Origin of the sequence: Caballeronia sp. LZ033 (assembly GCF_031451265.1) — a bacterium.
Lineage (GTDB): Bacteria > Pseudomonadota > Gammaproteobacteria > Burkholderiales > Burkholderiaceae > Caballeronia.
Map to the genome: position 1 here is coordinate 1 of NZ_JARUXQ010000003.1, position 112935 is coordinate 112935.

The 112935-nt window shown below is 64.5% G+C and carries 107 protein-coding genes and 1 pseudogene (1 of these 108 only partly in view); 47 read left to right on the forward strand and 61 right to left on the reverse strand.

Annotation, left to right across the window (positions count from 1 at the left end):
* From QCE62_RS21305 to QCE62_RS21325, 5 genes and pseudogenes are all read right to left on the reverse strand, one after another.
* A pseudogene (locus QCE62_RS21305) lies at nucleotides 1–186 on the reverse strand (acetyl-CoA C-acetyltransferase); the annotation flags it as partial.
* 928 nt (nucleotides 187–1114) lie between these two features.
* Nucleotides 1115–3481, reverse strand: a complete 2367-nt coding sequence (locus QCE62_RS21310) for a cytochrome P450/oxidoreductase (protein WP_309922938.1) — start codon at nucleotides 3479–3481, stop codon at nucleotides 1115–1117.
* Nucleotides 3482–3526: 45 nt separating this feature from the next.
* Nucleotides 3527–6286, reverse strand: coding sequence for an autotransporter outer membrane beta-barrel domain-containing protein (locus QCE62_RS21315; RefSeq protein WP_309922940.1), 2760 nt, complete (start codon nucleotides 6284–6286; stop codon nucleotides 3527–3529).
* 165 nt (nucleotides 6287–6451) lie between these two features.
* Nucleotides 6452–7615 (reverse strand): dienelactone hydrolase family protein, encoded by a 1164-nt coding sequence (locus tag QCE62_RS21320; protein WP_309922942.1) that lies wholly within the window; start codon nucleotides 7613–7615, stop codon nucleotides 6452–6454.
* 30 nt (nucleotides 7616–7645) lie between these two features.
* Entirely contained in the window at nucleotides 7646–8989 is a 1344-nt protein-coding gene (locus QCE62_RS21325) for an Nramp family divalent metal transporter (protein ID WP_309922944.1), read from the reverse strand.
* 198 nt (nucleotides 8990–9187) lie between these two features.
* On the opposite strand from QCE62_RS21325, the gene QCE62_RS21330 reads away from it, so the two are divergent.
* The 5 genes from QCE62_RS21330 (at nucleotide 9188) to rpoD (ending at nucleotide 17400) form a co-directional block, all read left to right on the forward strand.
* The gene (locus QCE62_RS21330; protein WP_309922946.1) at nucleotides 9188–11113 is read left to right on the forward strand and encodes a phage integrase family protein; all 1926 of its coding nucleotides are present in this window, start codon (nucleotides 9188–9190) and stop codon (nucleotides 11111–11113) included.
* A 191-nt stretch (nucleotides 11114–11304) separates the two neighbouring features.
* Nucleotides 11305–12483, forward strand: a complete 1179-nt coding sequence (locus QCE62_RS21335) for an AAA family ATPase (RefSeq protein ID WP_309925244.1) — start codon at nucleotides 11305–11307, stop codon at nucleotides 12481–12483.
* Entirely contained in the window at nucleotides 12484–13458 is a 975-nt protein-coding gene (locus QCE62_RS21340) for a ParB/RepB/Spo0J family partition protein (RefSeq protein WP_309922948.1), read from the forward strand.
* Nucleotides 13459–13759: 301 nt separating this feature from the next.
* Entirely contained in the window at nucleotides 13760–15085 is a 1326-nt protein-coding gene (locus QCE62_RS21345) for a replication protein O (RefSeq protein WP_309922950.1), read from the forward strand.
* 311 nt (nucleotides 15086–15396) lie between these two features.
* On the forward strand, nucleotides 15397–17400 hold the full coding sequence (rpoD, locus tag QCE62_RS21350) for an RNA polymerase sigma factor RpoD (RefSeq protein WP_309922952.1): 2004 nt from the start codon (nucleotides 15397–15399) through the stop codon (nucleotides 17398–17400).
* A 96-nt stretch (nucleotides 17401–17496) separates the two neighbouring features.
* On the opposite strand, the gene QCE62_RS21355 is transcribed toward rpoD, so the two are convergent.
* Nucleotides 17497–17802 (reverse strand): hypothetical protein, encoded by a 306-nt coding sequence (locus tag QCE62_RS21355; RefSeq protein WP_309922954.1) that lies wholly within the window; start codon nucleotides 17800–17802, stop codon nucleotides 17497–17499.
* A 294-nt stretch (nucleotides 17803–18096) separates the two neighbouring features.
* Nucleotides 18097–18801 (reverse strand): glutathione S-transferase N-terminal domain-containing protein, encoded by a 705-nt coding sequence (locus tag QCE62_RS21360; protein WP_309922955.1) that lies wholly within the window; start codon nucleotides 18799–18801, stop codon nucleotides 18097–18099.
* Between the two features lie 379 nt (nucleotides 18802–19180).
* On the opposite strand from QCE62_RS21360, the gene QCE62_RS21365 reads away from it, so the two are divergent.
* Both QCE62_RS21365 and QCE62_RS21370 read left to right on the forward strand, forming a co-directional pair.
* Nucleotides 19181–19684 (forward strand): hypothetical protein, encoded by a 504-nt coding sequence (locus QCE62_RS21365; RefSeq protein ID WP_309922957.1) that lies wholly within the window; start codon nucleotides 19181–19183, stop codon nucleotides 19682–19684.
* Between the two features lie 88 nt (nucleotides 19685–19772).
* Nucleotides 19773–20540, forward strand: coding sequence for an SDR family oxidoreductase (locus QCE62_RS21370; protein ID WP_309922959.1), 768 nt, complete (start codon nucleotides 19773–19775; stop codon nucleotides 20538–20540).
* Nucleotides 20541–20543: 3 nt separating this feature from the next.
* Here QCE62_RS21370 and QCE62_RS21375 read toward each other — a convergent pair whose 3' ends face one another.
* Nucleotides 20544–20774 carry a hypothetical protein gene (locus QCE62_RS21375; RefSeq protein WP_309818124.1) on the reverse strand — a complete coding sequence of 77 codons (231 nt, stop codon included), beginning with the start codon at nucleotides 20772–20774 and terminating at the stop codon, nucleotides 20544–20546.
* A 258-nt stretch (nucleotides 20775–21032) separates the two neighbouring features.
* On the opposite strand from QCE62_RS21375, the gene QCE62_RS21380 reads away from it, so the two are divergent.
* The 7 genes from QCE62_RS21380 to QCE62_RS21410 all read left to right on the forward strand — a co-directional run bounded on the left by QCE62_RS21380 (nucleotide 21033) and on the right by QCE62_RS21410 (nucleotide 29145).
* Entirely contained in the window at nucleotides 21033–23018 is a 1986-nt protein-coding gene (locus QCE62_RS21380) for a sigma-54-dependent Fis family transcriptional regulator (protein ID WP_309922961.1), read from the forward strand.
* Nucleotides 23019–23197: 179 nt separating this feature from the next.
* Nucleotides 23198–24262: an NAD(+)/NADH kinase gene (locus QCE62_RS21385; RefSeq protein ID WP_309922963.1), complete on the forward strand. Its 1065-nt coding sequence runs from the start codon at nucleotides 23198–23200 to the stop codon at nucleotides 24260–24262.
* A gap of 21 nt (nucleotides 24263–24283) precedes the next feature.
* Nucleotides 24284–25279, forward strand: a complete 996-nt coding sequence (locus QCE62_RS21390; protein ID WP_309818129.1) for a thiamine pyrophosphate-dependent dehydrogenase E1 component subunit alpha — start codon at nucleotides 24284–24286, stop codon at nucleotides 25277–25279.
* Between the two features lie 18 nt (nucleotides 25280–25297).
* Nucleotides 25298–26314 carry an alpha-ketoacid dehydrogenase subunit beta gene (locus tag QCE62_RS21395; RefSeq protein ID WP_309922965.1) on the forward strand — a complete coding sequence of 339 codons (1017 nt, stop codon included), beginning with the start codon at nucleotides 25298–25300 and terminating at the stop codon, nucleotides 26312–26314.
* Nucleotides 26314–27438 carry an acetoin dehydrogenase dihydrolipoyllysine-residue acetyltransferase subunit gene (locus QCE62_RS21400; protein ID WP_309922967.1) on the forward strand — a complete coding sequence of 375 codons (1125 nt, stop codon included), beginning with the start codon at nucleotides 26314–26316 and terminating at the stop codon, nucleotides 27436–27438. The genes QCE62_RS21395 and QCE62_RS21400 overlap by 1 nt, the downstream gene beginning before the upstream one ends.
* Before the next feature lie 109 nt (nucleotides 27439–27547).
* A complete protein-coding gene (locus tag QCE62_RS21405) occupies nucleotides 27548–28297 on the forward strand; it encodes a lipoyl protein ligase domain-containing protein (RefSeq protein WP_309922969.1) in 750 nt (249 codons plus the stop codon).
* Between the two features lie 17 nt (nucleotides 28298–28314).
* A complete protein-coding gene (locus QCE62_RS21410; RefSeq protein ID WP_309922971.1) occupies nucleotides 28315–29145 on the forward strand; it encodes a hypothetical protein in 831 nt (276 codons plus the stop codon).
* Nucleotides 29146–29163: 18 nt separating this feature from the next.
* Here QCE62_RS21410 and QCE62_RS21415 read toward each other — a convergent pair whose 3' ends face one another.
* From QCE62_RS21415 to QCE62_RS21425, 3 genes are all read right to left on the reverse strand, one after another.
* Nucleotides 29164–29691 (reverse strand): hypothetical protein, encoded by a 528-nt coding sequence (locus QCE62_RS21415; protein ID WP_309922973.1) that lies wholly within the window; start codon nucleotides 29689–29691, stop codon nucleotides 29164–29166.
* A gap of 51 nt (nucleotides 29692–29742) precedes the next feature.
* Nucleotides 29743–30102 carry a hypothetical protein gene (locus QCE62_RS21420; RefSeq protein ID WP_309922975.1) on the reverse strand — a complete coding sequence of 120 codons (360 nt, stop codon included), beginning with the start codon at nucleotides 30100–30102 and terminating at the stop codon, nucleotides 29743–29745.
* A 186-nt stretch (nucleotides 30103–30288) separates the two neighbouring features.
* On the reverse strand, nucleotides 30289–31044 hold the full coding sequence (locus tag QCE62_RS21425; RefSeq protein ID WP_309922977.1) for a DeoR/GlpR family DNA-binding transcription regulator: 756 nt from the start codon (nucleotides 31042–31044) through the stop codon (nucleotides 30289–30291).
* Between the two features lie 79 nt (nucleotides 31045–31123).
* Between QCE62_RS21425 and QCE62_RS21430 the strand changes: the two genes are divergently transcribed.
* Nucleotides 31124–31720: an NUDIX domain-containing protein gene (locus tag QCE62_RS21430; protein ID WP_309922979.1), complete on the forward strand. Its 597-nt coding sequence runs from the start codon at nucleotides 31124–31126 to the stop codon at nucleotides 31718–31720.
* Here the strand turns inward: QCE62_RS21430 and modC are convergent.
* The 3 genes from modC to modA are packed head-to-tail and all read right to left on the reverse strand — an operon-like array spanning nucleotide 31709 to nucleotide 34261.
* Nucleotides 31709–32812, reverse strand: coding sequence for a molybdenum ABC transporter ATP-binding protein (gene modC, locus QCE62_RS21435; RefSeq protein WP_309922981.1), 1104 nt, complete (start codon nucleotides 32810–32812; stop codon nucleotides 31709–31711). The genes QCE62_RS21430 and modC overlap by 12 nt on opposite strands.
* The gene (modB, locus tag QCE62_RS21440; protein ID WP_309922983.1) at nucleotides 32805–33485 is read right to left on the reverse strand and encodes a molybdate ABC transporter permease subunit; all 681 of its coding nucleotides are present in this window, start codon (nucleotides 33483–33485) and stop codon (nucleotides 32805–32807) included. Before modB ends, modC begins: the two co-directional genes overlap by 8 nt.
* Before the next feature lie 8 nt (nucleotides 33486–33493).
* Entirely contained in the window at nucleotides 33494–34261 is a 768-nt protein-coding gene (modA, locus tag QCE62_RS21445; protein ID WP_309922985.1) for a molybdate ABC transporter substrate-binding protein, read from the reverse strand.
* Between the two features lie 318 nt (nucleotides 34262–34579).
* Here modA and QCE62_RS21450 point away from each other — a divergent pair, with 318 nt between their 5' ends.
* The 3 genes from QCE62_RS21450 to QCE62_RS21460 all read left to right on the forward strand — a co-directional run bounded on the left by QCE62_RS21450 (nucleotide 34580) and on the right by QCE62_RS21460 (nucleotide 36363).
* The gene (locus QCE62_RS21450) at nucleotides 34580–35377 is read left to right on the forward strand and encodes an enoyl-CoA hydratase/isomerase family protein (protein ID WP_309922987.1); all 798 of its coding nucleotides are present in this window, start codon (nucleotides 34580–34582) and stop codon (nucleotides 35375–35377) included.
* A 15-nt stretch (nucleotides 35378–35392) separates the two neighbouring features.
* Nucleotides 35393–36061, forward strand: coding sequence for a glutathione S-transferase family protein (locus QCE62_RS21455; protein WP_309922989.1), 669 nt, complete (start codon nucleotides 35393–35395; stop codon nucleotides 36059–36061).
* A gap of 119 nt (nucleotides 36062–36180) precedes the next feature.
* Nucleotides 36181–36363, forward strand: a complete 183-nt coding sequence (locus QCE62_RS21460) for a hypothetical protein (protein ID WP_309818160.1) — start codon at nucleotides 36181–36183, stop codon at nucleotides 36361–36363.
* 279 nt (nucleotides 36364–36642) lie between these two features.
* Here QCE62_RS21460 and QCE62_RS21465 read toward each other — a convergent pair whose 3' ends face one another.
* The 5 genes from QCE62_RS21465 to QCE62_RS21485 all read right to left on the reverse strand — a co-directional run bounded on the left by QCE62_RS21465 (nucleotide 36643) and on the right by QCE62_RS21485 (nucleotide 41989).
* Nucleotides 36643–36915: a hypothetical protein gene (locus QCE62_RS21465; RefSeq protein WP_309922990.1), complete on the reverse strand. Its 273-nt coding sequence runs from the start codon at nucleotides 36913–36915 to the stop codon at nucleotides 36643–36645.
* Nucleotides 36916–36982: 67 nt separating this feature from the next.
* Entirely contained in the window at nucleotides 36983–38863 is a 1881-nt protein-coding gene (locus tag QCE62_RS21470) for a hypothetical protein (RefSeq protein ID WP_309922992.1), read from the reverse strand.
* A gap of 562 nt (nucleotides 38864–39425) precedes the next feature.
* Nucleotides 39426–39701, reverse strand: a complete 276-nt coding sequence (locus QCE62_RS21475; RefSeq protein WP_309925246.1) for a cytochrome c — start codon at nucleotides 39699–39701, stop codon at nucleotides 39426–39428.
* Between the two features lie 38 nt (nucleotides 39702–39739).
* Nucleotides 39740–41008, reverse strand: coding sequence for a PQQ-dependent sugar dehydrogenase (locus QCE62_RS21480; protein WP_309922994.1), 1269 nt, complete (start codon nucleotides 41006–41008; stop codon nucleotides 39740–39742).
* A 225-nt stretch (nucleotides 41009–41233) separates the two neighbouring features.
* Nucleotides 41234–41989, reverse strand: a complete 756-nt coding sequence (locus QCE62_RS21485; RefSeq protein WP_309922995.1) for a hypothetical protein — start codon at nucleotides 41987–41989, stop codon at nucleotides 41234–41236.
* A gap of 178 nt (nucleotides 41990–42167) precedes the next feature.
* Between QCE62_RS21485 and QCE62_RS21490 the strand changes: the two genes are divergently transcribed.
* Nucleotides 42168–42644 (forward strand): glycine zipper 2TM domain-containing protein, encoded by a 477-nt coding sequence (locus tag QCE62_RS21490; protein ID WP_309922997.1) that lies wholly within the window; start codon nucleotides 42168–42170, stop codon nucleotides 42642–42644.
* Between the two features lie 138 nt (nucleotides 42645–42782).
* Here QCE62_RS21490 and QCE62_RS21495 read toward each other — a convergent pair whose 3' ends face one another.
* Nucleotides 42783–42950 carry a hypothetical protein gene (locus QCE62_RS21495; RefSeq protein ID WP_309922999.1) on the reverse strand — a complete coding sequence of 56 codons (168 nt, stop codon included), beginning with the start codon at nucleotides 42948–42950 and terminating at the stop codon, nucleotides 42783–42785.
* 97 nt (nucleotides 42951–43047) lie between these two features.
* Here QCE62_RS21495 and QCE62_RS21500 point away from each other — a divergent pair, with 97 nt between their 5' ends.
* Complete coding sequence (locus QCE62_RS21500) at nucleotides 43048–44238, forward strand: polysaccharide pyruvyl transferase family protein (RefSeq protein WP_309923001.1); 1191 nt, start codon at nucleotides 43048–43050, stop codon at nucleotides 44236–44238.
* Between the two features lie 9 nt (nucleotides 44239–44247).
* Here QCE62_RS21500 and QCE62_RS21505 read toward each other — a convergent pair whose 3' ends face one another.
* Nucleotides 44248–45120 carry a LysR family transcriptional regulator gene (locus QCE62_RS21505; protein ID WP_309932912.1) on the reverse strand — a complete coding sequence of 291 codons (873 nt, stop codon included), beginning with the start codon at nucleotides 45118–45120 and terminating at the stop codon, nucleotides 44248–44250.
* A gap of 103 nt (nucleotides 45121–45223) precedes the next feature.
* Between QCE62_RS21505 and QCE62_RS21510 the strand changes: the two genes are divergently transcribed.
* From QCE62_RS21510 to QCE62_RS21520, 3 genes are all read left to right on the forward strand, one after another.
* Nucleotides 45224–46786 (forward strand): MFS transporter, encoded by a 1563-nt coding sequence (locus QCE62_RS21510; protein ID WP_309923005.1) that lies wholly within the window; start codon nucleotides 45224–45226, stop codon nucleotides 46784–46786.
* Nucleotides 46787–46863: 77 nt separating this feature from the next.
* Nucleotides 46864–47241, forward strand: coding sequence for a potassium channel family protein (locus tag QCE62_RS21515; protein WP_309923007.1), 378 nt, complete (start codon nucleotides 46864–46866; stop codon nucleotides 47239–47241).
* 32 nt (nucleotides 47242–47273) lie between these two features.
* Nucleotides 47274–47975: an SDR family NAD(P)-dependent oxidoreductase gene (locus tag QCE62_RS21520; RefSeq protein WP_309923009.1), complete on the forward strand. Its 702-nt coding sequence runs from the start codon at nucleotides 47274–47276 to the stop codon at nucleotides 47973–47975.
* A 12-nt stretch (nucleotides 47976–47987) separates the two neighbouring features.
* Here the strand turns inward: QCE62_RS21520 and QCE62_RS21525 are convergent, their stop codons facing one another.
* The 10 genes from QCE62_RS21525 to QCE62_RS21570 all read right to left on the reverse strand — a co-directional run bounded on the left by QCE62_RS21525 (nucleotide 47988) and on the right by QCE62_RS21570 (nucleotide 57284).
* On the reverse strand, nucleotides 47988–49031 hold the full coding sequence (locus tag QCE62_RS21525) for a sensor domain-containing diguanylate cyclase (protein WP_309923012.1): 1044 nt from the start codon (nucleotides 49029–49031) through the stop codon (nucleotides 47988–47990).
* A gap of 235 nt (nucleotides 49032–49266) precedes the next feature.
* Entirely contained in the window at nucleotides 49267–50478 is a 1212-nt protein-coding gene (locus QCE62_RS21530; protein ID WP_309923014.1) for a cyclopropane-fatty-acyl-phospholipid synthase family protein, read from the reverse strand.
* Nucleotides 50475–51263, reverse strand: a complete 789-nt coding sequence (locus QCE62_RS21535; RefSeq protein WP_309923017.1) for a DUF1365 domain-containing protein — start codon at nucleotides 51261–51263, stop codon at nucleotides 50475–50477. The genes QCE62_RS21530 and QCE62_RS21535 overlap by 4 nt, the downstream gene beginning before the upstream one ends.
* On the reverse strand, nucleotides 51260–52561 hold the full coding sequence (locus tag QCE62_RS21540) for an FAD-dependent oxidoreductase (protein WP_309923019.1): 1302 nt from the start codon (nucleotides 52559–52561) through the stop codon (nucleotides 51260–51262). The genes QCE62_RS21535 and QCE62_RS21540 overlap by 4 nt, the downstream gene beginning before the upstream one ends.
* Before the next feature lie 72 nt (nucleotides 52562–52633).
* Nucleotides 52634–53230 (reverse strand): lipocalin family protein, encoded by a 597-nt coding sequence (locus tag QCE62_RS21545; RefSeq protein ID WP_309923021.1) that lies wholly within the window; start codon nucleotides 53228–53230, stop codon nucleotides 52634–52636.
* Nucleotides 53227–54348: a cyclopropane-fatty-acyl-phospholipid synthase family protein gene (locus QCE62_RS21550; protein ID WP_309923023.1), complete on the reverse strand. Its 1122-nt coding sequence runs from the start codon at nucleotides 54346–54348 to the stop codon at nucleotides 53227–53229. Before QCE62_RS21550 ends, QCE62_RS21545 begins: the two co-directional genes overlap by 4 nt.
* A gap of 39 nt (nucleotides 54349–54387) precedes the next feature.
* Nucleotides 54388–55167 carry a DUF1295 domain-containing protein gene (locus QCE62_RS21555; protein WP_309923024.1) on the reverse strand — a complete coding sequence of 260 codons (780 nt, stop codon included), beginning with the start codon at nucleotides 55165–55167 and terminating at the stop codon, nucleotides 54388–54390.
* Nucleotides 55168–55341: 174 nt separating this feature from the next.
* Nucleotides 55342–56082 (reverse strand): anti-sigma factor domain-containing protein, encoded by a 741-nt coding sequence (locus QCE62_RS21560; protein WP_309923026.1) that lies wholly within the window; start codon nucleotides 56080–56082, stop codon nucleotides 55342–55344.
* On the reverse strand, nucleotides 56079–56669 hold the full coding sequence (locus QCE62_RS21565) for a sigma-70 family RNA polymerase sigma factor (protein WP_309923028.1): 591 nt from the start codon (nucleotides 56667–56669) through the stop codon (nucleotides 56079–56081). Before QCE62_RS21565 ends, QCE62_RS21560 begins: the two co-directional genes overlap by 4 nt.
* 171 nt (nucleotides 56670–56840) lie before the next feature.
* Nucleotides 56841–57284 (reverse strand): SET domain-containing protein, encoded by a 444-nt coding sequence (locus QCE62_RS21570; protein ID WP_309923029.1) that lies wholly within the window; start codon nucleotides 57282–57284, stop codon nucleotides 56841–56843.
* Nucleotides 57285–57376: 92 nt separating this feature from the next.
* Here QCE62_RS21570 and QCE62_RS21575 point away from each other — a divergent pair, with 92 nt between their 5' ends.
* Entirely contained in the window at nucleotides 57377–57580 is a 204-nt protein-coding gene (locus QCE62_RS21575; RefSeq protein WP_309923031.1) for a hypothetical protein, read from the forward strand.
* 11 nt (nucleotides 57581–57591) lie between these two features.
* On the opposite strand, the gene QCE62_RS21580 is transcribed toward QCE62_RS21575, so the two are convergent.
* Together QCE62_RS21580 and QCE62_RS21585 are read right to left on the reverse strand one after the other, a co-directional pair.
* Nucleotides 57592–57870 carry a hypothetical protein gene (locus QCE62_RS21580; RefSeq protein ID WP_309923034.1) on the reverse strand — a complete coding sequence of 93 codons (279 nt, stop codon included), beginning with the start codon at nucleotides 57868–57870 and terminating at the stop codon, nucleotides 57592–57594.
* Between the two features lie 32 nt (nucleotides 57871–57902).
* The gene (locus QCE62_RS21585; protein WP_309923036.1) at nucleotides 57903–58958 is read right to left on the reverse strand and encodes a DMT family transporter; all 1056 of its coding nucleotides are present in this window, start codon (nucleotides 58956–58958) and stop codon (nucleotides 57903–57905) included.
* Between the two features lie 143 nt (nucleotides 58959–59101).
* On the opposite strand from QCE62_RS21585, the gene QCE62_RS21590 reads away from it, so the two are divergent.
* Together QCE62_RS21590 and QCE62_RS21595 are read left to right on the forward strand one after the other, a co-directional pair.
* Nucleotides 59102–59416: a hypothetical protein gene (locus QCE62_RS21590; protein WP_309923037.1), complete on the forward strand. Its 315-nt coding sequence runs from the start codon at nucleotides 59102–59104 to the stop codon at nucleotides 59414–59416.
* A 108-nt stretch (nucleotides 59417–59524) separates the two neighbouring features.
* On the forward strand, nucleotides 59525–59863 hold the full coding sequence (locus tag QCE62_RS21595; protein ID WP_309923039.1) for a cupin domain-containing protein: 339 nt from the start codon (nucleotides 59525–59527) through the stop codon (nucleotides 59861–59863).
* Here QCE62_RS21595 and QCE62_RS21600 read toward each other — a convergent pair.
* Nucleotides 59860–60762 (reverse strand): LysR family transcriptional regulator, encoded by a 903-nt coding sequence (locus QCE62_RS21600; RefSeq protein WP_309923041.1) that lies wholly within the window; start codon nucleotides 60760–60762, stop codon nucleotides 59860–59862. The genes QCE62_RS21595 and QCE62_RS21600 overlap by 4 nt on opposite strands.
* 144 nt (nucleotides 60763–60906) lie before the next feature.
* On the opposite strand from QCE62_RS21600, the gene QCE62_RS21605 reads away from it, so the two are divergent.
* The 5 genes from QCE62_RS21605 to QCE62_RS21625 all read left to right on the forward strand — a co-directional run bounded on the left by QCE62_RS21605 (nucleotide 60907) and on the right by QCE62_RS21625 (nucleotide 65630).
* On the forward strand, nucleotides 60907–61848 hold the full coding sequence (locus tag QCE62_RS21605) for a hydroxymethylglutaryl-CoA lyase (RefSeq protein ID WP_309923043.1): 942 nt from the start codon (nucleotides 60907–60909) through the stop codon (nucleotides 61846–61848).
* A 7-nt stretch (nucleotides 61849–61855) separates the two neighbouring features.
* Entirely contained in the window at nucleotides 61856–63013 is a 1158-nt protein-coding gene (locus QCE62_RS21610; protein WP_309923045.1) for a CaiB/BaiF CoA-transferase family protein, read from the forward strand.
* A 112-nt stretch (nucleotides 63014–63125) separates the two neighbouring features.
* On the forward strand, nucleotides 63126–64565 hold the full coding sequence (locus QCE62_RS21615; RefSeq protein WP_309923047.1) for an MFS transporter: 1440 nt from the start codon (nucleotides 63126–63128) through the stop codon (nucleotides 64563–64565).
* Between the two features lie 285 nt (nucleotides 64566–64850).
* A complete protein-coding gene (locus QCE62_RS21620) occupies nucleotides 64851–65240 on the forward strand; it encodes a hypothetical protein (protein WP_309923049.1) in 390 nt (129 codons plus the stop codon).
* A 159-nt stretch (nucleotides 65241–65399) separates the two neighbouring features.
* Nucleotides 65400–65630 (forward strand): hypothetical protein, encoded by a 231-nt coding sequence (locus tag QCE62_RS21625; protein WP_309923051.1) that lies wholly within the window; start codon nucleotides 65400–65402, stop codon nucleotides 65628–65630.
* 37 nt (nucleotides 65631–65667) lie between these two features.
* Here the strand turns inward: QCE62_RS21625 and QCE62_RS21630 are convergent, their stop codons facing one another.
* Nucleotides 65668–65979, reverse strand: coding sequence for a hypothetical protein (locus QCE62_RS21630; RefSeq protein ID WP_309923053.1), 312 nt, complete (start codon nucleotides 65977–65979; stop codon nucleotides 65668–65670).
* A gap of 881 nt (nucleotides 65980–66860) precedes the next feature.
* Here QCE62_RS21630 and QCE62_RS21635 point away from each other — a divergent pair.
* The gene (locus QCE62_RS21635; RefSeq protein ID WP_309923054.1) at nucleotides 66861–68018 is read left to right on the forward strand and encodes a porin; all 1158 of its coding nucleotides are present in this window, start codon (nucleotides 66861–66863) and stop codon (nucleotides 68016–68018) included.
* 81 nt (nucleotides 68019–68099) lie between these two features.
* Here QCE62_RS21635 and QCE62_RS21640 read toward each other — a convergent pair whose 3' ends face one another.
* The gene (locus tag QCE62_RS21640) at nucleotides 68100–70493 is read right to left on the reverse strand and encodes an ATP-binding protein (protein ID WP_309923057.1); all 2394 of its coding nucleotides are present in this window, start codon (nucleotides 70491–70493) and stop codon (nucleotides 68100–68102) included.
* A gap of 297 nt (nucleotides 70494–70790) precedes the next feature.
* Here QCE62_RS21640 and QCE62_RS21645 point away from each other — a divergent pair, with 297 nt between their 5' ends.
* Entirely contained in the window at nucleotides 70791–72578 is a 1788-nt protein-coding gene (locus tag QCE62_RS21645) for a ShlB/FhaC/HecB family hemolysin secretion/activation protein (protein ID WP_309923059.1), read from the forward strand.
* A 20-nt stretch (nucleotides 72579–72598) separates the two neighbouring features.
* Here the strand turns inward: QCE62_RS21645 and QCE62_RS21650 are convergent, their stop codons facing one another.
* From QCE62_RS21650 to QCE62_RS21665, 4 genes are all read right to left on the reverse strand, one after another.
* Nucleotides 72599–74947, reverse strand: a complete 2349-nt coding sequence (locus tag QCE62_RS21650; protein ID WP_309923061.1) for a filamentous hemagglutinin N-terminal domain-containing protein — start codon at nucleotides 74945–74947, stop codon at nucleotides 72599–72601.
* Nucleotides 74948–75224: 277 nt separating this feature from the next.
* Nucleotides 75225–75593 carry a hypothetical protein gene (locus QCE62_RS21655; protein WP_309923063.1) on the reverse strand — a complete coding sequence of 123 codons (369 nt, stop codon included), beginning with the start codon at nucleotides 75591–75593 and terminating at the stop codon, nucleotides 75225–75227.
* 95 nt (nucleotides 75594–75688) lie between these two features.
* Entirely contained in the window at nucleotides 75689–76033 is a 345-nt protein-coding gene (locus QCE62_RS21660) for an STY0301 family protein (protein ID WP_309923065.1), read from the reverse strand.
* Nucleotides 76020–76451: a BPSL0067 family protein gene (locus QCE62_RS21665; protein ID WP_309923067.1), complete on the reverse strand. Its 432-nt coding sequence runs from the start codon at nucleotides 76449–76451 to the stop codon at nucleotides 76020–76022. Before QCE62_RS21665 ends, QCE62_RS21660 begins: the two co-directional genes overlap by 14 nt.
* A 199-nt stretch (nucleotides 76452–76650) precedes the next feature.
* Between QCE62_RS21665 and QCE62_RS21670 the strand changes: the two genes are divergently transcribed.
* Nucleotides 76651–77406, forward strand: a complete 756-nt coding sequence (locus tag QCE62_RS21670; RefSeq protein WP_309923068.1) for a phosphatase PAP2 family protein — start codon at nucleotides 76651–76653, stop codon at nucleotides 77404–77406.
* Nucleotide 77407: 1 nt separating this feature from the next.
* Here the strand turns inward: QCE62_RS21670 and QCE62_RS21675 are convergent, their stop codons facing one another.
* Nucleotides 77408–78487: a hypothetical protein gene (locus QCE62_RS21675; protein WP_309923070.1), complete on the reverse strand. Its 1080-nt coding sequence runs from the start codon at nucleotides 78485–78487 to the stop codon at nucleotides 77408–77410.
* A 241-nt stretch (nucleotides 78488–78728) separates the two neighbouring features.
* On the opposite strand from QCE62_RS21675, the gene QCE62_RS21680 reads away from it, so the two are divergent.
* From QCE62_RS21680 to QCE62_RS21705, 6 genes are read left to right on the forward strand one after another with little or no spacing between them, the layout of a single operon-like run.
* Complete coding sequence (locus QCE62_RS21680; protein WP_309923072.1) at nucleotides 78729–79982, forward strand: MFS transporter; 1254 nt, start codon at nucleotides 78729–78731, stop codon at nucleotides 79980–79982.
* Nucleotides 79979–81217 (forward strand): FAD-dependent oxidoreductase, encoded by a 1239-nt coding sequence (locus tag QCE62_RS21685; protein WP_309923074.1) that lies wholly within the window; start codon nucleotides 79979–79981, stop codon nucleotides 81215–81217. The genes QCE62_RS21680 and QCE62_RS21685 overlap by 4 nt, the downstream gene beginning before the upstream one ends.
* A gap of 27 nt (nucleotides 81218–81244) precedes the next feature.
* Nucleotides 81245–82147 carry a dihydrodipicolinate synthase family protein gene (locus tag QCE62_RS21690; RefSeq protein WP_309818210.1) on the forward strand — a complete coding sequence of 301 codons (903 nt, stop codon included), beginning with the start codon at nucleotides 81245–81247 and terminating at the stop codon, nucleotides 82145–82147.
* Nucleotides 82144–83142 carry a 4-hydroxyproline epimerase gene (locus QCE62_RS21695; protein ID WP_309923076.1) on the forward strand — a complete coding sequence of 333 codons (999 nt, stop codon included), beginning with the start codon at nucleotides 82144–82146 and terminating at the stop codon, nucleotides 83140–83142. The genes QCE62_RS21690 and QCE62_RS21695 overlap by 4 nt, the downstream gene beginning before the upstream one ends.
* Before the next feature lie 12 nt (nucleotides 83143–83154).
* Nucleotides 83155–84390, forward strand: coding sequence for an amidohydrolase family protein (locus QCE62_RS21700; protein WP_309923078.1), 1236 nt, complete (start codon nucleotides 83155–83157; stop codon nucleotides 84388–84390).
* 50 nt (nucleotides 84391–84440) lie between these two features.
* On the forward strand, nucleotides 84441–85151 hold the full coding sequence (locus QCE62_RS21705) for a GntR family transcriptional regulator (RefSeq protein ID WP_309923080.1): 711 nt from the start codon (nucleotides 84441–84443) through the stop codon (nucleotides 85149–85151).
* Here QCE62_RS21705 and QCE62_RS21710 read toward each other — a convergent pair.
* From QCE62_RS21710 to glcC, 5 genes are all read right to left on the reverse strand, one after another.
* Nucleotides 85138–85578 (reverse strand): aconitase X swivel domain-containing protein, encoded by a 441-nt coding sequence (locus tag QCE62_RS21710; protein WP_309923081.1) that lies wholly within the window; start codon nucleotides 85576–85578, stop codon nucleotides 85138–85140. The two genes, QCE62_RS21705 and QCE62_RS21710, sit on opposite strands and share 14 nt — an antisense overlap.
* Entirely contained in the window at nucleotides 85565–86818 is a 1254-nt protein-coding gene (locus QCE62_RS21715) for an aconitase X catalytic domain-containing protein (RefSeq protein ID WP_309923082.1), read from the reverse strand. The genes QCE62_RS21710 and QCE62_RS21715 overlap by 14 nt, the downstream gene beginning before the upstream one ends.
* Nucleotides 86819–86894: 76 nt before the next feature.
* Complete coding sequence (gene dld, locus QCE62_RS21720; RefSeq protein WP_309923084.1) at nucleotides 86895–88625, reverse strand: D-lactate dehydrogenase; 1731 nt, start codon at nucleotides 88623–88625, stop codon at nucleotides 86895–86897.
* Between the two features lie 7 nt (nucleotides 88626–88632).
* Complete coding sequence (locus tag QCE62_RS21725) at nucleotides 88633–89946, reverse strand: MFS transporter (RefSeq protein WP_309923086.1); 1314 nt, start codon at nucleotides 89944–89946, stop codon at nucleotides 88633–88635.
* A 214-nt stretch (nucleotides 89947–90160) separates the two neighbouring features.
* Entirely contained in the window at nucleotides 90161–90928 is a 768-nt protein-coding gene (gene glcC, locus QCE62_RS21730) for a transcriptional regulator GlcC (RefSeq protein WP_309818218.1), read from the reverse strand.
* A 237-nt stretch (nucleotides 90929–91165) separates the two neighbouring features.
* Here glcC and fae point away from each other — a divergent pair, with 237 nt between their 5' ends.
* A complete protein-coding gene (gene fae / locus QCE62_RS21735; RefSeq protein WP_309923088.1) occupies nucleotides 91166–91699 on the forward strand; it encodes a formaldehyde-activating enzyme in 534 nt (177 codons plus the stop codon).
* Between the two features lie 36 nt (nucleotides 91700–91735).
* On the opposite strand, the gene QCE62_RS21740 is transcribed toward fae, so the two are convergent.
* Nucleotides 91736–92212: a transcriptional regulator gene (locus QCE62_RS21740; protein ID WP_309923090.1), complete on the reverse strand. Its 477-nt coding sequence runs from the start codon at nucleotides 92210–92212 to the stop codon at nucleotides 91736–91738.
* The gene (locus QCE62_RS21745) at nucleotides 92209–92520 is read right to left on the reverse strand and encodes a DUF6516 family protein (protein ID WP_309923092.1); all 312 of its coding nucleotides are present in this window, start codon (nucleotides 92518–92520) and stop codon (nucleotides 92209–92211) included. Before QCE62_RS21745 ends, QCE62_RS21740 begins: the two co-directional genes overlap by 4 nt.
* A 431-nt stretch (nucleotides 92521–92951) precedes the next feature.
* On the opposite strand from QCE62_RS21745, the gene katG reads away from it, so the two are divergent.
* Nucleotides 92952–95219 (forward strand): catalase/peroxidase HPI, encoded by a 2268-nt coding sequence (gene katG / locus QCE62_RS21750; protein ID WP_309923094.1) that lies wholly within the window; start codon nucleotides 92952–92954, stop codon nucleotides 95217–95219.
* A 150-nt stretch (nucleotides 95220–95369) separates the two neighbouring features.
* On the forward strand, nucleotides 95370–96185 hold the full coding sequence (locus QCE62_RS21755; protein ID WP_309923096.1) for an isocitrate lyase/phosphoenolpyruvate mutase family protein: 816 nt from the start codon (nucleotides 95370–95372) through the stop codon (nucleotides 96183–96185).
* Here QCE62_RS21755 and QCE62_RS21760 read toward each other — a convergent pair.
* From QCE62_RS21760 to QCE62_RS21780, 5 genes are all read right to left on the reverse strand, one after another.
* Nucleotides 96166–96642: an NUDIX domain-containing protein gene (locus tag QCE62_RS21760; RefSeq protein WP_309923098.1), complete on the reverse strand. Its 477-nt coding sequence runs from the start codon at nucleotides 96640–96642 to the stop codon at nucleotides 96166–96168. The two genes, QCE62_RS21755 and QCE62_RS21760, sit on opposite strands and share 20 nt — an antisense overlap.
* Complete coding sequence (locus tag QCE62_RS21765; protein ID WP_309923100.1) at nucleotides 96639–97937, reverse strand: adenylosuccinate synthetase; 1299 nt, start codon at nucleotides 97935–97937, stop codon at nucleotides 96639–96641. Before QCE62_RS21765 ends, QCE62_RS21760 begins: the two co-directional genes overlap by 4 nt.
* 10 nt (nucleotides 97938–97947) lie before the next feature.
* Entirely contained in the window at nucleotides 97948–98619 is a 672-nt protein-coding gene (locus tag QCE62_RS21770) for an HAD hydrolase-like protein (protein WP_309923102.1), read from the reverse strand.
* On the reverse strand, nucleotides 98616–99710 hold the full coding sequence (locus QCE62_RS21775) for a hypothetical protein (protein ID WP_309923103.1): 1095 nt from the start codon (nucleotides 99708–99710) through the stop codon (nucleotides 98616–98618). The genes QCE62_RS21770 and QCE62_RS21775 overlap by 4 nt, the downstream gene beginning before the upstream one ends.
* A gap of 68 nt (nucleotides 99711–99778) precedes the next feature.
* Nucleotides 99779–100534: a HisA/HisF-related TIM barrel protein gene (locus tag QCE62_RS21780; protein WP_309923105.1), complete on the reverse strand. Its 756-nt coding sequence runs from the start codon at nucleotides 100532–100534 to the stop codon at nucleotides 99779–99781.
* A 247-nt stretch (nucleotides 100535–100781) separates the two neighbouring features.
* Between QCE62_RS21780 and QCE62_RS21785 the strand changes: the two genes are divergently transcribed.
* Complete coding sequence (locus QCE62_RS21785; protein ID WP_309923107.1) at nucleotides 100782–102128, forward strand: pyridoxal-dependent decarboxylase; 1347 nt, start codon at nucleotides 100782–100784, stop codon at nucleotides 102126–102128.
* Nucleotides 102129–102131: 3 nt separating this feature from the next.
* Here the strand turns inward: QCE62_RS21785 and QCE62_RS21790 are convergent, their stop codons facing one another.
* From QCE62_RS21790 to QCE62_RS21810, 5 genes are all read right to left on the reverse strand, one after another.
* Entirely contained in the window at nucleotides 102132–103010 is an 879-nt protein-coding gene (locus QCE62_RS21790) for an isocitrate lyase/PEP mutase family protein (RefSeq protein ID WP_309818230.1), read from the reverse strand.
* A gap of 34 nt (nucleotides 103011–103044) precedes the next feature.
* Entirely contained in the window at nucleotides 103045–104472 is a 1428-nt protein-coding gene (locus tag QCE62_RS21795; RefSeq protein WP_309923109.1) for an MFS transporter, read from the reverse strand.
* Nucleotides 104473–104555: 83 nt separating this feature from the next.
* On the reverse strand, nucleotides 104556–105242 hold the full coding sequence (locus tag QCE62_RS21800) for a GntR family transcriptional regulator (RefSeq protein ID WP_309923110.1): 687 nt from the start codon (nucleotides 105240–105242) through the stop codon (nucleotides 104556–104558).
* Nucleotides 105243–105347: 105 nt separating this feature from the next.
* Entirely contained in the window at nucleotides 105348–106163 is an 816-nt protein-coding gene (locus QCE62_RS21805) for a cytochrome c (RefSeq protein ID WP_309923112.1), read from the reverse strand.
* A 10-nt stretch (nucleotides 106164–106173) separates the two neighbouring features.
* Nucleotides 106174–106956: an IclR family transcriptional regulator gene (locus QCE62_RS21810; RefSeq protein ID WP_309923114.1), complete on the reverse strand. Its 783-nt coding sequence runs from the start codon at nucleotides 106954–106956 to the stop codon at nucleotides 106174–106176.
* 191 nt (nucleotides 106957–107147) lie between these two features.
* Here QCE62_RS21810 and QCE62_RS21815 point away from each other — a divergent pair, with 191 nt between their 5' ends.
* Entirely contained in the window at nucleotides 107148–108473 is a 1326-nt protein-coding gene (locus QCE62_RS21815; RefSeq protein WP_309923117.1) for an MFS transporter, read from the forward strand.
* Nucleotides 108474–108486: 13 nt separating this feature from the next.
* Nucleotides 108487–108933: a type II 3-dehydroquinate dehydratase gene (locus tag QCE62_RS21820; protein ID WP_309923118.1), complete on the forward strand. Its 447-nt coding sequence runs from the start codon at nucleotides 108487–108489 to the stop codon at nucleotides 108931–108933.
* Here the strand turns inward: QCE62_RS21820 and QCE62_RS21825 are convergent.
* The 3 genes from QCE62_RS21825 to QCE62_RS21835 form a co-directional block, all read right to left on the reverse strand.
* The gene (locus QCE62_RS21825; protein ID WP_309923121.1) at nucleotides 108930–110534 is read right to left on the reverse strand and encodes an acyl-CoA synthetase; all 1605 of its coding nucleotides are present in this window, start codon (nucleotides 110532–110534) and stop codon (nucleotides 108930–108932) included. The two genes, QCE62_RS21820 and QCE62_RS21825, sit on opposite strands and share 4 nt — an antisense overlap.
* Nucleotides 110535–110597: 63 nt before the next feature.
* Nucleotides 110598–112154, reverse strand: coding sequence for an MFS transporter (locus tag QCE62_RS21830; RefSeq protein ID WP_309923123.1), 1557 nt, complete (start codon nucleotides 112152–112154; stop codon nucleotides 110598–110600).
* On the reverse strand, nucleotides 112151–112654 hold the full coding sequence (locus QCE62_RS21835) for a MerR family transcriptional regulator (protein WP_309923124.1): 504 nt from the start codon (nucleotides 112652–112654) through the stop codon (nucleotides 112151–112153). The genes QCE62_RS21830 and QCE62_RS21835 overlap by 4 nt, the downstream gene beginning before the upstream one ends.
* Nucleotides 112655–112867: 213 nt before the next feature.
* Here QCE62_RS21835 and pssA point away from each other — a divergent pair, with 213 nt between their 5' ends.
* Nucleotides 112868–112935: the 5' end (the start) of a CDP-diacylglycerol--serine O-phosphatidyltransferase gene (pssA, locus tag QCE62_RS21840; protein ID WP_309818240.1), read on the forward strand. Its footprint extends 541 nt past the window's final position; 68 of the gene's 609 nt are visible here — the first part of the coding sequence; its start codon is at nucleotides 112868–112870; the stop codon falls past the right edge of the window.

The window sequence follows — 112935 nt, forward strand, 5'->3', positions numbered from 1 at the left end:
TCCCGAGCCCGCGGCCAGCACCTGGCCGAGAATGACTTCGCTCACCTGATCCGGCTTCACGCCTGCGCGTTCGAGCACGGCCTTGATGACCGTTGCGCCCAGTTCCGGCGCCGCGATCTTCGCGAGCGAGCCGCCGAATTTGCCCACCGCCGTACGCGCGGCCGATACGATCACTACGTCAGTCATTTTTTATCCTCGTCAAACAGTAAAAGCGTGGGTGCTTCGCCGGCCCGTGGTGAAACGAGCGGAATAAGCGTCAGGCGGTCGAGCCAGATGAATGAAGCGGGTTCGGCCCGGACGCGTCAGGTTGATAAGCCGTGTTTAGTGCAAAGCAATCAACTGACGTTTCGTCGAATGATTACGTGTTCGACATGCACTGCGCCGATGACACGGCGTGATTCGGCTTATGACTCGATCCCGGCATGGGGACTGTTGCAACCGTTGCCAGTTTCGAAAGACTGACAGGTGGCGAGATGCGTCGATCTCGAAGTGAGCAGCGTGGTCCATTTATATGGGCCTATTGGATAATCTCTCAGGTTCAGCAACGACCTTCTCTACAACCGACACCGTGAAACAGCACGCATGCGTGTTTCGGCCGCGCGAGACTCGCGCGTGCGGACATCAGGACTTGTGGAAGTTATTTGATCAGGTACGGCTTGTGCGTCGCACCAATTAGGACTGATTTTAAACGCAAAACATGCGTGAAAAATCTCATATTAGTAGGTAATAACCCTGATTTTGGTAAAAAAGGTGCTATTGAAGATGCAAGAAAGCGCAGCTTTGCTCGAACGGACGTTCAATAATCATCCCATATGACGACGAAAATTGCGCGTTCAGCCTGATGAAAGGGATATCGGGACCGTTTCGTCCCGCCCGAAAGCGTTGATTCGTTCAATCAACATGGCAGGCCCACGAACTTCCCACCATGCAGTTTGTGATCACAGATGGCAAAAACACTGTCTCTATATTTTGAAAGTAACCACCGGGTATAACCAATCATTATTTGAGAAATAATCTTTCTGTTATTCTCCGAAGATGACGCCGTTATGAAGGGACGATGATTTAAATCGACGCCGGTAATCCGCGGCAAAATGCCACCGGCATCTGGAATCGTTCAAAGCGCCAATACCAGCTTCCCGCATCGGGCGCGCGAACAGCACGCCATCATTCGCTGATTCGACTGCCGCTCGCCTTTGGTCAGCACCACGTCGCGATGGTCGATCTCGCCTTCCAGCACGCGCACTTCGCACGATCCGCACAGGCCTTCCTCACAGTCGCTCTGCACATCGATATTCGCGCGCCGCAGGGTCGTGAGCAGCGTCTGGTCGGCGGGCACGTCGAGCACCAGCCCGGAATCCTTCAATTCCACCTGGAACGCTCGTTCCTTCGAAGGATCGAGCGTGCCGAGCGTCGACGTGAAGTGCTCGATCCTCAGCGCATCCTCGGGCCATGATCCGCTCGCTTCTCCCAGCGCATCGAGCAGGCGCGCGGGACCGCATGCATAGACCTGAGTGCCTTCGCCGACCACGAGCTTCGCCGGATCGACGCGCGTGCCCTCGTCCGACACATACACGCGCAACCGTCCGCCATGCAGCGCCTGCATCTCGTCGAGGAGCGCCATCGAAGCACGTGAACGACCGCTGTAATGGACCTCGTAGTCGAGCCCGAGCGTGTGCGCGCGCCGCGCCATCGCGCTGATCGGCGTCACGCCGATGCCGCCCGCAATCAACACGAGCCGCCGCGCGGTTTCGTCGAGACGAAAGTGATTGCGCGGGCCGCGAATGCGCCAACGCGCGCCGCGCCTGACGTTCTCATGGACCCATGCTGAGCCGCCGCGTCCCGCGCTTTCGCGCAGCACCGCGATCTCGAAAGTAAGCGCATCGGCGGGGTCGCCGCACAGCGAATACTGGCGCGAAAGGCCGGTGTCGCCGCAAAGCACGTCGATGTGCGAGCCCGCCGTCCAGCGCGGCAAGGCGCGTCCGTCCGCCGATGCCAGCCGCACGCGCACGATGCCGTCGGCGCAGGCATCGGCCGACTGGACGATCACCGTCCGGCTGACCGCATGCGACGACGGCTCGCCGATGCGCACCGCCGCGCGCGGTTCGCGCACGGCGCGATTGATGCGTTCGGGGTTGAGCGCCGGCTCCCATTCCACATGCAGATGCTCCGGCCCGCGAAACGACGTGTTCGGCACATAGGTGAAGCGCTGCTCGCTCAAACGCATGTGCGGCAGGCGGCGCGTGAGTTCGTCGAGGAAGATCTGCATCTCCATGCGCGCGAGATTCTTGCCCATGCATTGATGCGCGCCATAGCCGAACGTCAGTTGATCGCTGGCGTTTTCGCGGCGGATATCGAAGAGATCGGCATCGGCGAACTGGTGTTGATCGTGATTCGCCGAAGACGTCACGATCAACAGCTTCGATCCCGCCGCAATCGCGACGCCGCCGATCGTCACGTCCTTCGTCGCGAGACGCCGCCATGCCGCGACCGAACCGTTGTGGCGCAAGCACTCTTCGACGGCATTCGGGATCAGCGTGGGATCCTCGCAGATGTCGCGCCAGGCATCCGGATGTTGCAGCAGCAGCTTGAGCGCGTTCGCGGCGGCATTGGCCGTGGTCTCGTGCGCGGCGACAATGCCGGCCATCATCATCGAGTGGAGATACGAGTCGGTGACGACGTCCGGCAGTTCCTTCTGCTTGCGAATGCCGTACTGCATCCAGCCGGGACCGGACGGATCCTCGCGCATCTTGTCCAGCACCTTGCCGGCGAACTGCCAGAACTTGCCGACCGCGTGCGCCACCTCGACCTGCTCTTCGGGCTTCGGCCGTCCCCATGTGTTGACGGTGTGCGCAATCGAATAATGGCGCAGCGTGTCCATGTCTTCCTCGGGCACGCCGAGGAAATGCAGCGCGACCGTGAGCGGCACTTCCCAGAGCATCTGGTCGACGAGATCGGCGCGGCCGTCGTCGATGAAACGGTCCACGTACTCGCGGGCGAGCGCGCGCACCATCGGTTCGTGATGCGCGAGCGCTTCGGGCGTGAACGGATCCATCAGCGCGCGACGGCGCGGCATGTGCGCCGGCTCGTCTTCGTTCACGAGCGTGCGGCTGAGCGCGAAGCCATACGAGGCGAGCACCGCGTTGGCTTCAGGGCCGGTCGGCGTGATCTTTTCCAGCGCAATCGACGGACTGAAGGTCCGGTTGTCGCGGAAGATGGCCTTGATGTCGTCGTAGCGTGTGACGATCCAGTAGCCGAGCCGCGGACTCCAGAACACCGGCTCCTGCTCGCGAGCCCAGCGCACGTATTCCGGCGGGTCCTGGTTGTAGCCGTCGCCGAAGGGATCGAACTCGGCCGCTTGCGGGCTCACCGGACAGCCGTTCGGCGCATGGATGTCATCGTGCGCCTTGTCGTGCGCCTTGTCGTGCGTTTTGTCGTGATAAGGACAGCGGGGCGCGCGATCCGCGCCGGCCACGTCGGTCATGCCTGTCTCCTGGATTTTTTATGTGTGACCGTAGTATGCAACGGCTCACCACTTCCAGCGCATTCCCGCTCCGCCCTCGATGGCGCTGCGATGCCCGCCGCCCACGTTCATCGAATAAGCGAGGTTCGCGAACAGGCTGCCGCGCGCGCTGACCTTGGCCGTGACGCCCGCGCCGAACTGCGCGATGGTCGCCGAGACTTCAGTGGGAATGACCGTCGTGCCGGCGAAGGTCGCGGTGTCGGTCGCGCCGAAATAGCGCCAGAGGTTGGCGCGCAGATAAGGTTCGAACGCAGTGCCGGCGGCATCGAAGCGGCCATAGAAGCGCACGCCGAGACGGCCGGTCAGGCCGCCGGCTTCGCTGAAAGAGACGGTGGAGATGCCGTCGTCGATATCGTTCAGATTGACGTGCTGCCAGATGAGCTGCGCCTGCGGCTCGATGCCCAGTCCGGCGGGCAGCGGAATCGGCAGGCCCGCTTCGAACGAGGCGGCGAACGCGTTGCCGTGCGTCGTCGCGCCGACGCCGCGGTCCGACTGCGGATCGACGGTCAGCGCGCTGCCGAGCACAACGGTATCCGTGTACCAGCCGCCTGGACCGATGTGCGTCCAGTAAAGGCCCGCGCTGTAGGCGTTCATCGACAGGTGCCCGGCATCCGCGTTGGGAAAGCCGAGCGCGAGCCCGCTGATGTCGCCGCTCGCGCGCGCGAAGCCCAGGAAAAAGCCGTAATGGTTGCGATGACCGCCGGTGGTTGTGTCGGCGTAGAGGTCATGGCCGATCTGCACGCCGCCGATGCCGCCGCTGAACTCGGGATCGGCGGCGCCGCTGTTGTGAAGCGTCGCATGGCCGCCCCATGCGCGCGCCCACGCCGCGGGCAGCGCGCCGTTCTCCGTCAGCAAGGCCTGATCGCCCTGGCGCTCGTGGAACGTGCCCACCTGCTGGATGGCGAGTTCGCGCGCGAGCGGCGGAACCTCCGCATAGACCGGCACTTCCATCCGATACAGCGGTGTCGGCGCCGCGCCGGGCGGCGGCGCCGGTGGAAGCGCAGGCGTACCGGGCGCCGCTTGAGGCGCGGGAATGGGTGTGGCGGGTGGCGTTGTAGTGCCGGGGTTTTCCGGTGTCGTGGGCGTTGTCGGTGTGCCCGGCGTCTGTGGCGTCACCGGCGCAGCAGGAATCGACGGCACGGCTGCAACACTCGATCGCAGATACCAGTTCTCCGACGTTCCCGCGCTCGCTCCACCCTTGAACAGATAGTAAGTGAACGCTCCCGCCTCCAGCGGACGCGCCAGCGAGAACGCACCGGCCGACGTCGTTCCCCCGCCGGTCGCCTGCACGACGAGAATGCCGTTGTTGACCGTCGAGCCGCCCTTCCCGCCGACATTCGTCACGCCGATCGACGTCGCGCCGCTTCCCGCACCCTGCGCGATCACGAGTCGGTCGCTGGGCGCGCCGTCCGCGCCGAGCGCGCTCTGCACCAGCAAGCGGCCGTTCGCGCCGATGTAGTTGCCGTTCACCGTGAACGTGTCGCGGGTGCTCGCGCCGCCGTTGGTCAGGTCGATCACGCCCGCGTTGTTCAACGTGACGCGTTGCCCGGCGACCGCCGGTAGCAGCGCCGTGGCGCCGATACCGCCCGCGAACAGCGTGCTCGTCGTGTCGAGATCGAGTGTGCCCGTGCCGGTCACGGCGTCGCCGAGCGTGAGGCCGTTCGCATCGAAGGTCAGTTGCGTGCCGTTGCGCGCGTCGATGCTCTCCCAGCCGGTAAAGCGCGCAAGACCGCTCGCCTGCACGTTGTCGAATGTGAGTGCGTCGGTTCCGTGACCGCCGTCGAAACGCGTGAGCGCGCCGAGCGTCGTGTCGTTCAGATTGCGGATGATCGCGGCATCCGCGCCGGCGCCGAGCGACACTGGTCCCGAAATCATTCCGCCGCTCCATGTGAGCGTATCCGGGCCGAAGGTCGTCGTGACGCCCATCCCGATGCTTCCGCCCGTGATGGTCAGCGCATTCGTGCCGCTGCCGAGATCGACCCGGCCGCCGATCGTGCCGCCCGACAGCGTGAAGGTGTCGTTGTTCTGCGCGGCGGTGACGTTGCCATCGACTTGTCCGCCCGACATGTCGAAGACGTTGTTGCCGACATTCAGGTCCACGGTGCCGATGCGCCCGCCCGTCATCCGCGCGATGTCGCCGTTCACGAAGACGCCGACGATGCGTCCGCCGGTCATCGTGAAATCGTCGCGCGTGTCGCCCTGATCGAGCGAGTCGACCTGGCCCGCCGTCATCGTGAAGGTGTCAAAGCCGTTGCCCTGGCGGATTTGTCCCGACACGACGCCGCCGTTCATGACGAACGTATCGTTGCCGGTGTCGGTGCTCACGGCGACGCCCGCGCCGCCTGCAATCGTGCCGGTATTGACGATCGACACGTTGATCCGCCCGTTCGCGACAATGCCCGCGCCGCTCGTTCCGCGAATCGTCCCGCTGTTGTCGGTCGTGGCCGCGCCGCCCGCGATGGAGACGCCGGTCGCGCCCTGGATCGTGCCGGCATTGTTGAGCGTGCTCGTGTTGCGCACGCTGATGGCGCTGCCTGACGTGACATTGAGCACCGCGCCGGGCGACACGTTGATCGTCACATTGGCGCTGGCGGGCGCCGTGGCGATGGGCTGCGTCGATGGATTCGGCGCGCGCGTGTCGCACGTCGCGGTCTGGCCCGCGAGCGGAGCGGTGTTGTCACAGGCGCCGTAGGCCGACGCGGCCCTCAGCACGCATGACGCACCGAAAGCAAGACAGAGCGCACGCTCGATCGATGTCGAGCGCATTGATGGCGACGCACGAGGCATACGTCCTCCGGTCGTGCGGATCGCGCCATAGTTTCACTTCGAACCATGATGCAGAGTGATTGGTGCGCGGACCGCAACGCTCCACTCAGGGTAGGCCACGTCACGCGCATGTGCAACGCCTGCTGAAGACTTTGGGTCGAACGTTCAGACAGGCTTGCCTTCGCTCGTTGCCCAGTTCGGCATGAGCGCATTGCTCGTCAAGGTTTCGTCGATGAGCTTTTGCGCCGTCTGCCGCCCCGCCACCGGCAAGCCTTCCGGATCGAGTACGCCGATCTGCACCAGCACCGACGCCTGATCCCAGTAGATGTGTTCGTTATAGAGCTTGTCGCCGCGAAAGCGGATCACGGCGAGCATCGGGACTTCGAAGTACTTTCCGGTGGGCGCGAGGCCCGGCAGCAGCCAGTCGATCTCGCGATCATGCGTTGCGCAGAACACGAACTCATCGACGACACGATCCGAACCGATCGTGCGCGACACCGGGATCAGCTTCGTGTCGGCAGGATTCGAGTGCACGAAGTGATGCGTGTAGAAGCGCTTGAGCTCGTCGTGTCCGACGCCGCCCGTCATCGTCGGAACATGATTGACGTAGGGTTCGGCGACCATCGTCGTCATGACGGACTCGACGTCGCGCGTGGCGAACTCGAAATGGCAATGCTGCTCCCACAACTGGTTCAGATCGAATACCGGACCGAGCACCTTGCGCAGCATCGAGAGCGTGCGCGAATAGGCCATCAGGGCAGCGGGCTTGTCGTAGGCCGGATTACCGGTATCGACGAAACCCGGCGCGCAGCCGGGATACACATAGCGTTCGATCGACGGCTTGCCCGCCAGCGCGGCCTCGCTCTCGCGCGGGTCGTATGCGGCCCGCTCGGCGAAGTGGAAAACGATGGGACAGCGGATCGTCGGGATTTCGGCCAGGCACGCCGGGAGGTCGTCAGGGTAGTAGCAGGCGGCGCAATCCACGTCGGCTTGCGCGGCAATGCGCGTCGCGAGCCGCCCGCCGCGCCCGAAGCCGATGACCGCGACCTTGCCCGCGTGCTGCGGCAACGCGCGCAGTCTCTCGACGAACGCCGCCACGTTATCCGCCTCCACGCCGCCCGGCAGCGGTTCGTGCGCGGGCAGGCGCGGCGCGAGCACGACGTAGCCTTCCTCGGCGTAGAGATCGGCGGTATGGCGGATGAAGTCGTCCACGCCGGAAGCATCGTGCAGCAGAACGATACCCGGCCCCGATCCCGTCGCGGGATGCGTGAAGTAGGCGGGCAAGGAAGTACCGTCGCGAAGCGTGATGTCAATGAACGTGCCGCTCATGATCTGCGTTTCCCTCTATATGGAATAGGTTTAGCGCAGGATCGTATCGGCGAGCAGCTTCACATTCAGCACGACGATCACGCCCGCGACGAGCCACGCCAGCGCCCCGGTCCAGCGCGAAATGACGAAGACGCCCATTTTGCGGCGGTCGGAGACGAAACGCACGAGCGGAATCACCGCGAACGGCAGTTGCATCGACAGGATCACCTGGCTCAGCACCAGCAATTGGCCGGTGCCCTTCTCTCCATAAATGGCGGTCACCACGATCACCGGCACGATGGCGAGCGCGCGCGTAATCAGGCGTCGCGCCCAGTTCGGGATGCGCAGGCGCAGGAAACCTTCCATCACGATCTGTCCGGCAAGCGTCGCGGTCACGGTCGAATTCAGGCCGGAGGCAAGCAGCGCGACCGCGAAGAGCGTCGATGCAATGCCCAGGCCGAGCAGCGGCGACAGCAAGCGGAACGCGTCGCCGATTTCCGCGACGTCCTCGTGACCGTTCGCGTGAAACACGGCCGCCGCCACGATCAGGATCGCCGCGTTGATGAACAGGGCGAGCGTCAGGGCGATCGTGCTGTCGAGGGTCGCCCAGCGGATCGCCTCGCGCCGCGCCTTCACGGATTTGCCGTAGGCGCGTGTCTGCACGATCGACGAATGCAGGTAGAGGTTGTGCGGCATCACCGTCGCGCCGAGGATGCCGATCGCCACGTACAGCATCTCCCGATCGGCGACGATGCGCGGCGTCGGCACGAAACCGCGCAGCACTTCACTGAACGGCGGCGCGGCGGCCGCGATCTGCAACGCGAAACACCCTGCGATCACAACCAGCAACGCGATCACGAATGCTTCGAGCAGCCGGAAACCGCGGTTGATCAGCAGGAGCAGCAGGAAGGCGTCGAGCGCGGTGAGCAGCGCGCCCGCGATCAGCGGAATGCCGAACAGCAATTGCAGCGCGATTGCCGTGCCGATCACCTCGGCCAGATCGCAGGCGATGATCGCGGCCTCGCACGCGATCCACAGCGCGATGTTCACGGGCTTCGGATAGTGTTCGCGGCACGCCTGCGCGAGATCGCGTCCGGTCGCGACGCCCAGACGGACGGCGAGCGCCTGCAACAGGATCGCCATCAGGTTCGACAGGAGGATGACGCTGAGCAGCGTGTAGCCGAAGCGCGAGCCGCCGGCGAGATCCGTGGCCCAGTTGCCCGGATCCATATAGCCGACCGAAATCATGTAGCCGGGACCGGCGAAGGCGAGGAAGCGGCGGATCCATCGGCCGCCCGTCGGCACATGCACGGATGCGTACACTTCGGGCAGGCTGGGGCGCGACTCGGCTTCCTGCTCCGACGGCTTCGGTGTATGGCGGACGGGATCAAGCATCGGCTCGCTTCCTCCGGGCATGGCGGGTTGGACCTGCTCGAAATATGCGCCGAGGCTTGGGGCGCTGGCAAGCGAGGGGCTTTGGCGGTCATCGACATCGGCAGCCTGATAATCACACTTATCAGATGTAGCGATTTTCCTTGTCAAATTCGAAGCTGGTTGATAACCTCGCCGCAAATGACTGAAAAGAAAGGATAAATGGCTAGCGACACGCCCTCCTCCTTGGTTCATGGCGCTCAAGCGGGGCGTATCGACGGACCCAGTCGGCTGACCCGTCAGCACTTCGCGCTGTATCGCGGTTATCTCGATGGCGTCGCCGAGGCACAGCTCCATGCGTCCTATGGCGACGCGGGAACCGATGTGCGCGTGACGCGGCGACTCATCGACGTTCTGCGCGACACGCTTTCCGTACTGGCACGCCGGGCGCGGGACACCGAGGCGGCGCATCTTCTGCGGCTGCGCCCGGGCAGCATCCCGCTGTTCGAGGCAACGCCCGACTCGGCGGCCCCATCGCTCGACGAATTCCGCGAACGGATCGATCCGGATGGCGTGTACGGCGAATCCGAATTGCTCGCGCTGTTCGAGGAGGCCTATCCGCCGGGCAGTTCGCCCGCGCTCGATCGTCGCGCGGCCCGCAACGCCCGGCTGCGGCGGCGGCAGGCGGAAGCGCTCGCGCGCATGGAAGCGAGCCTGGTTCAGGAACCGCGCCCCGATCATCCCGTCGACGGCTGGTTCGAACCGGCAGTCAGCGCGCGGCTGGCGGCGGCCGGGTTGATGACCGTCGGGGATGTCATCGAACGTGTCGAGCAGCGCGGGCATCGGTGGTATGCGTCCGTGCCGCGGCTCGGGCCGAAGGGCGCACAGAGGGTCGTCGACTGGCTGCGGCTTCACGAGCAGGCGCTTCAGTGCTCGATTTCTCCACGCGCGCTGTTGCCACGTCGGCAGTGGCAGCCCGTGGCCGCGAGCCACGGAGAGCACGCTCCGCTCACGGTCGCGCCACTCGAAGCGCTGCGGGTGCCGGCGGCGCTCGACGGGTCCAAGGGGACGAATCGGGCCGCATCAGTCGCGCGTTTCAACACGGACATCCGGGCGATTTTCGCGTGGCTCGACGCCCGGTCCGCCAGCGAACACACGCGCCGCGCGTACCGGCGCGAGGCCGAGCGGCTCCTGCTCTGGGCCGTTCTGGAGCAGGAAAAGGCGCTTTCATCACTGGACGCGCACGCGTGCGCGGACTATATCGACCGATTTCTCTCAGACCCGCAGCCGGCGGGGCGCTGGATTTCCGCGCGTCGCGGCGAACGCGCGTTCTCGGGCTGGCGCCCGTTCGCCGGGCCGCTTTCCGATCGGAGCCGGGAAACCGCGCGCTCCATTCTCACCGCGATGTGCGAGTGGCTGGTCGGCGAGCGTTATCTGGCCGTCAATCCCTTTACCGGCGTGCCGCGGGTGATGAAGCCGGCTGCCTTCGACGCCTCGTCGCGCACGTTCAGCCAGGCACAGTGGGGCGCGCTGCTCCAATCCGTCACGCGAACGGAATACAGCTTCGCGGAACATCGCGATCGGCTCGCCCTGCTGCTGGCCTACTCGACTGGCTTGCGGCGCGCCGAACTGGCTGATGCGAGCACCGGCGCGCTGAGTGTCGGGAGCCTCGACGGCGTGGATGATCCGGTGTGGCGATTGAACGTCGAGTCGGGGCGCGGGACACGTCGGAGCGTGTTGCTGCCGGCGGTCGTCATCGAGACGCTGCGGGAGAATCTGGCGCTTCGCGGCTTGCCCGAGCCGCTGGCGTGCGCGGCGGACACGCCCTTGCTTGCCCAGGCGCGCAGCGGTTTGCCCATCACGCCGGACGGCGTCGGTAAGCTTCTCAAGGGAATCTTTTCCCGCGCGGCCGCTCAGGCTGATTCCGAGGCCCCCGGCAGCGGCCACGCCCTGCAGCGCGCGAGCACGCATTGGCTTCGCCACACTCACTCGACGCACGCGCTCAGTCACGGCGTCGATCTGCACGAAGTCGGCGCCGGACTTGGCCACGCAAGCCGTTCGACCACGGCGCTCTATCTGGAAAACGACGATCCTCGCCGCCTTCTGGGCCTGGAAACCCTGATCCGAAGCCTGTCCAGCGACCGGTAAACCGGGACGCTGCGGCGATTTCGTGTTTACTTGGGCGACAGACGTTGTAAAAATGTCCGCTGCGGGCAGTCAAACACCTCAGAGTTTACTTGAGGTTTACCGGTTCGCCGTTTATTCTTCGGTTTGCAGCTTGTTTTCCACAAACCGAAGAATTACTTGCCTACCCAAGCCCGCCAGTGACTGCGAATTCCATGCTAAGCGCTCGGCTTCCCGAAGTCGATCAATCCGTTTCGATCGAAACGCTCTTGGGAGTGGCCGCCCAAGCCACTGACATCCTCAATCAGATCCGCGATGCAATGTTGGAGCCGTATCCGCGCAAGAGCGCGCCGACATTCACCAGCTCGCAGGTTGCGTCGCTGTGCGGTATCGACAAGCAACGCTTCCAGTACCTGACGACCAAAGGCGACTTGCCCGCGGGTACGTCGAAGGGCGCCGGACGAAGCAAGGAGTTCACGCTCGAGGAAGCCCTCACCTGGATCCGGTCGACGCGGGAACGCGTCCGGCGGCCTGAAGGGAAGCGCGGGCGCATCGTGACGGTGGCGAATTTCAAGGGCGGCGTTGCCAAGACCACGACCGCGGTATCGGCAGCGCAGGCGCTGACGCTGCTCGGGCGCAAGGTGCTGGTCATCGACTGCGATCCGCAGGGGACCACCACACAATTGTGCGGCTGGGCGCCCGACGCCGAAATTTCCGATGACCAGACGCTGCTGCCGCTCATTTATGGCGATCAGCAGACGCTGCACTACGCGGTGCAGGAGACGTATTGGCACAACCTGGATCTGATCCCGGCTTCTTCGTCATTGTTCGACGCCGAGTTCGAGATCCCGGCAAAGGTGCTGAACGACAGCACGTTCGAATTTTGGGAGATCGTGCACAAGGGCCTGATGCCGCTGACCGAGGAGTACGACGCGGTCATCATCGACACGCCGCCTGCGCTCAGTTATCTCACGATCAACGCGCTGCTGGCGTCGGATGCGATCCTGCTGCCCTGCCCGCCCGAAGCCCTCGATTTCGCCAGTTCGACCCAGTTCTGGCATCTCTTCGCGGACATCGCGAAGAAGCTGCCGGGCGTGCTCGAGCAGAAGCGTTTCGACTTCGTCAATGTGATCCTGACCAAGGCAAAGTCGGACGACGTTTCGCGCGTCGTGCGTGGCTGGCTGCAAAAAGCGTATGGCGACCGCGTATTGCCGTTCGAGATCCCCGAGTCGACCGTTCCGAAGGGTGCATCGGCTCAATTGTCCACGGTGTATGACCTGTCGAAACCGGATGGCAGCACGGCTGCCTACAACCGGTTCAAGGAACCGCTCGACAGACTCGCGGAACACCTCGACGCGCAGTTCGTTCGCGCCTGGAATCAGACGGAGGTTTAAATGGGTATCGGGGACAGACTCCTCGCGAAGACCGCAAATATCGGCAGCAAACCGGCGGAGACTTCGCATCAGCAGCGGCCAGTCAGCGCGGAGGCGCGCACGTCGCCCGGCAGATTGATGGACGCGCAGAATCGCATCAATTCGGCGCAGGCGCGAATCAAGGAACTCGAAACTCAACTCGAGGAACGAGCGGCGCTGGAAGTGCCGCTCGACTCGCTTGTGGAGATCGACGGCAGACGGCGCAAGCTGACGGCCGAGCAGTTTCAGGAGCTGAAAAGCAACCTGGCGCAACATGCGCTCGCGACGCCCATTCTGGTGCGGGCCCTGCCTGACGCACGCTACGAGATTGTTGCGGGTCACAATCGGGTCGCCGCTTACCGCGAACTGGGCCGCGCGACGATCCGGGCGAACGTGGCGTCGATTGAAGAAGGTGAGATCGAGTTCGCTGCGTTCTTTTCGAACTTGCTGTCGCCGTCGCTTACCGACTTTGAGAAGTATTGGAACTTCAAACGGCTGCAGGAATTGAGCGGGCTGACGCGCACTGAGATTTCAGAGAGCGCCGGACTGAGCAAGAGTCACGTCACACGGATCTTTTCTTTCGACGCCCTTCCGGATGCAGCCAAGGTGGCGCTCGCCGAGCGGCCTGAACGACTCGGAAGCAATGCTGCTCAGAAACTGGCAGCACTGACAGAAGCGGGCAAAGCGGAAAAGGTAATCGAAGCAGTACGCCGTCTGGTTGACGACGAAGCGTTCACGCAAGACAAAGCCGTGTCGTTCGTGGCTGAAAAGCCGCGCGTTGCGACACCTAGCGCGACTGTAGTTCGCACGGGAAGAAGAAAGGTATGTGAGGTGTCGACGCGCAATGGTGTTGTGGGCGTCCGATTCTTCGAAAAGGATGCGACGGAGGCGGAACAGTGGGGGCAGCGTATCGCGGAATTCATCAACCAGACGCTGCGTGAATCAGAACAAGATTGAGCTCTAATAGGTTTTCTTTTGAAATCAATCGCTTAGCTGATTCACAAAGATTCAAGGCAGATGACTCTAGTAGAAACTCCTTAGAAATCAACAGCTTGAAACTTCAGAAACAAGAGGTCGCTATGTAAATAGCACACGCTAGAAAGACAAAAGCCTTCGGCGCCAACCGAAGGCTTTTGAATATTGGGCTTTACTGCAAGTCGCCCGGTCCGCTTCCCGACGCCAATCGGGTCACGAGTACGCACCTCGAAGTTTAGCGGAACGCGATAAGCAGTCAAGCGTTTGTCTTCCATTTTTCGAAATGGACGTTCTTGATATGCGTATCGCGCAACATTCCGTTGCAGGCGAGGTGGATGTTCGCCCGCAGAATTCCGAACTGCCTACCTTGGAGCAAGATCAGCGGGCTCTCGACGAGTACGCGTGCGATCGCTCCAACCTTCCTTGGGTGATTTTTCGTGCAGCACATCGGGCCACGCATACGTCTGCGCTCCCGGCTCGTGCGCGTGCGCTGTTCGCCGCCCTCGCTCGCACCGTCGATGCCAGGAAGCCCTACGCGGCGATCTTTGCCCGTCGCGAACTGCTGACTGGCCGCGCGATGCAATCCATGCGGACGTTCTATCGCAGTCTCGACGATCTCGAAACAGCTGGTTTCATCACCAGGCCGCCCCAGATGCGCTACGGTTCCGCCGGGCTCTTCGGCAGGGCTTATCTGCACCTGACGTCCAAGGCAGCGACCCTGCTCGGCCTGGTGGAGTCTGATGTCTGCTCCGAATCGACGTCGGCCGAAGCGCGGACGCCGTCTGCCGGCACCGCACCTGAGCTTTCTTTGGCGCGGCCGTGTGCCACGCTGGCAGACGGCGCTATATATAAGGATCTAAACCCTACTCGTCAAAAGAGACAACCAGGACGCCTCCCCGCGGACCTTCAACGCCTCCTGCCACTGGGATTTCGTGAATTTCTGATTTTCAAACTCATGAGCGAGGCGAAGCGCGCCGGGAAGCTGCTCTCGGATGTCGTCGAAGCCAGCTGGCAGCACCTCCGCCGCGCGACGCACCCGATCAGCTACCTGCGCACTCTGCTGCGTGCTCCCGTTGATTTCGCGTATCGGCTGCGCGTTCAGCGCATCGCCGTTGAAGCCGACCGACAGCAGCAGGAGCGCGAGACGCACGTCGAACGCACAGTCGTTCATCTCGCCGGACAGGCCTTCGCCAGTCGCGATGGATTGCGTACGTACCATGTCTCGACCGACGCAACCTCGGTCACGATCCATCATCGTGACGAAGCTCGTCCCCGTGTCCACGCCGGGAATTGGGCCCAGGATTTCGTGGCTGCGATGGAAGCAGGACAGATCGTCGGGATAGACGCGGCTCGTTCACTCGGCGCTCAGCCGCGGACACTGACCACTCCGGAGTCGAAGGCAGCCTCGTCTGGATCGGAGCAACGTATGCGCGAACTCAGACAATTCCTCCGCTTGAAGCAAGCCGGAATCACCCCAACTAGGTCTGCGAGGGCAGTCGAGGCACCCGTTGCATCGCCTGCATTGCCCGAAGTCGCTCGCAAGCCGTTGGGCGAGTTTTTGCGAAAGTTATCCAGTGTCGCAGTACAACTCGATCCAACCCCATTTTGAACGCCCATGGGGTTGACTCCTGCTGATCTATAGCCACTCGCTTGCAAGGTTGTGCCGAGAGACCAGCCGAGCGCCGCCAACAAAAGTTTTCAGAATATGTGCTGCGACGCAGCAGGACCTGATAAACTCTAAGGTTGCGTCTGAGAGGGCGTTTGAAAAGCGCGGCCGCGCGTGAATGCGGTCTGCGTGTTTTGCTCGATGCGATTTTCAGCAAGCCGTCCGTGGTCGAAGCTGTCATCGAAATCATTGCGAGCCGTTACGCTCGCTACCGGGGATCTGTCGTCGCCGAGCAAACCTGTCGAGGAGAAAGTATGGCAAGTTTTGATCGGGAAGATTCGGAGCTGGACATCGTCGCACCGGCGCGCAAGTCGCCGGGACGGCGGTCGAACAAAGGCAAGGGCCAGGCCGGCACGACGCAGCCCGATGTCGCAATGACCGCAGAGCAGAATGAAGAGCGTCAGCGCCAGATGCGCGCGCTCATCCAGTTGGGCAAGGAACGCGGTTATCTCACGCACGCTGAAATCAGCGACCACCTGCCGGACAACTTCGCTGAAACCGCAGCGATGGAAACCATCGTCAGCACGTTCAATGACATGGGCGTCGCGGTTTACGAGCAGGCTCCGGACGCCGAAACGCTGTTGCTGAACGACACCGCGCCGAGCGTCGTTACTGACGAGCAATCGGACGAAGAAGCGGAAAACGCGCTTTCCACCGTCGATTCCGAATTCGGCCGCACCACCGACCCCGTCCGCATGTACATGCGCGAAATGGGCGCCACCGAGCTGCTCACGCGCGCGGGCGAAATCGCCATCGCGAAGCGCATCGAAGACGGTCTGCATGAAATGATTCAGGCCATCGCCGCCTGTCCGTCGACGGTCGCAAGCATTCTCGCGGACGCGGCCCAGGTCGAAGCCGGTGAGCTAAAGATCGACGACCTCGTCGACGGCCTGAAGGAAGAAGACACGGAAGACGCGGACATGTCCGCATCCGACACCGCCGATTCAGCCGATATCGATACGGATACCGATGAATCCGACGAAGATTCGGATGACGAAGATGATCTCGACGGCGACGATGCCGGCGCATCGAACGAAGCGCGCCTGAAGCAGTTGAAGGCCGATTGCCTCGCCATCTTCGCACGCGTCAGCGAACTCGCCGAACAGGCAAGTCATCCGAAGGGTTCGGGCGTGATCGCGTCGAAGGGTGTGGAAAAGGCGCGTGCCGAAATCCAGCGCGAGCTCGGTTCCATCCGCTTCACGGCCAAGACCATCGACCGCCTCTGTGCCGACGTGCATCAGCAGGTCGCGCAAGTGCGTGAGATCGAACGTCGTGTCCTGGCTATCGCGGTCGACCGTTGCGGCATGCCGCGCGAGAAGTTCGTCGAGTCGTTCCCGGGCCACGAGACCGACCTCGAGTGGACCGCGCGTACGGCGGCGTCGTCGAAGCACTATGGCGCATCGCTCGAGCGCAGCTTGCCGGCCATTCAGGCTGAACAGCAAAAGCTCATCGACATTGAAGGCGTCGTGCAAATGCCGCTCAAGCAACTGAAGCAGATCAACCGTCAGATGACGGCTGCCGAGCTGAAGATGCGTCAGGCCAAGCGCGAGATGATCGAAGCCAACCTGCGTCTCGTGATCTCGATTGCCAAGAAGTACGTCAATCGCGGCATGCAGTTCCTGGATCTGATCCAGGAAGGCAACATCGGTCTGATGAAGGCGGTGGACAAGTTCGAATATCGCCGTGGCTGGAAGTTCTCGACCTACGCAACGTGGTGGGTGCGTCAGGCCGTGACGCGTTCGCTGGCCGATCAGGCGCGCACGATCCGCGTGCCGGTTCACATGATCGAAACGATCAACAAGCTGAACCGCATCTCGCGCGAGATCCTGCAGCAGACCGGTCAGGAAGCGCATCCGTCGGTGCTCGCCGAGCGCATGGAAATGCCGGAAGAAAAGATCCGCGGCATTCTCAAGATCGCGAAGCAGCCGGTGTCGCTCGAAACGCCGGTCGGCGAAGATGCCGATGCAACGCTGGGCGACATGATCGAAGATCAGGGCGCGACGTCGCCGGCCGAGGCCGCAGTGCATGCGAACATGCGCGCTGCCATCGACGACGCGTTGAACGCACTCTCGCCGCGTGAAGCGAAGGTGCTGCGTATGCGTTTCGGTATCGATACGGCGTCGGACTATACGCTCGAAGAACTGGGCAAGCAGTTCGATGTCACGCGCGAGCGTATTCGCCAGATCGAGAGCAAGGCCATGCGCAAGCTCATGCATCCGAGCCGCGCTGACAAGCTGCGTCCTTTCCTGGACCGCTAAGCGCTCAAGCCGCCCGGACTTCGGTCCGGGCAAGCCGAGACTGAACGCGTGCCGCCTTATCGGGCGGCACGCGTTTTTTTATACGCGCGCAACTCATCAGCCGTGCGCCGAGCCTTTCGCACCGCCCGGCGGCGAGCATGCTTCGAGCGCGACGATCGCCTTGTGCGCCAGAGTCAGCGTCTCTTCACACGCGTGCTGGTCGCGGAACTTCGAACAGCCGCCGCCCGCATCGACCTTGGCCACCGCGTCGCGCAACTTGCCCAGCGCGGATTGCGGAGAGCCGGCGTCCCGGATGATCGAAGCGAGATCGAAGGCGCTGCCGGAATCCGTTTCGACATAGCCCGGACAGGGCGCCTCCGCATGCGCAGCGACACCAATCAATCCGATGGCCGATAGCAGCATGAATCGGCGCAAACGGCGTAGGGGCGAAAACGTAGCATTCATGGAGGTCTCCACCTCGACTTCGGAACAGGATCAACGACTTGCAGCGAGCGAGAAGACTTATCCCCAGAACCGGAGCACAAGGGTGTGGATATCCTGGGCATCCGTCGCGCAAGACGTTGACGCGCAACACTATTCTTGCGACGTTTGAAATTCGCGCAGCTGACGTCTGCCGATTGTGAACCCATTGCCCGAACCGTGTCATCCGATCGAAAAGCGCCGCTTTCGACACAGCCCCGCACGCTCGAAATCCGATTACCCCCGCTTCGGAATGTCGAGACCGCGTATCACGGCCGGCCGCTGCAGGAATGCGTCGAGGGCGCGCTCGACGTTCTTGAACTCGTGAAAGTCAACGAGCTCGCGAGCCTCGTAGAATCCGACCAGATTGCGCACCCACGGGAAGATGGAAATATCGGCGATCGTGTATTCGTCGCCGATGATCCACTCGCGCTCGTCGAGTTGCCGATCGAGCACCGTAAGCAGCCGCTTCGACTCCGCGACATACCGCGCGCGCGGCCGCTTGTCCTCGAATTCCTTGCCAGCAAACTTGTTGAAGAATCCCACCTGCCCGAACATCGGCCCGATGCCGCCCATCTGGAACATCAGCCATTGCAGCGTCTCATAACGCTTCGCGATGTCCTCGGGCATCAGCTGCCCGCTCTTCGCCGCCAGATAAACCAGGATCGCGCCGGATTCGAACAGCGGAAGGGGCGCGCCATTCGGTCCGTTCGGATCGATGATCGCGGGAATCTTGTTGTTCGGATTCAGCGAAACGAATTCCGGCGACATCTGGTCGTTCGCATCGAAACGCACCAGATGGGGTTCGTACGACAGGCCGGTTTCCTCGAGCATGATGGAAACCTTGACGCCATTCGGCGTCGGCAGCGAGTAGAGCTGAATGCGCTCCGGATGCTGGGCGGGCCATTTTTGGGTGATCGGGAAGTCGGTGAGCGCGGTCATTGGAAGTCCTCTGAGGGTCGAATCGCAGAATATAACCAAGTCGCCGAATTTCCGTTTCGCACCACTGTCGCGCGCAGGGTCATCGAAACGACATCGCTCCGCGGGAAAATTGAGGGATCTCGAACAGACTGGCTCGGTCGAAACGCAGATTCTGTCCTTACCTCGACTACAAAAACGATTGTAGGATTCACTACACGAGCACGAGGATTAAGCGAAGCGCCCGACAAAGAATTCAAACCACCTACAAGAAGCCATGCCCCTTGCGGGAAGCATGCAGCGCTGCGCAACGTGCGAACCGATTCACTGGCTCGCTTATTGCATCGATGCGGATGCCCGTGCATCTGTGTTGGCCTACAAACCGACAGGTTTTATCGCTGCCATGAAAACCGCTCCTCTCGCAATGCTCACCGCATTCGCTGCCGTGGTCGGGGGACTGCTGCCCAGCCTGTGCGAAGCCACCCCGCTCGAAAGTCAGCTCGACTGCAAGTCCAGCGCGCACCGCTTCATTGCGCCGCTGGTCGCCGACAAATCCATTGACGCCCGGCCGATGCGCGTCGAATCCAACTCCGTCAACGCCTTCAAGCCGATGCAAGGCAGTCAGCTCACGGCTTACGGTTTCCGCGTCTATGCGGTGCTGGGCTACGAGCAGGGCGACGACATGTTCAAGCGCGGCAGCGGCCAGCCGATCAGCGAATCCTCCTATGGCGTCGTGGTCCTTGCGGCTGCGGAAACGGTCGAAGCGAAAGTGCGGGAGTCCGGCAGCACGGCCGTGGTGAAGCAGGTCGTGCCGATGCTGATGACCGCGGTCTTCTGCGACGGACGCGACGCGCGCAACACGACGACGGCCGGCCCGGTCACGACGGAAGCCTCGCGTAATCGCTGAAGTCGCAGGAACCGCACGAACACGGCGATAATGTTCTCCCGAATTCAGCGCGCAGCTGTTGCGCGCCCAACAACAGGAGAACGCCGATATGTCCGACGCAGCCAATCAGTCTCAACGAATTGCCATCGTCACCGGAGCGGGTAGCGGAATTGGCCGGGCGGCGGCGTTGGCGCTCCTCGGCGACGGCTGGTCGGTCGTACTGGCGGGACGTCGGCCGGCGCCGCTGCAAGCGGTCATCGACGAAGCCGACGCAGCCGGTCGCGCGCTCGCCGTGCCGACGGACGTGTCGGATCCGGAATCCGTGGCGCAGTGCTTCAGGACCGCGGTCGAACATTTCGGCCGCGTCGACCTGCTGTTCAATAACGCCGGCGTGACGAACCCGCCCGGGCCGTTCGAGGACTGGACACCGGAGCAATGGCGGAATGTCGTCGACATCAATCTGAACGGCATGTTCTATTGCCTCCAGCAGGCGTTCCGCACGATGAAGGCGCAAACGCCGATGGGCGGCCGCATCATCAACAACGGTTCGATTTCCGCCAGCGCCCCGCGCCCGAACTCGGCCGCATACACCGCGACGAAGCACGCGGTTCAAGGCCTGACGAAAACCGCCTCGCTCGATGGCCGCAAGTACGACATCGCGGTGGGTCAGATCGACGTCGGCAATGCGATGACGGAGCTTTCGGAGCGCATGTCGAAAGGCGTGCCGCAGGCGAACGGCGAGATCGCGGTGGAGGCGATGATGGACGTGAAGATCGTCGGCCAGTCGGTGCTTTACATGGCGGACCTGCCGCTCGAGGCCAACGTCCTGTTCCACACGGTGATGGCGACGAAGATGCCGTTCGTCGGCCGCGGCTGACCGTTACCCGACCCGATACCAGACGCGAATGCCTGAATACCAGTGGCTCACGCTGGTATCGTCGCCGGCGCCGAACGTCGAGAGGCTCTCGACGTTCAATACATCCACCGCGTTTTCCGCAATCCACTGATTCGCGCGCTCGACGAGCGCCGCGCCGTTCTCGTACACGTTGCCCTTGATGAGGTGATGCTGCACGACCTGTCGCTCGAAATCTTCGTAGGCGATCTTCGTCATCCTGAGTCTCCGTAGTGGTCCGGCTTGTTTCGACGTCATGCTGCGGCGCAGCGCTCCTGCCGCATGACGCGTCCTGCCGATTCGAGCATCATATGGCCTGAGACACGCTCGTGCGAATCGGTGAAATCCGCGTACGAGCGGCCCAGCACGACACACAGCACAGCACACCACAACACGACTGACCCGAGGCGATCAAAACGAAAGCGCGCCGCGTGCGCCCACCAATGCCCGACGCTGGAGACACCAAGGAGAGCACGCATGGACATGCGGCAACGCGAGCACATCGAGGCAGTCGTCGCGGCCACCACGCGGACGCAATCGCTTGCGCCACAGCGCCTGCACGAAAGCATCATCGAATCGTCCTGGCGGCGTTGCGTGCATCAATACGGACTGGACCCGTCGCGCATGCAGGAGGCGCGCATCCTGCCGCAGACGCGGCTGCGCGAGCATCAGCAGCGCATCGACGACTTCGCGCGCATCGCCCGTCACGGTCTCGAGACGCTGTACGAGCAAGTCGCCGGCATGGGCTACGTCGTCTTGCTGACGGATGCGCTGGGCGTGACCGTCGATTACATCGGCGACGCCAATACCGATGCCGCATTGCGCCGCGCGGGCCTCTATCTCGGCGCGGAGTGGAGCGAAGCGGGCGCGGGCACCTGTGCGGTGGGCACCGCGCTGACCACCGGCCAGGCGCTGACCGTCCATCAGCTCGATCATTTCGACGCCACGCACATTCCGCTCACCTGCACGGCGGCGCCGCTCTACGATTCGCGCGGCGCGCTTTCCGCGATCCTCGATATCTCCGCGCTCGTTTCGCCGCAGGCGCGCGACAGTCAGAACCTTGCGCTGCAACTCGTGCGCATCTACGCGGGGCATATCGAGAACGCCAACTTCCTGCGCACGCATCGGCAGGACTGGATCCTGAAGCTGAACGCGTCGCCGGAATTCGTCGACGTCGATCCTGAATACCTGATTGCGCTCGATGCGGGCGGACGCATCGTCGGCCATAACCGGCGCGCGCATACGATGCTGGCGGCGGAAATCGGCCGGCCGGTCGCGCCGGGCGAACCGGCGGCGTCGCTCATCGGCGTGCCGTTCGACACGCTCTTCGACGCGCGTCTCGAAGAGCTCGGCCGCTTCGTCTATTCACGGCCGAGCGAACTGCGCGCGGTGCCGCTCGCGAAATCCGGCGCGTTCCTTTACCTGAGCGTGATGCCGCCCGCGCCGTGCATCGCGCCGGCGACGAGCGCCAACCGGCCGCGCACGGTGGACGTGCCCGCGCCGCTTGCGGCGCTATGCGGCGGCGATGCCGCCTTGACGCGTCAGCTGGAACGCGCGGCCAAACTCGCCGATGCGCCGATCAACCTGCTCGTCAACGGCGAAACCGGCAGCGGCAAGGAGTTCTTCGCGAAGGCGCTGCATCGTGCGAGCGCGCGCCGCGCGGGTCCGTTCGTCGCGGTGAATTGCGCGGCGATTCCGGAGACGCTGATCGAAAGCGAACTGTTCGGCCATCTGCCGAACAGCTTTTCCGGAGCGGGCGCGAAGGCGAAGCGCGGGCTGATCCAGGAAGCCGATGGCGGCACGCTGTTCCTCGATGAAATCGGCGACATGCCGCGCGAACTGCAATCGCGTCTGTTGCGCGTGCTGGCGGAGGGCGAGGTGCTGGCGATCGGCGCATCGCGGCCCGTGTCCGTCGATGTGCGCGTGATCTCGGCGACACATCAGTCGCTCGACGCGCTCATGCAGGACGGACGTTTCCGCGAAGACCTGTACTACCGGTTGAACGGCGCGCGCTTCACGTTGCCGCCGCTGCGCGAGCGCACCGACCTCGACTGGCTGATCCGCAGGTTTCTCGAAGAAGGCGACGACACCGCGCGCCCCACGGTGACGCTCTCAGCCGGCGCGCGTGAGCGGCTGCATCGGCATGACTGGCCGGGGAATCTGCGCGAATTGTGCAATGCGCTGCGCTATGCGCGGGCGGTGTGTTCGAACGGCGTGATCGAGATCGACGACCTGCCGGAAGGCCTGAGCCACGTCGCGCTGCCGGATGACGCGCCGCGCGCCGTCGAGGCGTTCGATCCGCATCGCCTGCCGCCCGAAGGCATGCTGCTGATGCAGTACCTGCGCGCGGCGAGCTGGAATCTGAGCGCGGTTGCGCGACAGATCGGCGTGAGCCGCATGACGCTGTACCGGCGCATGGCGCGCTATGGCATCCAGTCGCCCAATCAGCGCGACGGCCACTGAACGCGCGATACGCCTGTCCACCGTGAGACACCTGCCGCTGTGACACCTGTCACGGCGGCGCCCGTTACACCCGCGATTTCCGCGGGTATTCCCGCGCTTTTTCCCCGCTGAACGGCTCCGTTCGATTGGCATAACGCTTGCCTTTATCGCCGCACAAAACACAGAACGGAGACACAGGCATGCGTGCAAACGCAACGCCGCTCGTCGGCATCATCGCCAATCCGGTTTCGGCGCGGGACATCCGGCGCGTCATCGCCAACGCCAATAGTCTGCAACTCGCCGACCGCGTGAACATCGTGTTGCGGCTGCTCTCCTCGCTGGCGGCGAGCGGCGTGCCGCGCGTGCTGATGATGCCCGACCGCGAAGGCCTCAAGGTCATGCTCCAACGGCATCTCGCGCGCAAGCAAGGTCCGGATGCCGGACTCGCGGCTGTCGAGTTCCTCGACATGCCCGTCACCGCGCGCGTCGACGACACCTTCCGCGCCGCGCGCATGATGCGCGAAGCGGGCGTCGATGCGCTGCTCGTGCTCGGCGGCGACGGCACCCATCGCGCGGTCGTGCGCGAGTGCGGAGAAGTGCCGCTCGCCGGGTTGTCGACCGGGACGAACAACGCCTATCCGGAAATGCGCGAGCCCACCATCTCCGGTCTCGCGACCGGCCTTTATGCCAGCGCGCGCGTGCCCGCCAACGAAGCGCTGGCGTCGAACAAACGGCTCGACATCGAGATTCGCGCTCGCGACGGCAGCGTGCGCCACGACATCGCGCTGGTCGACGCCGTGATCTCGCACGAGCACTTCATCGGCGCGCGGGCGCTGTGGAAGATCGAGACGCTCGCCGCCGTCTATGTGTCCTATGCCGATCCGCAGGCGATCGGCATGTCGGCTATCGCGGGCCTGCTCGAACCGCTCGGCCGTCACGATCGCGGCGGCCTCGCGGTGCAACTCGCCGCGCCCGGCGAAGGCGAGTTCGATCTGTGCGCGCCGATCGCGCCCGGGCTGATGGAGTCCGTGCCGATTGCAAGCTGGACGCGTCTCGCCGATGGCGTGCCGCATCGCGTGCGACAGCGCACCGGCATCGTCGCGCTCGACGGCGAACGCGAGCTGGCCTTCGGTCCCGATGACGAAGTAACCGTCACGCTCAGGGAGAACGCTTTTCGCAGTATCGACGTGGCCGCGTGCATGCGTTACGCGGCGGCGTCCGGGCTGATGCGCCAGCCCATGCGCAGCACCGGCACGATTCGCTAGACCCACCCCAAGGAGACAGAGATGACAGCAACGCAGCATGCGGGCGGCTTGCCGCTCTCGAAGGACGAACTGTTGAGCGTCTATCGCAAGATGCGCACGATCCGCGATTTCGAGGAGCGTCTGCACGTCGATTTCGGCCGCGGCGACATTCCCGGCTTCGTGCATCTGTATGCGGGCGAGGAAGCCGCAGGCGTCGGCATCATGAGCCATCTGAACGACGGCGACCGCATCGCCAGCACGCATCGCGGACACGGGCACTGCATTGCGAAGGGCGTGGACCCGGTCGCGATGATGAAGGAGATCTACGGCAAGAAGGGCGGTTCGTGCAACGGCAAGGGCGGCTCGATGCACATCGCGGATCTGTCGAAGGGGATGATGGGCGCGAACGGCATTCTCGGCGCGGGCGCGCCGCTGATCTGCGGCGCGGCGCTCGCGGCGAAGTTCCGCGGCAAGGGTGAGGTCGGCATCACCTTCGCGGGCGACGGCGCGTCGAACCAGGGCACCTTCCTCGAAAGCCTGAATCTCGCGGCCGTGTGGAATCTGCCGGTTATCTTCGTGATCGAGAACAACGGCTATGCGGAATCGACGGCGCGCGACTACGGCACGGCCGTGGACAGCTACGTGGACCGCGCGGCGGGCTTCGGCATTCCCGGCGTGACGGTGGACGGCACCGATTTCTTCGCGGTCCATGAAGCGGCGGGCGAAGTGATCCGGCGCGCGCGCGAAGGCGGCGGACCGGCGTTGCTCGAATGCAAGATGATCCGCTTCTATGGCCATTTCGAAGGCGATGCGCAGACCTATCGCGCGCCGGGCGAGCTCGACGAGATCCGCTCGAACCGCGACTGCCTGAAGAAGTTCGCGCAGGCCGTGACGCAGGCCGATGTGATCCAGCCGGCGGAACTCGACGCGATCGACAAGGAAGTCGCTGCGCTGATCGACCGCGCGGTGCAGGAAGCGAAGGACGCGCCGTTGCCGACCGCCGCCGATCTGCTCACCGATGTCTACGTCAAATATTGATTCCTGGAGACGACAATCATGGCCCGCAAACTGAGCATGAAGATGGCGATCAACGAAGCGCTCGATCAGGAAATGCAGCGCGATCCGAGTGTGATCGTGCTGGGTGAGGATATCGTCGGCGGCGCCGGCGCGGATGGCGAGAAGGACGCGTGGGGCGGCGTGCTCGGCGTGACGAAGGGACTCTATGCGAAACACGGCGACCGCCTGCTCGACACGCCGCTGTCCGAGTCCGCTTACGTGGGCGCGGCGATCGGCGCGGCGGCGTGCGGCATGCGTCCGGTCGCCGAACTGATGTTCATCGACTTCATGGGCGTGTGCTTCGACCAGATCTTCAATCAGGCCGCCAAGTTCCGCTACATGTTCGGCGGCAAGGCGGAAACGCCTGTCGTGATTCGCGCGATGGTCGGCGCGGGATTCCGTGCGGCGGCCCAGCACAGCCAGATGCTGACATCGCTGTTCACGCATATTCCGGGGCTCAAGGTCGTGTGCCCGTCGACGCCTTATGACACCAAGGGACTGCTGATCCAGGCCATCCGCGACAACGATCCGGTCATCTTCTGCGAGCACAAGAATCTCTACGGCTTCGAAGGCGAAGTGCCCGAGAACTCGTACGCGATTCCGTTCGGCGAAGCCAACGTGGTGCGCGACGGCAAGGACGTGTCCATCGTCACCTACGGACTGATGGTGCATCGCGCGCTCGAAGCCGCCGCGACGCTCGCGAAGGAAGGCATCGAAGCGGAAGTGGTGGATCTGCGCACGCTGTCGCCGCTCGATATCGACACCGTGCTGGAAACGGTGGAGAACACCGGGCGGCTGGTCGTCGTCGATGAAGCGAATCCGCGCTGCAACATTGCCACGGATATTTCCGCGCAGGTCGCGCAGCAGGCGTTCGGCGCATTGAGGGCGGGCATCGAGATGGTGTGCGCGCCGCATACGCCGGTGCCGTTCTCGCCGACGCTCGAGGATCTCTACATTCCGAACGCCGCGCAGATCGCCGACGCCGCCCGAAAAACCATGAAGGGAGGAAAGCACTGATGGCCGCAATCACACCGATCGTCATGCCCAAGTGGGGCTTGTCGATGAAGGAAGGCACGGTCAACGAATGGCTCGTGGAGGAGGGCACGGAGATCACCGTCGGCATGCCGATTCTTGATGTCGAAACCGACAAGATCGCCAACGCGGTCGAGGCCCCGGACGCCGGTTTGCTGCGGCGGCGGGTGGCGTCGGCGGGCGATACGCTGCCGGTGAAGGCGCTGCTCGGCGTGCTCGCGCCCGCCGACGTCAGCGACGCCGATATCGACGCGTATGTGTCCTCGTACGTGACGCCCGCCGACGACGAGGAAGAGGGCGAGGAAGTGTCGGCCTATCATTTCGTCGATGTCGACGGCATCCGCGTGCGCTATGCCTCGCGTGGCGGCGACGATGCGAGCCGGCCGGCGGTGCTGTTCATCCACGGCTTCGGCGGCGATCTCGACAACTGGCTCTTCAATCTCGATGCGCTCGCCGACAAGAACCGCGTGTTCGCGCTCGATCTGCCGGGCCACGGGCAATCGACGCCGAAGGTGCCGGGCACGACGCTCGCGGACCTCGCGGGGTTCGTCGGCAAGTTCATGGACGCGGTGCAACTCGACCGCGCGCATCTCGTCGGCCATTCGATGGGCGGCGGCATCGCGGCGCAGATGGCGGTGGATCAGCCGGAGCGGGTGGAATCGGTGGCGCTGATTTCGTCGTCCGGTTTCGGCGATGAGATCAACAACGCCTACACCGAAGGCTTCGTCACGGCCGAGTCGCGGCGCGAACTGAAACCGGTGGTCGAGTTGCTGTTCGCGAATCCGGAACTGGTGAGCCGCCAGATGCTCGACGACCTGCTGAAATACAAGCGACTCGATGGCGTCAGCGAAGCGCTGACGTCGCTCAATGCCGGCTTGTTCGCGAACGGCAGGCAGGCGGCGCAGCCCGGCGGCAAGCTGGCGTCGGCGGGCAAGCCGGTGCTGGTGATCTGGGGCGAGCGGGACCAGATCATTCCCGCCGCGCACGCGAAGAACGCACCGGAAGGCGCGACCGTCCGCGTGTTCGAGGACGCCGGACACATGAGCCAGATGGAGAAGGCCAACGAAGTGAACGCGTTGTTGAAGGAGCATGTCGGCAAGCGCGGCTGACGCGCCCGCCCCGCCGGAGCAGGCTGCCGGCGGGGCGGCGCCGTGTCGCGCGGTTATTGGCTACCATGCCGGGATGGCGTCGCTCGCGGCGCATTCCGAGATCGATTCCATGTCCTTCGAACTGATCGATTCCACCGGCGCTGCTTCTTCCGACGATCCGCTGCACGCCGAAGAAGCGCTGCTCGCGCGCGCGGCCGCGGGCGACGCCGTCGCGCATGTGTGGGAGGCGCCCGTTTCGCTGATCGTGCCGCGCAGTTATCAGCGCTATCCGGCGCTCGCCGATGCGCGCGAGGCTTTTGCCCGGCGCGGCTGTCCCGTGTGGCTGCGCCTGTCGGGCGGCGGACTGGTGCCGCAGGGACCGGGCATTCTCAACCTGAGTCTCGCGTATCCGGTGCGCTTGCCGATGGGTGCGCTCTCCGAAGGCATATACGAACACCTGTGCCGCCTGCTCGCCGACGCGCTCACGCCGCTCGGCGTGCTGACGCACTGGCAGGCCGTGGAAGGGTCGTTCTGCGACGGCCGCTTCAATCTCGCGTGGGGCCCCGGCGACGATGCGCGCAAGATCGCCGGCACCGCGCAATACTGGCGCCGCGTGCCGCACAGCAGTCACGACACGCCGCTCTATGCCGTGCTGGCTCACGCCGTCCTGCTGGTCGACGCCGATCCGATCGAGATCAACGCGCGCGCCAACGCGTTCGAGGCGATGATCGAGAGCCGGCGGCATTACGAAGACATGAAGATCGTGACCGTGGCGCAGGCGCTCGCTTACGAATGTTTTTCGATTCCCGTGGATCTGCGCCAGCGTGTGAGCGCCGCGCTGATCCAGCGCGTGAAGGACGCTTCCCCGCCAGCGCAGTAAGACGCATCGAGGTGGCCATGCCGCTCAGACGTGTTTCGAACGGGTTCTTCTTCGCGCTATGGGTCGCCGTCTGCGCCGCCGCGCCCGAATTCCTGTGGCAAGGGTTGTTCTCGCTCTTCGGCCATTTTTCGCTGACCGATGCCGCCGCCGCGCTGCTGATCGGCGCAATCCTGGCCTTTTTCGTCGAGCCCGTGCTGGAGAGGCTGCGCAGTCTCGGCGACGAGCCGAAGCACGCGGAGAAATCGCCGGCATTCGCCGCGTGCGAGGCGCTCGGCTTTGCCGTCGTCGCGGTGTGCGTGCACGAGGCGATCACCGTGTACGTCGCGGCGAGTCACGGCAACGCGCAGGCGGGGGAGAACCTGGCCAAGGCCGTCGCGCAGGCCGTGCAATGGGCGGTCACGCCGTTCTTCATCACCGTCGCGTGGCTGGTCGGGCGCGAGCCGTCGTGGTTCGCGTGGCCGGTGGCGGCGATCGCGGTGGTGGTCAGCGGGATCGTGGGCGTGGTGTGCGGATGGGATATGCACGTGCTCGTGACGAGCCTCATCCCGGCGATCTTCGTGTTGATCGCAGGGTGCGTCATCGTGCGGGAGCAATGGGACGCGACCACCTTCCGACGCTGCGCGCGGGCGACCGGCGTGATCGCCGTCACCTGGCTCGTGTTGAGCGGCGTGCTGCAACTCGTGCTGTGGCTTGCGCACGTGCAGGCGTTGCGGGTCTACGACTGGCTGGAGTTCTGGAGCGACGCGCGGTTCTACGTTGGCTGGGTGACGGGGCTGCTGGTCGCGCCGGGTTTTGTGCCCGACACGCCGCTCAGTGCCGGCGGCAAGGGCTGGCGCTGGCGGCGGTGAAACGGGATGGCCGACAGTCTAGTAAGACCCCGGCGGCGGCTGCCATCCCGGCGGGGGCGGCGGCGGAGGTGGCGTGGTGTAGGCCGCGCCCGCAGGCTGCTGTTGCTGGATCGTGCTGATGGCGCCGCGCACGGGAACCCGGTCGCCCGCTGCATACATGCATTGCAGATAGGAATAGTCGTAGCGTTGCTGCACGTTGTAGCCGGATGTCTGCGATGCTCCCAGGCCGAAGGCGCTGCCCGTCAGCAGACCCGCACCGGCGCCGATGGCCGCGCCCCCGCCGCCGCCGAACGCCGCGCCCGCCGCCGCGCCGATCGCGGTGCCGACAACTGCGCTGCCTATCGCGCTGGTGGTCGCCGCCTGATTGGCGTCCACGCCGCCGGTTTGCTGGAGCGCGAACTGACGGCACGAGGCGTCATCGGCGCGGAACTGGTCGAAGGTCTTGTTGCTGCCCGGCAGCGCCATCACGCTGGGACCGGTGGGCATCACGGTGCAGGCCGAAAGGCCGAGTGCCGCGGAGAGCAGGGCGAGCCTGGTGATGTTCATGGATGCTTGCAGATTCCTGAGATTGACGATGTCAGCAGCACGCGCGCCGCATCAGTTCGCAGATGACGGCGTGGCCGGAACCGGATGCCACGGTGCGGAGCAGCGCTTGACGTAGGGGTAGTACGCCTTCGCCGGGTCGCAGTAGTACCACATGCCGGGCTGCTGGGCGGGCGCGCCCGGATCGGCGGCGGGCTGGCCCTGTTCGACATACTGCACCGGTGCGGGAGGCGCGACCGGCGCAACGTAGACGGGCGGAGGCGGATAGTAGTAATACGGCGCGGGCGCCACCGGGTACGGGTAATAAGCGGGACCGCCAATCCACACGCCGACGCGGCCCCACGCATGAGCATTGGCGGCAACGCCGGCACTCGCCACGAGCGACAACGCGATAAAAGCCTTGAGGCGATTCACGACCTTCTCCAGGAAAAATGTTCGCTGATCTGCCAGGTACAACGGATATCGACGTCTGGCTGTTGACCGCGTGCAGCGCATCTTTCTACGCTATTCCCTTTATCGCGAAAACTCAATTACACGGCCACGAACGTATTTTTCGGCTTGTTACGCTGTAACGCGGCCGAGAAACAATGCCCTGCGATATCAGGCGCGCAGCACGGTGACGCCGGCCTGTTCGATGGGTTCCGTCAGCTTCGCTTCAGCCGCGCTTTCCACGATGAGGGTCTGTGCAAGCTCGATGCCGCCGATCCGGTAAGCCGATGCCGCGTTCAATTTCGCCGCCGACGCCAGCACCACCGTTTCCGCCGCTCGCGCCGCGAGCGCGCGCTTGATGTGGGCTTCCTCGAAATCTCCGGTCGTGAGGCCGGCCGTGGGATGGACGCCGGTGACGCCCATGAAGTAGAGGTCGGCGTGAATATGCGACATGGCTTCGACAGCCGCCGCGCCGACGGTGACGATGGAATGCTTGTAAAGCCTGCCGCCGATCAACACGACTTCCACCGCCGGATGTTCGGCGAGCGCCACCGCGACGCTCGGGCTATGCGTGACGATGGTTGCGTTGAGCGTGTCCGGAAGCTGGCGCACGAGCAGCGCGGAGGTCGTGCCGCCGTCGATGATGACGACCTGTCCCGGCGCGATCATCTCCGCGGCCCGGCGCGCGATGCGCCGTTTGGCATCGGACTCCATGTTCTCCCGCCGTGCGAACGACGCAACGGCCGGCGACGCCGGCAGCGCGCCGCCGTGTACGCGCTGCAGCAGTCCTTCCGTGGCGAGTTCGCGCAAGTCGCGCCGCACGGTGTCTTCGGAGACGCCGAAGCTCGCGCTCAGTTCGGTGGCGAGCACCTGGCCGTCGCGTTTCAGGGCGTCGAGAATGGCTTTCTTGCGTTGGCTGGTCAACATCGGTTGCGTGAATTTTCTTGATATTGCACGAAACTGCACGATACCATGCGCTGACTCAATCGTCGAATGGGAGAGCCGAATGGAAGCAATCGAAACGAAAGACCGCGTCCGCATCGTGAATACCGCTGTGCTGTCGGACGACTGGTATGTGCTCAGGAAAGTCACCTTCGATTTCCTGCGCCGCGACGGCACGTGGCAGCGCCAGAACCGCGAAACCTACGATCGCGGCAACGGCGCCACCATTCTTCTGCACGACCCCCAGACCGGCAACGTGCTGCTGACGCGCCAGTTCCGCATGCCCGCGTTCGTCAACGGACACGACGGCATGCTGATCGAGACGCCGGGCGGGCTGCTCGACGATGCATCGCCGGAAGAGCGCATCCGCGCCGAAGTGGAGGAGGAGACGGGCTATCGCGTGCGGCACGTCGAAAAGGTCTTCGAGGCGTTCATGAGCCCGGGATCGGTGACCGAGAAGCTGTACTTCTATCTCGGCGACTACGACAGTTCGATGCGCGTGTCGGCGGGCGGCGGCGTCGAGGAAGAGGGCGAGGAAATCGAGACGATCGAGGTGCCGTTGGCGCAGGCGCTGGAGATGATCGCGAGCGGCGAAATCATGGATGGCAAGACCATCATGCTGGTGCAATACGCGGCGCTGAACGCGCGTTCAGGCAAGTAGCGATACCGCCTTCACCTGCGCCCACACGCGCATGCCCGTGACGATACCCAGCCGGTCCAGCGAATAGCGCGTCACGCGCGCGAGCAGCGGCGAGCCGTCCACATCGAGACGCACGACGGCCTGCGAGGGATGCGCGTCGTCCGCGATGCCGAAGACCGTCGCGGGCAGCACGTTCAGCACGCTGCTGCGCGACTCGTCATGCGGGCCGGTGACGAGGCTTACGTCGCGCGCCTTTACGGTGATGCGCATCGGCTTGCCGTCGGGCAGCGGCGCATGCACCACGGTCAGCTTCGCGGTTGAAGCCGGCAGCGCGATCGTCAGCAGGCCATATGCGCTGTCATGACCGGCGACGACGCCTTCGAGCACGACCGATGCGTCATCGGCGAGCGCGAGCGGCAAGTCCAGGCGCGCGAGCGTTTGCGCAATCGGTCCGCTCGCCACGGCGCGTCCCGCTTCCAGCAGCACGAGATGATCGGCGAGCCGCGCCACTTCTTCCGGCGCGTGACTGACGTAGAGCATCGGGATATCGAGCTCGTCGTGCAGACGTTCGAGATACGGCAGGATTTCGAGCTTGCGCTTCTGGTCGAGCGACGCGAGCGGTTCGTCGAGCAGCAGCAGGCGCGGACTCGTCAGCAACGCGCGCGCGATGCCCACGCGCTGGCGTTCGCCGCCCGACAATCCCGACGGCATCCGTTCCAGCAAATGCCCGATGCCCAGCAGTTCGGCGGCCTGCGCGAGATCGACGCGCCGTTCGGCCGGTTTCACCCGATCAAGTCCATAACGCAGATTCTTGGTTACGCTCAGATGCGGAAAGAGGCTCGCTTCCTGGAACACGTAGCCAAGCGGACGCTTGTGGGTGGGCAGGAAAACATTGCGATCGGTGTCGAGCCAGACTTCGCCGTTGACGACCAGCTTGCCCGTGCGCGGACGCGCCAGTCCCGCGAGACAGCGCAGCAAGGTGGTCTTGCCGGAGCCGGAATGGCCGAAGATCGCGGTGACGCCGCGGCCGGGCAGTGCGAGATCGAGGTCGAGCGTGAAGCCGCTCTGTTCAACGAGAAAGCGCGCCTCGATGGCGGAAGTGAGTTCAGACATGCGCCGCGAAGGACCGTCGGCCGAAATAGAGCAGCAGAAGAACGACGAACGAGAATACCACCATGCCGCCCGCCAGCCAGTTCGCCTGGGCGTACTCGAGCGCTTCGACGTGGTCGAAGATCTGCACGGACACCACGCGCGTCTGCCCCGGAATGTTGCCGCCGATCATCAGCACGACGCCGAATTCGCCGACCGTATGCGCGAAGCCGAGGATCGTCGCCGTGACGATGCCTGGACGCGCGAGCGGCAACGCCACCGTGAAGAAGCTGTCCCACGGGCCGGCGCGCAGGGTCGCGGCGGCTTCGAGCGGACGGCGGCCCATGGCTTCGAACGCGTTCTGCAGCGGCTGCACGACGAAGGGCAGCGAATAGATCACCGAGCCGACCACCAGCCCCGCGAAGGTGAACGGCAGCAAGCCGATGCCGAGCGCCTGCGTCAGCTTGCCGACCGTGCCGTGCGGGCCCATCACCAGCAGCAGATAGAAGCCGATGACCGTCGGCGGCAACACCAGCGGCAGCGCCACCACGGCGGCCACGATGCCCTTCAGCCGCGAGCGCGTTCGAGTGAGCCACCACGCGATCGGCGTGCCGACGACGAGCAGCAGCGCCGTCGTCAGCGACGCCAGTTCGAGCGTCAGCGTGATGGCCTGGAGGTCGCTGCTGTCGAGCGGCATCGGCGGAATTACAGCTGGTAGCCGAAGGACTTGATCACTTCAGCGGCCTTCCGTCCCTTCAGGTATTCGATGAACTGCTTCGCGACCGGATTGTCCTTGCCCTTCTCGAGGATCACGGCGTCCTGCTTGATCGGCTCATGCAGATTCGCGGGCACGATCCACGCCGAGCCGCTGGTGATCTTGCCGTTCTTGTAGATCTGCGACAGCGCGACGAAACCCAGTTCCGCGTTGCCGCTCGCAACGAACTGCTGCGTCTGCGAAATGTTCTGACCTTCGACGACCTTCGGCTTGAGTTCGGCCGTCAGGCCGAGCTTGTCGAGCGTCTGATAGGCAGCGAGGCCGTAGGGCGCGGCCTTCGGATTGGCAATCGCGATGTGCGTGAAGGCGTTCTTCTTCAGCACGTCGCCCTTGTCGTCCACGTAGCCGTCTTTCGCGGACCACAGCGCGAGCGCGCCCGTCGCATAGGTGAAACGGCTGCCGGGCACAGTCGCGCCTTCGGTTTCGAGCTTGGCGGGCGTGGAGTCGTCGGCGGCGAGGAACACTTCGAAGGGCGCGCCGTTCTTGATCTGCGCATAGAACTGACCCGTCGCGCCGAACGACGCCACCACCTTGTTGCCCGTATCCTTTTCGAAGTCCGCGGCGATGGCCTGCACCGGCGCCGTGAAGTTGGCCGCGACCGCGACCTTCACTTCACCCGCCAGCGCTGACGTAGCAGCGATACCGGCAGCGAGCGGAACGAACGCACCAATGAGGGCGCGGAGAATTCGAATCTTCACGTGAGACTCCTTGAATCGAGTTGAAATTCTGGTTATGGATCGACTGTGGACGGCGCGTGCAAGGCCGCGAAGCGTGTGGCCGCGTGGTTCGGCGAGCACCGTAATATATACGACTATATTGCGTAGGCGCATGTTGGCTTCATGACATGACGCGCATGGGTGCCGGCGCATGCCCGATGTCGCGCCGCTTTGTGAGTGTCGCTCAAAGATATGAGTTGACCGTTTCAACTGTTTTGGCCGACACTGAATCAGGTGCAACGAAAGCAACCCGGTAAAAATTGAGCAAAGCTCAATTCAAGCGAAGCAGGGAGACGAGATATGACCGATGCAGCGAATCTTCAGCGTCTGAAGCTGGGAGTCGAAGGACACGTGGCGCGTGTGACACTGGATCGCCCGGACGTGCGCAATGCCTTCGATGACGCCACCATCGTCGAACTGACGGCGGCCTTCCGCGCGCTCGGCGACGATCCGAACGTGCGCGTCATCGTGCTCGCGGCGAATGGTCCGGCCTTCTGCGCGGGCGCCGATCTCAACTGGATGAAGCGCATGGCAGGCTATTCGGAGGCGGAAAATCGCGCCGATGCACTGGGCCTCGCCACCATGCTCAACACGGTCTACGCGTGCCCAAAGCCGGTCATCGCGCGCGTACAGGGCGATGCCTACGCCGGCGGCATGGGACTCGTCGCGGTGTGCGATATCGCGATTGCGGCGAGCACGGCGCAGTTCTGCCTTTCGGAAGCCAGACTCGGGCTGATGCCCGCGACCATCGCGCCGTACGTGATCCGTGCGATGGGCGCGCGCGCGGCGCATCGCTACTTCGTGACGGCGGAGCGCTTCGACGCCGCCGAAGCACTGCGGCTCGGGTTCGTGCATGAAGCGGTCGAAGCCGAACAACTCGATGCTCGCGTCGAGGCGGTTGCGTCAGCCATCGTCGCCAACAGCCCGAACGCCGTGCGCGAATGCAAGCAACTCGTCACCGATCTCGCGGGCACCGAGATCGACGACGCGCTGATCGGCGAGACGGCCGAAAGCATCGCGCGCATCCGCGCATCCGACGAAGGACGCGAAGGCGTGCGCAGCTTCCTGGAGAAACGCAAGCCGTCGTGGCTCGGCTGAACCGATGGAGCGCACATGATCAAGCTGCATCATTGCGTGAGCGCGCGGTCGTTCCGGCCGCTGTGGGCGCTGGAAGAAATCGGCGTGCCCTACGAACTGAAGATGTTGCCGTTTCCGCCGCGCGTGCTGGCGCGCGCATTTATGGAAGTGAATCCGCTCGGCACGATTCCGGCGCTCGAAGACGAGGGCGTTTTCATGACCGAGTCGGCGGCGATCTGCCAGTATCTGGCCGCGCGTCATTCGCCTGGCGTGCTGGATGTCGCTTCGCATGAGCGCGACTTCGGCCGCTATCTCAACTTCCTGCATTTCGGTGAGGCCACGCTGACGTTTCCCCAGACGCTCGTCTTGCGCTATACGCATCTGGAGCCGCCGGAGCGCAGGCAGCCGCAGATCGTCGAGGATTACGCGCGCTGGTTCCACGCGCGCCTTCGCACGCTGGCGCCGTTGCTGGAAAAGCAGCCCTGGCTGTGCGCCGGGCGTTTCACGGCCGCCGATATCTCCGTGGGTTACGCGCTGATGCTGGCCGAGCTCATCGGCTTGAGCGAGCGCTGTGCGCCGCCCATCGCGGACTACTGGAAGCGTTTGAGCGAACGCGAAGGCTTTGTCCGCGCGCTGCGCGCGCAGGAAGCCGCCGCGCAGGCTCAGGACGTTTCAACGGTCGCCTCGCCGAAGCTTCGCCCGTAAACCCTCCTTCAAGTCCCCTCGTCCGTGGGGTCGTGCGCCGCGCCCCATGACCGTACTCTTCACATCACGCGCTGACCTGCAAGCGCGGATTCGAAGAGACTCATCTGACGAGGTGCGCAATGGCCGCTTTCTTCTGGTTACTGTCGATGATCGTCGCGCTCGTCGCGACGGCCACCATCGCGACGGCATTGCCGCGCTCCGCCTCCGACGAATTGAACGCCTTTACGCCGCAATCGCTTTTCAGCATGGAGGCGAAGCGGATCGACGCGATGCTTGCGTCGTGTCTGCCTGCCGCTGACTGAGTCCGGCGCGTGCACGGGGCGCGTTTGCCGGGCGTCGCTTGTAAGTAGTTTGGAATCAACGGGTTGAGGAAGTAATAACAACGATATCCAACGAGTTGTCCACCCGATCTGTGGATAAGCCGCGACCGGGGCCAGTCGCGGTGCAGGAACCCCAAAACCGCCGTGAAGGACGCGCTGGGGAGACCAACAAGCAACTATCAAGAATCGAGGCCGAAGAGCCTGGGAGTTTCCAAGCCGCCTCGGCAGCCTGTTGGGTGCCGAGGCAGGCGCTTTTTGCGATCAGCGCTGAAGCACCGAACTGCCGTACTTGGCTACCAGCGCGCTTTTGAAATCGGTGGCGGCCTGATCGGCGAGTCTGGACTTGGCCTCTTCGGAACGCTCTTCTGCGGACGGGTTCGGGATGACGGCTTCCCTGACCTGGCCTGTCGAGGTTTGCGGCTGGATCGGGACCGCAGCCTGGCTCGGCGCCGATTGATGGGCGTTCCTGATCACAAAGACAGCAACCGCCAATAAACAGGCGATTGAAACAAGAGCGAAAAGTCTGTAGCGCATCGAAAACCTTCTTCGAGAAAGCGGCCTCGACAACGAGTGTTGATCGAGGCCACGGATTTCATGGAAATCAGTTTGCGGAATAGAACGCGTCGAGTTGCGCCTTCATCGCGGTTCCAACGGAAGGCGTCGAATAAAGCATGTGTCCGGAAGCGAAATTGTGGAACGTTACTCGTTGCAGAAGCGCCTGACCTTGGGCATCGGCGAAGTTCTGCGCATACGTCAGCGTGGTGGAGTAAAAGGGCGTGACTGAATCGAAATAGCCATTCCCCTGATACACACGGAGATTCGGCTTGATCGTCATTGCGGAGCGGAGATCCTTGATGGCATCGGAAGTCTCCTCGGAATAGGTGATCTGACTATCAGGCTGTACATGGGTCCAATCCCACAGAGGAAAGATGGCGCTGTTCGAAAGGCTTGTGGTATTAAGCGCGTTCGGGTTGTATCCGCCCAGCGTATTGAGGTTGGACCAACTCCAGCTGACGATTGGGTCGATCATCCGAATGGTCGGATCGTCGTTGCCAAATTGGGTCTGATCAGGTGCCGTTGTCGACGTGACGCGGCCATCGTACTGGCCGAGATACACGACCTGACCGAGACTATTGTGATACGCGGAACCCGTCACAGCGCTCCTGGCGCTGGATGTTGATGAGACCATCGACGGGTCGATTCCCGCATACGCTGCGACACTGGACTTGATGTTATCGGGATACGTGAGATTCGTACGCGTCGAATGAGCGAGGTTGAGCTGGGCAATCAGATTTTGATAGTCAGAGATGGCTCCAGCCACATTGACTGGCGCCTTGTTTTGCAATGCGACGATCTGATTCGCAAGCTCCGCCGTATTCAGAACGCCGTTCGTCGAAAAAGCGCCGGAAGTCATGTTGGCGAGCAGGGATTGCTGGGCGGTGGTAAGGTTTACCCAATTAATCACGCCCAGATCGACGCCAAGCAGAGAATAAAAGTACGAGAGAACCTGCGGCAGACGAGTCGCCGTTTCGAATGGCAGAATCGTTGAATTCGCATAGGCCTCGACTTGAGCGAGATAATCCGTAAGCGAGGGTGGCGATGCGGGATTGACCCCGAGTGCCGACCAGTTGACCCTGTTATTGGCATAGGCGTCGGCCGCGAGGGTCGGAAGCATGCCGGTCATGGAGAAGAGAGCGTTCGTTCCACTCAGAATGGCACTGAGAAGTACAACACCTTTCAGATCGATCTGAGGGTACTGATTCACGAGAATGTTCGCGGTAATCGCGGAGCGAGCTGTTCCGTATGATTCCCCCATCAGATAAACCGGTGCATTCGTTCTGCCGGTCGCAGTCAGATAAGAGCTGATAAATGCCGCGATGGATCTGCCGTCGACATCGGAATTCCAGAAATTCTGATTTTGTGCAGGCGCAATGGCTGTCGAATAGGTGGTTCCTACTGGGTCGATGAATACCAGATCCGTGTCATTGATGATGCTGTTCGGGTTGTTGTCGTACCAGTTATTTGCCACCGAAAAAGGACCGGTGCTCTGATTCGGCATGGTCAGAACCGGTGCTTGAGGCGCATACGCTGACTGAAGATAAGCAAAGGCACTGCCGGGGCCGCCATTATAAACAAACGTCACTGGGCGATTGGCGGGAATGCTTGGGCCGGACTGCGTATAGGCGCGATACGCCATGGCCGCTGAAATGTTGTTGGTCTTGCCTGCCACCGTAACAAGCTGATGACCGGTCGTCATCGCGTAGCTGATGGTTTTCGAATTGTCCGCGGACGTCCACGAATAATTATTGGTGACAGCGGGCACGCCACTATAAGCAGACAGATTATCGAATGCCCCGCCGCCGTAAAACCAGGGATCGTTCTCGACATTCAACACGGGTACGCTGCCACTGGCAGTCAGATTGAGCGTAATCAGACCGAATAGCGATGCAGCTTTTATGATTTGAGGAAGCAGGTTCTTCATTGGTTTCCAAAACTCCAGAGCAATGCCGAGAGTGAATTACATGCCGACATGACTTGTGGTCACCGTATTTACGGCTTATGCGGCAAGACGTTTTGCGCAAGCAGAAGTGTCTGTCACGCGCATGACAAGCATAAAGACGGAACTTTTTCTTCCGCAAGCGGAGTTTCAGCGTGCGTTGAACGGCGTATGCGCAAATGTGGAGTTCGATCGGGAAATACGAGACTCGATTTTCGAATTACCGAACGATCGATATCATTGCTCTTGACCGTCCGGCGTACATCTCATCCCTGAAACCATGAAATGCTTAACTATCTCAATATGTCAAATCGTTCGATTTTGCGGAATGAGTGTTTCGCGAGGGGATCGCGTGGAACTGGATCACAGCGCCGAGGCGATGTACGAGGCCCCCGACGCGCAGGCCAAAGCAGGCGAAAAAAAAGCCCGCTTCAGTGAGCGGGCTTGAATCCACATCGGTTGAGACATGGAGGAGACAGGGGTAAGTATAAACCCTTAAGTACTCACGTCAACCCCCAAGCGAGAAAAATTTCGGCGGAAGCGGCCGTCAGGGCTTTCCGAGACTGTGGTAATAGGCCGCGAGATTGGCCACGTCCGCGTCGGACAAGGGCTTGGCCATCATCGTCATCATCTCGTTCTTGCGCTCGCCTGACCGAAAGTCATTGAGCGCCTTCACGAGATATTCCTCGGTCTGGCCCGCGAGGTTCGGCGCCTCGGGAAGCTTCGACATGCCGTCGATCCCATGGCACGCCGCGCACTGCGCCGCCTTCGCGCGTCCCGCCTTGATGTCGCCGGCGGCGAACGACGGATGCGAAAGCGCCATCAGTACGCCTGCCAGCAACGCGGCCCTCGGCGCCCGGTTCACTTCGCACCCGTGTAGGAGATGCGGTAGATCGCGCCCGCATAGTCGTCCGACACGAGCAGCGAGCCGTCCTGCAGCGTTTGCACGTCGACCGGACGGCCCATGTACTCGCCGCTCGGCGTGAGCCAGCCTTCCGCGAAGACTTCCGCCTCGCCCGCCGTGCCGTCGTCCTTGATCGGAACGAACATGATGCGCGCGCCGATCGGCTTGGTGCGGTTCCACGAACCGTGCTCGGCATCGAAGATGCCGCCCTGGTACTTCTGCGGGAACATCTTGCCGTTGTAGAACGACATGCCGAGGTCGGCGGCATGCGCCGCGAACTCGACCTGCGGAAACACGACGCCCGCCGGCGGATTCTGATCCTTGTACTCCACCGTGCGGACCTTGCCGCCGCCATACCACGGGAAACCGAAGGTTTCGCCCGCCTTGGTCGCGTGATTGAGTTCGCCGGGCGGAATGTCGTCGCCCATGCCATCGACCTGGTTGTCCGTGAACCAGAGCGTCTTGTCCTTCGGGTTGAAGTCGAGACCGACCGAATTCCGCACGCCATGCGCATAGGTTTCGCGGTTCTTGCCGTCCTGATCCAGGCGGATGATGCCGGCCAGTCCGTTGCGGTCGAGGTCGGCGAGCTTGTCCTTCGGCGGCACGTTCCACGGCTGGCCGAGCGCGATGTACAGCTTCTTGTCAGGGCCCACGCGGCAGTAGCGGGCGCCGTGATTGAAGCTTTCGAACTGCGTCGGGATGAGCTTGCCTTGCGGGACGACCACCGCCGCCGCGACGTCCGGTCCGCCTTCGCCGAAGAACTGCGCCGCGGGAAAGCCAAGCACCCGGTTCTGCTCGACCACGTAAAGCACGCCGTCGGGCGAGAAACACACGCCGTTGGGCACCTTGAACGTCACCGATGACGCGAACTGGGCGACATCGCTGGCCACGCGCTGATGCGTCCGGTCAGTGACCTGCCACACGCGGTTCTTGCGCGTGCCGACGAACACAACGCCCGTCGACGGCTCGATCGCCATCGCGCGCGCTTCCGGCACCACCGCGTACAGCTCGATCTTGAAGCCGGGCGGCAGCTTGATCTGTTCGAGGTTCTTGCGCAGCGCGTCGGCGGTCTGGCCGGACTGGGGAATGGTTTCCGCCGGCGCCGACGTGCCGGTCTGACGGAAATTGGACAGCGCATTGACGTTGTCCTGCGCCGCGTGCGCGAGCGGCAGGCAGGCGAACAGGGCGGCGACGGCGGACGGCACGAGCTTGAGCGTTGCGTTCATCGGGTTGTCTCCTGGATGTTGTCGACCGGCTTCGGCGTCCTGCGCCATCGGCCGGATCCATGCAAAGCGAAAACAGCTTTTGGATGGTGCCTTGAACATCACGACTACTCTCGCCGGAGCGCGCAGCCTGGAAGCAACTGGACGCGAACGCCACGACGCTGCCTGCGGTGAAACTCACTGCTGAAACCCATCGCTCGTTCGAACGGTGAGCGACGCCTGCGGCCTCTATTTCCGGCCGTCGAAGAGAAACACGTCCGAGCGGTCCGGGCTCGGCAACGCGACCAGCAGCCGCGCGCCGTCGAGAATCGCATTGCCGGTCACGGTGGCGTCCGGCAACGGGCAGGGCGCGGGGCCGAAGGTCACCGAGACGTCATAGGCATTCGCGCCCTCATGGGGTGCGGTCGTGCCTCGGAAGATGCAGCCGCTGGTGGTCGTGCCGGCGAGATAGCCGTCGCCGGCGACGGTGATGCGGGTCTGCGTCGCTCCGCCGAGCGACATGCCGCGTCCGCTGTAGAGGCCGCCCGCGTTGGCGCGGGTCGGGGCGACATCGAGGATCGGTATGGCGCGTGCCGCGTAGACAAGGCTTGCGCTGCCGTCACGGTTCACTACGTTGCCGTTGACCGAGGGCGCATGCGCGAAATCCGCGTTGAAAGTGACGGGCGACGCCGCCTGCGTGCCCAGCCGATAGTCGAACGCGGAGGAACTGGTGAAACGTCCGTCGCTGGTCTGGGTGCCGTGCGCGGCCACCGCGACGCCGGCGAGACCCGTGCCGCCCGCGCCGCCGTAGAAAAGATACGCGGTGCCGTCGAAGAGCATCAGGAGCGTGGCCTCGGCGGTGCTGCCCGCCAGCGAGCCCTTGTAGACGCCGCCGGAGGAGAAGGTGGTGGTGACGGTGCCGGGCGGCGGCGGCGCGGCGCTGTCGGTGGAGCAGGCGGCGAGGGCCGCTGCGCAAAGCACGAGGGGAATCGCGGTTCTTTTCATTAAAGACTCCGGTCGCGGGCAATGAGTGTCCTGTATAAGCGCTTCAATCAAGCAGGTCAAGCGCGGCGCGTGGCCTCATTTGCAACTCATTCAGCGTCCTTAGGATATCTTCCATGGCACCGGGGCTTCACGACACGGGCCGATCCCAACAAGACATTGCCTGAGTGAGGAGTGAGAAATGAACAAGTCGACTATCGCAGTGTGTGCAATGGCGCTGGTGTGCACCGTGGGGATGAGCGGTTGCGCCTCGATGGGCAGTTCCGCCGATATCTACGACAGCATGCAGACCCAGCGCGAACAGACAGTGCGGATGGCGACCGTGGAAAGCGTGCGCGGCGTGACCATCGACAATAACGATGGCCACACGGGCTTGCTCGGCGCGCTCGGCGGCGGCGCGCTCGGCGCGGTGGCGGGCAGCGCGATCGGCGAAGGGCACGGGTCGCTGCTGGCGGGCGTGATCGGCGGCATTGCGGGCGCGGTCGCGGGCGACAAGGTCGAGAACCGCGTGCAACAGGAGAAGGGGCTGGAAATCACCGTGCGTCTGGATAACGGCGAGCTGCGCGCGATCACGCAGGCGGCCGATGGCCAGACGTTCTATGCCGGAGAACGGGTCCGGCTGTTGTCGAGCGGCGGGATCACGCGCGTGACGAGCTGACGCCGGCTGGAGCGGGCGAATGAGAAAAGCCAGGCGGGGCGTCGGTGAGACGCTCCGCCTGGCTTTTTGCGTCATTCGTGCGCGACGGTGTTCGTGGGGGAGTCGGCAGGCAGCGCCATCGTGTATGAAGCGAGCGCTTCAGTATGCACCGGCCATCGGCAGGAGCAGCCAGGGCAGCAGGTCTTCGTAGCGCATCGCATCCGCCGGAGGGAAAGTGTCGCGCGTCGTTTCATCGGGCTGGACTTCGCGATTCGACGGTTCGGCGAGCAAGGATCCCGCGGCGACGGCTGTCGGTTCGATCTTCATGATTCCCTCTGTCATGCAACGTGTGAGGGCAGTGTGCGTGTCGAGAGTTAGGCGTACGTGAGCGCCTGGCATCCGGGATGCTCCCATCGACAGGACCATGAAACGAGCCATTCTGTTCGGCGCCTTCGATCGTCACAACGCCGGCGACATGCTGTTCGCCCATGTCGTCGCGCGGCTGCTGACGCAGCGCATGCCCGCGATGGAACTCGTGTTCGCCGGACTCGCACAGCGCGATCTGCGTGACTGCGGCGGTCACAGCGTGACGGCGCTCGCCGAGGTAGCCGCGCGCTGGCGCGACGAGCCCGTGACCGTGATTCACGCCGGCGGCGAGCTGCTCACCTGCGACGCCTGGCAGGCCGCCGTCATGCTGACGGAGGCGGGCGACACGCAGCGCTGCATCGCGCGCTTCGAAGCGCGGGACGACGAGCGTCGCGCGTGGGTGCGCTCCATGCTCGGCATCGACGCTTGCGCGCCCTACGTGGTCGGGCGCGAGACGTTTCCGCACGCCGCGTCGATCGTCTGCAATGCAGTCGGCGGCGTGAAGCTCGATGCGCTCGCGCCCGCCCTGCGCGTTGAAGTGCTCGACAAGCTCCGCAGCGCCGATGCGCTCGCCGTGCGCGACGCGCAGACGCAAGCCGCCTTGCGCCAGGCGGGCATCGAGGCGCGCCTCATTCCGGATCCGGTTTCGTTGCTCGCGGCGCTGTTTGACGAGCGCATTCAGGCGCACGCGAAGCGCGGCGAGGTGGCCGCGCTGCGGGGCGCGTTGCCGCAGGGTTATCTCACCGCGCAGTTCAGCGCGGATTTCGGCGACGACGCCACGCTGGCCCGCATCGCCCGGCAACTGGACCGGCTGGCCGAGGCGTGCGGCAGGGGCATCGTGTTGTTCCGCGCGGGCGCGGCGCCTTGGCACGACGATCTCGCGGTCTATGAGCGGACCGTGCGCCATATGAACTACCGGACGGTGAAAATCTTCGCGTCGCTGGATGTGTGGGATATCTGCGCGCTGATCGCGCTGAGCGAAGGCTACGCGGGCAGCAGCCTGCATGGCCGCATCATCGCGATGGCGTATGGCTTGCCGCGCATGAACATCCGTCACGGAGAAGCCGAAAAGCAGCGCGCGTACGCGTCCGCGTGGGACGAAGCCAACGTGGGCGTCGAGCCTGTCGAAGACCTGTGCGACGCGATGCTGGAAGCCCTGAAGTCCGACCGCGAGGCCCTCGCCCAACACGCGGCGACCCTCGCGCGAGCCTACCAACAGGCGTTCGACGACCTCATGCCGCGCATCTGAAGCAAGCCGCTACGGCTGAGCGGTGAAGTCCAGATACGCCTTGACGGCGGGCGCCCGTTCAAAGCGCCTGTACATCATCGCGACTTCGGAAGGTACCGGCTTGCCCGCGATCTCCCGATACTCGACACCCGGCACCACCATGCATTGCGCCAGCGAGCGCGGCACGACCGCGACGTCGCCGCCGAGCGACACGTGCGCGAGCACGGCCGCGAGCGTACCCGGCTGGGCGACGACGCGTGCCGTGAAGCGTCCGCGCCGCGCCACGTCGAGCGTGCCGGACTCCTGTTCCGGCACGACGAACGACTGATCCTTCAGCTGCGCGGGCGCAATGACGGAAAAGGCGGCGAGCGGTGAATCGGCGGGCAGGGCGACGAGGAAGGTATCGCGATGCACCGTGCGCAGATCCACGCCTTCGGGCCAGGGCACGGGCGGGCGCACATAGGCGACGTCGATGCGTCCTTCGAGCAGCAGCGCGCCCGCCTCGCGCATGACGATCTCCTCGATGCCGATCTCCACGAGCGGAAAGCGCTCGCGAAACCCGCGCACGGCGGCGGGCAGCACGCCTGCGTAGACGGCCGAGCCCACGTACCCGACGACGATCCGCCCCAGTTCGCCGCGTTCCGCGAGCGCGGCCCGTTCGGCGCCGCGCGCGAGATGCGCCAGCGCACTCTCGGCTTCGCCGAGATAAGCCTCGCCGGCGGCCGTCAGCGCGACCGAACGCTTGGTGCGGTGAAACAGCCTCGCGCCGAGCAGGCGCTCGGCTTCCTGGATCTGCTTGGTGAGCGCGGGCGGCGCGATGCCGAGTTCCTCGGCGGCGCGCGCAAAGTGCAGATGCCGGGCAACACTCAGGAAACAGCGCACGTGACGCAATTCGACAGCCATGTTTCTATTCAACAATTCAGTAATTAAGTCGAGATTCTATGTCAATGACAGGAAACACTGCCGCCTTTAGCATCGTCGGGAATCTGGCCTCACTGCACCGTCCATGTCCGACACGATCCGTGATCCCCGTTTCGTCCTGCTGACCGCATCGGCGACCTGTGCGCTCATTACGCTCGATACCAACGTCGTCGCGGTGGCGCTGCCTTCCATTGCGCGCGATTTCCACGCCGGTTTCGCCGACATCGAATGGGTCGTGAGCGCCTATATGGTCGCGTTCGCCGCCTGCCTGCTGCCGGCCGGCGCGCTGGCCGACCGCGTCGGCCGCAAGACCATGCTGATTGCCGGGCTGGGCGTCTTCATGCTCGCGTCGCTTGGCTGCGGGCTCGCGCCCTCGGCGGCGGCGCTGAATCTCGCCCGCGCGGCGAAGGGCGTGGGCGCCGCGATGCTGCTGACCTCGGCGCTCGCGATCATCGCCAACACGTTCCACGAAGGCGCGGCGCGCGCCCGCGCCTGGGCCGTGTGGGGCACCTGCATGGGCGTGTCGCCGACGATTGCACCGCTCGTCGGCGGCGGCATCACGCAATGGGCGGGGTGGCGCTGGATTTTCCTGATGAACCTGCCGATCTGCGCGGTGCTGGCGGCCTGCGCGTGGCGCGGTATCCGCGAGTCGCGCAACCCGCACGCCGGGCCGCTCGATCTGGCGGGAAGCGCGCTGTTCGCCGCCGCGCTGGCGCTCGGCATCTGGGCGCTGATCGACGCGCAAGCGGACGGCTGGGCCGACTGGCGCACCGAATCCCGCCTCGCCGCCTGCGCGGTGCTGTTCGTCCTCTTCGTCCGCGTGCAGCGCACCCGCGCTCACGCGATGATCGACCTGACGCTGTTCCGCCAGCCGCGCTTCGTCGCCGCCGTGCTCGCGATGGCGGGTTACGCCGCCTGCGCGCAGGTGATGATGACCTTCCTGCCGCTCTATCTGCAAAACGCGTTCGGGCTGCCGGCGGTGCGCGCGGGCATCGGCATGCTGCCGTTTGCGATTGCCATGGTGATCGGGCCGCACATCGGCGCGGCGCTCAGCCGGCGTGTGCCCTCGATGACGCTGCTGTCGCTCGGCCTCGCGACCATCGGCGCAGGCAACCTGCTGACAGCGCTGTTCGCCGGCCTGTCGAGTTATGCGCTGATCGCGGTCGGCATGATCGTGACCGGCCTCGGCGCGGGCGTGCTCAACGGCGATACCCAGAAGGCGATCATGGCGTGCGTGCCGCCGAACCGGACCGGCATGGCGTCGGGCATCAGCACGACGACGCGCTTTACCGCCATCGTCACCTCGGTGGGCGTGCTGGGCGCCGTGCTGGCGACGCGCACGCACGCCGCGCTCGATGCCCACGCGTTCGCGCTCGCCGATGCCCGCACCGTTCTCGACGACACGTTCCTCTCGCGTCTGCTGGCGGGCGATCTTGCGCACGCGGGCGCGAGCCTGGGCGGCACGGCCGGGGCCATGGTCGTGCATATTGCGCGCGAGAGTTTCGCGAGCGGGTTCTCCGCTGCGCTCGGCGTGGCCGGCGCCTGCGCGCTGATTGTTGCGGCAGCGGTGTGGTTGCTTGCCGGCATCACGCGAAGCGACACGCAAGCGAAAGCTGCCGGAGAGACTCAATCAGCTATGTCTGAATAAGCAGGCACGGGTCTTACGGACACATGCGGTCCACGAGTAGGATGGGAGCCTCGCGCGCATATCGTGCAGGTCTCCCCATGAACGGCATAACGAAACTTCTGAAGTCAGAGACGATCAATTCGCATCGCGTGACGATCGAATTCATGCGCGCGCTCTGGCATCTGCGTTCGCTGTTCACGACCTTCCTGCTGATCTTCGTCGCGCTTTGCGTCGCGATGCATTACCTCGGCGCACCCATCGATACCCTCACGCACCTGAAAACGTCGTTCGGGGAGACGGTGTATTTCTGCGGCGTGACGGCGTTGACCATCGGCTATGGCGACGTGGTCGCGACCACCGGTCCCGGACGCGCGCTGGCCGTGCTGATCGGCATGTTCGGCGTGCTTGTCATGGGCGTGATCACGGCGGCGGCGGTATTCTCCGTCCAGCGGGCGACGCAGCAAGCCCGCTCGTGACGTTTCATCACGTGTAACGGAGCGAACTCGCCATGGACAGCCTCGCAGGAAAGACGGTCGCCATCACGGGCGGCTTCGGCAGCCTCGGTCTCGCGACGGCGCGCGTGCTCGCCGGGCGCGGCGCGCGCATCGCGCTGATAGGCAAGAGCGCGAGCGCGCAGCCGTTGCCGGCTGAACTCGCCGACGCATGCAGCATCACCGGCATTGACCTCGCGGATGCGCAGTCGGCACGCGAGGCCATCGAGCGCATCGTGCAGCAGACCGGCGCGCTGCATGCGCTCGTGAACGTGGCCGGCGCGTTCCGCTGGGAAACCGTCGCGGACGGCAGCGTCGACACCTGGCAAACCCTGTTCGATGTCAACGTGAAGACGGCGCTGAACGCGTCGAAGGCCGCGCTCGATGCCCTGAGCGCGCAGGAGCACGGGCGCATCGTCAATATCGGCGCGCTCGCGGCGCTGAAGGCGGGGGCGGGGATGGGCGCGTATGCGGCGTCGAAGGCGGCGCTGATCCGCCTGACCGAAGCGCTTTCGGAAGAACTCAAGGATCGCGGCATCACGGTGAATGCTTTGCTGCCGTCGATCATCGATACCGCGCCCAATCGCCGCGACATGCCCGACGCCGACTTCACGCGCTGGGTGAAGCCCGACGAACTCGGCGCGGTGATTGCGTTCCTGTTGTCGCGCGATGCGCAATGCATCACGGGCGCGGCGATTCCGGTAGCCGGGCGCGTTTGAAACCCGGCTTAATCAGCGCGACTGCGCCTTGAAGCCCTCGCCCTGCATGCCGGCGCGATCCACCGCCGCGATGCGATTGCGACCATTGTCCTTCGCCTGATACAGCTGCGCGTCGGTCAGATTGATGAACGTGGGCACGTCGATACGTTCGCCCGGCAGCACCGTGCCAACGCCAAAGCTCGCCGTCACCTGCTGGTTGTGCGGCGAGCGCACGTGCGGGATGGCTGCGTCGGCGATCATCGTGCGGCAGCGCTCGGCGATGCGCATCGCGGTTTCGGCGTCGGTGTCCGCGAGAATCAGCGCGAACTCCTCGCCGCCGAAGCGTCCAAGAAAATGCTGCGGACCCGCCGCCTCGCCGAGCACGCGCGCGATGCGTTGCAGACACGCGTCGCCTTGCAGGTGGCCGTAATAATCGTTGTATGACTTGAAGAAGTCGATGTCGATCATCACCAGCGACAGCGGCTTGCCCGACGCCCCGGCCGCTTGCCATTCGCGCGCCATCACGTCGTCGAAGCGGCGGCGGTTGCCGACGCCCGTGAGACTGTCGCTGAACGAGAGACGCTCCAGTTCCGCCTGCATCTGCGCAAGCTTTTCCTCGGTGCGCTTGCGTTCGCTGATGTCGAACATGAAGCCGATCAGCGCTTCCACCTCGCCATTCTCCTTGCGCACGACATGCACGACGTCGCGCAGCCAGACATAGCCGCCGTCGCGAGTGAGCGCGCGGTAGTCGGCTTCGTGATCCGTGCCCGCCTGAGACTGCGCAACGCAGAAGTTGACGACGGCTTCACGGTCGTCCGGATGCATGCGCTCGGCCCAGTCGGTGACCGTCTTCCACGTCGACGGCGCCCAGCCGAGCAGCGTCTCGATTTGCGGGCCGATATAGGTGAACGCCATGGTCGCCCAGTCGATCTTCCAGGGAATCGCCTTGGTCGATTCCAGCAGCGTGCGGTACACCGCGTGATCGTCCTCGCCGAGCGCGTGTCCGGATGGCGCAAGGGAATCTTCGTGACGCAGGAAAGCGGCCTGGAGCGGGCCTTGGGAGGAATCGGAAGTCATCGTGTCGGTCGGCGTCGAAGCCGGTTATTTTTGTTCTGTGTCTTATCGGCACGGGCGGCGGCGTTCTGAAGTTTCCGCCATCGGCAGCCTCGCTTTCGGAATTTGCCAATGTGCACTTGGCGCGGGTCTGCTTATGCTACTTCACGTAGCTCACGCTACACAAAGGTGGTCTCGAGTTTGGGCCCCTGCTCACGCGGGGCCCGTTTTTTCTCTCGAGCAGACTCGCTGCGGCGTGTCACGTGCCGTGCGAGACCACGAAGTGCATGACGTCCGTGCGGGCTTCGTCGAAGCCCGCTTCGCAATAGGCAAGATAGAGGCGCCAGGTGCGCATGAACGCCTCGTCGAAGCCCAGCGCGCGCACCGCGTCCGCGCGCGCTTCGAACGCGCGGCGCCAGTGGCGCAACGTGCGCGCGTAGTCCGGGCCGAAGGAGAGTGTGGCGTGTGCGTGGAGTTTCGCGCGTCGCGCGGCGCGAACGAAGCGTTCCGGGCTGGGCAGCATGCCGCCGGGAAAGATGCTCTCGCGGATGAAATCGCTGGAGGCGCGGTACGCGGGAAAGTGCGCATCGCCAATGGTGATGGACTGCACCAGCGCCTGCGCGCCCGGTTTCAGGCAGCGTCGCAGCATGCGGAAGTAGGCCGGCCAATACGCTTCGCCCACGGCCTCGAACATCTCGATGGAGACAATCGCGTCATAGCGGCCGTGCAGGTCGCGGTAGTCGCGCAGTTCGAACTCGACGAGACCGGTCAGACCCTCGCGCTGGGTCTGTTCGAGCGCCCAGGCATGTTGCGCGGGCGAAATCGTTACGCCATGCACGTGAATGCCCTGGCGCGCCGCGTGCCGCGCGAAACCGCCCCAGCCGCAACCGCTTTCGAGCACCTGCATCCCGGCGCGCAAGCCGAGTGTCTCGATAATGCGCTGATACTTCCGCTCCTGCGCCGATGCGAGGGAACGATGCGCGTCGCCTTCGAAGCAGGCGCTCGAATAGGTCATCGTCGGGTCGAGCCAGAGCGCGTAGAAGTCGTTGCCGAGATCGTAATGCGCGTGGATGTTGCGCCGGCTGCCGGCGCGCGTGTTCAGCCGCAGGCGGTGCCGCAGCGTGTTCCACCCTTGCGCCAGCACGCCGCCCACCACTGTGCGTTGCAGCGCCGCCTCGTTGCGGAGCGCGAGGCGCAGCACGGCGCACGGGTCCGGCGTGTCGAGCCAGCCATCGCGATACGCCTGCGCAAAGCCGATGTCGCCCGCGCGCAGGATCGCCCGGCAGGCGCGCCAGTCATGAATGTAGAGTCGCGCGGCAGGCTGCATCAACGGGTCGCCGAAGACGCACCGGTCGCCGTCCGGCGTCACGAGCACCAGATGACCGACGCGAATGCGCCGCAGCAGACCCATAAAGCACCGTGCGGCGAACGGCATGGCCGTTTGCGCGGAGAATGACCGCAGCAAATTCATGATCGGACCTTGTTGTTGGATTCGTTCGTATGGTTTGGATCGGCTTGACTCGGCGGATGCCGGCCATGGAAAGGCACGCGCTTGAGCCAGAGCCTGAGCGCCTGCCAATGAATCCGCACGATGACCCCGGCGGCGAGCAACGGCTGACGCAACAGCGTGCGCCACGCCAGCGCGGCGGTGAGCGGCCGCGCATCGAGACCCAGTGCGGTCCGGATCAGCAGACCGTCCGGGTCGCGATAGTCGATGGCCAGCGAAAGATGCGCGCCGCGCCGGCGCACCCGGAACGTGTAGTCGCCGGTGACGTCGCAGAAGGGCGAGACATGCAGGGTCTTGCGGCACGTCAGCTCGGTGCCCGCCGTGATGACGGCATGATCCGGCGCGCTCAGCAGATAACCGCGATGCTCGCCGAAGGTATTGCGCACGTCGGCGTAGAGCGCGCGCAACGCGCCCGCCCGATCATGGCAGAACCAGAAGCTCACCGGATTGAAGCCACGGCCCAACACGCGCGGAATGGTCAGCAGCCGGATGACGCCATCGGCGGGAATGTTGGCGTCGGCCAGACGCGCGCGCATCCAGTGTTCGAGATTGCTGCCGTCGCGCGGACCATGGTCGCGTGTGAACAGCGCAAAGAGCCGCGTCCGGTCGATGCCGAACCAGCTGCTTTGCAGCGCGTCGAGCCCGGCGACGTCGCATTCCACGTAACACACCGGATAGTCAAAACGATGGTGCGCGGGGCGCAGCCGTTCGTGCATCACGCGGCCTGTCAGCAGGCGAGCCGTCGTCATGGCTGCGCCCAGGCCGGCGTCACGCCGAAGTCGCGGGCCACGCGCAACGCCGACTTCAGCCCATCTTCGTGGAAGCCATAGCCGGTCCAGGCGCCCGCATACCACGTGCGGCGCGTGCCTTGCAGCGTCGGGAGATGCGCTTGCGCGTCGATGGCCGCGAGGTCGAGCAGCGGATGTTCGTAGTCGTAGCAGCCGAGCATCGTGCCGGGCGCGGGTTCATCGACGGGATTGAGCGTGACGACCAACGGCGTCTTGAAAGGCAGCGGCTGCAGCTGGTTGAGCAGATAGCTGACGCAGACCGGCGCGGCGTGTTCGTCGGCGTCTTGCGCGCGTGCGCCGCCAAGATAATTCCACGCCGACCACACCCGGCGGCGGCGCGGCAGCAGCGCCGGATCCGTATGCAGCATCGCCACATTGCGCCGGTAGCGCACTGCCCCGAGCAGCGCGCGTTCGGCGGCAGAGGCGTCGTCGAGCAGGCGCAGGCTCGTCGGCGCGTGCGTGGCGAGCACGACGGCATCGAAACGCTCCGGACCGCCTTCATTTGTCATCACCACAACGCCCTCGTCATCGCGCCGCACGCCGCGCACCGGCGTGTTCGTCCGCACGTCGTCGAGCGTGGCCGCGATGCGGCGCACATAGTCGCGCGCGCCGCCCGCCACGGTTTTCCATGGCGGCCGGTCGTTGACCTGCAACAGCGCGTGATTGAGGCAAAACCGCAAAAAGGTGGCGGCGGGAAAGCGCAGGACGTCGCCGGCGGCGCTCGACCAGATGGCAGCGGCCATCGGCAACAGATAGCGGCGCTGGAACGGCGCGCCGTAACCGTGTTCGGCGAGCAGTTCGCCAACCGAGCAGCGGTTGGCGCTGGCGTGCTCCAGATGCCGCGGCGCGGACGCGTTGAAGCGCAGGATGTCGCGCAACATGCCGATGAACGACGGCGAGAACAGATTGCGTCGCTGCGCGAAGACGGTGTTCAGGTTCGTGCCGGCCCATTCGAAGCGTCCGCCATCGAGCGACACGGAAAACGACATCTCGGTGCGGTGCGCGGCGACCCCCAGTTCGTCGAACAGCGCGATGAGATTCGGATAGGTGCGGTCGTTGAACACCAGAAAGCCCGTATCGACGGGATGCCGCTCGCCGTCGAGCGTCACGTCCACGGTATGCGAATGGCCGCCGAGATAGTCGGCGGACTCAAAGAGCGTCACACGATGCGCACGCGCCAGCAGGTACGCGCTCGCGAGACCGGCGATCCCCGCGCCGATCACCGCGATGCGCTGTCCTGCTTCTGTCGATGGCTTCATGCTGCGGGTCTCCTCGCGCGCAATGCTCTTGCGGAAGATACGCAGCAGCTTCGTGTCCGGATGCATCCGGCGCTAGTCGCGCTGGCCGGGGCTCTGAAACCCTGGCTGCCCGATCTGCTCGGGCGATTGCGGCACGCGCCGGAAGCGCGCGGTGTCGTAGCCCATCGAGTCGAGGCGGGCGAGCAGCGAACGGTAGACGTCGTCGCTCATGGTCGGCTCGCGGGAGAAGATCCAGCCGAGCTTCTTGTTCGGATAGCCGAGAATCGTGTAGCGATAGTCCGGGTCCACGTACAGCGTCATCTGCGTCACGTGCACCGGCCAGAACGGCTGCACGCTCCATTCGCCGCCGTTGCTGCCGGGCTTCACCGTGTCGACGAAATGGTGCGTCGTTTCCTTTTCCTCGAAGCCATTCTTTCGACCATGAAAGACGTCGTCGATCTTGCCGTCCGGCCGCAGCGACCACTCCACATGCGTGCCCACGTAATCGCGCTCGGCGAAGTAGGGAATGTTCGCGATGACATACCAGCGCCCCATGTAGCGCGGCAAATCGACAGGCACGGTGCGGAGCGGCTGATCCGCGCGCGGATTCGGATTCGGCGGACTGGAGCACGCGGCCACGGCCGCGACGACGCCCACTCCGATCAACGCCACAATGAGCGCACGCTTCATGATCTGACCTCCGCGACAGGTTTTTCGAGCAGATAGTGCGCGACGCCCCATTCGCCGCCGCGCGCGTAGCCGAACAGTTCCGCGACCGCCATGTAGAACATGCGCCAGCGCTGGAACCAGACGGCGGCGGCGTCGCCATAGGCGTCGCGCAGGATCGGCATGATGCGGGAACGGGCGGCGTCGAGGGCGGCGAGCCACTGGTTGGCGGTGCGCTCATAGTGCGTGCCGTCCAGCCACCATTGCTGCGTGACGCGCAGATCCTCGTCGAAATGCCGCAGCAGGGACGCGGACGGCATCGTGCCGCCGGTGAAGAAGTAGCGCGACATCCAGTCGCTGCCGTCGCGCGACGTGAAGTGATAGGCAAGCGTCCGATGCGCGAACAGATGGACGAACAGCAGCCCGTCGGCGTTGAGCCAGCCTGCTATCTTGGCGAGCAGGCGCCCGTAGTTCTTCATGTGCTCGAACATCTCGATCGACAGGATGCGGTCGAACGGTGCGTCCGCGCCGCGTGTGAAGTCGAATTCGAAATCGACGATATTGCCCGTCACCACCCGCAGGTTGCCGACGCCGCGCTCGCGCGCCCGCGCTTCGATGAACGCGCGCTGGCCGTGCGAGTTCGAGAGCGCCACCACCTGTGCGCGCGGATAGCGTTCGGCGATCCACAGCGCAAGCGCGCCCCAGCCGCAGCCGAGATCGAGAATGCGCTGACCATCGGCGAGACGGGCGCGCTCCGCGTAGAGCTCGAGCATCGCCTGTTCGGCCTGCGGCAGCGTTTCATCGCCGCACGGATAGTAGCTGCACGAGTACTTCAGGCGCGCGCCAAGATGCGCCTCGAAGAAGGCGTCCGGCAACTCGTAGTGCTGTGCGTTGGCCGCCTGCGTTTCGATGGCGATCGGACTCGCGCGCAGTTCGCCCACGAAGCGCTCGAAGGCCTGCTCGCGCAGGGCGGCATCGTCGGCGTGCTCGTCGGCGAGACGGCGGCGCATCAGCGCGCGCATGCCGGCGCGCATCAGCACATCGGGAACCCAGCCACGCTCGCAGGCGCGGAGGATCCAGTTTTCATCCAGCGCCGGCATGGCGTTGGCAAGCGTGCGCGATTCCGGGACGGTGGAGGTCATCGTGTCGGGGTCTCCTTGTCAGGCTCTGTCAGGCGCGTTTCAGGCGCGTTTCGGCGGCCACGGCACCAGCACGCTCGTGGTGCGCATGTAGTCGCGATAGCCGTCGCGCGTCGCGGCCAGGCGTGCTTCGAGAATCGGAATACCCGAAACCTTCAGCAGCAGCCACGCCATCAGCACAGGCGGAGCGAGCGTGACCCACGCCCACGGCAGCCCGATGGAAAGCGCCGTGTACGCCAGCCAGTGCACGCATTCGAAGAAGTAGTTCGGATGACGCGAGTAACGCCACAAGCCTTCCTGGCACACCTTGCCGCGATGGGCCGGATCGGCGGCGAAACGCTTTAGCTGCCTGTCGGCAACTGCTTCGCCCGTGACCGCGACGATCCAGATCGCGATGGCCGCGACGATGTTCCCCGCGTTCGCCGGCTCGACGGCATAGGCGGGCACGAAGAACGCGGCCGCGAGCAGCATCGAGATGACGGCCTGCAACTGGAAGAACCAGAACATGTTGCGTGCGGCGCGCTTGCCCCAGCGTTCGCGGAATGCGTGGTAGCGCGGGTCTTCAGGCTTGCCGTGATTGCGGCGCCACAGGTGCAGCGCGAGGCGGCCGCCCCACAGCAGGCCGCCCACGGCGACGCACGCGCGATTGAGTGGCGCACCTGTTGCGCTCGCGGCGATGAACAGCGCGACGATGCCGAGCGTGGCGGCCCACACCGGATCGACCATGCCGGCGTTTTCGGTGCGGAGTTGCTGGAGCCATGCGGCCGCGAAGACCAGCACGAGTCCGGCGACCACGATGACGAGTGTGACGATGAAGGGCATGGGCGGATCCGTATCGATGCTCTCATTGAGCAATACGGATGCCGCGCGTGTCTGGATGCGGTTCGCCGCCGGCGAACGAAACGTCGACGTCTCCCGTGCAAGGGACTTTCGCAGTGACGCCGTGACGCGCGGCGGAGCGCGGCTGCGCTCACGCCCGCCCTGCAATAAAGCGCGTCAGGTTGTATGCATGGCGCCAGTGCCGAGCACCGGACCGGTCGGCGCGCCCGTGGGCGAACCGCCCGACGGTTCGTCGGACACGGCGAGCACGGCCTGCGCATTCAGCTGCGCCATGATCTCGGGCGGCAAGGACATGGTCGCGGGCTGGTCGGACGGAAACACGCCGAGCGGGATCGGCTTGGCGTTCGGCGGGATCAGCCACAGTTCCGTCGTGCGCCCCGCCGGCAGGGAGACGCGCGCAGCGGGTATCACGACCATGCGTGCGCGCCGCACGTCGACGGTTGCCGTCCAGTGCGGGACGCCGTCCTTGGGCGCGATCGACGCGACCATGTACTCGCTCGACGCGGCCGTGGTGGCCGGCGCCTGCGTCGTCTGGCGCGTCCAGTTGAAGTTCACGCCGAGCAGCACGAGCGCGGCGACGCTCGCGCCGATGGTCAGCCAGCGCCACAGGCTCAGGCTGTCCCACCAGCGTTGGCCGGGCGCCTGGGCAACGTCCGCTTGCGGCGACAGGAAGCCCAGGTCGCGGCGGATGCGCGTCCAGACGCGCGCGGGCGGCTCAATCGGGCCGATATCCTGCGCGAGCGGCGCGAGCCGTTGCTGCCATGCGTCGAGCAGGCGTTGCAGGGCGGCGTCGCGCGTCACGTCGGCTTCGAACGCCGCGCGCTCGTTCGCGTCCAGCACGCCGAGTGCGTACTCGGCGCAGCGCAGATCGTCGTCGTCGCGAAGGGGCGTGTTCATTGTTCGAGGCAGGTCTTGAGCTGCATCAGGCTGCGGCGGATCCAGCTCTTCATCGTGCCGAGCGGCACGGCGAGACGCTGCGCGAGTTCGCTATAGGTTGCGCCGGTGAAAAAGGCTTCACGGATCGCGCTTTTCTGTTGCGCTTCCAGCCGGTCCAGACAGAGTTCGAGGCGACGCCGTTCTTCGTTCCATTCCGCGGCGGCAGCGGGCGTGGGCGCTTCGTCGGCGAGTTCAGGGGTTTCATCGTCGCCGAGCAGTTCTTCGCGATGCTGACGCAGCCGGTCGATCGTGCGATTGCGTCCGAGCGTGATGAGCCACGTGATGGCGCTGCCGCGCGCGGGATCGAACGTTTCCGCGCGGCGCCAGGCGCTGGCATAGACGTCCTGCAGGATGTCTTCCGCTTCGGCGCGATCATGCACCATGCGCACGATGACGCCGAACACACGCGCCGACGTGTCCCGGTAGAGCGCGGCGAAAGCCTGCTCGTCGCCGCTGGCAACGCTCACGAGCAACCGGTTCGCGCGTTCGCGGCGCTCGCGGTCGGCATCGGCGGAAGGTTCGGTGCTGCCTGCAAAGGGGTCCGTCATGGGCAGAAAGGGCCGCGCTGCGCTCCAGGCTGGGTATGTCGCGCAATATAGCATTGCTGCCCGCCGTTCAGTCCCTGTCTCCATTTCGCTTTGCGCTCCGCCGCTCGCCTTCACTCCATACGGATGACGCGGCAAGCAGGATGCGCCGGAGCTTTCGCCGACGGCCGGAGACTAGCGTGGGCGCGACAGCATCGTGCCGCGGCAAGCGCTCGCGAGACAGCGGCACGCATAGAGTTGCTTGACGGCTGCGGTGCGGCGGCCATCGACGGTCAGACGATAGTCGATGAACAATTCCTGACCACGCTCGATTGGCGAGATGGCGCGGATGAACACGCGTTCGCCGTCCTGCTCCGCCTCGCAGTTCGGCGCGCAGCTGTGATTGAGCCAGCGCGCCGAGTTGCCGCCGCGTGCGCCGTCGATCACGCTGCCGTCGTCGAGACCGAACAGGAACGTGTGGCCGTCCTCGGGACTCGAGCGTGCATGCACGCGTTGCGCTTCCTTCCATGAAACACGCAGGCCTTTGTATTCGAGCAGCAGAGTGCCTGGCGACAGATCGGCGAGGGCGAAGACGCCCCGGCCATGAACGGGCGAAGTCCGGACAGTGATTCGGCGCATGGTGTGGCGGTTCGCGTTTGGGGACGATGAGTAATTGAGGGATGACGTTCGCGTCGTTATGATGTGGCCGTCATAAATCGCTGTCATCTGCCATGCCCGCAGTTTCCCTCCGCAAGAGCACAAAGCGCAAGCCGTCACGCGGCATGCTTGCGCGTTATCGGAACAGGATCGTCGAAGTGCTCGGGGAGGCACGCGGCCAGCGCGTGATGATACGGTCGATTCATGACGACGGCGTGGAGCGGCGCACGGCCGTCAAGTGGATCAACTTGATGCCGCTCGAAATGGAACTGTTCTGAAGCGTTCACCGCTAGCCGCGCAACAGGCCGCGCGCCTGTTCGAGCAATGCAGCCGCCGCGAGAAACTCCTTGCGGCCCGCGAGGGTGAGCGCGGCGGTCGCGGTGTCCTTGAAGAGCTCGTCGTTCGACACGGCGGGCGCCTTGGTGTCATTCACGCGCGTTTTCAGCAAGCGAAAATACGCCAGCGTTTCGAACGCTTCCGCGCGTTGCTCCGCGGGCGCGTCTGCCGCGATCAATTCCGCCGCGCCAGTCAATTGCGCGATGGCCTGTGCGTAGACCGGACGTTCCATCTGCGTCTCCTTGCTTCGTGGTGAATGGTGCGCTAGCCGTGTGCATGCCGGTGATGCACGTCCGGAAAATGTGCGTGCGTATGGGTGATTGGCAGATGCGCGTGCCGATGCGTATGCGGCTCGTCACCGTCGTAGGGCAAGTCGTGCTCGTGCCGATGATGCGCGTCGTGTGTGTGACGATGCGTGTGCGCGAGCGGCTCGTGCGTGTGTTCGTGCTCGTGACGTTCGCGCACGTGCAGCCAGACGCCGAACGCCATCAGCACGGCGGCGATCCAGAACAACGCGCCCGGCGCATGCGGCCAGATGGCCAGTGAAATCGCGACGCCGAACACCGGCGCAACGGAGAGGTACGCGCCCGTGCGCGCCGTGCCCAGGTGCCGCAGCGCGATCACGAACATCACGAGGCTCACGCCATAGCCGGCGAAACCGGTCGCCATGGCGGCGAACAGCGGCGCCGGCGCGGGCAGACGCGCGCCCAGCGCGAATGCGATGCAGAGATTCGTCACGCCCGCGACGAGCCCTTTCGCGCACGCGATGAGCGTGGCGTCCGCAGCCGAGATCTTGCGCGTCAGATTGTTGTCGATGGCCCAGCACGCGCACGCCAGCACGATCAGCAACGCGCCGCCCGGCAGGCCGCTGCCGCTCGTTGCATCCGGTTGCCAGGCGAGCACGACGCCGCCCGCGACGATCGCCGCCATGCCGAGGAACACTTGCCGGTCGACGTTTTCGCGGAACACGAGCCACGCGATGGCGGCGGTCAGCACGCCTTCGAGATTGAGCAACAGCGCGCTCGTCGAGGCGGGCGTGCTGGTGAGCCCGAGCATCAGCAGCGCGGGACCCGCGACGCCGCCCGCGACGATCGCTTCCGCGAGCCAGGGAAGCTCGCCGGCGCGCAATCCGTTCGAATGATTGGCCCCTGAACGCAACAGGATGACGCCGCCCAGGCCGATGCCGCTGCCCAGATAGAACAATCCCGCGACCATGAACGGCGGCACGCCGCCGAGCAGGATCTTGGCGACGGGCATGGCGGCGCCGAACAGCGCGGCGGCGCCGAGGGCGATCACGATGGCGGTGAAGCGGCTGGGCATGGCGAGGCGGCCGGGGATTCGACAAAGGTTCAGTGTAGAACGCATCGTCGCGAGCGCGACTCCCTGCGCACGCTCATTTTTCTCTCATTCTCGCGGAGCAGACTCCTTTCATCGACAAACAAACAAGCAGTGAGGAGAGGACCATGAAAACGATCAGCGCAGAAAAAATGAAAATGCTCAAGAAAGTCATCCTCGCGGCCAAGCTGACCTTCGGCATCGCGACGGTGGCGTACGCGCATCCGTTCATCGGCGTGGGCATTCTCGGCGGACCGGTGTTTCCGGTCGCGTCCAGCGCCCAGAGCGCGCCGCCGCTGCCCGTCTATCCCCGTGCGACGGATTCCGGCCCCGCGCCGCTGCCGCTCTATGCGCCTCCTGTCACGTATGCATCGCCGGTCATCGGCAACTTTGCGGCCATCATGGGCCATGCGAACAATGCCAACGTTCAGGGCGGTATCTGAAACCGGCATGCGTGAATGAAGCTCACATACGCGTCAGAAACATTCGTTTGTGCCGCGTTGCGTGCGGCGTTAGGCTGAAGCGTTCCAGCTGATCGATTGCGTCCGCACATGACCGATTCCATCGACTACGCCGCCCTCGCCGATGCCGCCCGCGACGGCTACCTGAACCGCGTGATCGCGAACGTCAACGATCACGCCGTCCACCTGAGCGTGATGGACGCGCCTTACCGCTGGCATCTCCATCCGGATTCTGACGAGACGTTCATCGGCGTGGAGGGCACGCTGGTCATCGAGTTCGAGGAAGGCGCGGTCGAGTTGCACGCCGGCGAGTTGCTGACGGTGCCGGCCGGCAAGATCCATTGCACGCGTCCCGGCGGCGCGCGCTCCGTCAATCTGACGGTCGAAAAGAAAGACGCCCAAACCGTGTTCTGCGAAGCGCCCGGCTAGCGCCGCGCCCGGGTTTCCAGATGTTCGACGAGACGTTGCGCCGCAGGCTGCAACGTGTCGAAATCCCTGAAGCAGATCACAAAACGGCGCGCGGCGAAGTCGTCGGACAGCGGGACCGCCGCGATGCCGAGCGCCTCCCGGTAGGTGCCGGCCACTTCCATCGGCACGACGCTGATGCCCAGCCCGGCCGCGACGACACGAAACGCCGCGTCGAAGCTCGACACGATCACGCGATACGACATCGACTTGCCCGCCTGCGCCGCCGCGCGCTGGAGCATCGTGTGAACGGCGGTGGCGGGCGGCAGGCCGACATGCTCGAACGCGAGCGATTCCTCGAAGCTGACCGAGCGCCGCCGCGCCAGCGGATGATCCGGCGGCACCGCGAGCGCCAGCCGGTCGTGCCGGTAGGTGCGGTGTTGCAGCCCGCGCAGATCGACGCTGTCCCAGCACACGCCCACCGACGCCACGCCTTCGCGCAACTGCCGCACGAGTTCGTGCGACAGCCGTTCTTCCACGTCCACCTTGATGTTCTGGTTGGCCGGCTCGCGCATGAACGACGCGATATCGTCGAGCAGCGCTTCCGCGATCGCCGATGCCGACGCGCAAATGCTCACGCGTCCGACCAGACCGCTGCCGAACGCGGCGACGTCGTTGGCGATGCGCTCCATGGTGAACAGCACGCTGCGCGCGTGTTCCAGCAGCGCGCCGCCGGCCGGCGTGGGTTCGACGCCGCGTCGCGAGCGCGTCAGCAGCGGCACGCCGAGCGCCGTCTCCAGCTGCGCGATGCGCTTGCTGATCGCCGACGGCTCGATATGCGCCTCCTGCGCCGCGCGCGCGATGTTCTGGTGTTCGCAGACCGTCACGAACAGGCGGAGGGTCTTCAGATCGATGTCGCGCATGGCGGGCGGAGGCTCCAATGAGGTTCCGGGCGTTCCGGAGACATTCCGAACCGGAATCGTGAAGCTTCCAAATTACCGCTTTCTTGGCAATTGCGGAATGTCTAGAGTGGAACACATACAAAGAACACCTGGAGACGAAAGCTCATGTCCGCGTTCCCCCCACGCGCCGTGATCCGCGAAGTCGGTCTGCGCGACGGTCTGCAAAGCATCCCCGCGATTCTGCCGACGGCGCACAAGATCGAATGGATCGCCGCGGCTCACGCGGCCGGCCAGCGCGAAATCGAAGTCGGCTCGTTCGTGCCGGCGCGCCTCCTGCCGCAACTCGCCGACACGGCCGAACTCGTCGCCTTCGCGAAGCGTCTGCCCGGACTGTTCGTGTCCGTGCTGGTGCCGAACCTGAAGGGCGCGGAACGCGCGCTCGACACACAGGCCGATCTCATGCTCGTGCCGCTTTCCGCCAGCCACGCGCACAGCCTCGCGAACCTGCGCAAGACGCCGCAGGAAGTGATCGACGAAGTGGCGCGGATGCGGGCGGCACGCGATGCGTCGGGGGCCAAGACGCTGATCGAGGGCGGCATCGGCACGGCGTTCGGCTGCACGATTCAGGGCCGCGTCGATCCCGCCGAGGTGTTGCGCCTCATGCAGGCGCTGCTCGATGCGGGCGCGGATCGCGTGAGCATCGCCGATACCGTGGGTTATGCAGGTCCTGCCGCCGTGCGCCGGCTGTTCGAACAGGCGCGGCGCATCGCGGGCGAGCGCTTCTGGTGCGGCCATTTCCACGACACCCGCGGCCTCGCGCTCGCCAACGTCCATGCCGCGCTCGACACCGGCGTCGCGCGCTTCGACGCGACGCTCGCCGGCATCGGCGGCTGTCCGCATGCGCCGGGCGCGAGCGGCAACGCGGCGAGCGAGGACCTCGCGTTCATGCTCGCCGAAATGGGCATCGAGACCGGCATCGATCTTCCCGCCCTGCTGTCGCTGCGTGCGCAACTCGCGCACTGGCTCGAAGGCGAAACGCTGCACGGCGCGCTCGCACGCGCGGGCCTGCCGGTCACATTCGCACAACCCTCCGCAATCGAAGCCTGAGGACCTCATGACTCATTCAGCCCTGCCGCTCGACGGCATTCGCGTGATCGAATTCACGCACATGGTGATGGGACCGACCTGCGGCATGATCCTCGCGGATCTCGGCGCCGAGGTCATCAAGATCGAACCGCCCGGCGGCGACAAGACGCGCAACCTGCCAGGCCTCGGCGTGGGATTCTTTCGCTCGTTCAATCGCAACAAGAAGAGCGTCGTGCTCGACCTGCACACGGACGAGGGGCGCGAAGCCGCGCTGGAACTGATCGGCGGCTGCGACGTGCTGCTCGAAAACTTCCGTCCCGGCCTGATGACGAAGCTCGGGCTCGACTACGACACGCTGTCGAAGTCGTACCCGAAGCTGATCTACGTGTCGCACAAAGGCTTTCTGCCAGGCCCGTACGAGAAGCGTCTCGCGCTCGACGAAGTCGTCCAGATGATGGGCGGACTCGCCTTCATGACCGGTCCGGCGGGCCGTCCGCTGCGCGCGGGAACGTCGGTGAACGACATCATGGGCGGCATGTTCGGCGCTATCGGCGTGCTGGCCGCGTTGCGCGAACGCGAACGCGACGGCCGCGGTCAGGAAGTGCAGAGCGCGCTGTTCGAGAACTGCGTGTTCCTGTCGGCGCAACACATGCAGCAATACGCGATGACCGGCGAAGCGCCGCCGCCGATGCCGTCGCGCGTGTCGGCCTGGAGTGTGTACGACGTGTTCACGCTCGCCGACAACGAGCAGTTGTTCATCGGCGCGGTGAGCGACAAGCAGTTCGTCACGCTGTGCGACGTGCTCGAACGGCCCGACCTCGCGCGCGACCCGGCGTTTGCCACCAACGCGATGCGCGTCGCGGTGCGCCCGGCGTTGCTCGCGCGGCTCGGCGAGATTCTCGCGTTGCATCGCGTGGACAAACTCGCGCCGAAGCTCGAAGCCGCCGGCATTCCGTATGCGCCCATCGTGCGTCCCGAGCAGCTGCTCGACGATCCGCATCTGAAAGCGAGCGGCGGCCTCGTGCCGATGCAGACCGACGACGGCGGCTCGACCGATGTCGTCCTGCTGCCGCTCACGATGGGCGGACGCCGGCCCGGCGTGCGGCAACCGCTTGCGGCGGTGGGCGAGCATACCGAAGAAGTGCTGGGACAGCTGACCAAAATGACGAAAACCGTTACGGCGTGATGCATCGCGACAGGCGCATATAACAAACCGCGCCGTCGCTTACAGAGTGGCATGGGTCCGTTGCCGGCCGCAACAACGAGGCAGTCACGGACGCACCAAGGAGACAAAGACAATGCAGCCCACCTTCAGCGCGGTCGCAGAGCCGCTCGCTTCTCCCGACATCCGCGTCGACATGACGCCCAGCGCGCAGATCTCCGCGCGCATGGACCGCCTGCCGATCACGCGGCATTTGTGGATGCTCGTGTTCCTCATCTCGCTCGGCGGCTTCTTCGAAATCTACGATCTCATCTTCACCGGCTATATCGCGCCGGGCATGGCGCGCAGCGGTCTGTTGCAGACCACCACGCATGCGTTCTTCGGCTTCACCGGCATCGCCGGATTCATCGCGGCGACCTTTGCGGGACTGTTCATCGGCACCTTCTGTTTCGGCTGGCTGCCCGACCGCTATGGACGCCGCAGCGTGTTCACGGTTTCGCTGCTGTGGTACTCGATCGGCTCCGCCATCATGGCGTTCCAGACCACGCCCGAAGGCGTGATCTTCTGGCGCTTCGTGACGGGCATCGGCGTAGGCGTGGAGATCATCACTATCGACAGTTACGTCACCGAACTCGTGCCGCAACACATGCGCGGCCGCGCGATGGCGTTCAACCAGACCGTGATGTTCGCCGCCGCGCCCGTCGCCGCGCTGCTCTCGTACTGGCTCGTGCCCGAGACCGTGTTCGGCCTCGATGGCTGGCGCATCGTGGTGCTGGCGGGATCGGTGGGCGCGGTCATCGTCTGGTTCATCCGGCGCGCGGTGCCGGAAAGCCCGCGCTGGCTCGCAATGCACGGGCGTACGGAAGCATGCGAACGCGTGGTCGGCAACATCGAGCGCGTCGTCGCGCGGCAATCAGGCGAGCCGTTGCCGCCGCCCGCGGCCTTCGTCGAACAGCCGTCGCATCGGCGTGCGGCGCTCGGCGAGCTGTTCAAGGCGCCGTATCGGGCGCGCCTCATCATGCTGATTGCCTTCAACTTCTGCCAGGCGATCGGCTATTACGGTTTCGCCAACTGGGTGCCGACGCTGCTCATCGGACAGGGCGTGACCGTCACGAAGAGTCTGCTGTATTCGTTCGTCATCGCCTTCGCATTGCCGCTCGGCCCGCTGCTCGCGATGTTTTATGCCGACCGCATCCAGCGCAAGTGGTTGATCGTCGGCGGGGCGCTCGTCGTGATCGCGAGCGGTCTGGCGTTCGGACAGATGAAGTCTCCGGTCGCGCTGATCGCACTCGGCGTGCTGATCTCGCTTGCGGGCCAGACCATCTCCGTGTGCTATCACGCCTACCAGACCGAGCTCTTTCCCACTGCCGTGCGCTGCCGGGCAAGCGGCATCGTGTATTCGGCGAGCCGCGCCGGCGCGATGATGTCGGGCTTCATCATCGCGTTCCTGTTGAAGGAGTCCGGCGTGCCGGGCGTGTTCGCCGGCATCACGGTGTGCATGCTGCTGGTGGCGCTGGCGATCGGCGTGTTCGGTCCGCGAACCAACGGCTTGCGGCTCGAAGAACTGAATCACTGAACGCACGTGCACACGCACTTTCAATATCTTTTCGATGCGCAGTGAGTTGAAAAGCTTTCCGCAACCCTGCGCTAGATTTCATTCGAACGCCGATGCAATCGGCTGGACACCAACGCTCACATCGAGGCGTCAAAGCGGGAACAACTTCTGCATCGTCTGCTCTAAGCGATGCGATGCGGTCAACCGACGCTCGCGCACTTCCTTCTTCTTCGCTTCCACGGCAAGGCCCATGCTGGTGCATCGATGCCTGAGGCCCGCCCAGTGGAGCATGCAAGTTCGAGCGCCATGAATACGCAACTCAGTGAGCAATGCAAGTCCCGCCTGTTCCGCATGAAGTTCGAACGTCCGGTCAAAAGCGTTGCGTTTGTCCTCGCGGACAGTCGTGAGGCGGCGTGGCGTATCGGCAAGACGGTCATGGCGGTGGTGCATGGTGTCGGCATCCAGAATGTCGAACTGCACGGCATCCAGTCTTTCAGGGAGCTGGTGCGCACCGGAGTGAGTGAAGATCAGGATCTTCGCATCTTCGAACTCGCCACCGCAGGCGATCAGGTCGAACAGTGGTCGCACACGCCTTACTTCTTTACCGACGATGCTTCACTGCTCGGGAAATGGGCCGAACTGCGCGCCGACCTTGCGTCGGATGTCGCGCAAATGGTGCTTCGCCGCGCACGTTAGCTCTCGTTAGGCTTAAACCTCCACAGGCACACGCGATGCTTGCTGCAAGGGCAGGCGTCATGCACAGCGCAATTCGCTGCCGATCACGACGCTTCCTTGGGCGTGGTCCACAAGCGGCGGGGTGGCGCAATGATACGGTCGTACAACCACAAGGGCTTCGTGCTCGAAGTCGCGGTGCAAGCGAACGGCCGGATCGTGCCTGTTCCGGTAACCGCGCATTATCTTGCCATTGTGACGATCAGTCGTTCGGGACGGCCCGTCACGGCGTTCTCGCCGCTGCGCGTCGAGAGCGAACGCTTTCAGACCTTTGCTTCCGCGGAAGACGCACTGATGAGCGGGCACACCGCGGCGCGCGCCATGATCGACGAGTGGACTGAAGCTTCGGGCTAGGCGATTACGCAATCGCCCGAGCGGATGCTGATTGGCGTCAGGCGGCCACGCGCCGGTTTTGCTGACCTTCCTGGACGTCCGCGGCGGAGTCGAGCGCCGAATCGAGCAATGCCAGCTTGCGTTGCAGCGAGGCGACGCGCTGACTTTGCGACGGGACGAGATCGTACTCGGAATCGAGCTGTGCGACGCGCATGTCCCAGTAGCGGGAGGGAAGCCGGTCGGTCGAGGTATTGCGCTCGACGAAGTTCGCCAGGACCATCTCGAGATGCTGTAGCTCGCGCTCGGCGAACTGTGCCGGTCGACGCTGTCGGAATGCGGGGACGGAAACTGCGTTGATGCCTGTTTTCATGTTGATGTTCCAGCTTGGTGCTCAGAGGCTACAACTTGAGCAAGGGATGTACCCCATTGACGTTTTGCGCGGCTTCAAGATGTTTCCAAATGAAAATGTCGGGTGAGCGATCTCGGGCATGCCGCCGTGGCAAAGGGCTGTCGGGCAGTTACAAATTGTCCGAGCAATTGCTCTAATCTTGGCCTTCAGTTAAGTTGCGGTGCTTGCACCTCCCGATACGGCTCCGCGCCATGCGGAAATTCTTCAATCGGAACGAGCGGATTTGAAATGCCTACCTGCGCCCGGCAATGTCGAGGCAGGAGGGTGTCCCGGACGGGCTAACTTGTGCTAATGCGACCGTCTGGGATTGTCGCTGTTGCGATTATTTTTATAATGAGCCAGCATTATTTCTTCATCCGGACTTTACCCGGAATGCGTCGGTCATTCAGGAAATCAAGATAATCGAAATCGAATGAATTGAATATGCAAGGATATTGAAAATAAAAAAAGGAGCGGCCCCCTCTCGCGAAGCCGCTCCTTGCCGCAGTAGATGATCTCTCGGAGTTCTGCAGGCATGCGCCAGCTTATCAACGCTTGATGCCGGCTGGAAGTTCGCCTGCCGCAATTAACTTCTTCCGGATGCGCAGCAATGGCGTCGTCCATGCGCGACAAGGGTGACGGGACAATTCAGAATCTGAAACGCGCGGTGCCTTTTCTTGAAGAGCTCTGAAACCGATTCGCTGTCCATTATTAAAATCTGCAAAATATTATTGCGTCCACACTCTTGCCACATTCCGGCAACCGTCGAATAAAGTGAGTCCCAGTTTCACAAGGTCGAGTGGCCAGTAATTCAGCCGGCCAACCCCCGGAAAGCTTTCGCTTTAAAAGGACTTCGCACAATCATGAAAAAAACTCTCATCATCGCGGGTGTGCTGGGCGCATTCGCAGCGTCGGCGCAGGCGCAAAGCAGCGTCACCCTGTATGGCACGCTGGACGCGGGCCTCGTCTACGCGAACAACGAGCACGGACACAGCAACTGGGGAGAAGGCAGCGGCTCGCTTTCGGACACCTACTTCGGCCTCAAGGGCGTTGAGGATCTCGGCGGCGGCCTGCATGCGCTCTTCAAGTTGGAGAGCGGCTTCAACATCAACAACGGCCGCTACACCGAAAGCAACACGATGTTCAATCGCCAGGCCTATGTCGGCCTGCAACATGACCAGTTCGGTACGTTGACCTTGGGCCGCCAGTACGATTCAGTGGTCGATTACCTTGGGCCGTTTTCGGAGGCCGGCGCCGGCTTCGGCAACAACTTGAGCGCCCATCCGTTCGACAACGACAATCTCGACCATTCGTTCTCGATCAAGAACTCGGTGAAGTATCAGAGCGTCAACTACGCGGGCTTCAAGTTCGGCGGCCTGTATGGCTTCTCGAATGACGCGGGCCAGTTCTCGAACAACCGCGCGTGGAGTGCGGGCGCATCTTACGGCAACGGTCCGCTGAACGCCGCCGCCGCGTACCTGCAAGTGAACAACTCGCCCAACAATCTGAACGCGGCCGGCGCGGTGTCGGCAGGTCAGGGCAACAACGCCAACCTGACGGCGGAACTGCAGCGCACCTTCGGCGCCGCAGTGAACTACACCTACGGCCCAGCCACCGTCGGCTTCGTGTGGACCAACACGCACTTCGACAACCTGATCGCCGGGGCGCAGGGCGGCACGTCAGTCGCAATACCTGACGACGCGAACCTTCACCTGAACAACTTCGAGCTGAACGGCCGCTACATGCTGACGCCGGCGCTGAGCCTCAATGCCGCCTACACCTACACCGACGGCAAGGTGTCGGGCGCGCACGGCTCGGGCGATCCGAAGTGGCAAACCGTCTCGCTGCAAGCCGACTACATGCTGTCGAAGCGCACCGACGTCTATCTCGAAGGTGTGTACCAGCATGCTTCGGGTCAGCTCGGCGATGCCGGCGCGAACGTGGCGATGATCAACACGCTGTCGCCGTCGTCGACCGGCAACCAGGTTGCTGCAACGGTCGGCCTGCGCCACCGTTTCTAAGCGGAAATCTGGCGGTATCAAGCAAAAGCGGCCGCGCTCGAAAGATCGCGGCCGCTTTGTCATGGTGCGCTTGAAGGAAGGCTATTCCTTCTTCGGCTCCGGGCCCCCGATGATCTGGCCGACGTCATACGCCGTACCCCCCGTGCCCGCCACGAGCCGCGCCAGCGCTGTGGCAGCCGTGTCGCGCCGCACGCCGCTCTCCGGCCGATACTGCTTCGGCAGCGCCAGATAGAAGGTGGCGCCGGCGTCGGGCGCGCCTTCCGCCCAGACCTTGCCGCCATGCCGCTCGATGATGCGCCGGACATTCGCGAGTCCGATGCCGGTGCCGTCGAAGGCATCGTTGACGTGCAGGCGCTGGAACACGCCGAACAGCTTGTCCACGTAGCGCATGTCGAAGCCGATGCCGTTGTCGCGCACGAAATACACGACATACCCGGCCAGTTCACCGCTGCCATCCTGTGCGCCGACATGAATCTCCGGCTGCGGACGCTGCGCGCTGAACTTCACCGCGTTGGACAGGACGTTCGTCAACGCCACATGCAGGAAGACATGGTCCGCTTCGATGGACGGCAACGCGTCCACCATCCAGCGCACGCGCGCGGACCATTGTTCGTCGATGTCGTTCTGGATCACGGTGTGGACGAGCGCGCGCACATCAACGGGATGCGGCCTCAATGCCGCGCGGCCCAGTTGCGCGAACGAGAGCAGGTCGTCGACCAGACGGCCGCCGAAACGCGCCGACGTCACCACGCGCTCCAGATAGCCGCGTCCGCGCTCGGAGAGCTTGTCGCCGTCGATCTGCTTGAGCAGGTCGGCGAAACTCACGATATGCCGCAGCGGCGCGCGCAGATCGTGCGAGACCGTGTAGGAGAACCCTTCCAGCTCGTGATTGGCGCGGCCGAGTTCGGTCGCGAGCTGGGCGATTTCCTCCGCGCGCCGCAACACGATGCCGAGCACCGCCGCGCGAAACTCGAGCGCGATCTCACGTTCAGCGGACCGCCACGGCAGCGAGCGGTTGCGCACCACGTCGGTCCATGTTTCGAAGCTCAGGCGCGGCGAGAGCGATTCGGCCAGCCCGGTGAGCTTGGCGCGCGGATCGCCGGCCCATTCGATGGTCTGTACCACTTCCTGGCGGAACCAGACGACGTAATTGCGATAGATCTTCGAGATCGACACCGCCAGGAAACCCGCGACGTCCGGCGAGCCGGCCAGCGCCGGACAGTCCTGCGATGCGTGGTCCGACATCACCACGTCCTCGCTCTGGTCATCGAGCCAGTCGACCAGCGCGGTCACCGCATGCTCGCCGGGCGTCACGCCGACCAGCGACGTGCGTCCTTCGAAGATCACCGCGGCCCCCGACGAGCGCGTGAAGCCGAGCAGGTCCGAAGGGTCGTTGACGAGCGCCTCGACGAAGCTGTCGGTATTCGCCATCGACGAAAGCAGCTTGGACAACATGCGCCGCAGTTCGAGCCGGTAGTGCGCCTCGTCCTGCGTCTCGCGCGCCTCGATCTGCAGCGATACGATCTGCGCGACGTGCTCGCACGCGGTGCGCACTTCGAAGGGCGGCAGACGCGGTATCGCGTGGTGACAGGAGATCAGGCCCCAGAGCGTGTCGTTGACGAGGATCGACATCGACATCGAAGCCAGCGTGCCCATGTTGCGCATGTACTGCAGGTGAACCGGCGACACGCTGCGCAGCGATGCATACGTGAGATCGGTGGGCCGCTTTGTCTGCGGATGCAGCACGGGAACGAGCGGCGCGGCCTCGTAATTGGCGTTCGAAATCAGGCGGATGCGGTTCCTGCGATACAGCTCGCGCGCCTGCGCCGGAATGTCGGAGGCCGGGAAATGCTGGCGCAGATAGGACGGATAGCCGGGATCGACGGCTTCGGCCAGCACATTGCCGTGGCCTTCTTCGTCGAACTTGTAGACCAGCGTGCGACCGAAGCCGGTGATGCGCGAGATTTCCGTCGCGGCGAACTGGCACAGCTGTTCAACGGTGCGCATCGTCTGGACTTCGGTGACGAACGAGCGCACGAGCGGATAGATGGTCGAGAAGACATCGGCGGTGTCCTGTGCCGGCTCGGCTTCGACGAACAGCAGCCCGTCATGCCGATGCACGATGATCGCCATCGGACCGTGCGACGTCCAGCCATCGATCATCACGTTGCCTACGTGCAGGGCCATGCCGTCGCGCGACAGGTGTTTCAGGCTCGCGACCGCGCGCTCGCTGGCGGCCGGGCCGAGCACGTCGGACAGCGCGCGTCCCAGGCAGGCCTCGGGCGCGAGGTGCGCGAACGCGGCGACATTGCCGCTCACCTGCAGGATGTGGCCGTGCGCGTCCACGCTGAAGAACACGCCATGCGGCTGGATTCCACCAGGAATGTGGATCGGCTCGCGTGCGCAGTCGTCGACGGCGAGAGCGTCACGCGGGTCGGGGCGGGCCGTGCCGGCGGTGGAGGTTTTGTCCATCATCGTCCTGAATGCGGTCTGGCTTGTTGATCGCGCCGGTTGCGAAAAGCGGGATTCGGTTGTCGGGCGGCATGCCGCGCACGGCATTTCGGCGTTTTCTACAGACGCTGCGATAATGCCGCGCGTCATTTCTACTCAATGGCCAACGAGTCTTCGAGCCATGACGCGGCAAGCGCAGGAATTGTTCCGCGAAGGGTGCGTTATGACCGCGTCATCGTACGATCGGACACATCTGCGGCGCAGACGCGGCTGATACCATGCGAAGCCCAATGACGATCGCCGGAGCGCGGCGCCGCATGCATGGCTCAGCTTGCCGGAAACCGCATCATACGGGGTTCGCGCCTTCTTGCCGCGACGTTGTCCACGACATTGCTGTGTATCGCGCCGATTCACGACGCCTGCGCGCAGTCCTGGCGCGACGTCGCGCCGCTTGCGCCGCCGTCTTCCGAGCGTCCGCGCGAGGCGCCCCGGCCGCCCCAGCCCGGCGACGACTCGCAGCGCGTCGCCATTCAGGATCTGCGTGGTCTGGCTTTCACGAGTGCGGACCCGGCGATGGCATCTGCTCCGCAGGCGGGCGCCGGCGGCGCGATCACGGCGGCGAATCTGCCGCTGCTGACGCCTGACTTTCTCGACCGCTTCTCCGACGACCTGCACCGGCCGCTCACCTTCGCGCGCCTCGCCGAGATTCGCCGCGCGGTGGTGGCGCGTTATCGCGAGGCGGGCCAGCCGCTCGTCGATGTGTACGTGCCCGAACAGGATGTGAGCGGCGGCGTCGTGAAGATCGTCGTGGCCGAATACCGGACGGGCCGCGTCGTGCCGAAGGGCAACCGCTGGTTTTCCGACGCGTTGCTCGAACGCGAGATGCCTCTGACGAGCGGCGCGCCGATTCGCGAGGCGGATGTCGCGTCCGGCCTGGCACTGCTCAATGCAAATCCTTACCGCCGTGTCGATGTGGTCTACGCGCCGGGCGCGGCGCTCAACACGACCGACGTCATCCTGCAAACCGAAGATCGCTTCCCGTTCCGGGTCTACGGCGGCTACAACAACGACGGCGTCCGCGCGCTGGGCCGCGACCGGCTTCTCGCGGGCTTCGACTACGGCAACCTGTTCGGCATCGACGCGCGCTTCAGCTATCAGATGACCGCGAGCAATGATCTTGTGAGCGGCAATCCCGATATCGAAGGGCGGCCGGATCGTGCGCGCTTCATCGCGCATGCGTTCAACTTCGTCGCGCCGCTGCATGACGGCGACCGCATCGAGTTGTTCGGCGTGTTTGCACAGAGCACCCCGCGCTTGCCGGACAGCTACGGGCAAACCGGCCTCAGCGCCCAGCTCAGCCTGCGCTACGACTGGCGCCTGCCGCCGCTCGATCACGCGGGCGCGTGGCAACAGCAGGTGCAGATCGGCTACGACTTCAAGCGCTCGAACAATGACCTGGAGTTCGGCGGCTTCCAGGTGTTCAACGCCAACACGCACATTCACCAGTTCGTGCTGGCCTACGATCTGTCGAACAGCGACGCGAGCGGCGACACGCATCTGAACGCCGCGCTGTACGCCAGCCCCGGTTATTTCGACGGCAGCAGCAACGACGTGGCCTACGACACCGCGCGCCTCGGCGCGAAGCCGCGCTACCAGTATGTGCAGTTGGCGGCATCGCGGGATCTGGCCATTGCGGCCACAGGGTTTTCGGTATCGGCGCGCGGACTGGCGCAGTGGACCGGCAGCACGCTGTTGCCGAGCGAAGAACTCGGCCTTGGAGGCGATGCCACCGTGCGCGGTTACGAACCCTACGCGGCGCAGGGCGACCGCGGCTGGAACGTGCAGACGGAACTGCGCGCGCCGGCGCTCACGGCGGGCATTGCGGCGGTTCAGCCCTTCGTGTTCTTCGATGCCGGGCACGTATGGAACCGCATCCCGGAGTTCGGCGAGGTCAACAATGCGTCGCTGGCGAGCGTCGGCGCCGGCATTCGCGTGCAGATGGGACGCTTCGTCAGCGTGCGCGGCACCTATGGTTTTCCGCTGCGCGCCGTGGTGCCCAGCGGATCGAAGGCGCCCCTGGGCGAGATCTTCCTTGTGATCGGAAGCTAGGGACGCCTTCGTTCAACGCCTCAATGCGCCTGCTGCCACTGGAGTATCGGATGCGTCGCGCCGGCGGGCATCGCCCATACGCCGCCTGCCGGAATGTTCCAGTCCAGATAGTTCGACGCGTTGCTCATCTGCGCGGTGCTGAGCCCGTTGGAGTCGGGCGGCGCGGTGCCCGAGTTCGACGCGGCGGCGGTGGTGCGGATGGTGGTGTCGCGATTCCAGTAGACGTTGTTGTGGATGGCGCCCGTGTTGTAGCCCGCGATGCCGCCTTCCGGATCGCCCGGAGGCCCGCCGCCGCCCACCTGGCCGGTGGCGAAGGATTCGTTGATGACGCCGGTCGTGCCGTTGCTGTACACGAGTCCGCCGCCGCCGAAGCCGCCGACGCCGCCCGTCGCATACGACTGCGTGATGAGCCCCGAGTTGAACGCGACAAGTCCGCCGGTGTTGCCGTGCGTGCCGCCGCGCGTGAAGCCGGTCGCGTACGACTGCGCGATGGTGCCGTTGTTCACCCCGACGAGCCCGCCCGCCGCCGTCTGGTAGCCGACGTCCGCCGTGCTCGACGAGCGCGCGATGGTGCCGTTGTTGACGCCCGCGACGCCGCCCGCGCCGAAGCCGCCGAAGCCGTTCTGCGAGACGCTGCCGGTGGTGTTGACGTAGGTGACATAGCCGTTGTTCTGCCCGACCAGCAGGCCCAGCCCGCCTGACGTATTGCCGCCCGTGTTGCCGTTCGTGAGGTTCAGGTCGCGCACGACGCCCTTCGTGCCGATGACGCCGAACATGCCGAAGTAGTCGTTGTCGAGGTCGGCGGTGGTGGCGAGCTGGTCGATCGTGTGGCCGAAGCCATCGAACTGGCCGGTGAAGGGCGCGGTAGTGGTCTGGCCGATCGGCGTGAAGTAGTTGGGATACGCGGTTGCGCTCGCGTCGATGTCCTTGCCGAGCGCGTAGTTGCCCGCCAGGTCCTGCGAGACGTTCTTCAGGTCGGCGAGCGTGTTGACGAGCTTGTAGCCGGTCGCCTGCGTGACGAGGCCGCTGTATTGCGCCGCCGTCCAGCCGCTGTTCGTGAGCACGGTGCCCGGCGCGTAGCTGCCGTTCATGTCGTAGAGCGCGCTCACGATACCGCCGCTCTTCGACCAGTCGATGGTGCCGCCGTTCGTCACGCTGCCGCCGTTGTCGGCGCCGGCCGAATCGGCGCGCAGGGTGAGATTGCCGTTGCCGCTGTTGGCCAGCGTCGAACCGGCGCCGATCGACACGCTGTGCGCCGCGTTGAGCGTCAGCGAGCCGTTGCCGGTCCACTGGACCGAGCCGTTCACCGCGAGATCGCCGCTGCTGCTCTGGGCCACGACCGACGTGCCGTTGGCGAGACTGCGCGCGAGCGCGGTGCCGGTCGGCTGATCGACGGTGAGCGCGGGCGCGCCGAGCGTCCAGTTGCCCGCATGCACGTCCGCGCCCGCGACATCGAGCGCGTTGGCGTGCGTCTCCACGGAGCCGCCGCTGCCGTCCGCATTGGCTGCCGCGATCAAGCCGTTGGCGTGGACCGCGCCCTGATCGGCGACGAGCCAGACGTGGCCGTCGCGCGTCGCGGTGCCGGTCGCGCGGATCGCCGCGCTGTTGCCGGCGAGCGCGTAAACGTTGCCGTCGGCGGCTTGCAGGCTGGCTTGCGCCGCCTGGATCGCGCCGGCGTTCATCACGGAGCCGCCGCTGCCGGCCTGCACGAAGACCTGCTGGCCGCCCGACGCATCCTGCAGCAACACCTGGCTGCCGCTCGCGAGTTCGGCGGTGCCTTGCGGCGCGCTGATGGTCCCGGCGTTGATGACGGCCGTGCGCGACACGAGGAACACATCGCCGCCGCTCGAACCGATCTTGCCCAGGTTGATGACCATGCCGTTGCCGCCGCCCGCGAGCGTCAGCGGGCCGCCCTGCATGAACGCGGCGTCGCCGACATTCAGCGCGGAGGCGACGAAGCGCCCGCCCGTCGCGACCACGCCGCCGGGGCCGACAAGCACGCCTTGTGGATTGACGAGATAGACGCTGCCGCTCGCGCTCAGCTGGCCGAGCAGCACCGACGCGTCGCCGCCCGTCACGCGATTGAGCGTCGCGCCGCTGCCGTTGTTGAACGTGACCTGCCGGCCGCTGCCGATCGAAAAGCTGTTCCAGTCGATCACGCCGCGCGACGTCGTCTGATTGATGGTGAGCGACTGACCGCCGCCGCCGATCGAACCGCTGCCCGCGACGAACTGCCCGCCGCTTGGCAATGGCGGCGCGGCGTGCGCTACGGTGGCGTAAGCGAGGCTTGCGATCAGAGGCACGAGCGCGGCGAGCGGTCGCAGGCGCGTCGAGGATGGTGAAACAGGCGAATGAATGCAGCGGGGCATGGCGACCTCCGTTCAGTGTCCATTTGTTTTCGGTTGTTTTCGATCGGGTGGCCGCTGACGGTGGTGCCAATTCGCTTCGGGATCAATGAGGATCGCGAGGCGCGAACATCGACGTGCGAGCAGGCGCGCCGATGGTAGCAATGCGCTGCATGCCGCCAATGTGGGGTGCCGCACATTCTTCAGAGCGAAAAAAAAGTCGCTGCCGCAACCTTTGGCGCATCAAGACGCGCGCCCGACGCGGCATGAAATTTGATCGCCGTGCGCGGTCGCAAACGATTCAATGCGGCGGTTTGCCCTTGCTGGCCAGCGTGGCCCGGCACTCGTGATAGACGCGTTGAACCAGCGCGTTCTCGTAGTCGAGCTCCTCGCTGTCCAGAATGCGTTCGACGTCGCCGCGTGCGGTGTCGTTGTCCAGCAGGTTCGACAGACGGGAAGCGAGCGCCTGCGCCGTGACGGAGAGCCGTGCGGTTTCGATCCAGTCGGCGGCGCGATGATGCCGGTCGAGCCAGCGATGCGCCGCGCGCACCTGGAAGGAGGGATCGGGCCAGTCGCCGTCGAGATAGAACGCGCCGAGGAATCCGCACGTGAGCCAGCACAGCAGATGCACCCGGTCATCGGGTCCGAGAGGATAGCGGACGTGGCTCATGAGGGCGGCGCGCGGCAGGCGATACGGGGTGCAATGACGATAGCACGCTGGCCGTGTATCGGGCGGACCGTCTCGCGCATGGGTGCGCGGGTGCGTCACTCGCAGTCGAGCTTCGTCAGGCCGGCGCCGTTGGTCTGGTAACGGCACACGTCGACGCGCCCGGGAATGGCGATGTCGCGCGTGGCCTGATTGGCGTAGACGCATTGCAGGGTGAGCGCGCGGCCCTGGTCGTACACGTAGCCGATTTTCCAGCTGCCGCGACGGGCGTCGCCCTGGTCGGCGATGAGGGAAACCTGTTCGCTGGGCGCGCCGTCGAACAACTGGACGTAGCGTTCCTGGGTAGCGGGCAGCACCGGACAACTCAGCTGCGCCGCGCTGGCCGGACTCACGGCGGCGGCGCAGGCGCACATTGCCCAAAGCGCAGCCTTACTCGACGACATGAAACCTGTCCCCGTTGTTCACGTCCGATGCATGGCCCCAGCGCAATACCCGTGGGCCAATTGGCTTGCGCGGATGCGCGTACTGGTCATACACGGTGACGCCCGCCGGCCCCTGGCTCGCATAAATGGCTGCATGCCCGTGAAAGTGACCGTGATGGTCGAAGGTGGCGATGACCGTTCCTTCGACGATATGTCCGTTCCCCTTCACCGGCGCTCCCTTTCGCCAGACGGACGTCTCCGGAAGCGAAGGGCAGACTTGCCTGACGTACGACACGCATCCGCCGCAGTAATGCGGCGGGCCTTCGAGTGCGGCGGGAAACGGATCCTGATACGGGCCGTTCGTGGAACCCGGCGCGCACACCCACATGCCTGAGGGCGCGTGGGCGGCGTTCTTGTAGTTTCGGCTGACGTAGCTCATGGGTCCGGACGGGATAGCGAAGGTTGAACGAGCCATGCTGCGGCAATGGCCTGTCGATTCGATCCAAGGCTATCAATGCCGGGCGCTTTTCAGAACGCGATTTGTCCGATTTAGTTACTCGACGCGCGAGGCTGGATGTCGCGTCGGCTAACATGACTCCGCTCAAGCAAACCTTCATCGTGCGAGGAACCGACACCCCATGGATTACCTGGCGCTCGCCCAACGCCACGCCCTGACGATCATCGTGTCGCTGCTGCTCGTCGTGCCAGCCGCGGCCTGGCTCGCATGGACGCATGCCGCGCGCCGGCCGCGCATGTCCGCGCCGGGCGTCGCCATCGCCGCGTTCCTGCCGGCGGCCTGCGGCGCGGCGGTCTTCATCGCCATCGCGACGCGTATCGCGCACGGCAGCGCGTTTGCATCGGCGGATCAGCGGGTGCTTGATGCCGTGCGGGACGGCGTGCCGGCGGCTGCCGCGCGCTGGTTCGGGCGCGTCACGCATCTCGGCGATCCCTGGCTTCTCACGCTGTTGTGCGCGTGCGCCTGTGTCGCGCTTCTGTTGGCGCGCCGCGCCGGGCTCGCGGTCTATCTCGCGGCCGCCACCGGCGTGGGCGCGCTGATCAATCACGCGCTCAAGTCGCTCATGGGCCGCGCCCGCCCGTCCGGCGCGCTCGTGCCTTTGCCCGAGAGCTTCGCGTTTCCGAGCGGGCATACGTTCGGCTCCATCGTTTGTTACGGCATGTGCGCGTACATGCTGATGCGCATCGCGCCGACCCGCTGGGACGCGCTCATCGTCGCGCTGGCGTGCCTGTTCGTGCTGATCATCGGGGTGAGCCGCATCGTGATCGGCGTGCATTTTCCGGGCGATGTGATCGGCGGCTTCGCGGCGGGCGGCGCGTGGCTGGCGTTGTGCATCGGCGTCGCGGAACTGGCGCGGCGTCGCATGCCGATTCCGTGATTCAGACGCGCAACGGGTGGCGCAACGCGACATCGAGATTCATGCGCGCCTGTCCGACCACGCGCGCCAACCCGGACCAGTAGTCGTCGATGAAGTGTCGCAGGAACAGGCTGGCGCTCGTCGCGGGCAGGTCGAAGCGCGTGCCGACGTCCTTCGGAAGACCGGCTTGCTTGTCCTGCATGCGGATCAGCGCGTCGCCATCGACGCGATATGAATAGATCTGTCTCGGCTGGGGCGCTCCGCCGTAGCGCGTCACCGTAGCCGGATGAAGGCCCGCGGAGCCGAACGTGAAGGCGGTCGCGCCGCTGGCTGTCGCCGCCGCCGCCGCGAGGCCGCCGCCCAGCGAATGGCCGGCCAGATAGAGATCGCCGGCGGCGCCATGCTGGCGGATCTCGTTGCCGATCTGCACCGCCCGCTCATATTGAGCCGATTTCATCGGCAGGTTGAATGCCTGCGCGAGGTTGGTGCTCCAGTCCCTGACGCTGGGAAGATCAGTGCGTTCGAACGCCAGCGTGGGTTTCAGGTCGTGACCGAAGATCGCCGGATCGGGTTCGAAGAGACGGGCGCCGAGTCCCGAGCCCGGCAGCTCGAGATCGTCCGGCGTCAGGCCGAAACGCGCGAGCTTCGTGGCATCGTCGGAAATGTCCTGCCAGCCGATGGGCGGCATCGAGCGGCGCGTGTGGTCATGCACTGCCTCAACCAGAAACGCCTCTTGCTGGGCAACCGTGTCGCGCGCGAGGTCCGCGGCGGACTGGCGAACTTCCGGCCTTTCGTCCGCTTCACCGCGATGAACCAGGTCCATCGTGTCGCTCCACTGCCGCGCCGCTTCCTGAGCCTGAGGTCCGGTCCAGCTTGTGATTCGCGCGCCTCCGCGCGGCAGCGTGTCCGAACTCGTCAACAGCGCGTCAGGCGGCGTCGAGTAGTCGGTGAAGCTGGTCTGGTCGAGATAGCCGCTGTATTCCCGGGCCATGTCCTGATCGACATTCGCAGGAAGCGCGGCGAGCGTTTCGTCGGCGGGCGACGCGGCGGGTAATTCATCTGCCGGTGAAAGCAGGCTGGCGGAAGATTCCGGGATCTGCATGACGACTCCATAAAGGCATACCAAGGCACTCTACGGAGCATCGGAACGGGTCATGCGGTAATCCCGCATTCGATCTCATCCGCTCATTTTGGATCCAAAATCCTTGATTCAGGAAAAAGATCGGCGCACAATCGCCCGGAACCGAATCGCCTTGTCCAGATGCTGCATCCTCTCCGGAGCTGTCATGACCGATCGAGCCCAAGCCGTTGCAAGCCCTTACGCCGCAAGCGAAAGTCCACGCATGTCCACGCAGACCAGCCGCGCAGTGACGGCGGCGGTGGTCGGCAATATCCTCGAATGGTTCGACTTCGGAACCTACGCGTTTCTCGCTACCGTGATCGCGAAAGTGATGTTCCCCACCGGCGACGACTTCGCCGCCATGCTCGGCACCTTCGGCGCGTTCGGCCTGGGCTTTGCCGCGCGGCCGCTCGGCGCGATCATCTTCGGCTGGCTCGGCGACAAAAAGGGCCGCAAGTGGACGCTGACCTTCGTCATGCCGCTGATGGCCGCCGCCACGCTGTTCATGGCCTTGCTGCCCACCTACGCGTCCATCGGCATCATGGCGCCGGTCCTGCTCGTGGCGGCGCGCATGCTGCAGGGCATTTCCGTCGGCGGCGAACTGGGCAATGCGGTGGCGTTCCTGGTGGAATGGGCGCCGCCGAAGAAGCGCGGTCTCTACGGCAGCTTCCAGCAATGCAGCACGCTCGGCGGCATGCTGCTCGGCTCCGGCGCGGCCGCGCTGGTGACCACGCTGCTCTCGCCGCAGGCCCTGCTCGACTGGGGCTGGCGCGTGCCGTTCATCATCGGGGCGATCGTGATCGGGCCGATCGGCTGGATCATCCGCAAGCGCAGCGAGGAGACGCCTGTCTATCAAAGCGCCAGCGACGACGCGCCCAAGGCCCCGGCCCGCGCCCCCGCGCTGCTCGGCTTGCAGGCGTGCGGCCTCGTGATCGTCTGGACGGTTTCGCTGTACGTGCTGCTCAACTATCTGCCGTCGTTCACGACGAAGTACGTCGGCATGAATGCTTCGACGGCGCTCTGGCTGAACACGGCGGGTCTGATCGTCATGACGGCGTCGATCCCGTTCTGGGGCGCGGCGTCCGACCGCTTCGGACGCAAGCCCATCTACGCGATCGGCTGCGTGGCGTTCCTCGTGCTGCCCTATCCGATCTTCCATCTGATGCTCGCCTACAAGTCGGCGGCTGTCGTCGGCGCGGTGCAGGTGGTGGGCGGCGTGATCATCGGCATCTTCTCGGGTGTCGGGCCGGCCGTGCTCTCCGAACTGTTCCCGACGAAGATCCGCACGACCTGGATGTCGATCGGCTACGGCATCGCCAACGCGGTATTCGGCGGCTTTGCCCCGATGATCTCGATTGCGCTCATCAAGGCCACCGGTTCGCCGCTGTCGCCCGCGTACTTCGTGATGCTGGCCGCGCTCCTTTCCACGCTCACCGTCATGACCATCCGCGAAACGGCGCACGCTCCCTTGCAATGAACGAAGAAACAAATGATGTCGTGGTAGTCGGCGCCGGTGTGATTGGCCTTGCGTGCGCGTGGGCGGCCCTGCGCGACGGCGCCCGCGTGACGCTCGTGGAGCGCGATTTCGAAGGCGACCGCGCGTCGCACGGCAACGCGGGCGGCATCGCGGTGAGCGAGAGCACGCCGATCGCCGTTCATGGCATGGTCTCGAAGGCGCTGAAGTGGCTGATGGACCCGCTCGGGCCGCTGGCCGTGGACTGGAAGCATCTGCCGAAGGCGCTGCCGTGGTTCATGGCGTTCCGGCGCGTCGCCGAGCCGGAGCGGTATCAGGCCGTGTCGCATGCGCTCGCGCTGCTGAACAACCGCGTCTACGACGACATCCTGCCGCTGTTCGACGACATCGGCGCCACGGGCATGCACTATCGCCGTGGCGCGCTGACCGTCTATGAAACCGATGAAGCCTTCAATGCCGATCAGGACGAATGGGCCTTCAAACGTGAACTGGGCGTGCGCTGGCATGCGCTGAACGCGCAGCAGGTGCGCGAATGCGAGCCGGCGCTCGCGCCGGTCTTCAGACACGGCGTGTTCCTCGACGACTGGTCGCACATCGGCGATCCGCGCCGCATCGTCACGCTGCTGCGCGAACGCGTGCGAGCGCTCGGCGCGCGGTTCGTGACCGGCGTGGCGCGCGCGATCGAGGCGCCTGGCAGTGTCGCGCTCGATGACGGCACCCGCGTGAGCGGACGCCGCATCGTCGTGGCGGCGGGCGCGTGGTCGGCGGCGCTGGCGCGCTCCATCGGCGACCGGGTGCTGCTGGAAAGCGAGCGCGGCTACAACGCTACGCTGCCCCGGCACGGCATTGCGCTGAATCGCGAGGTGATCTTCGCGGAACGCAAGTTCGTCGCGACGCCGCTCGACGTCGGCATGCGCATCGGCGGCGCGGCGGAGTTCGCGGGCCTCGACGCGCCGCCGAACTACCGTCGCAGCGACGCGCTGCTCACGCTCGGCAAGCGTTTCCTGCCGGGCATCGACGATACCGGCGCGGCGCGATGGATGGGTCATCGTCCCGCGACGCCTGATTCGCTGCCGGTGATCGGCACGTCGCCGCGCGTGCCTTCGGTCGTCTACGCATTTGGCCACGGCCATCTCGGGCTGACGCAGTCGGCGACCACCGCCGCGCTCGTCGCCGACGTCCTGGCGGGCCGCACGCCGCGCGTGCCGCTCGCGCCTTATTCGATTGCCCGCTTCTGAGCATTCACATCCACTGGAGGAGCAAACATGCAAGTGAACTGGAAAGGTGTCTTCCCCGCTGTCACGACCAAGCTGAAGCAGGACGGTTCGCTGGATCAGGAGGCTATCGTCAGCGGGCTGAACCGGCTGATCGAGAGCGGTGTCGGCGGGGTGGTGATGATGGGCATGGTCGGCGAGAACGCCCAGCTCACGCCGGACGAAAAGCGCACGGTGCTGAAGATCGCGGTCGAGACGGTGAAAGGGCGCGTGCCGGTCATCTCGGGCCTCGCGGAACTGAACACGGCGAACGCCATGCAGTTCGCGAAGGATGCGGAAGCGATCGGCGTGCAGGGCCTCATGGTGTTTCCCGGCCTGACGTATCGCTCGGACGATCGCGAGACCGTGGAGTATTACCGCTCGATCGCGCGTTCGACGCGCCTCGGCCTGATGATCTACAACAATCCGCGCGGCTATGGCGTCGACATGCGTCCGGACCTGCTCGCCCAGCTCGCCGACGAAGCGAACGTCGTCGCGATCAAGGAAGAGACCTACGACACGACCCGCGTGACCGATCTCTATGCGCGCTTCGGTGATCGGTTCGTCGTGTTCTGCGGCGTGGATGACCTGATCGTGGAATCGGTCGCGCTCGGCGTCACCGGCTGGGTGTCGGGCATGGCGAACGCGATGCCGAAGGAATCCGTCGCGCTGCTGAATCACGCCGTCAACGGCGAGTACGACAAGGCGCGCGCGCTGTACCGCGCGCTGATCGACCTGTTCCATCTCGATACGCACGTCAAGCTCGTGCAGTACATCAAGCTCGCGGAGAACATTACAGCCGGCTATCCGGAATACGTGAAGGCGCCACGCCTGATGCTGGAAGGCGAGGAACGCCAGCGGACCATCGAGATCGTGGAGAAGGCGATCGCCAGCGTGCGGGCGCTCGAGCAATGAAGTCCACGTTCTTCTGCATCGACGGACACACTTGCGGCAATCCGGTGCGCGTGGTCGCGGGCGGCGCGCCGCCGCTCGAAGGCGCGAGCATGATCGAACGGCGCGCGCATTTCCTGCGTGAGTTCGACTGGATCCGCACCGCGCTGATGTTCGAGCCGCGCGGCCACGAAGTGATGTCCGGCAGCATTCTCTATCCGCCGACGCGCCCCGATTGCGATCTCGCGATTCTCTTTATCGAGGTGAGCGGCTGCCTGCCGATGTGCGGACACGGCACCATCGGCACGGTCACGACGGCAATCGAGAACGGACTCGTGCGGCCGCGCGAACCGGGCGTGCTGCGGCTCGACACGCCCGCCGGCGTGGTCATCGCGCGTTATCGGATGAACGGCGAGCATGTGGATTCGGTGCAGCTCGTCAATGTGCCGTCCTTCCTGCATTCGCAGGATCTTTCGGTGGACGTGGACGGTCTCGGCGAGATTTGCTTCGACGTGGCCTACGGCGGCAACTTCTACGCAATCGTCGAACCGCAGCGTCACTACGAAGGCTTGCACACGCTGAAGCCTTCGGATATCCAGCGTTTGAGCCCGGTGCTGCGGCAGCGCGCCAACGAGAAGTACCGCTTCGTGCATCCTGAAAACGAAGCAATCAACGGCCTCAGTCACGTGATGTGGACCGGCGAGCCCACCGTGACCGGCGCCAGCGCGCGCAACGCGGTGTTCTACGGCGACAAGGCCATCGACCGTTCGCCGTGCGGCACCGGCACGTCGGCGCGCATGGCGCAGCGGGTCGCGAAGGGCCAGTTGAAGATCGGCGAACGCTTCGTGCACGAGAGCATCATCGGCACGCTGTTCGAAGGCGTGCCGATGCAAGCGGCGCGCGTCGGCGAATACGACGCCATCGTGCCGGCCATCGAAGGCTGGGCGCGCGTGACGGGCCACAACACGATTTTCGTCGATGACCGCGATCCGCTCGCGCACGGCTTCCTGCTCAAGTAACCGGAGAGATTCATGCTGATCCTGAAGAATGCCCGCGTGCTCGACGCCGATCACGAACGCGACGACGGCCGCTATTCCATCGTCATCGACGGCGGCACGATTCGTGAAGTCACACGCGAGCCGGTGGACGCGGGCGGCGCGGAAGTGATCGATGTCGGCGGCAAGACGGTGATGCCCGGCATGATCGATTGCCATGTGCATGTGATCGCGTCGGTCGCGCATCTCGGCAACAACAGCCGTCTGCCGAACACCTTCGCCGTGCTGCGCGCGGTACCGATTCTCGCCGGCATGCTGAACCGCGGCTTTACCACCGTGCGCGATGCGGGCGGCGCGGACTATGCACTGTCGCGCGCCGTGGAGGAAGGCGTGATCGCGGGGCCGCGCCTGTTCGTCGCGGGCAAGGCGCTCTCGCAGACCGGCGGACACGGCGACTTCCGCGAACGCTTCGACAACTCGGACCCCGATCCGTGCGGCTGCAATCGCAACATGGGGGCGATCGGGCGCGTGGTGGACGGCGTCGATGAAATGCGCAAGGCCGTGCGCGAAGAAATGCGCGCGGGCGCGAATCACATCAAGATCATGGCGTCGGGCGGCGTGGCGTCGCCCACCGATCCGATCGGCAACCTGCAATTCTCCGTCGATGAAGTGAAGGCCGCCGTCGAGGAAGCGGAGTCGCATCAGACCTATGTGATGGCGCATGCCTATACGCCCAAGGCGATTGCGCGGGTCGTGCGGCTCGGTGTGCGGACCATCGAGCACGGCAATCTGATCGACGAGGAAGCCGCCGACGCCATGCTCGAACACGGCGCCTATGCCGTGCCCACGCTCGTCACGTATGACGCGATGGCCCGCGTCGGCGCGCAAATGGGTCTCGGCGAGGATACGCTCGCGAAGAACGAGTCGGTGCGCAAGCGTGGTCTCGAAGCCGTCGCGATGCTGCACAAGCGTGGCGTGAAGATGGGCCTCGGCTCGGACCTGCTCGGCGACATGCATCAGTTCCAGAGCGATGAGCTGTCGATTCGCGCGGAGATCGTTGGCGCGTTCGAGGCGATTCGCCAGGCGACGGCCATCGGCGCGGAGATCGTCAACATGAAGGGCAAGCTGGGCGTCGTGGCGGCGGGTGCGTTCGCGGACTTGCTGGTCGTGGACGGCGATCCGTTGAAGGACATTCGCGTGCTGACGGGGCAGGGCGAGCGCATCGCGGGCGTGATGAAGCAGGGCGTGTGGGTGCGGGAGACCTTGCGCTGAGGCCGCGTGCCAAAATGCCACCTTTAATCGACATCGCATAGCGGAAACACATGTCTTCAGCCGTGACTCCACTCCGCCGCCGCGCCGAAGTGCCCGATTCCGGCGACACCACGCGCAGGATCGTGCGCACGACGACGGTCGAACTCGTCACCACGGCGCTGCGGCAGCGCATCCTGTCCGGCGATCTCGCGCCCGGCGAAGTGCTGCGTCAGGAAGCGCTCGCCGACGAACTCGGCGTGAGCCGCGTGCCGGTGCGCGAGGCCATCACGCGGTTGGTCGGCGAAGGCTTGCTGACCAAGGTTCCGCACAAGGGCGCGTATGTGGCGGAGTTGTCGATCGGGGAAGTGCAGGAGACGTTCGAGATCCGGCTGAGGCTGGAGCCGTGGCTGTTTTCTCAGGCCATTCCGCATATCAGCGACGCCGAGATCGCGCGGGCCGAAAAGCTCGTGAACGAGATGGATCAGGCCGAATCGGGCATGTGGGGCCAGTTGAACTGGCGTCTGCACGAGACGCTCTATCTGCCCGCCGGGCGCGACATCACCTTGCAGATGCTGCGCGGGCTGCACGACCGCAGCGACCGCTATTTTCGTTTTCAGGTCGTGCAGGTGCCGATCCGCGAGCAGTCGCACGACGAACACATGAATCTCGTCGAAGCATGCCGGAAGCGCGATGCCAAGCTCGGCGCGAAGCTGCTCGAACAGCACGTGAAGACGGCCGCGCAGCAGATCATCGCGGTGGTCGAAACCATCATGGCGCGATGAGGCGGACGCGCGCGGGCAGTGCGGCGTCGCGGGCGTCGATGTCGATCTCCATGTGATCGGGCGCTGCCGCGATCTGCGCGAACGCGGCTTCATCGACCATCACGACGGGGACGTGCTTCGCATAGAGCTCGTTCGCGACGATGGCGCCGATCGACAGGATCAGGTCGCGCTCGGTCAGCACGATGCCGACCGGTCCGGTGCCGTTGCGCACGGCTTCCGCCAGCACGCTGCTGCTCGAACTCGACCCGCGTGCACGCGGCATCACGAGGATGCGCGCCGCGAGGCTCGTGCCGTGACCTGCGTGCGTGGCATCGACGATCACGCCGCGCGCCGCGTCATAGCCGCCCCAGAAACTCAGCGGCGGCAACGCAATGCTTGCCGCGCGCGCGTGGCCCGGAACCAGGGCGATTGCTTCAAATGCTTTCATCGAACCACACCTGTCCTTCGAAGGCCGAGCGCACGCATTCGCTCATGCTGCCGAACGCCACCGTCACGCCGATGTTCGCGGGCGCGTAGTGCGCCCATTTGCCGGAATTGGTCATCACGAGCCCCGTCACCTGCTTCATGACCGGCGTGATGTACGTGCAGGTATCCACGACGATCTGCACGCCGCGCTCGCCGAGCGTCTGCGCGATGCCGTCCTGCTCGAGTTGCCACAGCACGAAACGGCTCGTATTGACGTAGAAATCGCTGCGCGGCTTGCCTTCGTGACGGTCGAACAATGCGGCGAGCGTACGGAATTCTTCGACGGAAAAGTGCGGCGTACCGAGACTCACGGCGGCCAGCGCATCGCCGGGCCGTGCGCGGCTCCAGCGTGCGCGCACCGCCGCGAGATCCGCCGCGCTCACACGCAGCGTGCGCTCGGGCGCGCGGCCTTGCAGTGCGGCGTCGAGCGTCGCGGCTTCCGGCGTGATGCCGACCGCATGGAACAGCGCCACCGAACCGCTCGATGCCGCCGCTGCGCCGAGCGCCTTCAGTTCGTCTTCGGTGGTGTCGGCGGGAAGGCCGGTGATCGCGGCGACCGTCGCACCCACTTCGCCGCCGAGCACGAAGCCGAGCGCGGCGAAGTGCGCGTCGCGATGCGGCGATGCGCTCACGTCCGGCGCCTCGATCACGACGCGCGCCGCGCGATTCTCCGTCACATGCAGTCCCGCATGTGGCACGCGGCCGGTGATGGCGGCGGCGAGATCGAGGAAGTCGCCATAGCGGCTCGTGCGCGCGCCGAGCACCGAATTGGCGAACACGATGGCATTGGATTCGGCCCAGGCAATCTGATCGCCGAGTTTCGGCCGATGCCGCAGTTGATACGGCGCGCACGTGAAGCTCGCCTCGCAGCCGAGTTCGACATGCGCCTGCATCAGCCGCGTGCCCGCGCGGGCGAGTTCGGCGTCGCCGCGAAACAGTTCGGGATGAATCAGATCGAGCGAGCCGACGTTGAGCGTAGTCGGCACGGACACTTTCGCGCCGCTCGCGACGAAGCGTTCCACGAAGTCGAGACTGGCCGCGCCGTGATAGAGACAGCCGTCGATGTGCGCCGACGTGATGTCGATCAACGCGCGGGCGTCCATGACGCGAGCCGTCGCGGCGACGATGCGCATTGCGAGCGCCACGCCTGCGCCGAAATCGCCGTTGAGCATCGCGCGGTCGCGCGGACTGAGAGTGAGCATCGAGCGAAACGAAGTGAAGAGGGTCCGCGTCAGGATAGCGGATTTGCGCCCCGTTCTCAAAGCAAGTCCGCGACCTTTACTCCCGATATGCCGCGAACTTCGAAGTCTTGCCGATGCCCGGATTCAGGCAGTTGCACGGATCGAGCTTGCGATAAAACTCGGCGAGCTGCGGCTTCGCTTCGTACAGATGCCCGACATTGTGCTCGGCCGGATATTCGGCGCCGCGTTCATCGAGCAAGGCGAGCATCTCGTGTTCGAGCGCCATGCAGTCGTGGCCCTTCGCGACGATATAGTCCTGATGGAACACGTGACACAGGAAATGTCCGTAATACAGCTTCCGCAGGATCGGCTGCTCGATCGGCCGCGGCAACTGTTCGAACCACGCGCGATCGTCGCGGCGCAGGGCGATGTCGAGCGCAACGATATCCTCCACCTCCCGATGATGCACCGCGCGATAGCGCACCGCCGCACTCGCCGCCGCGAAGCGATGCAGGAAGGCGCGGCGGCCTTCGTCGTCGGTACATTCGAAGTACGCGCCGGTACGCTCGTCGCTCGCGAAGTGCTGCTCCAGATACGCGCGCGCCTCCGCGACGCCGGCCGCCGGAACCTTCAGCATCAGGTGATGCGCATAACGCTCGCGAAAGTCCAGCAGACGCGCGGGCAGATGCTCCGGCAGACGCTCGCTGAACCATTGGAGCAGACGGTCCGTCAGGTGCTTCGGCATGAAGCCGAAGCGCTCGAACCAGGCATCCGCGCGCGTCTTGAGATTGAAGAACAGCGGCAGACGGCCCGTGCCGAACCGGTCGATGATGACGAACAGATCCTTGCCGTAGCGGCGCGCGACATCGAACGCATCGCGGTGCAGATATTCGCCTGCCACCGGCAGATGTTTGAAATTCGCCAGCACGTGCCGCCGCAGGCGGGTCAGCACGGCGGTATCGTCGGTGCCGATGTAGAAGACCTGCGCGCCGCGTTCGGCCGCGAAGGTGTCAAGCCGCACCGCGAAGGTCATCACCTTGCCCGCCGAACCCGACGCTTCGAACAGCCGTCGCGGGTCAGCGTTGAAGCGCGCGGGCGTGGGCGCATCGACGTCGCGGACGTGCGTCGCATAGTCGTGATCCGAGGCCGCGGCGCCTGCGTGGACATCGGCGTCGCTGAACGCACCGCTCTCGATACGCGCCAGGATCTCTTCCGGCGCGCCGCCGAGTTCGATGCCGAGGTGATTGACGAGGCGCGGCAGGCCCGAGGCATCGACGACGGCGAACAGCGCCATTTCCGTGTAGGCCGGTCCGCGATGCACGAGCGAGCCGCCCGAGTTATTGCTGATGCCGCCCAGCACCGACGCCCCGATGCACGATGAGCCGATTACCGAATGCGGTTCGCGTCCGAGCGGCTTGAGCGTGGTTTCGAGCTGATCGAGCGTCGTGCCGCCGATGCACACCACCTGGCTGCCGCCCTTGAGCAGATGCACGCGCCGGATGCGCGTCGTGCTGACGATCACGATGTCGCGGTCATAGCCGTCGCCGTCGGGCGTCGAGCCGCCGGTCAGCCCGGTATTCGACGCCTGCGTGATGACGATGGCGCGCGCCGCGCAGCATGCGGCGAGAGCGTGCCATTGTTCCAGCAGCGTGCCGGGGCGCACCACGGCCAGCACGCGACCGGCGCCGAAGCGATAGCCGGTGCGGTAGCGGCGGGTTTGCGCATCGCCGGTGAGCACGTTGCGCGCGCCGACGATCTCGCCGAGCGAAGCCAGCAAACTCTTGCCGGCGTGCGCGAACGGGACGGAGGTCTGGGCCGTATCGGACATGGCGGTCTCAAGCCTCTTTCGGGCCGGGGGCGGCGGCAGGGGAACCGGCCGTTGCACGCTGCGTGAGCGTCAACAGCGCGCCCAGCAACAGCGCCGCGGCAACCACGGCAAGGCCGGCGTTCGTGCTGTGCGTGACGTCCTTCATCCAGCCGATGATCGACGGGCTGACGAAACCGGCCAGATTGCCGATGGAATTGATCATCGCGATACCGGCTGCGGCAGCGGTGCCCGTCAGCACGCTGCTCGGATAGGTCCAGAAGACCGGCATCATCGAGAGCACACCGGCCGTGCCGAGCGAAAGCGTGAGCATCGCGAGCATCAGGTTGCCGGTGTGCAGCGTGCTCGCATAGAAGCCCACGGCGGCGGCGAGTGCAGCGACGGCAAGATGCCGGCGCCGTTCGTTGCGACGGTCCGAACTGCGGGCCACGAGCGTCATCACGACGATCGCGACCGCGTAGGGAATGGCGGTGAGCAGGCCGACATCGAAGGCATCCTTGACGCCGGCGGCCTTGATGAGCGTCGGCAGGTAGAAGCTCACGCCGTACAGGCCCATCATGCAGCAGAAGTAGATCGCCGCCAGATGCCACACGCGGCCGTTGGTCAGCACGCTTTTCAGCGAGTGATCGGCGTGTTCGGGGGTGTCGCGCGAGATGTTGTCTTCGAGAAGCAGCTTTTGATGCTCGTCGAGCCACGAGGCCGCGCGGATCCCGTTGGGCAGCATGAACAGGGTCAGCACGCCGAGCAGCAACGAAGGAATGGCTTCGAGCAGGAAGAGCCATTGCCAGTTGGCGAGCCCGTGGACGCCGTTGAACGCCGCCATGATCCAGCCGGACAGCGGGCCGCCGAGCACGCCGGCGACCGGAATGCCCATCATGAAGAGCGCGTTCATGCGGCCGCGTCGCGTGGAGGGATACCAGTACGTCAGATACAAGACGATGCCGGGAAAGAAGCCGGCCTCGGCGACGCCCAGCAGGAAGCGCAGCGTGTAGAACATGGTTGGCGTCCTGACGAACAGCGAGGCCGCCGATACCAGCGCCCAGGTGATCATGATGCGGCTGATCCACACGCGCGCGCCGACGCGATGCAGAAGCACATTGCTCGGCACCTCGAACACGAAATAGCCGATGAAGAAAATGCCCGCGCCGAGTCCATAGACCGATTCGCTGAACTTCAGGTCGTTGAGCATCTGCAGCTTCGCAAAGCCGACATTGACGCGATCCAGATAGGCGGCGACATAGCAGATGAAGAGGAACGGCAGCAGACGCCAGGTCACTCTGGCGTACGTGGCGTTTTCGAAGGTGGGGGTAGATTGTGGCGTCATCGCGTGTCTCCTGGTGCGTGTGCGACGTGTGCGGACTTGCGCCGCAACTGAGTGGCTGACGCGCATTGTTCCGCGACCGCACGAGGCTGTCGAGACACCGGACCAGTGGTCCGACCAGTTATTGTTGGCGTGCCAGAGGGGCTGGATCGCCGTGTTCAATCAGGACGCGGCTGAGCGAATTTCCGCACGGCAATGCGGCGCGCGTGCTGCCGGGCTACTGCCAGCCTTTCAGCCGCAGCGTCGCCCGCACGAGGCGCTGTTCCTCCGCCTCGATCTCGCGCAGGCAGGCCGTGGTGGTATCGATATGCGTGCTCGCGGCCTTGCGCGCGAGTTCGGGCTGCTTGCCGAGCACGGTCTTGTAGAGGCGGGCGTGCTGCTTGTCGATGACCCGCTTCTCGGCCGCGCGGTGATAGAGGTTGTTGACCGACGCGAAGACCGAGCTCAACAGCAGGTCGGTCAGGGAGCTGAGCGTGTGGACCAGCACGGGATTGTGCGAAGCCTCGCAAATGGCGAGGTGAAAGTTGTAGTCGAGCTGGGCGCGCTTCGACTCGCCGATCTCGCTCTCGTTGGCGGCAAGCATCTCTTCGTAACGGCGCGTGATGAGCGCGAAATCCGCCTGGGTGCCGCGCAATGCGGCGAGTCGGGCCGATTCGGCTTCGAGCATCGCGCGCACCTCGAAGATGTCGTAGAGCGTGCGGGGCTGCGAGCCGAGCAGATGCATCATCGGCGTGAGCGCGGGCTGCGTCGTGAGCGCGGCGACGAACGAGCCGCGTCCGTGCGAGGTCTCGATGATGCCCCGCGTGCGCAGCACTTTCAGCCCTTCGCGCACCGCTGAGCGCGACGCGCCAAGCTTCACCGTCAGCCGCCGTTCGGACGGCAGCGCCTGACCCGGCTTCAGGACGCCATCGACGATCAGGCTTTCGATACGTTCCGCCACGACGTCCGCGATCTGCGACGCGTCTTCCGGATGGGATGGATGCATGGCATGTCTCACTGGTCCGACCACTTGAAGCACTCTAGCATGGGTCATGCGGGACGAGCATCGATCAGCGCGATCGGCTGAATCTCAGTCAATCTGTCACGCCGCGCGGACAGTGTGTCCCTGCGGACAGACCGAACACAGCGCCGCGCCTTGTCCGGGCGCAATGGCACCGTACTTGCATGAGGGTGGCCCCTTGATCGACCGAATCTTTACTCCGTCCTGAAAGGAGAAGTCTTCATGAATCCGGATCTGACCTTCCGCGCCGGCGAGGCCACCGTGCTTGCCGCTCCCGGACAAACCACCGATGCGATGCCGGAAATATTGATTGGCCGGGTGGACGGTCCCGTGGGTCACGCCTTTGCGAACATGATGGCGCAGTCGAAGGGACACACGGCCATGTTCGCCATTCGCGCGTGCAATCAGATGGTCCGCCCCGCGACCATGATCGTGCCGAAAGTGACGCTGAAGGACATGGCGAACATCGACCTGTTCGGCGGTGTGGTGCAGTCCGCGACGGCGGATGCCGTGGTCGATTGCCTGATCGAAGGCATCTTGCCTAAGGACCAGGCCAACGACCTGTGCATCATCAGTCTGGTGTGGATCGACCCGCGTTGCGCAACGGACGCGAACCTCGACAAGAAGGACATGTACCGCACGAACTACGAAGCCACCAAACTGGCTATCCAGCGCGCGATGAACAACGAGCCGAGCGTCGACGAGCTCATTGCGAACCGCCACAGCATCAAGCACGACATGGACGACTGGAGTTAGTCCGAAGCCATCGCGCGGCGCTCGTCATGCAGCGGCTCAGCGGCCTCCTGCCGCGCGTGTTTCCTTCTTGCGCAGAGCGGCTTCCTTGCGCGGACCGGGCGACGCGTTCACGGCCTCCGCCGGCAGCGCCGCAGCGAGTGTCTGAGCCGCGGAAGCGGCGGGCTGGGTGAGATCCGCTGTTTTCAAGGTGAAATTGACATGCACCGTGTCATAGGGAAACACGATGCCGCCGCTCTCGTCATGTTCAAGCAAGCCGGTTTCGAGCAGCGCCTTGACGTCGCCGTGAACGCCTTTCACGTCGCGTTCGATACGCCGCGACAGTTCGCGGATGGACATGGCGCCCGCGCCGGTCATGGCGCGGATGATCTGCCAGCGCGACGTGGTGAACGTGCGGAACAGCAGTTCGGGGGTGGCATAGGAGAAGTGCGCGCCCTGAGCCTTGCCGGCGGCTGTGGCCTGTGCGCGTTTCATGACGTCGTCGAGGGACGACACGCTTATCGTGACGGTCTTCATGGTCTTGACCTCCATCTCTGCAAGATTTCCATATCCGTCCTGAAATCGGCCAGCAGCTGATTCAGTGAGGAAAATTCATAAGGCGACCCGGTATTCGTGAAATGACGGTGGTCACCCTTGCGACGCTCGTTGTCGTAGCGCAGCACGCACACGTTCCGCGCGACGAACGCAAGCCTGTACTTCCACGAATGCGAGCATCCCGGAACCGGCACAGGAACTTGCCAGATCTTCATTTCAACGAGCGAGTCTGGCGAGAGCTCATGGCGCTCGCCAAGGATCAGAATGGCTTTGCCTTTGCTGTTGGACATTGTGACAACACCTTGTTGTGTTGTCAAAACTTCCAACGTTTGCCGGCTGCGCACCATTTGCCGGACGGCGGACTTGACGAAGCATGAGGATCGAGGCTCGCACGGTTCGTCATGCCGGGGCCGTCATACGCTGCTAGACTGAAAAGCTCGTTGCGGAGGCGCTCACGCATCCCGCAGCGCAGCATCAGCAAGCCGTGAACGGGTGGCGAGCCTATAGCCGGCCCCTATCGGCCGCATTGCGAAAATCGCATTCTATTGATGGTGGCTGTCACGTATTTTCTGAAATACGGCAGGACCGGCGGTCATGCGAACTCCGCATTGCCGCACGCATCGATTTCATTCACGGGTGCGGGGCGGATTCCCCGGACCCGACGTCAAGGCAGGAGCACAGCAGAACAATTAGTGGGACCGTCCTCGCAAGGAGATAGCGCATGTCAAACGAATCGAAGTGTCCGTTTACTCATGCCGCCGGTACCGGCACGACGAACCGTGACTGGTGGCCCAGGCAGCTACGCGTAGATCTGTTGAATCAGCACTCCGGCAATTCCAATCCACTCGATACCGGCTTCAACTATGCCGAAGCCTTCAAGAGTCTCGATCTCGCCGCGGTCAAGAAAGACCTTGCCGCATTGATGACCGACTCGCAGGAGTGGTGGCCCGCCGACTTCGGCCACTACGGTCCGCTCTTCATTCGCATGGCGTGGCATAGCGCGGGTACCTACCGCATCGGCGATGGCCGGGGAGGCGGTGGCCGCGGCCAGCAACGTTTCGCGCCGCTCAACAGCTGGCCCGACAACGTCAGTCTCGACAAGGCCCGTCGCCTGCTCTGGCCGATCAAGCAGAAATACGGACAGAAGCTTTCCTGGGCCGACCTCATCATCCTGACCGGCAATGTCGCGCTGGAAACCATGGGCTTCAAGACCTTCGGCTTCGCCGGCGGTCGCGAGGACACGTGGGAGCCGGATCAGGACGTCTATTGGGGCAATGAAAAGACCTGGCTCGGCGGCGATGTGCGCTACGGCAAGGGAGCAGCCGGCAATGACGACGACCAGGGCGTCATCACCGCCGACGTACAGAAGCACGGCGAGGAAGAAAGCCGGACCGACGGCGGCCGCAATCTCGAAAATCCGCTCGGCGCGGTGCAGATGGGCCTGATCTACGTCAATCCGGAAGGCCCGGACGGCAATCCGGATCCGCTCGCCGCCGCGCACGACATTCGCGAGACCTTCGCGCGCATGGCGATGAACGATGAGGAAACCGTCGCGCTGATCGCGGGCGGACATACCTTTGGCAAGACGCACGGCGCGGGTCCGGCCGACAACGTCGGTCCCGAGCCGGAGTCCGCCGATCTCGAAAACATGGGCCTCGGCTGGAAGAACAGCTTCGGCAGCGGCAAGGGCGCGGACACCATCACGAGCGGTCTCGAAGTGACCTGGACCACGACTCCGACGAAATGGGGCAGCGGTTTCTGGGAAAACCTCTTCGGCTACGAATGGGAGCTGACCAAGAGCCCGGCCGGCGCGAATCAATGGGTGGCGAAGGACGCGGGCGAAACCGTTCCGCATGCGTACGACGCGTCGAAGAAGCTGAAGCCGACGATGCTGACCACCGACCTGTCACTGCGCTTCGATCCGGAATACGCGAAGATTTCAAAGCGCTTCTGGGAGAACCCCGACCAGTTCGCCGATGCCTTCGCGCGCGCATGGTTCAAGCTGACGCATCGCGACATGGGACCGAAGGCCCGCTATCTCGGACCGGAAGTGCCGCAGGAAGAACTGCTGTGGCAAGACCCGATTCCGGCCGTCGATCATCCGCTCGTGACCGATCAGGAAGTCGCGGCGCTCAAGCAGAAGGTGCTGGCGTCGGGGCTGTCGGTGGCGGAACTGGTGTCGACGGCATGGGCGTCGGCGTCCACGTTCCGGGGCTCGGACAAGCGCGGCGGCGCGAACGGCGCGCGCATCCGGCTTGCGCCGCAGAAGGACTGGCAGGTCAACGAGCCCGAGCAGCTGGCGAAGGTGCTGAAGTCGCTCGAAGGCATTCAGGGCGAATTCAACGGCGCGCAATCCGATGGCAAGCGCATCTCGATGGCCGACCTGATCGTGCTGGCGGGCGGCGCAGCCATCGAGAAAGCGGCGGAGCAGGCCGGGCACAAGGTGAACGTGCCGTTCACGCCGGGCCGCATGGATGCGTCGCAGGAGCAGACCGACGTCCTCTCGATGTCGGCGATGGAACCGGTCGCCGACGGCTTCCGCAACTACGTCAAGGACGGCATCCGCGTGCCGGTCGAGGCGCTGCTGATCGACAAGGCGCAACTGCTGACGCTGAGCGCGCCGGAGATGACCGCGCTCGTGGGCGGACTGCGGGCGTTGAAGGTGTCATCGGGGAACGGCGCGCACGGCGTCTTCACCGACAAGCCCGAAGCGCTGACCAACGACTTCTTCGTCAACCTGCTCGACATGAACACGGAGTGGCAACAGATGTCGTCCCGCCGCGATGTGTTCGAAGGCCGCGATCGCAAGTCGGGGCAGCGCAAGTGGACCGGCAGCCGCGTCGATCTGATCTTCGGCGCGCATTCGGTGCTGCGGGCGTTGTCGGAGGTGTATGCCAGCGCGGACGGCCAGGCGAAGTTCGTCAATGACTTCGTTGCCGCGTGGAGCAAGGTGATGGATCTCGACCGCTACGATCTGAAGAAGAGTTGAAGACGAGTTGAGGAAGTAAGCGCAGGCCGGCATCCGGCGTGACGAACGGCGACCTTCCCAGGTCGCCGTTTTTCATGGCGGGCGCGTTGATGCCGGAGAGGGTATTGTCTACGCTCACGCTCACGCTCGCACATCGATAGGAGACACGTCATGCCCCGCACCACCGCCGAGAAGCGCGCGGCCTTTCGCGCGCTGCACGAATCGGGCTGCTTCATGCTGCCCAATCCCTGGGATACAGGTTCCGCGCGCTATCTCGAAACGCTTGGTTTCAAGGCGCTCGCGACGACGAGTTCCGGCTTCGCCTGGTCGTGCGGGTACGCGGACAATCACGTCTCGCGCGATGACGTGCTGGCGCACCTGCGCGAGATCGTCGCCGCGACGGACCTGCCCGTGAACGCCGACTTCGAAAGCGGTTTCGGCGCGACGCCGGCCGAGGTCGCGGAAAGCGTCAGGCTGGCGGTGGCGACGGGCGTCGCGGGTTTGTCGATCGAGGATTCGACTGGCGATGAAGCCGCGCCGTTGTTTGCCATCGAAGTCGCGGTGGAACGCATGCAGGCGGCGCGGCGCGCGATCGATGAAACGGGCGGCGATACGCTGCTCGTCGGGCGCGCGGAGAATTTCTTCGCCGGCAAGCCCGATATCGACGACGCCATCGCGCGTCTCAAGGCTTATTCCGCAGCGGGCGCCGATTGTCTCTACGCGCCCGGCATCAAGACGCGCGAGCAGATCGAGGCCGTGGTGCGGGCCGTCGCGCCGAAGCCGGTGAATCTCCTGATCGGCGGCGTGTCCGACTTCACGCTGGATCAGGTCGCGGCGCTCGGCGTGCGGCGCGTCAGCGTGGGCGGCGGACTGGCGCGCGCCGCGTGGGGCGGTTTCATGCGCGCGGCGCAAGGTCTCGTCGACGGCCGTTTCGACGGATTCAAGGACGCCGCCGCGGGCAACGATCTCAACGCGATCTTTCGCTGAGCGCCAACAGGACGCGGTGCGCGTGCAAAGGGTGCGCCGCTTCGACGATGTCGAGCGGCGCATCGAAGCGAAGGCCGGGTTCCAGCGCGAGCGGGATCAGCCAGCGCAGGTTGGGAATGACGCTGTCCGGCAGCGCGTCGACCGGGAAGATGCCGATCTCCTCGGATTCGCCGCGCCGCGCGGAAAACGCCTCGGCGCTGCTCGTGAAGAAGAAGTCGATCCTGTATGAACCGGGCCTGACAAGTCGCACGTAGTTGATCCAGTCGTCAGGCGTCGAGGCGACCATTGCTTCTTCCATGAACTCGCGCGCCATGGCGTCGGCGGCGGTTTCGCCCGGCTCGACCTTGCCGCCCACGCCATTCACCTTGCCGCGCTGCCATTCGGGCTTCAGCTTGGACACCAGCACGACGTGGCGCTTGCACTCGGAGAACATGAATCCGGTGACGTACTCGATCATGCGCTCAGCTCGGCAATTGCCAATGGATGATGGCTGCCGATCCTGATGGTTTCGCTGCGGTCGGCGCCGTAGGAAACGAAGCGGATCTTCGCGGACAGGTGCGACTGGATGAAACCAAGGTAATGCCTGAGTTCGGCGGGAAAGTCATCGACTGAATCATATCGGCCGGTCAATGGCGGCCAGCCAGGCAAACGCTCATAGACCGGTTCGACGTCCTCGAATTGCACCAGCGCCTCATTCGCCGACACCGCGCGTCCATTCAGGCTATAGCCGGTGCAAACCGTTATCTCCTTCATGCCGGCCAGCACGTCCACATTGGTGATGGCGATTTCCGTCACGCCTGCCAGCCTGACCGCATGATCGACCAGCGGCAGATCCAGCCAGCCGCATCGTCTGGGCCGCTTCGACACCGTGCCGTATTCGTGGCCTCGCTCGCGAATGTAATTCGCGCGCTCATCGTCGAGTTCCGTGGGAAACGGCCCGTTGCCCACCCGGATCATATAAGCCTTCATGACGCCTAGCACATGCATCTTGTGCGCAGGGATGCCCATCATGCCGAAGCAGTTCTGCGGCAAGGTCTGATAGGCCACCGTATAGGGATACGTGCCGAATGCGCAGTCCAGAAAGGCCGCCTGCGATGTTTCGAGCAACACGCCTTCGTTAGCCGCCAGTGCTGCGCTGATTTTTTCGTCGGTGAAACACTCGTAGTGTCTGACGGACTTGCCGAGTTCGAGAAGCTTGTCGAACTCGCAATCGAATTCGAGGTCCAGCGTGCCCCCGAATACCTGTTCGATCTGTTTCTTCCGGATATCCCACAGCAATGAAAGCCGCTGCCGCAGCGTGTCGGGATTCCGCGTGTCGATCAGCCGGATGCCGTGCCGGTTCGACTTGTCCTCGAAACACGCGCCCACGCCGACGCCGACCGAACCAATCTTCTTCGCGCCCTTGAAGTTCTCAGACGCCCGGTTCAACCGGGCGTGAATCGGCAACACGATATGACAGCGGGGGTCGATATGAATCTTGTTGTCGGGGTGGACGGACTCGATATAGGCGATTTCGCGTTCCAGGGTTTCGAGACTGAGCAGCGAACCCTGGCATACATAAAGTTCCTTCGCGCCTTCGAGCGTGGCGGGAATCTGCGAGAACGCGGCCTTGGTTTCACCGACATTCACCGTGTGTCCGGCATTCGCGCCGCCGTTGAAACGGGCGATATGCTTGTAGCGCCGCGAAAGATAATCGACGAACTTGCCCTTGCCTTCATCCCCGAATTGCAGGCCCATTACAGCATGAAACATGAATGACTTCCTAAAGAGATTGATCCAGCGCGATCGCGTCGGCGAACGTCGCGGCTTGCATCAGGGAATGAGAGACAGGTACGCCAACTTGTGAAAGGCGTTCATGGCTATGGGTCCCCGATGAATACAGAACAGCGTGAACACCGGCAGCGCGCGCGGCCAGTGCGTCATCGATCGAGTCGCCGATCACGACAATTGCACCGGCCTCGACGCCATGCGTTTCTTTCAGCAAATCGATGTGCGCGACCAGGTGATCGAGCTTGCCATTGCGCGTAAGCGGAAGATCTCGTCCGTGAACGTAGCAAAAGTACGCATCGATTTCGAAACGGCGGATCATGCCGGCAAGCACGGGGTGTTTGAGCAGCGAGCAGATGGATTGACTCGTCCGGCTCGCGATAACTTCGCGTGCATCGTGAGCCAATGGCGCGAGATGAATCGCATCCCGATAGTAATCGTTGAAGATCACGCCGATGGCATCGAGTTCGGCATCCAGAATTTCTCTTCCGAGAATGCTGCTGTAGAAATCATGTACCGGGACGCAGTAGAGAGCGCGGTAGTCTTCGAGCGATAACTCGCCAAGCTTGAAGTGTCGCAGTGCGCGATTGGTGGCTTCCAGGGCAATGCTCACATCGTTCAATAACGTACCGTTCCAGTCCCAGACAATATGTGCTTCGTTATTCATTGCATCTTGCTATGTGTGCAGGAACACGACTGGACGAGTGCGAAGAACCCGGCCGGCGCGCACGGGCGGTTTTTCAACGTCGCCATATCGTGTCTCGACTGTTCCATGGAGACCGGCATCGCACCGATATCGTCGACGAGCGACAGCAGCGATGTCGAGAAATCGGCCCATTGGTCGAGCGTCGTGTGGTAGAGATTCGAATCCTCAGCGACAGGAAATTTCCTGAGCAAGCGGTGATGTCTGAAACTCCAGGGAGAGAGCGTTTCGAGCCGCTGCGCATCGAAAATGGCTTCGTCATGCTGATAGCCCGTGACGCGAAGCATCTTTTCCCAGTGCAGTTCCGCAGCCCAGGGCCCGACTACCGCGTCAGGCGCCGCATTCAGGATCTCTTCGGCCCGGTTCAATGTATTGCCCGTGCCGCAGTTATCGTCGATGAGACGAATTCTCTTGCAATGGGCAGTACTGCTTCCCCAGATCATGTCCGAATTGTTTTCGGAGTCATCGTAAGCAGAGAGTTTCAGGAAGTTCAGTTGCGCGTCATGAATGGCCGCAAGCAACGCAGCCGGCGCACCGCCGCCCAGCAAAATGCCGATGCAGCAATCCCACTCCGCCTCCCGTGAAAACATGCCGGCCGAGATCGACAGTGCGTGATTGTCGCCTTCGAGAAACACCCGAGGCACCGAATCCAGTACTTCGCGCGGCATGGCATCTCTGGAAAAGCGCGCGGTGGGCGGCACATGCGACGAACCGAGAAGCAGCGCCACCAGTTGTCCGGCGTATTCCTTGATTGCATCGATGAGTGGAATGATCGCGTCATTGCTGATCCGCTTTGTCAGACACGCATCAAGCATTCTCAGCAACTTGTTCAGAAGGTGATCGGCGAGAATGTAGCGGGCGGGGCGGGAGCACAGGTTGTTATCGCATTCGAGGTTCTCGTTGATTGCAGAAAGGACGAGGATTTCTTCCAGCAGGTCGCGGCCGCTCGCCGTTCGATAATAGTTTTTCGAGCGCGATGCCATGCCGCTGTCGTGCGTGCCGATCAGCGCTGGAAAATCTCGCACATCGCGGTGAATCAGATCGAGCTCGTGCAAGCCTCCTCTCATGTCACCGAGGAGGCCGAACGTGGACAGGCTCGGGAAACGGCTCAGCCATGAACGGGTCATACGGTCGCAATCTGCCCTAGCTGTGCTTCGATCTCGCCGTACGACAGACTGCCGCAATGCAGCGCCTGCCCCAGCACCGTTCCTTCCACGCCAATAGCCTCGAGCGCGACGATATCCTCGATGCTCGACACGCCTCCGCCGGAAACGACGGGCTTGCAGGTTCTTTTCTTCATGGCTTCGAGCAGGCGAAGATTGGGGTGATTCATGGTTCCGCCCCGGTTCACGTCAGTCACCACGTAGCGCGGGCATCCGAGTTCATCCAGTGTCGCCAGTTTCGGCCACAAGTCTCCCGATTCGTCATTCCAGCCGCGGCTGGTCAGCGTATAACCGGAATCCGACTCGCGGACGTCCAATGCAATGGCAATCTTTTCGCCATATCGCCTGAAAAGACTTTCGCACCAATGCGGATTTTCGAGCGCCGCCGTACCGATATTGATCCGGGCGCATCCCGCGTCGATTAATTGGGCAACGTCAGTTTCAGTCCTGATTCCGCCACAGACCTGCACGTTGGCTTTAACCCGCTTCAATAGTTCGATGATCAGATGCCGGTTGTTTCCCTTGCCCGCGGCGGCATCCAGGTCGACCACGTGAATCCAGCGCGCGCCCGCGTCCTGAAAGGCAAGCGCCAGATCGACGGGACTGCCCAGCTGCTCTGCTTTCATGTCGTGACCGAGCGTGGCGGCAATCGCGGTTCGGGAAGTCAATGCATTCGAATCAACGACATCGACCGACGGATATAAAGTGAAATTCATGCTCCTCCTCGAAGTGTGCTTTTTCGAGAGATTCAATGGGATGACTGGCATCAAAAGGAATGAATCGAATCAAGGGTAAATATGAATTGAAAATATAGGCCGGAGTTATTTTGAGAGTAATCCAGAAGTAATCTGTTCATAGACAACCATCAACTATTAGCTGACTTCAGGCTGCAATCTGGCGATGCGCGCACGATCGGCGCGCGCAGGTGACAATGAACTTCTTTCCGACATAGCCAGGATTCGCATGGACGAACTCACGCTGCTTGCCGACGCCAACGACCGCGCCCGCCGCTATCTCGAATCCGCCGCCACGCGCCGCGTGTTTCCCGATGCCGCGGCACTCGCCGGCCTCGAAGCCTTCGACGAGCCCTTGCCCGATCACGGCCACCCGCCGTCCGATGGCCTTCGGCTGCTCGACGAAAAAGGCTCTCCCGCCACGGCGGTATCCAACGGCCCGCGATACTTCGGCTTTGTCGTCGGCGCGACGCTGCCTGCCGCTGCTGCGGCCGAACGGCTGATGCTGGCGTGGGACCAATGCGCGTCGTCGTTCGACAACTCGCCGGTCTCGGCGACCATCGAACGCATTGCCGCGCGCTGGGTCGTGGATGTACTCAGGCTGCCGGAGGGCAGCGCGGTCGGCTTCGGCACCAGCGCGACCGCCTGCACGATGGCGGCCATCGCCGCGGCGCGCCGGGCGTTGCTGGCGCGCAAAGGCTGGGACTTCGACGCGGACGGGCTGATCGGCGCGCCCGAAGTGAAAGTGGTGATCTCGGAGATGGCGCACATCACCGTCAGGAAGGCGCTGCGCATCCTGGGCTTCGGCATGAAGCGCGTGATCGTCGCGCCGGCGGACGAATACGGGCGCATCGATCCCGAACGCGTGCCGCCGCTCGACGACATGACCATCTTCTGCATGCAGGCCGGCGAAGTGAACACCGGCGAGTTCGATCCGTTCGCCATGCTCGTGCCGCACGCAAAAGCGGCGGGCGCGTGGGTACACGTGGATGGCGCATTTGGCTTGTGGGCGCGGGCGTCGTCGAAGGCGTTTCTGACGGACGGCATCGACGGCGCGGACAGCTGGACCACGGACGGCCACAAGTGGCTGAACACGCCTTATGACGGCGCCATGGTGATCTGCCGCGACGCCGCCGCGCTCGCGTCCGCGATGAACAGCGATGCCGTCTACCTGACCGGCGCGCCGGACGCGCAGAAGAACCTGACGCTGGAGTTCTCGCGCAGGCCGCGCGGCATTCCGGTCTGGGCGGCGTTGCGCTCGCTCGGGCGCGCGGGTGTCGCGACGATGATCGAGCGGCATTGCGCGCAGGCGTCACGAATCGCCGAGGGCTTGCGCGAGGCGGGCTACGAGGTGCTCAATCGTGTGGTGATCAATCAAGTGCTGGCGCGCGCCGCGACCGACGAGCAGACCGTCGCGATCCGTCAGGCGGCGCAGGCCTCCGGCGATACCTGGTTCGGCGCCACCGTGTGGCAGGGGCGGCCCGCGTTCCGGATCAGCGTGTCGTCGTGGCGCACGACCGACGAGCACGCGGACCAGCTGGTCACGCTGCTCGCCGATCTCAAGCGGCGCGTCTGAACTTCAATCCGCGTGTGCGCGATCGAAAGCCCAGACATCCGGGAAGCCCATCAGTTCGCACATCGCGGAGAACGGATACATCGCGTCCGCTGCGCTCTCCGTGTTCTTGCGGGCGAGGATCTGTCCGTACGCGTCCTTGAGCGCCTTCGCGGCGGTCAGGAAGCCCGTCGCCGGATAGATCGCCAGTGTGAAGCCGAGCTTCTGGAACTCGTCGGGCGCAAGCTGCGGCGTGCGTCCGCCTTCCACCACGTTCACCAGCAGCGGCTGGTCGAAGCTGCGGCCAATCTTCTCCAGTTCCTCGACGCTCTCCGGCGATTCGATGAACAGCACGTCCGCGCCCGCCTTCGCGAATGCTTCGGCGCGGCGCAGCGCTTCATCGAGACCGAGCGAGGTGCGCGCATCGGTACGCGCGATGATCTGGAAGTTGCTGTCGCTGCGGCTTTCCGCGGCGACCTTGATCTTGCGCACCATGTCTTCCAGCGGAATCACGCGACGGCCCGGCGTGTGGCCGCACTTCTTCGGGAACTCCTGGTCTTCCAACTGAATGCCCGCCGCGCCCGCCTGCTCATAGCCGCGCACCGTATGCGCGACGTTGAGCAGGCCGCCGTAGCCGGTGTCGCCGTCGCAGATCATCGGCGTATTCGTGCCGCCGCAGAAGGCCGCGACGCGGTTGACCATGTCGGTGTAGGTGGCGAGGCCCGCGTCCGGCAGGCCGAGGTACGACGCCACCGTGCCGAAGCCGGTCATGTACAGGCATTCGAAGCCCATGGAATCGGCCATCTTCGCGGAGATCATGTCGAAGATGCCCGGCGCGGTGACGAGGTCCTTGCGCGCGAAACGCGCTTTCAGCGCCTGGCGCTTGCTTTCGTGTGTGACGCTCATGAGGTCTTCCTTTCGTGACGATGTGAAGTAAGGATCAGCGCTGCGATTCGTGCGAAAGCGGCGAGCGGGCGAGCGGGTCGCCAGGTTCGAGCGACGGCGCGATGTCTTCCAGCGAGCGCCGGTTCGTCTCGATGCCGAATACCGCCAGCACGACGGTCATCACGACCAGCGTGCCGATGATCATCGACAGCACGTCCTTGACGCCGCCCGCCGTGTACATCACGACGACGAGCTGCGGCGCGAAGATGCCCGTGATGCGTCCCGCGCAGCCCGCGATGCCGTTGGCGCGCATGCGGTTCTCGGTCGCGAACAGTTCGGGAATATACGTGGCGATGCCGAGCGCAACGAGCAGATAGGTGAGCGTGAACAGCAGGAAGCCGAGCAGCGTCGCCATCTCGACGCCGGTCGAATGTCCGTACAGCCAGCCGACCACCGCCGCCAGCGCCGAGACCACGATGAGCCCGTTCCTGCGGCCGATGCGGTCGGCGAGGAACACGCCGAGCAGCGCGCCCGCCGGTCCGCCGAGCGCCATCAGCGACGAATAGCCCAGCGACGACGCCATGCCGATGCCCTGTTTCATCAGGAAGGTCGGCACCCAGACGATGAAGCCGTAGATGACCATGTTGACCGCCACCTGTACGACGATGGACACGAAGGTGCGGCGAATCTGCGCCGGCCCGAAGAGTTCGAGCAGCGTGGTCTTGCGCGTGACGGTGCGGGGCACGTCGGCGATGGGCGGCAGCGGCGCGGCGCGCGACGACTCTTCCTCGGCGGCGCGCAGGATCGCTTCGGCTTCTTCGTAGCGGCCTTTCGATTCGAGCCAGCGCGGCGATTCCGGCATTTTCTTGCGGATCACCCACACGATCATCGCGCCAACGCCGACCATGGCGAACATCGCGCGCCAGCCAATCGACGGAATGATCAGGTAGCCGAGGAAGGTCGAGAAGAACAGCGCGGAATTCGTCATCAGCGACAGCATCGCCGACCACTTGCCGCGCACGGCGGGCGGCATGAATTCGCCGATCGAGCCATAGCCGACCACGATCTCCGCGCCCAGCCCGAGCCCCATGAAGAAGCGGCACACGATGAGCCACGTCATGTTCGGCGCGAAGGCGCCCGCGATCGAGGCCAGCCCGAAGACCGCGAGATTGAACTGATACGTGAACTTGCGGCCCTTCGCGTCGCCGAGCACGCCGGCCGCGAAGGCGCCGAGCAGCATGCCGATGAAGGTCGACGAGAGAAACGCGGCGTTCAGCTGCAGGTTCGACCAGCCCGTCTTGGTGAGCGCGCCGAGCACGCCGCCTGCGAGATAGACGTCGAACGAATCGAGAAACATGCCCGCGCCGATCAGCCATAGCACGCGCTTGTGAAAGCCGGAAATCGGCAGCCGGTCCAGACGCGGACCGGCATTGACGGTGCTGACGGTGGTGTCAGCGGTGGTGGTGCCTTCGGTGCCCGGCATGTCGTGTCTCCTCTGTCGTCCAAGCGACTTTTTCAACGACGGTTCATCAATGCTGTTGCTGCTCGACGGTCATGCGCGACGCGTCATGCGGATGCCGCATGCTCCCTGTCGTAACGGTCGAGCACCGCCTTTTCGGCGGCAAGAATATGGCAGCGCGTGATGGCTTCCGCCCACGAGACGTTGCGTTGTTCGAGCGCCATGACGATTTCGAAATGCTGGCGCGCGCTGCGTTCGCGGTCCGCGTCGCTATAGGTGTCGAAGGTCCACTTGATGAGCGGCGTTTCCTTCATCGACTTGAGCGAGCGGTCGAGCCGCGCATTGTTGGCGGCCGCCGTGATGATGGCGTGGAACTCGCCGTTGGCGGCGAACCAGGCCTCGCAGGATTCGGGCGTGGATGGATGCTGCGTGATGGCGAACATCGCGTCGGCCAGCGTTTTCAGATGCGCGATGTCCGGCGCACCGATCCCAAGCGCCGCGCGGCCCGTGAGATACGGCTCGACCAGCAGGCGCGCTTCAAAGATCTCGCGCGCATCCTGCAGCGTCCACGCCTTGACCCGTACGCCGTAGTTCGGGCGGGTTTCGACCCAGCCTTCGGCGTCGAGGCGGCGCAGCGCCTCGCGCACCGGTGTGCGGCTCACGCCGAGGCTGCGGGCAAGTTGCTCCTCGCGCAGATACTGGCCCGCGCCGTACTGGCCGCCGGCGAGCGCCTCCTTGATCGCGAGATAGACGTCGTCGGCCGAGCGCGCGGGTTCCGGCCAAGTTGTATGCAAAACTTGCTGAGATTCGGCCACATGACACCTTTTTCACGCGTTCTACGGGATCATTGTATGCAAAGTGAGCCGGTTGAACCGTGGGGGATTTCCCGCAGTGCCTGCTTACTTCCGGTGTTTTGCCATGTAGCCGAGATAGGCAACGAGGGCGTCGAGATCGCTGTCGCCGATGGCGTTCTGGTCGAAGGCGGGCATTTTCATGTCCTGCCACGCGCGGATCGACTTCGGATTGCGGATGAAGGATTGCAACACCCACGGCTGGAAATATTCGGTGGGGTTGTGCGGGAGATTGAGATCGGGGCCCATCGAGGCATCGCCGGCGCCGTTCATCTTGTGGCACACGATGCATTGCGTCACGAACACGGCCTGGCCGCGCCGGATGGGCGAATTTGCCGGCACGCTTCGATCGACCGCGAGTTGCGGCCAACGCGCGGCGAGCGTCGGCGCGACGCGGATCGAATCGACCTTGTAGGGCCATTGCTCGCTCGACACACCCGACAACGCCGGATCCAGCCACACGACATAGAACGGACCGATGTCGCCGCCTTCGGCCAGGCGCGGCCAGGGCGCGTCCGGCGTCTCGATGGCGAGCCACGGTTCCGCGCGCTTGCCGGGCTGGCCGAACAGCAGTTGCGGAGAAAGATGCGTGACGAAACCGTCGCTGGCGGTGATCTGGAGTTCCTGTTCCGCAGGCAGCGCGTTGATGCCGAGCAGCGCGCGCAAGGGCACGGCCCGATAGGTCATCGTGCGATGAAAGACGACGTCGTTCGGAACGTGGATGGTGGCGGCGTCGGGACGCGCGAGCAACTGCTCGGTCGTGAGCGAGCGCTCACCGCCGACGTTGATCGCCAGGCTCGCCGCCCACGATGCGGCACTGAAGCCCATCAGGCTCGCTAGAACGAGGACACGGCGCAGGTTCATCGCATGTCCTTCAGCGCGTGTTGCTGAACAGCGGCGAGGCGAGACTGGCCGCCGCCAGTTCGTTCGCTGCGGCGAGCAAGGTGGGGCCGAGCGTGGCCATGCGTTTCTCGGTGAGCCGGATCAGCGGCCCCGCGATGCTGATGACGCCGATCGCCCGATGGCCGCGCCGCTGCACCGGCGCGGCCATTGCCGTCATGCCCGGCGCGAAGACCTCGTTGATGGTCGCGTAGCCGCGCGTGCGGGCCGCATGCACGAATTCGAGCAGGCCGGTCACGGTGGTCGGGGCGCGCGGCCCGTACTGCTTCGGCGTGCCGAAGCCCTGGCGCGACACGAGTTCGAGCGCGCGTTCGTCGCTCATCGTCATCATCCAGGCGTGGCCGGTCGCGCTGCACGAGAGGATGGTGTCCATGCCCATGTCCGGGTCGTAGCGCAGGCCCTTGAGCGCGCCTTGCGCCTTCGCGACCCACGTGAGGCGGTCGCCGTCCACGATGGCCAGCCGCACCAGTTCACCCGATTGTTCGGCGAGGCGATCGAGCATGCTCTGCGCGATATCGACGATGCCGGACGTCGCCAGATAGCTCAGCCCGAGACCGACGAGCCGCGTGGTGAGCACGTAGTCGCCGTGCTCGCGCAGCTGGCGGACATAGCCGCATTGCTTCAGATCCACCAGCAGCCGATGACACGCGCTGCGCGGAATCTCGAGCTGGTCGGAGATCATCGCGAGCGGTGTGCCTTCCATTTGCGTCGCGAGAAATTCGAGGACCGCCATGGTTCTTTCGGTGACGCCGGGCATTGCTTCCTCTTGCTGGGTCGGGCTTTGAAGAGCCGCATGATTGCATATGGCGGGATGAAATTCCACCCTGGAACGATGTCCCAGCGCTGCTGATAATCTGTGCGCCATGCCGGATTTCACGGCGATAAATGGAGAGGGGACACACACCTATGCAAGCCGCGACTCAACCGCCAACACCAGCGCATCAGTCGATGCGTACACGCGCCGTCACGGCCGCCGCCATCGGCACGGCGCTCGAATGGTTCGACTTCACACTGTACGGCGCACTGGCCGCGACCGTCCTGCCGAAGCTGTTCTTTCCGTCGATGGACGCGACCTCCGCGCTGCTCGCCTCGCTCGCGACGTTCGGCGTCGGGCTCGCGGCGCGTCCGCTCGGCGCGATCATCTGCGGACACCTGGGCGACAAGCTCGGCCGCCGCAATCTGATGCTCGGCACTGTTACGGTGATGGGCCTTGCGTCGATGCTGATGGGCTTCCTGCCGACCTACGCGAGCATCGGCGTATGGGCGCCGCTGTTGCTGGTGATTCTGCGTATTTTGCAAGGCTTCGCGCTCGGCGGCGAATCGACTGGCGCGCAACTGATGGCGATCGAACACGCCAGTCCGGATGCACGCGGCAAGTACTCGGGCCTGCTCGGCCTGTGCTCGCCGCTGAGTCAGATCATGGCGAACGGCGTGCTGCTCGGCCTGTCATCGACGATGTCGGCGGAGGCCTTCGACAGCTACGGCTGGCGCATTCCGTTCATCCTGAGCTTCGTGCTGGTGGTGGTCGGCGTGTATATCCGGCTGCGCGTGGCGGAGACGCCTGCGTTCGTGGCGCTCTCGAAGACCGACGTGGCGGACGTCGGCAGCCCGTTGCGCGATGCCTTGCGCCTGCACTGGCGCACCGTGTTGCGCTGGATGCTGTTCTTCTGCGGGCCGGCGGCGATCTTCTATCTGATCGTCGTGTTCTCGCTGAGCTATGTGACCAAGACGCTCGGCGTGCCGAAGCAGACCGGCTTCCTGCTGCTGATGGGCGCGAACGTCTGCGCGATCGTCGGAGCGCTCGCGGGCGGCATGCTGAGCGACCGGATCGGCAGGCGGCGTGCGCTGGCCATCGGCTCGACGGCCACGCTGCTGATGCTGTTCGTGTACTTCCAGATTCTCGACACGAAGAGCTTCCTGCCGATGCTGCTCGCCATGGGCTTCTTCCTCGGCTTCACGCAGTTCCAGAGCGGCATCCAGCCGGTGGCCTTCGCCGAAGCCTTTCCGACCAACGTGCGTTATTCGGGCTCCGCGCTGGCTTACACGGGCGCGAATCTCGTTGCCGGCGGCCCGATGCCCGTGCTCGCGGTGTGGCTCTTCGCGGTCTGCAACGGCTCGCCCTGGGGCGTGGTGGCGGTGTGCGTCGTGTTCAACCTGATTTCGCTCGCGATGATCCTGACCGCGCCGGAAACGCTGGGCATCGACATGAACCGTACCGACTCCGCGGCGGAAGTCGCGGGTGCGTCCTCGCCTTCTTCCCTGCAATCACACTGAACTGACGAAGCTGATGAATCCCACTGTCCATGTCCTGAACGGCTCGAACCTGAACATGCTCGGCAAGCGCGAGCCGCATCTCTACGGCACCACGACGCTCGCGCAAGTGCAGGCGCGCACCGAAGCGCTCGCGGGTGAACTCGGTCTTGTCTGCGAGTTTCGCCAGACCAATCACGAAGGCGTCATGGTGGACTGGCTGCAGGAAGCCTTCGAGAAGGACGCCGCCGTGATCATCAATCCGGCCGGCTTCTCCTTCTCGTCGATTCCCGTGCTCGATGCCATCAAGCTCATCCGCAAGCCCGTGATCGAAGTGCACATCACGAATATCCATCAGCGCGACGAGCAGTATCGGCATTCGCTTGTTTCGCTGGCGGCGCGCGGGGTGATCTGCGGGTTGGGGCCGCAGGGGTATCTGCTTGCGTTAAGGGCGGTTGCGGAGATGTTGCGGGAAGCCGCTTAGCCTTCGCCCGCCGTGAACTGCGCCCGCAACGACTTGCGGATGATCTTTCCTGTCGCGGTCATCGGCAGTTCGGCGGCGAAGCGCACTTCACGCGGATATTCATGCGCGGCGAGCCGCGTGCGCACGTGGTCCTGCAATTCGCGCACGAGTGCTTCGCCGGGTTCGAAGCCCTCGTTGAGCACGACCACCGCGCACACGATCTCCGTGCGCCGCGCATCCGGCACGCCGATGACCGCCGCAAAGCGCACCGCCGGATGCCGGATCAGACAATCCTCGATCGGTCCCGGCCCGATGCGGTAACCGGCGCTCGTGATGACGTCGTCGTCGCGGCCGAGGAAGCGGAAGAAGCCGTCTTCGAGGGTGCCGAGATCGCCGGTCAGCAGGAACTCGCCGCGAAACTTCTGCGCGGTCGCGGCTTCGTCCTGCCAGTAGCCGAGGAACATCACCGGATCCGGCCTCTCAATGGCGATATGACCCGGCGTGCCGTCGGGCACCGGTACGCCGTGATCATCGACCACGGCCACGCGATGCCCCGGCACCGCCCGGCCAATCGCGCCGCTGCGCGGCTCGAACCAGCGCGCGCACGATGACAGCACCATGTTGCATTCGGTCTGTCCATAGAACTCGTTGATGGTGACGCCGAGCATCGCGCGTCCCCACGACAGCAGTTCCTCGCCAAGCGATTCCCCGCCGCTCGCCACCGAACGCAGCGCCAGACCGTCAGGCTTCGCACCGGGCGTCGCGCGCATCATCTTCAGCGCGGTAGGCGGCAGGAAGGTGTGGCTCACCTGATGCCGCGTGAGCAGGTCATACGCGGCGGCGCCGTCGAACTTGTCGAAGCGGCGCGCCAGTACCGGCACGCCGTGATGCCACGAAGGCATCAGCACGTCGAACAGACCGCCGATCCATGCCCAGTCGGCGGGCGTCCAGAACAACGTGGCGTCGAGGGGAAAGCATTGCTGCGACATCTCCACGCCCGGCAGATGGCCCGGCAAGATGCGATGCCCGTGCAGCGCGCCCTTCGGCTTGCCGGTCGTGCCGGAGGTATAGATGATGACGGCGGGATCGTCGGCGGCGGTATCGACTAAAGCCGGTTCATCGGATGCGGCCTCGATCGCCGGCCAGAAGTCCGATTCGGCACAGAACACATGATGCAGATCAGGCAAGGCGGCGCGGATCTGCGCAATCTTCGCGGCGCCTTCGGCATCCGTGATGACGGCCTTCGCGCCCGAATGCCCGAGGCGGAATTCAATGGCGTCCATGCCGAACAGCGCGAACAGCGGCACGGCGATGCAGCCCATCCGGTACGCCGCGACATGCGCAATGGCGGCTTCCACCGACTGCCGCACGAAGATGGCGACGCGGTCGCCGCGTTCGACGCCCCGCGCCTTCATCGCGTTGGCGAAGCGGTTGGAAAGACGCTTGAGGTCATCGAAGCTATAGCGCTGCTGCGAGTGATCAGCGGCTTCGACGATCAGCGCCAGGCGGCCGGAGCCGTCCGCCCATTTGTCGCAGACGTCCTGCGCGATGTTGTAGCGCGCGGGGATGCGCCATTCGAACTGCGCTGCGACGGCTTCGTACGAGTCACCAGACGGGAGCATGGGGCGAGGGCAGGAAGTTGATCGTGCGGACATCATACTTCGGTGCCCTGCGCGGCAACCGGTTCAGTCGATACGTTTCTGCCAGGCCGCCACCGCCCCGGCGACGAGCGCGACGCCGATCAGATAGTAGAAGCCATCGAGCGAACTCAGGAAGTTGGCTTGCTGCGCAACGAGGCGGCTGATCTCGCCCAGCGCGAGACTGCTGGCCTCGGACGCACTGTGCCCGCTGTTCAGGAAGCCGCCGAGCAGGCTTCGATAGGCATTCTCGAAGACCGGGTTGTACGGATTGATCGTTTCGACAAGCCGCGTCTGATGCAGCGCCACGCGATGTTGTTCGAGAATGATGATGGTCGCGGTGGAGAACGAGTAGGTCAGCTGCTTGACAATGTTCTTGAAGCGATAGCTGTGGCTGTATTCCTCGATCGCGAAGACGCGGAAGGTGAGATTCGCGACCGGCAGCGCGATGAAGAGCAGCAGCATGCCGCGCAGGATCATCGGGGCGATGAGCCAGCCCATGCTGACGTCGGGCGGCAGGCTGACCATCCACGCGCCGATGAACGCGGCCATCAGGAAGCCGGTCATGATGAGCCACTTCTTGTGCTTGATGCGCGCGGAATAGCGAAAGTAGATTACGGCCATGCCGAGCGACACCATCGAGGTCAGTCCGACTAGCCGCCCCGCGTTCTCCACCGGATAACGCAGCCCGCCTTCCAGCAGACGCGAGACGAGGAAGCTCATCGCGTTGTTGATGTAGTAGAACCCGATGTACAGCACGATGCCCACTTGAAACGTCTTCTCGCGCAAGGCCTGAAGGCGCAGCAGCGGACGCGGATGATGCCACTGATGCCAGACGAACCAGCCGAGCGCGAGCACGCCGGAGGCCGTCAGCACGATGAGTTCGGGCGAGCCGCTGAACAACTCGAAGCGCACTTGCTGCATGACGATCTGCAACGCGCCCTGCGCGAACGCGAAGATGATGTAAGGCCAGAAATGGGTGTCGCCGCGTTCTTCGGGCTGTACGCGGCCGGTCGAAGGCACGGCGAGGAAAGCGAGCAGCGCGAGCGTGGCGCCGCCGATTGCCATGCAGGTGAACAGCGCGCGCCAGCCGAGCCACGCGACGAGATAGCCGCCGCACAGCGGCGCGAGCGCGGTGCCGAGCAGGATCATGTTGAGGAAACGGCGCGTCGCGGGCGGGCGCAGTTGCGGCGTGAAGCGCGTCTGGATCAGGATGCGCGCGGCGCTCATCATCGGGCCGATGAAATAACCCTGGAAGCCGCGCACGAGCGCCAGTTCGAGCGCGGACTCGGCGAACGTGGCCGCGACCGCGCCCGCTGCGAACAGCAGCAGACAGCCGGCGATGTATCGACGGTTGCCGATCCGTTCGATCCACCATTGCTGCTGCAGGATGCCGAGCACCGACGCGACCGCATACGCGCTGGAGGCCCAGACGAGTTCATCGGACGAAGCGTTGATGCCGCCCGCGATGGTGCTCGTGAAGAACGAGAAGACGGCGTTGTCAAAGTAGTCGAGGCCCGTTGCCAGCGCAATGGCCCACGCGAAGGAATCCGTCCGCAGCCTCTCCGCGATCCTTCCCGGCAAGCCGAACGATGCCGAGCTCATGCGTCATCGTCTCCCGCGCTCGCGGGTTTGCGCGGCTTGCGCGCGGCCAGCCGCTCCTGCAACAGCGCTTCCTTGCTTTCGCCCGCGATGCGCCGCCGCAGGTAGTCGAGGTCGTCGGCGAGATCCTTGCGCACCGCCTGCGCTTCCTTCAACTCGCGCCGCACGCCCGCGATGCGCGCGTCCACCGCTTCGATCTGCTGCGACAGCGCCTGCTCGATCTCGCGCAGCGATGCGCTCGAATAACCGGTACGGCCTTCGCCGAGCGTTTCCATCGGCCGCTTGAGCATCTCGACGATGCCCTGCAACGAGAAGCCGAGTGAACGCAGCCGCAGGATGCGCGCGAAGCGTTCCAGATCCTCTTCGCTGTACAGCCGGTAACGTCCTTCACTGCGGCTCGGCGTGACGAGCCCGCGTTCCTCGTAGTACTTGAGCGTGCGCGGGGTGACTTGCAGGCGTTCGGCGGCGTCGCGGATGGTGAGGAGCGCGGAGGGCGTGGACATGACGAATGACAGGAAACGATGCCTCGCAGTATAACGCAAACCTGTACGTTCACGTACAGGTTTGCCGGGCATGGGGCATGCTCGCCTTCGATCAATCTGTGAACGGGAACGCAGTGATAGACTCCAACGGCCTTTCACCGGGCCACGCGGCGCCTGCATCGGACACTGCCTGAACGTCCCGCACGCCACGAACGCCACGAACAAACAATACGAATGAAACGATTCTCGATGATCCGCGATTTCCACCTGGCCGACTGGTTCACGCTGGGCAACGCGGTATG

Coding starts and splice junctions, on each gene's coding strand:
- QCE62_RS21310 (WP_309922938.1), bottom strand. CDS start 3,481: ATGACCGACGTGGCCGGCGCGGATCGCGCGCCCCGCTGTCCTTATCAC.
- QCE62_RS21315 (WP_309922940.1), bottom strand. CDS start 6,286: ATGCGCTCGACATCGATCGAGCGTGCGCTCTGTCTTGCTTTCGGTGCG.
- QCE62_RS21320 (WP_309922942.1), bottom strand. CDS start 7,615: ATGAGCGGCACGTTCATTGACATCACGCTTCGCGACGGTACTTCCTTG.
- QCE62_RS21325 (WP_309922944.1), bottom strand. CDS start 8,989: ATGCTTGATCCCGTCCGCCATACACCGAAGCCGTCGGAGCAGGAAGCC.
- QCE62_RS21330 (WP_309922946.1), top strand. CDS start 9,188: ATGGCTAGCGACACGCCCTCCTCCTTGGTTCATGGCGCTCAAGCGGGG.
- QCE62_RS21335 (WP_309925244.1), top strand. CDS start 11,305: ATGCTAAGCGCTCGGCTTCCCGAAGTCGATCAATCCGTTTCGATCGAA.
- QCE62_RS21340 (WP_309922948.1), top strand. CDS start 12,484: ATGGGTATCGGGGACAGACTCCTCGCGAAGACCGCAAATATCGGCAGC.
- QCE62_RS21345 (WP_309922950.1), top strand. CDS start 13,760: ATGGACGTTCTTGATATGCGTATCGCGCAACATTCCGTTGCAGGCGAG.
- rpoD (WP_309922952.1), top strand. CDS start 15,397: ATGGCAAGTTTTGATCGGGAAGATTCGGAGCTGGACATCGTCGCACCG.
- QCE62_RS21355 (WP_309922954.1), bottom strand. CDS start 17,802: ATGCTGCTATCGGCCATCGGATTGATTGGTGTCGCTGCGCATGCGGAG.
- QCE62_RS21360 (WP_309922955.1), bottom strand. CDS start 18,801: ATGACCGCGCTCACCGACTTCCCGATCACCCAAAAATGGCCCGCCCAG.
- QCE62_RS21365 (WP_309922957.1), top strand. CDS start 19,181: ATGAAAACCGCTCCTCTCGCAATGCTCACCGCATTCGCTGCCGTGGTC.
- QCE62_RS21370 (WP_309922959.1), top strand. CDS start 19,773: ATGTCCGACGCAGCCAATCAGTCTCAACGAATTGCCATCGTCACCGGA.
- QCE62_RS21375 (WP_309818124.1), bottom strand. CDS start 20,774: ATGACGAAGATCGCCTACGAAGATTTCGAGCGACAGGTCGTGCAGCAT.
- QCE62_RS21380 (WP_309922961.1), top strand. CDS start 21,033: ATGGACATGCGGCAACGCGAGCACATCGAGGCAGTCGTCGCGGCCACC.
- QCE62_RS21385 (WP_309922963.1), top strand. CDS start 23,198: ATGCGTGCAAACGCAACGCCGCTCGTCGGCATCATCGCCAATCCGGTT.
- QCE62_RS21390 (WP_309818129.1), top strand. CDS start 24,284: ATGACAGCAACGCAGCATGCGGGCGGCTTGCCGCTCTCGAAGGACGAA.
- QCE62_RS21395 (WP_309922965.1), top strand. CDS start 25,298: ATGGCCCGCAAACTGAGCATGAAGATGGCGATCAACGAAGCGCTCGAT.
- QCE62_RS21400 (WP_309922967.1), top strand. CDS start 26,314: ATGGCCGCAATCACACCGATCGTCATGCCCAAGTGGGGCTTGTCGATG.
- QCE62_RS21405 (WP_309922969.1), top strand. CDS start 27,548: ATGTCCTTCGAACTGATCGATTCCACCGGCGCTGCTTCTTCCGACGAT.
- QCE62_RS21410 (WP_309922971.1), top strand. CDS start 28,315: ATGCCGCTCAGACGTGTTTCGAACGGGTTCTTCTTCGCGCTATGGGTC.
- QCE62_RS21415 (WP_309922973.1), bottom strand. CDS start 29,691: ATGAACATCACCAGGCTCGCCCTGCTCTCCGCGGCACTCGGCCTTTCG.
- QCE62_RS21425 (WP_309922977.1), bottom strand. CDS start 31,044: ATGTTGACCAGCCAACGCAAGAAAGCCATTCTCGACGCCCTGAAACGC.
- QCE62_RS21430 (WP_309922979.1), top strand. CDS start 31,124: ATGGAAGCAATCGAAACGAAAGACCGCGTCCGCATCGTGAATACCGCT.
- modC (WP_309922981.1), bottom strand. CDS start 32,812: ATGTCTGAACTCACTTCCGCCATCGAGGCGCGCTTTCTCGTTGAACAG.
- modB (WP_309922983.1), bottom strand. CDS start 33,485: ATGCCGCTCGACAGCAGCGACCTCCAGGCCATCACGCTGACGCTCGAA.
- QCE62_RS21450 (WP_309922987.1), top strand. CDS start 34,580: ATGACCGATGCAGCGAATCTTCAGCGTCTGAAGCTGGGAGTCGAAGGA.
- QCE62_RS21455 (WP_309922989.1), top strand. CDS start 35,393: ATGATCAAGCTGCATCATTGCGTGAGCGCGCGGTCGTTCCGGCCGCTG.
- QCE62_RS21460 (WP_309818160.1), top strand. CDS start 36,181: ATGGCCGCTTTCTTCTGGTTACTGTCGATGATCGTCGCGCTCGTCGCG.
- QCE62_RS21465 (WP_309922990.1), bottom strand. CDS start 36,915: ATGCGCTACAGACTTTTCGCTCTTGTTTCAATCGCCTGTTTATTGGCG.
- QCE62_RS21470 (WP_309922992.1), bottom strand. CDS start 38,863: ATGAAGAACCTGCTTCCTCAAATCATAAAAGCTGCATCGCTATTCGGT.
- QCE62_RS21475 (WP_309925246.1), bottom strand. CDS start 39,701: ATGGCGCTTTCGCATCCGTCGTTCGCCGCCGGCGACATCAAGGCGGGA.
- QCE62_RS21480 (WP_309922994.1), bottom strand. CDS start 41,008: ATGAACGCAACGCTCAAGCTCGTGCCGTCCGCCGTCGCCGCCCTGTTC.
- QCE62_RS21485 (WP_309922995.1), bottom strand. CDS start 41,989: ATGAAAAGAACCGCGATTCCCCTCGTGCTTTGCGCAGCGGCCCTCGCC.
- QCE62_RS21490 (WP_309922997.1), top strand. CDS start 42,168: ATGAACAAGTCGACTATCGCAGTGTGTGCAATGGCGCTGGTGTGCACC.
- QCE62_RS21495 (WP_309922999.1), bottom strand. CDS start 42,950: ATGAAGATCGAACCGACAGCCGTCGCCGCGGGATCCTTGCTCGCCGAA.
- QCE62_RS21500 (WP_309923001.1), top strand. CDS start 43,048: ATGAAACGAGCCATTCTGTTCGGCGCCTTCGATCGTCACAACGCCGGC.
- QCE62_RS21505 (WP_309932912.1), bottom strand. CDS start 45,120: ATGGCTGTCGAATTGCGTCACGTGCGCTGTTTCCTGAGTGTTGCCCGG.
- QCE62_RS21510 (WP_309923005.1), top strand. CDS start 45,224: ATGTCCGACACGATCCGTGATCCCCGTTTCGTCCTGCTGACCGCATCG.
- QCE62_RS21515 (WP_309923007.1), top strand. CDS start 46,864: ATGAACGGCATAACGAAACTTCTGAAGTCAGAGACGATCAATTCGCAT.
- QCE62_RS21520 (WP_309923009.1), top strand. CDS start 47,274: ATGGACAGCCTCGCAGGAAAGACGGTCGCCATCACGGGCGGCTTCGGC.
- QCE62_RS21525 (WP_309923012.1), bottom strand. CDS start 49,031: ATGACTTCCGATTCCTCCCAAGGCCCGCTCCAGGCCGCTTTCCTGCGT.
- QCE62_RS21530 (WP_309923014.1), bottom strand. CDS start 50,478: ATGAATTTGCTGCGGTCATTCTCCGCGCAAACGGCCATGCCGTTCGCC.
- QCE62_RS21535 (WP_309923017.1), bottom strand. CDS start 51,263: ATGACGACGGCTCGCCTGCTGACAGGCCGCGTGATGCACGAACGGCTG.
- QCE62_RS21540 (WP_309923019.1), bottom strand. CDS start 52,561: ATGAAGCCATCGACAGAAGCAGGACAGCGCATCGCGGTGATCGGCGCG.
- QCE62_RS21545 (WP_309923021.1), bottom strand. CDS start 53,230: ATGAAGCGTGCGCTCATTGTGGCGTTGATCGGAGTGGGCGTCGTCGCG.
- QCE62_RS21550 (WP_309923023.1), bottom strand. CDS start 54,348: ATGACCTCCACCGTCCCGGAATCGCGCACGCTTGCCAACGCCATGCCG.
- QCE62_RS21555 (WP_309923024.1), bottom strand. CDS start 55,167: ATGCCCTTCATCGTCACACTCGTCATCGTGGTCGCCGGACTCGTGCTG.
- QCE62_RS21560 (WP_309923026.1), bottom strand. CDS start 56,082: ATGAACACGCCCCTTCGCGACGACGACGATCTGCGCTGCGCCGAGTAC.
- QCE62_RS21565 (WP_309923028.1), bottom strand. CDS start 56,669: ATGACGGACCCCTTTGCAGGCAGCACCGAACCTTCCGCCGATGCCGAC.
- QCE62_RS21570 (WP_309923029.1), bottom strand. CDS start 57,284: ATGCGCCGAATCACTGTCCGGACTTCGCCCGTTCATGGCCGGGGCGTC.
- QCE62_RS21575 (WP_309923031.1), top strand. CDS start 57,377: ATGCCCGCAGTTTCCCTCCGCAAGAGCACAAAGCGCAAGCCGTCACGC.
- QCE62_RS21580 (WP_309923034.1), bottom strand. CDS start 57,870: ATGGAACGTCCGGTCTACGCACAGGCCATCGCGCAATTGACTGGCGCG.
- QCE62_RS21585 (WP_309923036.1), bottom strand. CDS start 58,958: ATGCCCAGCCGCTTCACCGCCATCGTGATCGCCCTCGGCGCCGCCGCG.
- QCE62_RS21590 (WP_309923037.1), top strand. CDS start 59,102: ATGAAAACGATCAGCGCAGAAAAAATGAAAATGCTCAAGAAAGTCATC.
- QCE62_RS21595 (WP_309923039.1), top strand. CDS start 59,525: ATGACCGATTCCATCGACTACGCCGCCCTCGCCGATGCCGCCCGCGAC.
- QCE62_RS21600 (WP_309923041.1), bottom strand. CDS start 60,762: ATGCGCGACATCGATCTGAAGACCCTCCGCCTGTTCGTGACGGTCTGC.
- QCE62_RS21605 (WP_309923043.1), top strand. CDS start 60,907: ATGTCCGCGTTCCCCCCACGCGCCGTGATCCGCGAAGTCGGTCTGCGC.
- QCE62_RS21610 (WP_309923045.1), top strand. CDS start 61,856: ATGACTCATTCAGCCCTGCCGCTCGACGGCATTCGCGTGATCGAATTC.
- QCE62_RS21615 (WP_309923047.1), top strand. CDS start 63,126: ATGCAGCCCACCTTCAGCGCGGTCGCAGAGCCGCTCGCTTCTCCCGAC.
- QCE62_RS21620 (WP_309923049.1), top strand. CDS start 64,851: ATGAATACGCAACTCAGTGAGCAATGCAAGTCCCGCCTGTTCCGCATG.
- QCE62_RS21630 (WP_309923053.1), bottom strand. CDS start 65,979: ATGAAAACAGGCATCAACGCAGTTTCCGTCCCCGCATTCCGACAGCGT.
- QCE62_RS21635 (WP_309923054.1), top strand. CDS start 66,861: ATGAAAAAAACTCTCATCATCGCGGGTGTGCTGGGCGCATTCGCAGCG.
- QCE62_RS21640 (WP_309923057.1), bottom strand. CDS start 70,493: ATGATGGACAAAACCTCCACCGCCGGCACGGCCCGCCCCGACCCGCGT.
- QCE62_RS21645 (WP_309923059.1), top strand. CDS start 70,791: ATGGCTCAGCTTGCCGGAAACCGCATCATACGGGGTTCGCGCCTTCTT.
- QCE62_RS21650 (WP_309923061.1), bottom strand. CDS start 74,947: ATGCCCCGCTGCATTCATTCGCCTGTTTCACCATCCTCGACGCGCCTG.
- QCE62_RS21655 (WP_309923063.1), bottom strand. CDS start 75,593: ATGAGCCACGTCCGCTATCCTCTCGGACCCGATGACCGGGTGCATCTG.
- QCE62_RS21660 (WP_309923065.1), bottom strand. CDS start 76,033: ATGTCGTCGAGTAAGGCTGCGCTTTGGGCAATGTGCGCCTGCGCCGCC.
- QCE62_RS21665 (WP_309923067.1), bottom strand. CDS start 76,451: ATGAGCTACGTCAGCCGAAACTACAAGAACGCCGCCCACGCGCCCTCA.
- QCE62_RS21670 (WP_309923068.1), top strand. CDS start 76,651: ATGGATTACCTGGCGCTCGCCCAACGCCACGCCCTGACGATCATCGTG.
- QCE62_RS21675 (WP_309923070.1), bottom strand. CDS start 78,487: ATGCAGATCCCGGAATCTTCCGCCAGCCTGCTTTCACCGGCAGATGAA.
- QCE62_RS21680 (WP_309923072.1), top strand. CDS start 78,729: ATGTCCACGCAGACCAGCCGCGCAGTGACGGCGGCGGTGGTCGGCAAT.
- QCE62_RS21685 (WP_309923074.1), top strand. CDS start 79,979: ATGAACGAAGAAACAAATGATGTCGTGGTAGTCGGCGCCGGTGTGATT.
- QCE62_RS21690 (WP_309818210.1), top strand. CDS start 81,245: ATGCAAGTGAACTGGAAAGGTGTCTTCCCCGCTGTCACGACCAAGCTG.
- QCE62_RS21695 (WP_309923076.1), top strand. CDS start 82,144: ATGAAGTCCACGTTCTTCTGCATCGACGGACACACTTGCGGCAATCCG.
- QCE62_RS21700 (WP_309923078.1), top strand. CDS start 83,155: ATGCTGATCCTGAAGAATGCCCGCGTGCTCGACGCCGATCACGAACGC.
- QCE62_RS21705 (WP_309923080.1), top strand. CDS start 84,441: ATGTCTTCAGCCGTGACTCCACTCCGCCGCCGCGCCGAAGTGCCCGAT.
- QCE62_RS21710 (WP_309923081.1), bottom strand. CDS start 85,578: ATGAAAGCATTTGAAGCAATCGCCCTGGTTCCGGGCCACGCGCGCGCG.
- QCE62_RS21715 (WP_309923082.1), bottom strand. CDS start 86,818: ATGCTCACTCTCAGTCCGCGCGACCGCGCGATGCTCAACGGCGATTTC.
- dld (WP_309923084.1), bottom strand. CDS start 88,625: ATGTCCGATACGGCCCAGACCTCCGTCCCGTTCGCGCACGCCGGCAAG.
- QCE62_RS21725 (WP_309923086.1), bottom strand. CDS start 89,946: ATGACGCCACAATCTACCCCCACCTTCGAAAACGCCACGTACGCCAGA.
- glcC (WP_309818218.1), bottom strand. CDS start 90,928: ATGCATCCATCCCATCCGGAAGACGCGTCGCAGATCGCGGACGTCGTG.
- fae (WP_309923088.1), top strand. CDS start 91,166: ATGAATCCGGATCTGACCTTCCGCGCCGGCGAGGCCACCGTGCTTGCC.
- QCE62_RS21740 (WP_309923090.1), bottom strand. CDS start 92,212: ATGAAGACCGTCACGATAAGCGTGTCGTCCCTCGACGACGTCATGAAA.
- QCE62_RS21745 (WP_309923092.1), bottom strand. CDS start 92,520: ATGTCCAACAGCAAAGGCAAAGCCATTCTGATCCTTGGCGAGCGCCAT.
- katG (WP_309923094.1), top strand. CDS start 92,952: ATGTCAAACGAATCGAAGTGTCCGTTTACTCATGCCGCCGGTACCGGC.
- QCE62_RS21755 (WP_309923096.1), top strand. CDS start 95,370: ATGCCCCGCACCACCGCCGAGAAGCGCGCGGCCTTTCGCGCGCTGCAC.
- QCE62_RS21760 (WP_309923098.1), bottom strand. CDS start 96,642: ATGATCGAGTACGTCACCGGATTCATGTTCTCCGAGTGCAAGCGCCAC.
- QCE62_RS21765 (WP_309923100.1), bottom strand. CDS start 97,937: ATGTTTCATGCTGTAATGGGCCTGCAATTCGGGGATGAAGGCAAGGGC.
- QCE62_RS21770 (WP_309923102.1), bottom strand. CDS start 98,619: ATGAATAACGAAGCACATATTGTCTGGGACTGGAACGGTACGTTATTG.
- QCE62_RS21780 (WP_309923105.1), bottom strand. CDS start 100,534: ATGAATTTCACTTTATATCCGTCGGTCGATGTCGTTGATTCGAATGCA.
- QCE62_RS21785 (WP_309923107.1), top strand. CDS start 100,782: ATGGACGAACTCACGCTGCTTGCCGACGCCAACGACCGCGCCCGCCGC.
- QCE62_RS21790 (WP_309818230.1), bottom strand. CDS start 103,010: ATGAGCGTCACACACGAAAGCAAGCGCCAGGCGCTGAAAGCGCGTTTC.
- QCE62_RS21795 (WP_309923109.1), bottom strand. CDS start 104,472: ATGCCGGGCACCGAAGGCACCACCACCGCTGACACCACCGTCAGCACC.
- QCE62_RS21805 (WP_309923112.1), bottom strand. CDS start 106,163: ATGAACCTGCGCCGTGTCCTCGTTCTAGCGAGCCTGATGGGCTTCAGT.
- QCE62_RS21810 (WP_309923114.1), bottom strand. CDS start 106,956: ATGCCCGGCGTCACCGAAAGAACCATGGCGGTCCTCGAATTTCTCGCG.
- QCE62_RS21815 (WP_309923117.1), top strand. CDS start 107,148: ATGCGTACACGCGCCGTCACGGCCGCCGCCATCGGCACGGCGCTCGAA.
- QCE62_RS21820 (WP_309923118.1), top strand. CDS start 108,487: ATGAATCCCACTGTCCATGTCCTGAACGGCTCGAACCTGAACATGCTC.
- QCE62_RS21825 (WP_309923121.1), bottom strand. CDS start 110,534: ATGCTCCCGTCTGGTGACTCGTACGAAGCCGTCGCAGCGCAGTTCGAA.
- QCE62_RS21830 (WP_309923123.1), bottom strand. CDS start 112,154: ATGAGCTCGGCATCGTTCGGCTTGCCGGGAAGGATCGCGGAGAGGCTG.
- QCE62_RS21835 (WP_309923124.1), bottom strand. CDS start 112,654: ATGTCCACGCCCTCCGCGCTCCTCACCATCCGCGACGCCGCCGAACGC.